This window comes from Nonomuraea roseoviolacea subsp. carminata, assembly GCF_024172185.1.
Classification (GTDB): Bacteria; Actinomycetota; Actinomycetes; order Streptosporangiales; family Streptosporangiaceae; genus Nonomuraea; species Nonomuraea roseoviolacea.
Map to the genome: position 1 here is coordinate 3,118,030 of NZ_JAMZEC010000001.1, position 111,242 is coordinate 3,229,271.

116 protein-coding genes and 1 riboswitch (2 of these 117 only partly in view) are annotated in these 111,242 nt (G+C 71.4%); of the genes, 47 read left to right on the plus strand and 69 right to left on the minus strand.

What is annotated here, in order from left to right; genetic code table 11:
• A protein-coding gene (locus tag HD595_RS14410) for a replication initiator (RefSeq protein ID WP_308211141.1) crosses the window boundary here: on the plus strand, window positions 1-389 show its end. Its footprint begins 808 nt before the window's first position; 389 of the gene's 1,197 nt are visible here — the last part of the coding sequence; its start codon lies off the left edge, out of view; the stop codon is at window positions 387-389.
• A gap of 23 nt (window positions 390-412) precedes the next feature.
• Here HD595_RS14410 and HD595_RS14415 read toward each other — a convergent pair whose 3' ends face one another.
• Window positions 413-973 (minus strand): flavoprotein, encoded by a 561-nt coding sequence (locus tag HD595_RS14415; protein ID WP_253769244.1) that lies wholly within the window; start codon window positions 971-973, stop codon window positions 413-415.
• An 85-nt stretch (window positions 974-1,058) separates the two neighbouring features.
• Between HD595_RS14415 and HD595_RS14420 the strand changes: the two genes are divergently transcribed.
• On the plus strand, window positions 1,059-2,294 hold the full coding sequence (locus HD595_RS14420) for a helix-turn-helix domain-containing protein (protein WP_253769246.1): 1,236 nt from the start codon (window positions 1,059-1,061) through the stop codon (window positions 2,292-2,294).
• 1,220 nt (window positions 2,295-3,514) lie between these two features.
• Here HD595_RS14420 and HD595_RS14425 read toward each other — a convergent pair.
• The 4 genes from HD595_RS14425 to msrA all read right to left on the minus strand — a co-directional run bounded on the left by HD595_RS14425 (window position 3,515) and on the right by msrA (window position 6,948).
• Entirely contained in the window at window positions 3,515-4,267 is a 753-nt protein-coding gene (locus HD595_RS14425) for a hypothetical protein (RefSeq protein ID WP_253769249.1), read from the minus strand.
• An 872-nt stretch (window positions 4,268-5,139) separates the two neighbouring features.
• The gene (locus tag HD595_RS47230) at window positions 5,140-5,733 is read right to left on the minus strand and encodes a GIY-YIG nuclease family protein (RefSeq protein WP_420540706.1); all 594 of its coding nucleotides are present in this window, start codon (window positions 5,731-5,733) and stop codon (window positions 5,140-5,142) included.
• A gap of 120 nt (window positions 5,734-5,853) precedes the next feature.
• Window positions 5,854-6,258 (minus strand): hypothetical protein, encoded by a 405-nt coding sequence (locus HD595_RS14430; RefSeq protein ID WP_253769251.1) that lies wholly within the window; start codon window positions 6,256-6,258, stop codon window positions 5,854-5,856.
• A 30-nt stretch (window positions 6,259-6,288) separates the two neighbouring features.
• Window positions 6,289-6,948 (minus strand): peptide-methionine (S)-S-oxide reductase MsrA, encoded by a 660-nt coding sequence (gene msrA, locus HD595_RS14435; RefSeq protein WP_253769253.1) that lies wholly within the window; start codon window positions 6,946-6,948, stop codon window positions 6,289-6,291.
• A 121-nt stretch (window positions 6,949-7,069) separates the two neighbouring features.
• Here msrA and rarD point away from each other — a divergent pair, with 121 nt between their 5' ends.
• The gene (rarD, locus tag HD595_RS14440; RefSeq protein WP_253769255.1) at window positions 7,070-8,029 is read left to right on the plus strand and encodes an EamA family transporter RarD; all 960 of its coding nucleotides are present in this window, start codon (window positions 7,070-7,072) and stop codon (window positions 8,027-8,029) included.
• A gap of 18 nt (window positions 8,030-8,047) precedes the next feature.
• Here the strand turns inward: rarD and HD595_RS14445 are convergent, their stop codons facing one another.
• The 17 genes from HD595_RS14445 to HD595_RS14525 all read right to left on the minus strand — a co-directional run bounded on the left by HD595_RS14445 (window position 8,048) and on the right by HD595_RS14525 (window position 26,538).
• A complete protein-coding gene (locus HD595_RS14445) occupies window positions 8,048-9,037 on the minus strand; it encodes a polyprenyl synthetase family protein (RefSeq protein ID WP_253769258.1) in 990 nt (329 codons plus the stop codon).
• Between the two features lie 11 nt (window positions 9,038-9,048).
• On the minus strand, window positions 9,049-10,623 hold the full coding sequence (gene nuoN, locus HD595_RS14450) for an NADH-quinone oxidoreductase subunit NuoN (protein WP_253781160.1): 1,575 nt from the start codon (window positions 10,621-10,623) through the stop codon (window positions 9,049-9,051).
• An 8-nt stretch (window positions 10,624-10,631) separates the two neighbouring features.
• Complete coding sequence (locus HD595_RS14455; RefSeq protein WP_253769260.1) at window positions 10,632-12,197, minus strand: NADH-quinone oxidoreductase subunit M; 1,566 nt, start codon at window positions 12,195-12,197, stop codon at window positions 10,632-10,634.
• Window positions 12,197-14,041 carry an NADH-quinone oxidoreductase subunit L gene (gene nuoL, locus HD595_RS14460; RefSeq protein WP_253781162.1) on the minus strand — a complete coding sequence of 615 codons (1,845 nt, stop codon included), beginning with the start codon at window positions 14,039-14,041 and terminating at the stop codon, window positions 12,197-12,199. Before nuoL ends, HD595_RS14455 begins: the two co-directional genes overlap by 1 nt.
• A 73-nt stretch (window positions 14,042-14,114) precedes the next feature.
• A complete protein-coding gene (nuoK, locus tag HD595_RS14465; RefSeq protein WP_175591142.1) occupies window positions 14,115-14,411 on the minus strand; it encodes an NADH-quinone oxidoreductase subunit NuoK in 297 nt (98 codons plus the stop codon).
• The gene (locus HD595_RS14470) at window positions 14,408-15,166 is read right to left on the minus strand and encodes an NADH-quinone oxidoreductase subunit J (RefSeq protein WP_253769262.1); all 759 of its coding nucleotides are present in this window, start codon (window positions 15,164-15,166) and stop codon (window positions 14,408-14,410) included. Before HD595_RS14470 ends, nuoK begins: the two co-directional genes overlap by 4 nt.
• Window positions 15,159-15,674 carry an NADH-quinone oxidoreductase subunit NuoI gene (gene nuoI, locus HD595_RS14475; protein ID WP_175604337.1) on the minus strand — a complete coding sequence of 172 codons (516 nt, stop codon included), beginning with the start codon at window positions 15,672-15,674 and terminating at the stop codon, window positions 15,159-15,161. Before nuoI ends, HD595_RS14470 begins: the two co-directional genes overlap by 8 nt.
• A complete protein-coding gene (nuoH, locus tag HD595_RS14480; RefSeq protein ID WP_253769265.1) occupies window positions 15,661-16,962 on the minus strand; it encodes an NADH-quinone oxidoreductase subunit NuoH in 1,302 nt (433 codons plus the stop codon). Before nuoH ends, nuoI begins: the two co-directional genes overlap by 14 nt.
• Complete coding sequence (locus HD595_RS14485) at window positions 16,959-19,346, minus strand: NADH-quinone oxidoreductase subunit G (RefSeq protein ID WP_253769267.1); 2,388 nt, start codon at window positions 19,344-19,346, stop codon at window positions 16,959-16,961. Before HD595_RS14485 ends, nuoH begins: the two co-directional genes overlap by 4 nt.
• Window positions 19,343-20,632 (minus strand): NADH-quinone oxidoreductase subunit NuoF, encoded by a 1,290-nt coding sequence (nuoF, locus tag HD595_RS14490; RefSeq protein WP_253769270.1) that lies wholly within the window; start codon window positions 20,630-20,632, stop codon window positions 19,343-19,345. The genes HD595_RS14485 and nuoF overlap by 4 nt, the downstream gene beginning before the upstream one ends.
• Window positions 20,629-21,285, minus strand: a complete 657-nt coding sequence (nuoE, locus tag HD595_RS14495) for an NADH-quinone oxidoreductase subunit NuoE (RefSeq protein ID WP_253769274.1) — start codon at window positions 21,283-21,285, stop codon at window positions 20,629-20,631. Before nuoE ends, nuoF begins: the two co-directional genes overlap by 4 nt.
• On the minus strand, window positions 21,282-22,610 hold the full coding sequence (locus HD595_RS14500; protein ID WP_175604332.1) for an NADH-quinone oxidoreductase subunit D: 1,329 nt from the start codon (window positions 22,608-22,610) through the stop codon (window positions 21,282-21,284). Before HD595_RS14500 ends, nuoE begins: the two co-directional genes overlap by 4 nt.
• 46 nt (window positions 22,611-22,656) lie before the next feature.
• Complete coding sequence (locus HD595_RS14505) at window positions 22,657-23,358, minus strand: NADH-quinone oxidoreductase subunit C (protein ID WP_308211142.1); 702 nt, start codon at window positions 23,356-23,358, stop codon at window positions 22,657-22,659.
• Complete coding sequence (locus HD595_RS14510; RefSeq protein WP_175591133.1) at window positions 23,355-23,906, minus strand: NuoB/complex I 20 kDa subunit family protein; 552 nt, start codon at window positions 23,904-23,906, stop codon at window positions 23,355-23,357. The genes HD595_RS14505 and HD595_RS14510 overlap by 4 nt, the downstream gene beginning before the upstream one ends.
• Window positions 23,907-23,908: 2 nt before the next feature.
• Window positions 23,909-24,304: an NADH-quinone oxidoreductase subunit A gene (locus tag HD595_RS14515; RefSeq protein ID WP_253769277.1), complete on the minus strand. Its 396-nt coding sequence runs from the start codon at window positions 24,302-24,304 to the stop codon at window positions 23,909-23,911.
• 76 nt (window positions 24,305-24,380) lie between these two features.
• Window positions 24,381-25,637 carry a geranylgeranyl reductase family protein gene (locus tag HD595_RS14520; RefSeq protein ID WP_253769279.1) on the minus strand — a complete coding sequence of 419 codons (1,257 nt, stop codon included), beginning with the start codon at window positions 25,635-25,637 and terminating at the stop codon, window positions 24,381-24,383.
• A 184-nt stretch (window positions 25,638-25,821) separates the two neighbouring features.
• Window positions 25,822-26,538 (minus strand): demethylmenaquinone methyltransferase, encoded by a 717-nt coding sequence (locus tag HD595_RS14525; RefSeq protein WP_253769282.1) that lies wholly within the window; start codon window positions 26,536-26,538, stop codon window positions 25,822-25,824.
• A 77-nt stretch (window positions 26,539-26,615) separates the two neighbouring features.
• Here HD595_RS14525 and HD595_RS14530 point away from each other — a divergent pair, with 77 nt between their 5' ends.
• Window positions 26,616-27,824 carry a hypothetical protein gene (locus tag HD595_RS14530; protein WP_253769284.1) on the plus strand — a complete coding sequence of 403 codons (1,209 nt, stop codon included), beginning with the start codon at window positions 26,616-26,618 and terminating at the stop codon, window positions 27,822-27,824.
• Here HD595_RS14530 and HD595_RS14535 read toward each other — a convergent pair.
• Entirely contained in the window at window positions 27,821-28,039 is a 219-nt protein-coding gene (locus HD595_RS14535) for a DUF4229 domain-containing protein (protein WP_253769287.1), read from the minus strand. The genes HD595_RS14530 and HD595_RS14535 overlap by 4 nt on opposite strands.
• Before the next feature lie 255 nt (window positions 28,040-28,294).
• On the opposite strand from HD595_RS14535, the gene HD595_RS14540 reads away from it, so the two are divergent.
• The gene (locus HD595_RS14540; RefSeq protein WP_026214226.1) at window positions 28,295-28,516 is read left to right on the plus strand and encodes a BldC family transcriptional regulator; all 222 of its coding nucleotides are present in this window, start codon (window positions 28,295-28,297) and stop codon (window positions 28,514-28,516) included.
• Window positions 28,517-28,668: 152 nt separating this feature from the next.
• On the opposite strand, the gene HD595_RS14545 is transcribed toward HD595_RS14540, so the two are convergent.
• The gene (locus HD595_RS14545; protein WP_253769290.1) at window positions 28,669-29,013 is read right to left on the minus strand and encodes a hypothetical protein; all 345 of its coding nucleotides are present in this window, start codon (window positions 29,011-29,013) and stop codon (window positions 28,669-28,671) included.
• A 10-nt stretch (window positions 29,014-29,023) separates the two neighbouring features.
• Entirely contained in the window at window positions 29,024-30,070 is a 1,047-nt protein-coding gene (locus HD595_RS14550) for a hypothetical protein (protein WP_253769293.1), read from the minus strand.
• Between the two features lie 172 nt (window positions 30,071-30,242).
• Between HD595_RS14550 and HD595_RS14555 the strand changes: the two genes are divergently transcribed.
• Window positions 30,243-30,545, plus strand: coding sequence for a PLD nuclease N-terminal domain-containing protein (locus tag HD595_RS14555; RefSeq protein WP_253769296.1), 303 nt, complete (start codon window positions 30,243-30,245; stop codon window positions 30,543-30,545).
• 58 nt (window positions 30,546-30,603) lie between these two features.
• On the opposite strand, the gene ccsA is transcribed toward HD595_RS14555, so the two are convergent.
• The 6 genes from ccsA to HD595_RS14585 form a co-directional block, all read right to left on the minus strand.
• Entirely contained in the window at window positions 30,604-31,557 is a 954-nt protein-coding gene (ccsA, locus tag HD595_RS14560; RefSeq protein ID WP_253769298.1) for a cytochrome c biogenesis protein CcsA, read from the minus strand.
• Window positions 31,547-33,115: a cytochrome c biogenesis protein ResB gene (gene resB, locus HD595_RS14565; RefSeq protein WP_253769301.1), complete on the minus strand. Its 1,569-nt coding sequence runs from the start codon at window positions 33,113-33,115 to the stop codon at window positions 31,547-31,549. The genes ccsA and resB overlap by 11 nt, the downstream gene beginning before the upstream one ends.
• Entirely contained in the window at window positions 33,115-33,837 is a 723-nt protein-coding gene (locus HD595_RS14570; protein WP_253769304.1) for a cytochrome c biogenesis CcdA family protein, read from the minus strand. Before HD595_RS14570 ends, resB begins: the two co-directional genes overlap by 1 nt.
• Window positions 33,830-34,411: a TlpA family protein disulfide reductase gene (locus HD595_RS14575; protein WP_253769306.1), complete on the minus strand. Its 582-nt coding sequence runs from the start codon at window positions 34,409-34,411 to the stop codon at window positions 33,830-33,832. Before HD595_RS14575 ends, HD595_RS14570 begins: the two co-directional genes overlap by 8 nt.
• Window positions 34,412-34,515: 104 nt before the next feature.
• Window positions 34,516-35,157, minus strand: coding sequence for a histidine phosphatase family protein (locus tag HD595_RS14580; protein ID WP_253769309.1), 642 nt, complete (start codon window positions 35,155-35,157; stop codon window positions 34,516-34,518).
• Between the two features lie 58 nt (window positions 35,158-35,215).
• A complete protein-coding gene (locus tag HD595_RS14585) occupies window positions 35,216-36,136 on the minus strand; it encodes a LysR family transcriptional regulator (protein WP_253769311.1) in 921 nt (306 codons plus the stop codon).
• 183 nt (window positions 36,137-36,319) lie between these two features.
• Here HD595_RS14585 and HD595_RS14590 point away from each other — a divergent pair, with 183 nt between their 5' ends.
• Window positions 36,320-37,234, plus strand: coding sequence for an EamA family transporter (locus HD595_RS14590; RefSeq protein WP_253769313.1), 915 nt, complete (start codon window positions 36,320-36,322; stop codon window positions 37,232-37,234).
• An 18-nt stretch (window positions 37,235-37,252) separates the two neighbouring features.
• Here the strand turns inward: HD595_RS14590 and HD595_RS14595 are convergent, their stop codons facing one another.
• Complete coding sequence (locus tag HD595_RS14595) at window positions 37,253-37,453, minus strand: hypothetical protein (protein ID WP_253769315.1); 201 nt, start codon at window positions 37,451-37,453, stop codon at window positions 37,253-37,255.
• 30 nt (window positions 37,454-37,483) lie between these two features.
• Entirely contained in the window at window positions 37,484-37,855 is a 372-nt protein-coding gene (locus HD595_RS14600) for a DUF4267 domain-containing protein (protein WP_253769317.1), read from the minus strand.
• A 97-nt stretch (window positions 37,856-37,952) separates the two neighbouring features.
• Between HD595_RS14600 and HD595_RS14605 the strand changes: the two genes are divergently transcribed.
• The 3 genes from HD595_RS14605 to HD595_RS14615 all read left to right on the plus strand — a co-directional run bounded on the left by HD595_RS14605 (window position 37,953) and on the right by HD595_RS14615 (window position 39,995).
• Entirely contained in the window at window positions 37,953-38,525 is a 573-nt protein-coding gene (locus tag HD595_RS14605) for a TetR/AcrR family transcriptional regulator (RefSeq protein WP_253769319.1), read from the plus strand.
• Window positions 38,526-38,695: 170 nt separating this feature from the next.
• Entirely contained in the window at window positions 38,696-39,451 is a 756-nt protein-coding gene (locus HD595_RS14610; RefSeq protein WP_253769321.1) for a neutral zinc metallopeptidase, read from the plus strand.
• 4 nt (window positions 39,452-39,455) lie between these two features.
• On the plus strand, window positions 39,456-39,995 hold the full coding sequence (locus HD595_RS14615) for a GNAT family N-acetyltransferase (RefSeq protein WP_253769323.1): 540 nt from the start codon (window positions 39,456-39,458) through the stop codon (window positions 39,993-39,995).
• Here the strand turns inward: HD595_RS14615 and hemL are convergent, their stop codons facing one another.
• A complete protein-coding gene (hemL, locus tag HD595_RS14620) occupies window positions 39,996-41,285 on the minus strand; it encodes a glutamate-1-semialdehyde 2,1-aminomutase (protein WP_253769324.1) in 1,290 nt (429 codons plus the stop codon). It abuts the gene before it with no gap.
• A gap of 129 nt (window positions 41,286-41,414) precedes the next feature.
• Between hemL and HD595_RS14625 the strand changes: the two genes are divergently transcribed.
• The 7 genes from HD595_RS14625 (at window position 41,415) to HD595_RS14655 (ending at window position 48,229) form a co-directional block, all read left to right on the plus strand.
• On the plus strand, window positions 41,415-42,305 hold the full coding sequence (locus tag HD595_RS14625; RefSeq protein WP_253769326.1) for a CPBP family intramembrane glutamic endopeptidase: 891 nt from the start codon (window positions 41,415-41,417) through the stop codon (window positions 42,303-42,305).
• A gap of 48 nt (window positions 42,306-42,353) precedes the next feature.
• Entirely contained in the window at window positions 42,354-42,704 is a 351-nt protein-coding gene (locus HD595_RS14630) for a PadR family transcriptional regulator (protein ID WP_253769328.1), read from the plus strand.
• Window positions 42,701-43,585: a hypothetical protein gene (locus HD595_RS14635; RefSeq protein ID WP_253769331.1), complete on the plus strand. Its 885-nt coding sequence runs from the start codon at window positions 42,701-42,703 to the stop codon at window positions 43,583-43,585. Before HD595_RS14630 ends, HD595_RS14635 begins: the two co-directional genes overlap by 4 nt.
• A 33-nt stretch (window positions 43,586-43,618) precedes the next feature.
• The gene (locus HD595_RS14640) at window positions 43,619-44,533 is read left to right on the plus strand and encodes a hypothetical protein (protein ID WP_253769333.1); all 915 of its coding nucleotides are present in this window, start codon (window positions 43,619-43,621) and stop codon (window positions 44,531-44,533) included.
• A gap of 2 nt (window positions 44,534-44,535) precedes the next feature.
• Complete coding sequence (locus HD595_RS14645) at window positions 44,536-46,281, plus strand: permuted SH3 domain-containing protein (RefSeq protein WP_253769335.1); 1,746 nt, start codon at window positions 44,536-44,538, stop codon at window positions 46,279-46,281.
• 61 nt (window positions 46,282-46,342) lie between these two features.
• Window positions 46,343-47,002 (plus strand): ABC transporter ATP-binding protein, encoded by a 660-nt coding sequence (locus tag HD595_RS14650; protein ID WP_253781165.1) that lies wholly within the window; start codon window positions 46,343-46,345, stop codon window positions 47,000-47,002.
• 48 nt (window positions 47,003-47,050) lie between these two features.
• Window positions 47,051-48,229 carry an ABC transporter permease gene (locus HD595_RS14655; protein WP_253769337.1) on the plus strand — a complete coding sequence of 393 codons (1,179 nt, stop codon included), beginning with the start codon at window positions 47,051-47,053 and terminating at the stop codon, window positions 48,227-48,229.
• Between the two features lie 13 nt (window positions 48,230-48,242).
• Here HD595_RS14655 and HD595_RS14660 read toward each other — a convergent pair whose 3' ends face one another.
• The 6 genes from HD595_RS14660 to HD595_RS14685 all read right to left on the minus strand — a co-directional run bounded on the left by HD595_RS14660 (window position 48,243) and on the right by HD595_RS14685 (window position 54,364).
• Window positions 48,243-48,872 carry a bifunctional DNA primase/polymerase gene (locus HD595_RS14660; RefSeq protein WP_253769339.1) on the minus strand — a complete coding sequence of 210 codons (630 nt, stop codon included), beginning with the start codon at window positions 48,870-48,872 and terminating at the stop codon, window positions 48,243-48,245.
• Window positions 48,873-49,010: 138 nt separating this feature from the next.
• Entirely contained in the window at window positions 49,011-49,994 is a 984-nt protein-coding gene (hemB, locus tag HD595_RS14665) for a porphobilinogen synthase (protein WP_253769341.1), read from the minus strand.
• Window positions 49,991-51,535 carry a bifunctional uroporphyrinogen-III C-methyltransferase/uroporphyrinogen-III synthase gene (locus HD595_RS14670; RefSeq protein ID WP_253769343.1) on the minus strand — a complete coding sequence of 515 codons (1,545 nt, stop codon included), beginning with the start codon at window positions 51,533-51,535 and terminating at the stop codon, window positions 49,991-49,993. The genes hemB and HD595_RS14670 overlap by 4 nt, the downstream gene beginning before the upstream one ends.
• Window positions 51,532-52,437, minus strand: coding sequence for a hydroxymethylbilane synthase (gene hemC / locus HD595_RS14675; RefSeq protein WP_308211144.1), 906 nt, complete (start codon window positions 52,435-52,437; stop codon window positions 51,532-51,534). Before hemC ends, HD595_RS14670 begins: the two co-directional genes overlap by 4 nt.
• Window positions 52,434-53,690 carry a glutamyl-tRNA reductase gene (locus tag HD595_RS14680; RefSeq protein WP_253769345.1) on the minus strand — a complete coding sequence of 419 codons (1,257 nt, stop codon included), beginning with the start codon at window positions 53,688-53,690 and terminating at the stop codon, window positions 52,434-52,436. Before HD595_RS14680 ends, hemC begins: the two co-directional genes overlap by 4 nt.
• Window positions 53,687-54,364, minus strand: coding sequence for a redox-sensing transcriptional repressor Rex (locus tag HD595_RS14685; protein WP_253769347.1), 678 nt, complete (start codon window positions 54,362-54,364; stop codon window positions 53,687-53,689). Before HD595_RS14685 ends, HD595_RS14680 begins: the two co-directional genes overlap by 4 nt.
• A gap of 124 nt (window positions 54,365-54,488) precedes the next feature.
• Here HD595_RS14685 and HD595_RS14690 point away from each other — a divergent pair, with 124 nt between their 5' ends.
• The gene (locus HD595_RS14690; protein ID WP_253769349.1) at window positions 54,489-54,722 is read left to right on the plus strand and encodes a glutaredoxin family protein; all 234 of its coding nucleotides are present in this window, start codon (window positions 54,489-54,491) and stop codon (window positions 54,720-54,722) included.
• A 60-nt stretch (window positions 54,723-54,782) separates the two neighbouring features.
• Here the strand turns inward: HD595_RS14690 and HD595_RS14695 are convergent, their stop codons facing one another.
• Window positions 54,783-56,594: an antibiotic biosynthesis monooxygenase gene (locus tag HD595_RS14695; RefSeq protein ID WP_253769351.1), complete on the minus strand. Its 1,812-nt coding sequence runs from the start codon at window positions 56,592-56,594 to the stop codon at window positions 54,783-54,785.
• Between the two features lie 179 nt (window positions 56,595-56,773).
• Between HD595_RS14695 and HD595_RS14700 the strand changes: the two genes are divergently transcribed.
• The 3 genes from HD595_RS14700 to HD595_RS14710 all read left to right on the plus strand — a co-directional run bounded on the left by HD595_RS14700 (window position 56,774) and on the right by HD595_RS14710 (window position 59,132).
• The gene (locus HD595_RS14700; RefSeq protein ID WP_253769353.1) at window positions 56,774-57,412 is read left to right on the plus strand and encodes a sigma-70 family RNA polymerase sigma factor; all 639 of its coding nucleotides are present in this window, start codon (window positions 56,774-56,776) and stop codon (window positions 57,410-57,412) included.
• A gap of 105 nt (window positions 57,413-57,517) precedes the next feature.
• Window positions 57,518-58,246, plus strand: coding sequence for a DUF5667 domain-containing protein (locus HD595_RS14705; protein ID WP_253769356.1), 729 nt, complete (start codon window positions 57,518-57,520; stop codon window positions 58,244-58,246).
• A gap of 10 nt (window positions 58,247-58,256) precedes the next feature.
• Window positions 58,257-59,132 (plus strand): HAD family hydrolase, encoded by an 876-nt coding sequence (locus tag HD595_RS14710; protein WP_253769358.1) that lies wholly within the window; start codon window positions 58,257-58,259, stop codon window positions 59,130-59,132.
• 67 nt (window positions 59,133-59,199) lie between these two features.
• Here HD595_RS14710 and HD595_RS14715 read toward each other — a convergent pair whose 3' ends face one another.
• The 9 genes from HD595_RS14715 to HD595_RS14755 all read right to left on the minus strand — a co-directional run bounded on the left by HD595_RS14715 (window position 59,200) and on the right by HD595_RS14755 (window position 66,430).
• Window positions 59,200-60,189: an LCP family protein gene (locus HD595_RS14715; RefSeq protein ID WP_253769359.1), complete on the minus strand. Its 990-nt coding sequence runs from the start codon at window positions 60,187-60,189 to the stop codon at window positions 59,200-59,202.
• Between the two features lie 2 nt (window positions 60,190-60,191).
• Window positions 60,192-60,776, minus strand: a complete 585-nt coding sequence (locus tag HD595_RS14720) for an RNA polymerase sigma factor (protein WP_253769361.1) — start codon at window positions 60,774-60,776, stop codon at window positions 60,192-60,194.
• A gap of 90 nt (window positions 60,777-60,866) precedes the next feature.
• On the minus strand, window positions 60,867-61,661 hold the full coding sequence (locus tag HD595_RS14725; protein WP_253769363.1) for an SDR family NAD(P)-dependent oxidoreductase: 795 nt from the start codon (window positions 61,659-61,661) through the stop codon (window positions 60,867-60,869).
• Between the two features lie 81 nt (window positions 61,662-61,742).
• A complete protein-coding gene (locus HD595_RS14730; protein ID WP_420540707.1) occupies window positions 61,743-62,651 on the minus strand; it encodes a lysophospholipid acyltransferase family protein in 909 nt (302 codons plus the stop codon).
• Window positions 62,648-63,643, minus strand: a complete 996-nt coding sequence (locus HD595_RS14735; RefSeq protein ID WP_253769365.1) for an NAD-dependent epimerase/dehydratase family protein — start codon at window positions 63,641-63,643, stop codon at window positions 62,648-62,650. The genes HD595_RS14730 and HD595_RS14735 overlap by 4 nt, the downstream gene beginning before the upstream one ends.
• 25 nt (window positions 63,644-63,668) lie before the next feature.
• Window positions 63,669-63,767 (minus strand): 30S ribosomal protein bS22, encoded by a 99-nt coding sequence (locus HD595_RS14740; RefSeq protein ID WP_018654693.1) that lies wholly within the window; start codon window positions 63,765-63,767, stop codon window positions 63,669-63,671.
• A gap of 173 nt (window positions 63,768-63,940) precedes the next feature.
• Window positions 63,941-64,144, minus strand: coding sequence for a helix-turn-helix domain-containing protein (locus HD595_RS14745; protein WP_043629748.1), 204 nt, complete (start codon window positions 64,142-64,144; stop codon window positions 63,941-63,943).
• Window positions 64,145-64,455: 311 nt separating this feature from the next.
• Window positions 64,456-65,238, minus strand: coding sequence for a phosphatase (locus HD595_RS14750; protein WP_253769367.1), 783 nt, complete (start codon window positions 65,236-65,238; stop codon window positions 64,456-64,458).
• A gap of 28 nt (window positions 65,239-65,266) precedes the next feature.
• Window positions 65,267-66,430, minus strand: coding sequence for an acetoin utilization protein AcuC (locus HD595_RS14755; RefSeq protein ID WP_253769368.1), 1,164 nt, complete (start codon window positions 66,428-66,430; stop codon window positions 65,267-65,269).
• A 136-nt stretch (window positions 66,431-66,566) separates the two neighbouring features.
• On the opposite strand from HD595_RS14755, the gene HD595_RS14760 reads away from it, so the two are divergent.
• From HD595_RS14760 to HD595_RS14775, 4 genes are all read left to right on the plus strand, one after another.
• Complete coding sequence (locus HD595_RS14760) at window positions 66,567-67,724, plus strand: sensor histidine kinase (RefSeq protein WP_253769369.1); 1,158 nt, start codon at window positions 66,567-66,569, stop codon at window positions 67,722-67,724.
• A gap of 5 nt (window positions 67,725-67,729) precedes the next feature.
• Window positions 67,730-68,389, plus strand: coding sequence for a response regulator transcription factor (locus tag HD595_RS14765; protein WP_253781168.1), 660 nt, complete (start codon window positions 67,730-67,732; stop codon window positions 68,387-68,389).
• An 80-nt stretch (window positions 68,390-68,469) separates the two neighbouring features.
• On the plus strand, window positions 68,470-69,360 hold the full coding sequence (locus HD595_RS14770; RefSeq protein WP_253769370.1) for an ABC transporter ATP-binding protein: 891 nt from the start codon (window positions 68,470-68,472) through the stop codon (window positions 69,358-69,360).
• Window positions 69,357-70,097 carry an ABC transporter permease gene (locus HD595_RS14775; protein WP_253769371.1) on the plus strand — a complete coding sequence of 247 codons (741 nt, stop codon included), beginning with the start codon at window positions 69,357-69,359 and terminating at the stop codon, window positions 70,095-70,097. Before HD595_RS14770 ends, HD595_RS14775 begins: the two co-directional genes overlap by 4 nt.
• A gap of 10 nt (window positions 70,098-70,107) precedes the next feature.
• Here the strand turns inward: HD595_RS14775 and HD595_RS14780 are convergent, their stop codons facing one another.
• The 5 genes from HD595_RS14780 to HD595_RS14800 form a co-directional block, all read right to left on the minus strand.
• On the minus strand, window positions 70,108-71,292 hold the full coding sequence (locus HD595_RS14780; protein WP_253769374.1) for an ABC transporter permease: 1,185 nt from the start codon (window positions 71,290-71,292) through the stop codon (window positions 70,108-70,110).
• Entirely contained in the window at window positions 71,289-72,086 is a 798-nt protein-coding gene (locus HD595_RS14785; RefSeq protein WP_253769376.1) for an ABC transporter ATP-binding protein, read from the minus strand. The genes HD595_RS14780 and HD595_RS14785 overlap by 4 nt, the downstream gene beginning before the upstream one ends.
• Window positions 72,083-73,456, minus strand: a complete 1,374-nt coding sequence (locus HD595_RS14790; protein ID WP_253769378.1) for an efflux RND transporter periplasmic adaptor subunit — start codon at window positions 73,454-73,456, stop codon at window positions 72,083-72,085. The genes HD595_RS14785 and HD595_RS14790 overlap by 4 nt, the downstream gene beginning before the upstream one ends.
• Before the next feature lie 146 nt (window positions 73,457-73,602).
• On the minus strand, window positions 73,603-74,397 hold the full coding sequence (gene proC, locus HD595_RS14795) for a pyrroline-5-carboxylate reductase (RefSeq protein ID WP_253769380.1): 795 nt from the start codon (window positions 74,395-74,397) through the stop codon (window positions 73,603-73,605).
• Window positions 74,398-74,441: 44 nt separating this feature from the next.
• Window positions 74,442-75,332: a proline dehydrogenase family protein gene (locus HD595_RS14800; protein ID WP_253769382.1), complete on the minus strand. Its 891-nt coding sequence runs from the start codon at window positions 75,330-75,332 to the stop codon at window positions 74,442-74,444.
• Window positions 75,333-75,618: 286 nt separating this feature from the next.
• Here HD595_RS14800 and HD595_RS14805 point away from each other — a divergent pair, with 286 nt between their 5' ends.
• The 6 genes from HD595_RS14805 (at window position 75,619) to clpB (ending at window position 82,954) form a co-directional block, all read left to right on the plus strand.
• The gene (locus HD595_RS14805; RefSeq protein WP_253769384.1) at window positions 75,619-76,086 is read left to right on the plus strand and encodes a hypothetical protein; all 468 of its coding nucleotides are present in this window, start codon (window positions 75,619-75,621) and stop codon (window positions 76,084-76,086) included.
• 203 nt (window positions 76,087-76,289) lie between these two features.
• Window positions 76,290-78,164, plus strand: coding sequence for a molecular chaperone DnaK (gene dnaK / locus HD595_RS14810; RefSeq protein WP_253769387.1), 1,875 nt, complete (start codon window positions 76,290-76,292; stop codon window positions 78,162-78,164).
• The gene (grpE, locus tag HD595_RS14815; protein ID WP_253769389.1) at window positions 78,164-78,793 is read left to right on the plus strand and encodes a nucleotide exchange factor GrpE; all 630 of its coding nucleotides are present in this window, start codon (window positions 78,164-78,166) and stop codon (window positions 78,791-78,793) included. Before dnaK ends, grpE begins: the two co-directional genes overlap by 1 nt.
• A 44-nt stretch (window positions 78,794-78,837) precedes the next feature.
• Complete coding sequence (gene dnaJ / locus HD595_RS14820; RefSeq protein WP_253769390.1) at window positions 78,838-80,025, plus strand: molecular chaperone DnaJ; 1,188 nt, start codon at window positions 78,838-78,840, stop codon at window positions 80,023-80,025.
• Window positions 80,026-80,028: 3 nt separating this feature from the next.
• Window positions 80,029-80,379 carry a heat shock protein transcriptional repressor HspR gene (locus HD595_RS14825; RefSeq protein WP_175604282.1) on the plus strand — a complete coding sequence of 117 codons (351 nt, stop codon included), beginning with the start codon at window positions 80,029-80,031 and terminating at the stop codon, window positions 80,377-80,379.
• Between the two features lie 4 nt (window positions 80,380-80,383).
• Window positions 80,384-82,954 (plus strand): ATP-dependent chaperone ClpB, encoded by a 2,571-nt coding sequence (gene clpB, locus HD595_RS14830; RefSeq protein ID WP_253769392.1) that lies wholly within the window; start codon window positions 80,384-80,386, stop codon window positions 82,952-82,954.
• A gap of 549 nt (window positions 82,955-83,503) precedes the next feature.
• On the opposite strand, the gene HD595_RS14835 is transcribed toward clpB, so the two are convergent.
• Window positions 83,504-83,788, minus strand: coding sequence for a hypothetical protein (locus HD595_RS14835; RefSeq protein WP_253769394.1), 285 nt, complete (start codon window positions 83,786-83,788; stop codon window positions 83,504-83,506).
• On the opposite strand from HD595_RS14835, the gene HD595_RS14840 reads away from it, so the two are divergent.
• Together HD595_RS14840 and HD595_RS14845 are read left to right on the plus strand one after the other, a co-directional pair.
• On the plus strand, window positions 83,787-84,155 hold the full coding sequence (locus tag HD595_RS14840; protein ID WP_253769396.1) for a hypothetical protein: 369 nt from the start codon (window positions 83,787-83,789) through the stop codon (window positions 84,153-84,155). The genes HD595_RS14835 and HD595_RS14840 overlap by 2 nt on opposite strands.
• Before the next feature lie 15 nt (window positions 84,156-84,170).
• Window positions 84,171-84,266, plus strand: a riboswitch (TPP riboswitch).
• Entirely contained in the window at window positions 84,267-84,986 is a 720-nt protein-coding gene (locus HD595_RS14845; RefSeq protein ID WP_253769398.1) for a TenA family protein, read from the plus strand.
• A 94-nt stretch (window positions 84,987-85,080) separates the two neighbouring features.
• Here the strand turns inward: HD595_RS14845 and HD595_RS14850 are convergent, their stop codons facing one another.
• The gene (locus tag HD595_RS14850) at window positions 85,081-85,611 is read right to left on the minus strand and encodes a tetratricopeptide repeat protein (protein ID WP_253769400.1); all 531 of its coding nucleotides are present in this window, start codon (window positions 85,609-85,611) and stop codon (window positions 85,081-85,083) included.
• Window positions 85,612-86,557: 946 nt separating this feature from the next.
• Between HD595_RS14850 and HD595_RS14855 the strand changes: the two genes are divergently transcribed.
• Window positions 86,558-87,538 carry a zinc-binding dehydrogenase gene (locus HD595_RS14855; protein ID WP_253769402.1) on the plus strand — a complete coding sequence of 327 codons (981 nt, stop codon included), beginning with the start codon at window positions 86,558-86,560 and terminating at the stop codon, window positions 87,536-87,538.
• Between the two features lie 61 nt (window positions 87,539-87,599).
• The gene (locus HD595_RS14860) at window positions 87,600-87,917 is read left to right on the plus strand and encodes a putative quinol monooxygenase (protein WP_253769404.1); all 318 of its coding nucleotides are present in this window, start codon (window positions 87,600-87,602) and stop codon (window positions 87,915-87,917) included.
• Window positions 87,918-87,937: 20 nt separating this feature from the next.
• Here the strand turns inward: HD595_RS14860 and HD595_RS14865 are convergent, their stop codons facing one another.
• The 4 genes from HD595_RS14865 to HD595_RS14880 all read right to left on the minus strand — a co-directional run bounded on the left by HD595_RS14865 (window position 87,938) and on the right by HD595_RS14880 (window position 92,742).
• Window positions 87,938-88,585 (minus strand): TetR/AcrR family transcriptional regulator, encoded by a 648-nt coding sequence (locus HD595_RS14865; RefSeq protein WP_253781169.1) that lies wholly within the window; start codon window positions 88,583-88,585, stop codon window positions 87,938-87,940.
• A 202-nt stretch (window positions 88,586-88,787) separates the two neighbouring features.
• The gene (locus HD595_RS14870; RefSeq protein WP_253769405.1) at window positions 88,788-90,578 is read right to left on the minus strand and encodes an SDR family oxidoreductase; all 1,791 of its coding nucleotides are present in this window, start codon (window positions 90,576-90,578) and stop codon (window positions 88,788-88,790) included.
• Between the two features lie 116 nt (window positions 90,579-90,694).
• Window positions 90,695-91,786, minus strand: coding sequence for a CapA family protein (locus tag HD595_RS14875; RefSeq protein WP_253769407.1), 1,092 nt, complete (start codon window positions 91,784-91,786; stop codon window positions 90,695-90,697).
• Between the two features lie 113 nt (window positions 91,787-91,899).
• Complete coding sequence (locus HD595_RS14880; RefSeq protein WP_253769409.1) at window positions 91,900-92,742, minus strand: helix-turn-helix transcriptional regulator; 843 nt, start codon at window positions 92,740-92,742, stop codon at window positions 91,900-91,902.
• Window positions 92,743-92,843: 101 nt separating this feature from the next.
• Between HD595_RS14880 and HD595_RS14885 the strand changes: the two genes are divergently transcribed.
• Window positions 92,844-94,259 carry an MFS transporter gene (locus HD595_RS14885; RefSeq protein WP_253769411.1) on the plus strand — a complete coding sequence of 472 codons (1,416 nt, stop codon included), beginning with the start codon at window positions 92,844-92,846 and terminating at the stop codon, window positions 94,257-94,259.
• 123 nt (window positions 94,260-94,382) lie between these two features.
• Here the strand turns inward: HD595_RS14885 and HD595_RS14890 are convergent, their stop codons facing one another.
• Window positions 94,383-94,607 (minus strand): DUF397 domain-containing protein, encoded by a 225-nt coding sequence (locus HD595_RS14890; RefSeq protein ID WP_253769413.1) that lies wholly within the window; start codon window positions 94,605-94,607, stop codon window positions 94,383-94,385.
• 53 nt (window positions 94,608-94,660) lie between these two features.
• Entirely contained in the window at window positions 94,661-95,524 is an 864-nt protein-coding gene (locus tag HD595_RS14895) for a helix-turn-helix domain-containing protein (protein ID WP_308211146.1), read from the minus strand.
• 293 nt (window positions 95,525-95,817) lie between these two features.
• Here HD595_RS14895 and HD595_RS14900 point away from each other — a divergent pair, with 293 nt between their 5' ends.
• The 7 genes from HD595_RS14900 to HD595_RS14930 all read left to right on the plus strand — a co-directional run bounded on the left by HD595_RS14900 (window position 95,818) and on the right by HD595_RS14930 (window position 101,791).
• Complete coding sequence (locus HD595_RS14900) at window positions 95,818-95,964, plus strand: hypothetical protein (protein ID WP_253769418.1); 147 nt, start codon at window positions 95,818-95,820, stop codon at window positions 95,962-95,964.
• A gap of 203 nt (window positions 95,965-96,167) precedes the next feature.
• Window positions 96,168-96,383, plus strand: a complete 216-nt coding sequence (locus HD595_RS14905; protein WP_253769420.1) for a hypothetical protein — start codon at window positions 96,168-96,170, stop codon at window positions 96,381-96,383.
• Entirely contained in the window at window positions 96,380-97,033 is a 654-nt protein-coding gene (locus tag HD595_RS14910) for a hypothetical protein (RefSeq protein WP_253769421.1), read from the plus strand. Before HD595_RS14905 ends, HD595_RS14910 begins: the two co-directional genes overlap by 4 nt.
• A 147-nt stretch (window positions 97,034-97,180) precedes the next feature.
• On the plus strand, window positions 97,181-99,367 hold the full coding sequence (locus HD595_RS14915) for a molybdopterin-dependent oxidoreductase (RefSeq protein WP_253769423.1): 2,187 nt from the start codon (window positions 97,181-97,183) through the stop codon (window positions 99,365-99,367).
• A gap of 1 nt (window position 99,368) precedes the next feature.
• Entirely contained in the window at window positions 99,369-99,980 is a 612-nt protein-coding gene (locus HD595_RS14920; protein ID WP_253769425.1) for an HD domain-containing protein, read from the plus strand.
• A 63-nt stretch (window positions 99,981-100,043) separates the two neighbouring features.
• Window positions 100,044-100,922 (plus strand): Rieske (2Fe-2S) protein, encoded by an 879-nt coding sequence (locus HD595_RS14925; RefSeq protein ID WP_253769427.1) that lies wholly within the window; start codon window positions 100,044-100,046, stop codon window positions 100,920-100,922.
• Between the two features lie 29 nt (window positions 100,923-100,951).
• Complete coding sequence (locus tag HD595_RS14930; protein ID WP_253769429.1) at window positions 100,952-101,791, plus strand: NAD(P)H-binding protein; 840 nt, start codon at window positions 100,952-100,954, stop codon at window positions 101,789-101,791.
• 29 nt (window positions 101,792-101,820) lie between these two features.
• Here HD595_RS14930 and HD595_RS14935 read toward each other — a convergent pair whose 3' ends face one another.
• The 3 genes from HD595_RS14935 to HD595_RS14945 form a co-directional block, all read right to left on the minus strand.
• Window positions 101,821-102,078 (minus strand): hypothetical protein, encoded by a 258-nt coding sequence (locus tag HD595_RS14935; RefSeq protein ID WP_175604263.1) that lies wholly within the window; start codon window positions 102,076-102,078, stop codon window positions 101,821-101,823.
• Window positions 102,079-102,108: 30 nt separating this feature from the next.
• Window positions 102,109-102,861, minus strand: a complete 753-nt coding sequence (locus tag HD595_RS14940; protein ID WP_301310308.1) for a sulfite exporter TauE/SafE family protein — start codon at window positions 102,859-102,861, stop codon at window positions 102,109-102,111.
• A 108-nt stretch (window positions 102,862-102,969) separates the two neighbouring features.
• Entirely contained in the window at window positions 102,970-103,758 is a 789-nt protein-coding gene (locus HD595_RS14945) for an ABC transporter ATP-binding protein (RefSeq protein WP_253769433.1), read from the minus strand.
• 99 nt (window positions 103,759-103,857) lie between these two features.
• Between HD595_RS14945 and HD595_RS14950 the strand changes: the two genes are divergently transcribed.
• On the plus strand, window positions 103,858-104,550 hold the full coding sequence (locus HD595_RS14950; RefSeq protein ID WP_253781170.1) for a hypothetical protein: 693 nt from the start codon (window positions 103,858-103,860) through the stop codon (window positions 104,548-104,550).
• 67 nt (window positions 104,551-104,617) lie between these two features.
• Here the strand turns inward: HD595_RS14950 and HD595_RS14955 are convergent, their stop codons facing one another.
• Together HD595_RS14955 and HD595_RS14960 are read right to left on the minus strand one after the other, a co-directional pair.
• The gene (locus HD595_RS14955) at window positions 104,618-105,256 is read right to left on the minus strand and encodes a response regulator (RefSeq protein ID WP_253769435.1); all 639 of its coding nucleotides are present in this window, start codon (window positions 105,254-105,256) and stop codon (window positions 104,618-104,620) included.
• Window positions 105,253-106,368 carry a GAF domain-containing sensor histidine kinase gene (locus tag HD595_RS14960; RefSeq protein ID WP_253769437.1) on the minus strand — a complete coding sequence of 372 codons (1,116 nt, stop codon included), beginning with the start codon at window positions 106,366-106,368 and terminating at the stop codon, window positions 105,253-105,255. Before HD595_RS14960 ends, HD595_RS14955 begins: the two co-directional genes overlap by 4 nt.
• Before the next feature lie 123 nt (window positions 106,369-106,491).
• Here HD595_RS14960 and HD595_RS14965 point away from each other — a divergent pair, with 123 nt between their 5' ends.
• The 3 genes from HD595_RS14965 (at window position 106,492) to serB (ending at window position 109,879) form a co-directional block, all read left to right on the plus strand.
• A complete protein-coding gene (locus HD595_RS14965; protein WP_253769439.1) occupies window positions 106,492-107,148 on the plus strand; it encodes an SDR family NAD(P)-dependent oxidoreductase in 657 nt (218 codons plus the stop codon).
• 427 nt (window positions 107,149-107,575) lie between these two features.
• The gene (locus HD595_RS14970; RefSeq protein ID WP_253769441.1) at window positions 107,576-108,586 is read left to right on the plus strand and encodes an S-adenosylmethionine:tRNA ribosyltransferase-isomerase; all 1,011 of its coding nucleotides are present in this window, start codon (window positions 107,576-107,578) and stop codon (window positions 108,584-108,586) included.
• A 75-nt stretch (window positions 108,587-108,661) separates the two neighbouring features.
• The gene (gene serB / locus HD595_RS14975) at window positions 108,662-109,879 is read left to right on the plus strand and encodes a phosphoserine phosphatase SerB (protein ID WP_253769442.1); all 1,218 of its coding nucleotides are present in this window, start codon (window positions 108,662-108,664) and stop codon (window positions 109,877-109,879) included.
• Here the strand turns inward: serB and HD595_RS45810 are convergent.
• A protein-coding gene (locus tag HD595_RS45810; protein ID WP_301309511.1) for an FUSC family protein crosses the window boundary here: on the minus strand, window positions 109,869-111,242 show its 3' portion. It continues 1,116 nt past the right edge of the window; only the last 1,374 of its 2,490 coding nucleotides appear in the window; the start codon falls outside the window, past its right edge — the gene reads right to left on this strand; it ends in the stop codon at window positions 109,869-109,871. The genes serB and HD595_RS45810 overlap by 11 nt on opposite strands.

Sequence of the window (111,242 nt, forward strand, 5' to 3'; positions counted from 1 at the left end):
TGCCCGTCACCGAGCACGCCCGCCGCATGATCTACACGTGCTTCAGCCTGGCAGAACTTGCTGAATACAAGGGCCTGCGCCTCCGGCAGTGGGCCCACATGCTCGGCTACCGCGGGCACTTCTCCACCAAGTCCCGCCACTACTCGATCAGGCTCGCAGATCTACGCCAGGCACGGGCCGACTACCGCAGTGAGCAAGCACGCCTGCTCACCGGGCTGCCGTCCTCCGCCGAAACTGTCACGGTAGCCGAATGGCGCTATGCCGGGAGCGGTCTCCTCAACGGAGAGCCCTTCTGGGCCGAACTCGCCCGCCAACGGATCGCCATAGCCCGCCACATCACACGCGAGCGAGACAAGCAGATCGCCTGTCCCTCCCCCGAACCGGAGTGATGGGGCCGACGGCATCACGGCTGCTATCCGGCAGACGCGGCACGGAACTCGTCGAGCGCATCAAGCGCGAGCTCCCAGGCGAACGGCGCTCCACCGCTCCGCGGCGCCGCCGGCTCCCAGACGCCAGGGCCGTAGAGGACCTTCACGCCCGCGCCCCTCAGCTGGTCGATATTCCGCTCGAACGCGGGATGGGCCGCCTGGGCGCTGTTGACCGCCGGAGCCGCAACCAACGGAATGCCCATGCCAATGGCCTCAGTGATCAAGCCGAGAGCCAGCGTGTCGCTGATCCCCGCAGCCCACTTGTTGATCGTGTTGAAAGACGCGGGGCAGACGAGGATCGCGTCAGGGCTCGGGAGTACATCGGGCTCGTCGGGATTCTTGTACTTGTGCCGCACTGGGTAGCCGGTGAGCTCCCCAAGCACCTCGCTGTCCACGAACTTCATCGCCTCGGGAGTGGCGACCACGCACGGCGCCCAACCCCGTTCGGCCGCCAGCTCGACAAGCTCGCCGATGACACGGGCGCGCGGGGTGGCGCAGACGACGACATAGAGCACGGGGCGCTCCAGTTGATCTGGCACGTTCATGAAGGCATTCAAGTCCAATCGCCCGGCCAGCGTGGGCGAGCCGGTTACGCTGGCAATGTCCCGTCGCGCGAGCGGAGGAGCCCCTGTGCATGACATCGGGTTGGACGACGAACCGATCGGGGCCAGAATCGCGCACGTGCGGAAGCTGCGCGGCCTCACGCAGAACGAACTGGCCCAGCGAGTCCCCTGCTCCAAAAGCCTGATCGCTCAAGTGGAACGCGGACACAAACCCGCTACTCCGGCCCTCGTGGCAGCCGTGGCCAGGGCGGTGAACGTGGACGTGACCGAGCTGACCGGTCAGCCGTACCGTGGCCGTACGGCACGCACCGACCGCATCCACGCGACAGTCTCAGAGCTCCGGCAAGCCCTGGTGTACGGCGACGTCCCTCCAGACCTGGAGACTCCCCCGCGCGGTCTTGACGATCTGGAGACCGAGGTCATGCGGGTCAACAAGTTCCGGCAGGCCGCCCAGTACGTGGAGCTCGGCACCACGCTGCCTGGTCTGATCCAAGAACTGACCTACACCGTCCACATCCTGAACGGGCCCGAGCGCGCAAGGGCCTTCGGCCTCCTCAGCCACGCGTACTCCGCCGCCGACTCCATGGTCTACAAGCTCGGCTACCTGGACCTGTTCCACGTCGCCGTGCATCGCATGACGTGGGCCGCGGAGCAAGCCGACGATCCGACGCTGAGGCCGGTCTCGGATGTGCGGCGAAGCATGGCGTTCATGGCGACAGGTGCATGGGACGGCGGCCTACGACTCCTTGACCGAACCCGCCAGCAGTTAGAAGAAGGGCAGCGCACAAGCGATTCGACCACGCTCAGCGTGTACGGCACCGTGCAGCTCCGAGCCGCAATCATGGCCGCCCGCGCCAACCGATCGTCGGCCGCCTGGGCGTACATGCAGGAGGCGGATGAGACGGCCAAGCGACTGCGGCGCGACACCAACGACTATGGACTCTTCTTCGGCCCCAGCAACGTCGCCATTCATGACGTCGCTGTTGCCGTGGAGCTCGGCGACGCCGATGAAGCCATCCGCCGTAGCTCCTCATTCACTCTGGCCGCGAGCGTCCCCGCCGAACGAGCCAGCCACCACTACATCGACCTGTCCCGTGCGTGGCTGTGGGCGGGCAAGCGCGACAGGGCGCTGAGCTGCGTTCTGAGGGCCGAGGCGATCGCACCCCAACGAACCCGCTATCACCCGATGGCCCGCGAGACAGTGGGCCGCCTCCTCGACGTCCAACGGCGTATCCCCGAGAACCTGCGCGGTGTAGCCACCCGCATGGGCCTGGGCCGATCCCGAAGTATCACAAGGTCGTGAAACTTGTGACCTTCGCCGGCATGCACGCTTCGATGCATGGACGCCACAAGCCCCCAGGCGAGAGGACCGTTCAGGGCAGAGGACCCTGCACAGCCATCGACATACGCGGCTGACGCGGCCGAACGCCTTCGGCAATTCCTGCAATCGCACGGAATCCCGACCGACGTTCACGACGGTTACGAACTTGCCCTGGTGTCGGTCTGTGTCGGCCTCGTGGTGTGGTGCGATGGCGATCGTTTCTGGTGGCGCAGCGGCTGGGATGCGCGACGCAGCCGGGCCGTCTACGCCTGGCACCCCGCAATGGATGCGGACCGGGCCGCGGTTCGCGTTGCTCGCCGCTACGGGCAGCTGCGAGAGATGCATCCGGTGTCCGAGACAGTAGCCACACCAACGAACGGATCACCGAGGACCGCCGAGGGCTCGCAGTGAACTCGGAGCGGCCAGGAGTAGGCAGCCGAGCCAAGATCGTGGACCTGCTCCACAGCCACGCCCGCACCAGGGCATACGCCAGATGGCTACTCGGACGATGCGGCACGGTGGTAGCCATCTTGCAGTACGGCAAGGTCGCGCTCGTCAAACTCGACGGCAAAGCTTCCGAAATACCTGGCGGTGTTCGCCGCTGGCCCCTTCACTGGGACGACCTTCTTGTAGAACCCGTCATGCCTACACCAGCCGAACCCAGTACGACCTACGGCACGGGCGTCTGTGCGGCAGGCAGCCAAAGGCTCAGACATGCGGTGCCACCGAAACAGGCGAGAGGACTGTGCGGCGAACGGGTACGTCCTCTACTGATCGGCAACTGGCAAGTCCCGTTCGCACCCAACCTGGCCCACACCTGTGAGACGTGCATTCGCCTGGCGGCAATTACTGGCTGACCTTCCGCCTTTCAGGCGGAGCAATCACCCTGCTCGGATGATTGAGACCGTGGTCAGGCGCGTGTGGACGATGGCGCGGATGCGTCCGCGTGTGAGGATGTTGCTGTCAGTGCTGCTGTCACCTCAGCCATCGTCACCCAGTGGCATGGCCCGACGGAGGAGGGCCATGCCGGCGATCGCCCCAGCCTGTACGGGCGGGTACCGAAGTCCGCGATCGTAACGGCCTCAACCACTTCTGCTGCCATCTGATCCGTAGCCTCTTCGACATCGTCCCGTCCAACCGAGCTATCGACGAAGTCCTCCACTCAGACGCCCTCACTCTTAGTCTTCTGTGTCTACGATGCGTTATCGATGTTTGTGCCAGACAGGCTTACAACACTGATCGAATCTCGCCTCTCCCATCCTGCATGAGCATTCCTCTGCATCGCCCACCACCCCATCTGTGTCAGAAAATTCTTCCCATCCAGATGGATTCAAAAATCGATTCGCCATGATGTCTGAAACAAGGACGACCCATTCAGAGCCGTCACGCAGGACATAGTCGGCATATTCGGGACCCAGATTATGCGGAGAGGTGATACTCTCCTCTCTCGCGACCATAGTAGGAGATTGCGGAAAAAAGCATAGCCAAGTCCAGCCTCCAATTATGATCTCGAAAAGATAAAATTCACCATTGCCCGACAGGGCGGGAATTATTATCGCCTTTGGATTAACCTCTGGTCGGAACGTAGAGTGATACCTAATCGCCGTGATTGCGGCTTCCTGCTCGACTGAAGGGCGGGCGCCAACAAGATACTCGCGAAGCGCTTCAATCCAATCTTCGTTTGGGAACTTAAGGTTAGACCAAGGGGGAGTGTCGCAGAATTGTGCTTTGAAAAGAATTCCAAGCAGTGCCACAGTGATCGGCTTTTTCCGAACGCCTACTAGAGTGCCGGGCCTAGCTACGGCAATCCCATTCTTGGTAAATCGTCTCAAGCCTCCTTTGCAGATATCCGCTAGGTATTTTTCAGCGGACCCGAGCATCTGTTCGCAATCCCCACACAGGAGGTAGCGCTTTTCGCCATCATCCTCCCGTGCAGCAAGATCAATCGAGTCCATTCTTCTGAGAACATAACCCTCATTCTTCATCCATTTGTACGCCCATTTGGGAGCGATATGACTAAGAAGGAGCCTTCTTTCCTGCAAGCATAACTTACAGGAGGAGTGGATGTATTGTCCCGGAACGCTACTCCCATAGAGTACTCGGCTGGCATCTCCTTCTATTATCCAAAGCTTCTTTCTATTATCTTCCATTGTCGCCTTCCAGTAATTTGGGAACTAGATCAAGGATAAGCATTCATCTCCTGATCAAGGTTGCTGCATGACAGGAGAAGGTTCCAGCGCAGGTCAGAGGACCGTCAAGTGGCGATCCGACCGCAGGTCATGCACCCACAGGGCCGAGAGGTGACAATCTTTGAGGAGGCTTTGCGCCCAGGATCTCATGAGCCGATCGTTCCACCTTCGGTTGGAATCGAGGTTGACGATCATCGCGGCCATAACTGAGCGCTTCAGTGCGAGCGAGGGGTGAAGACCGTCGTAAGGGCCAGATCGCTGCTTCATTGGGTGACGCTGTACGGGACGATCAAAACTACTAGCTGCGAGGCGGCGAGAATGGGAGATCAGAAGCGGACTCAAAGCTATTCGCCCATTCGTAGGCTTCGGCCTCGAACAAAGAGAAGCAATGCATGAGAGAATTTGTGTCGAGATGCAAAAACTTCTGAGCATTTACCTCTGGGGGGAAGTCTGGGCTAAAATACGAAATGTAGCCAGGATATCCACCCTCATCGATGAAGTCCATATCGGTTCGCTCAATTATGATGCTGGAGCTGGTCAGGCTCGACTGATGCGCTTGCTCAAGAAAGACTAGGTCGGGGTATTGTACGATCGCCAATCCGACCAAGTCACGTCTAAGCCATCTGCGGCACCTCGCCTCAAGCTGCGTCAGAATGTCTATACGAACCGCTTTTGCGCTCTGTGTGGACAGAGAGTTGTGAGCCTCCTCTTGCAATGCAACGATTGCTTCCTTCGGTGTAACCCAAAAAAAATTCTCTCCGGTCGTTAACGCGCTGATTGGCAAACCGCTTGTGTAGACGTCTCTCTACGGCACCACAGTCGGCCACCAATTCGTCATAAATAACGATAAAATCAGTCGGAACTCCAGAATGGCGGCTTAATTGACTTGCTCGGTTGCCGGAAAGATTTCTAGTGAGACCTATCTTGACCATATCGGGAAATGAAGGATTGATCAAAATGTAGACGAACCCTGCTCTTTCGGCACTTGCTTCACGCACAACAAGTCCAATCAGGGGTTGTGTGATTTTCTTTTGGCAAATGTTTGGTTCCACTCGAATGCGTATGCCACTCTGACGCCTGCGGCATTTGGAATCACGTACCTTGAGGCGCGAGTCTATTTCGACCAGTTCGGGGGCTACCTTCTCGGAGGATATGAGGAGACAAGACGTGAGGCAATGGTATGGAGTCAGAGGGGCGCGATGCGGGGTGACGACGCTCTCGGGACCAGTCACGTGGGCGGCGCTGGCCGCGATCGGCCGAAGAGCCGCAGCGCGGCCAGCGACCGCCCCGACGCGCGGCAGGTCGCCGCAGGCGAACTGCCCTTGACCTTGTAGAGAAGATTGTCGCCGCGGCTACTGTCCGTGGTCAGAAGGGCGGTGGCTAGGACGGCTCCAACTCTGCCGACTGAGCCACGTCTCGTAGTCGGCACGGATCATGTCCTTCCCGCCCAGCCGACCGTCGCGATCGTCCAAGAACCGTTCAAGCGCGTCGAAGAGAGTCCTCACGACGACCGCGTTCCGCTCGTCGTCCATCCGAGCGTGAAGAGAGCGCCTGGTCTCGCCGGGAAACGCCAGCATGAACACCAGCGCCTCCCAGACGAGGTTGTTACCGCCGCCCACCCGCACGATCAACCATTCCCTGAAGCCGTCCAGGAAGGTGTGACCGCTGCCCGCGTGGAACCCGGCAAGGTAGGTCGTGAACAGCCGATACGAGCCGTCCAGACCGTACGCCCCAGGCCGCCTATGCACGTCCTCCAAGTGCTCCCGGGGCGTCCGTAAGGGCACTGCTCAGGCCTCGCCAGAGGTCAGGCCCACCGGACAGGCGACACCCGTGCCGCCGATCCCGCAGTAGCCGTTTTTGTTGCGGTGGAGATACTGCTGGTGGTAGTCCTCCGCGAAGAAGAAAGGTCCCGCCTCGGCCAGCTCTGTGGTGATCGGGCCGTAGCCCGCCTCCGACAGCACCTTCTGGTACGCCTCCCGCGACGCCTCCGCCGCCTCCCGCTGCTCAGGCGAGTGGTAGTAGATCGCCGAGCGGTACTGCGTGCCGGTGTCGTTGCCCTGGCGCATGCCCTGCGTCGGGTCGTGGGACTCCCAGAAGACCTTCAGCAGGTCCTCGTACGACACCTTCGCCGGGTCGTAGACCACCCGCACGACCTCCGCGTGGCCGGTGCGGCCGCTGCAGACCTCCTCGTACGTCGGGTTGGGCGTGTAGCCGCCCTGGTAGCCGACGGCCGTGGTGATGACGCCGGGCGTCTGCCAGAACTTGCGCTCGGCGCCCCAGAAGCAGCCGAGGCCGAAGTCGGCGATCCGGGCGCCCGGCGGGTACGGCGGGGCGAGCGGCGCGTCGAGGACGGCGTGCCGGGGCGCGACCGGCATCTCCTCGGGCCGCCCGGTCAGGGCGTCCTCCGGTCGGACCATGGTCGTCTTGTTGCCGAACAGCCAGCCCATCGTGCCACCTCCGCAGACTCTGCCTACGATACAGAAGCCCTAACGCTTAAGAGTCGCTACATAGTCCCGTATAGCGATACACATTTGTGTTTAAGCATGGTAAGCGCCGAAAATGGAGTACATGCCTGACGTTCGCCGTGGTGTGTTGTTCGGAGTGGCCGCGTACACCATGTGGGGGCTCTTCCCCCTGTACTGGCCCCTCCTCAAGCCCTCCGGAGCCGTCGAGATCCTCGCCCACCGCATGGTGTGGTCGCTGGCCGCCGTCGTGGCGGTGCTGGCGGTGCGCCGCCACTGGGCGTGGATCCGGACGATGGCCCGCCAGCCGCGCAAGCTCGGCCTGCTCACACTCGCCGCGGCGATCGTCACGGTCAACTGGGGCGTCTACATCTACGCGGTCAACACCCACCACGTCGTCGAGAGCGCCCTCGGCTACTTCATCAACCCGCTGGTCAGCGTGTTGTTCGGGGTGGTGCTGCTGCGTGAGCGGCTGCGGCCCCTGCAGTGGGCCGCCGTGGGGTTCGGCGCGCTGGCCGTGCTCGTCCTGACCCTCGACTACGGCCGCCTGCCGTGGATCGCGCTCACGCTCGCCGTGTCGTTCGGCCTGTACGGGCTGATCAAGAAGCAGGCGAACGTGGGCGCGGCCGAGAGCCTGACCGTCGAGACGCTGGTGCTGCTGCTGCCCGCCCTGGGCTACCTCGTGTACCTGGAGGCGGCCGGGCAGGCGACGTTCGGCCACACGGGCCCGGGGCACGCGGCGCTGCTGGTGGGCGCGGGCGTCATCACCGCCGTGCCGCTGCTGTGCTTCACGGCCGCCGCCATCCGGGTGCCGCTGAGCACGATCGGGTTGCTGCAGTACATCGCGCCGGTCCTGCAGTTCCTGTGCGGGGTGCTGGTGGCGAAGGAGACGATGCCGGCCAGCCGCTGGATCGGGTTCTCGATCGTCTGGCTGGCCCTGGCCGTCTTCACCTACGACAGCATCCGGGCGGCCCGCGCCACCCGCGCCGCCAGGAACCGAGCTGCCGCTCAGCAGGCCACGCCCGAGCCCGAGCCCGAGCCCGAGCCCGAGCGTTCCGCTACCTGAGCGGCAGCCGGGCGCGGTTCAGCCCGAGCGTTCCATCACGTAGTCGCACAGCGCCATGAAGGCGTCCTTGGCCGGGATGTCCGGCAGGGCGGAGATGTCGGCGCGGGCCCGGTCGATCCAGGCCGCGAGCTCCTCCCGGGCCCTGGCCATCGCGGGGTGCTCCCGCAGCAGCGTCAGGGCCTCCTCCACGTCCTCCTCCGCCACCGGGCCCGACAGCAGCTCCACGAGCCGCGCGGGCGCTCCGGAGGCGAGCGCGTACAGGACGGGCAGCGTGTGGACGCCCTCGCGCAGGTCGGTGCCGGGCGTCTTGCCGGACTCGGTGGAGGTGGACGCCACGTCGAGCAGGTCGTCGCCGAGCTGCCAGGCCACGCCGATCGCCTCGCAGGCCCGGCTGAGGCGCTCCTCGACCTCCGCCGGGGCGCCCGCCAGCAGCGCGCCGAAGCGGCCGGAGGCGGCGATCAGGGAGCCGGTCTTGTCGGCGAGGACGCTGATGTAGTGCGCGACGGGGTCGTCGCCCTCGCGCGGCCCGATCGTCTCGCGGATCTGGCCCTGCACGAGCCGGGAGAACGTCTGCGCCTGGATGCGGATGAGCTCCGGACCCAGGTCGGCCAGGATGTCGGACGCCTGGGCGAACAGGTAGTCGCCGGTGAGGATGGCCACGGTGTTGTCCCACCGGGCGTTGGCGGACGGGGTGCCCCGGCGGACCGGGGCCTCGTCCATGACGTCGTCGTGGTAGAGCGACCCGAGGTGGGTCAGCTCGATGACCACGGCGCCGGGCACGACGCCCGGCGCCGACGGGTCTCCGAACTGGGCCGCCAGCAGCACCATCAGGGTGCGGAAGCGCTTGCCGCCCGCCTCGATGAGGTGCTTGGACGCCTCCGTGACGAAGGCGTCCTCGCTCTCGACCGACGAGCGCAGGAGCTTCTCCACGGCGGCCAGGCCGGTGGCCACGTCCTGCGCCAGCCGCTCGTCCTCAATGGGAAGGTCAACAACGGGAGGCGCGGACATGGCATATCCCCTTATCTGATGAACAAGTTGGCCGCGGCCTGATGGGCCACGTCGAGCATGGGCTGCGGGAAGAGCCCGACTCCTACCGTAACGAGCGCCGCCACGGCGATGACGGCCACGGTGCCCATACTCGGCTCGGCGATGGACGGGCCGTCGGCCGCCGGCTCGCTGAAGAACATGAGCACGATGACGCGGACGTAGAAGAACGCCGCCACCGCCGAGGCCACGACGCCCAGCACGACCAGCCCGGTCATCCAGCCGCCCAGCGAGTCACCCGACTCCGAGCCGCTGGCCAGGGCCGCCGCGAACACCGCGTACTTCCCGAAGAAGCCGCTCGTCAGCGGGATGCCGGCGAAGGCGAGCAGGAAGAACGCGAAGACGCCCGCGAGCAGCGGCGACCGCTTGCCCAGGCCCGCCCAGCGCGACAGGTGACCCGCCTCGCCTCCGGGGTCGCGGACCATCGTGACGATGGCGAACGCGCCCACCGTGGTGAAGCTGTAGACCAGCAGGTAGAACAGGATCGCCGACAGCGAGCCGGCGTTCTGCTGGCTCTTGTCGAACGTGGCCATGACGCCGATCAGCAGGAAGCCGGCGTGCGCGATCGACGAGTAGGCCAGCATCCGCTTGATGTCGGTCTGCGTGATCGCCAGCACCGCGCCCACGATCATGGTGAGGGCCGCGACGGCCCACATGACCGGCCGCCAGTTCCAGTCGAGGTTGCCCAGGCCGACCCAGAACACGCGCAGCACGGCGCCCATGGCCGCGACGAGCGTGCCCGAGGCCATGAGGGCGGTGATGGGGGTCGGGGCGCCCTGGTAGACGTCCGGCTTCCACGCCTGGAACGGCGCCGCGCCGATCTTGAACAGCAGGCCCACGCCGAGCATGGCGAAGCCGATCAGCAGCAGCGGGTCGAGCAGCGCGCCGCCGGCCAGCGCCTTGTTGATGCCCGGCAGCGACACCGTGCCGGCGTAGCCGTAGAGCATGGCCGTGCCGTACAGGAAGAACGCCGACGAGAACGCGCCCAGTAGGAAGTACTTCATCGACGACTCCTGCGACAGCAGGCGACGCCGGCGGGCCAGGCCGCACATGAGGTACAGCGGCAGCGACATGACCTCCAGGCCGACGAACATCGTCAGCAGGTCGTGGGCCGCCGGGAACAGCATCATGCCGCCCACCGCGAACAGCAGCAGCGGGTAGATCTCGGTGTGGCCGCCGCCGGCCGCCTCGGCCTCCTCCTCGTCGGCGCTGCCGGGCACCGCCGCCGCCGAGGCGACGAAGTGGCCCTCGTCGTTGACGAGCAGCACGCACACGAACGACAGGACGAGGATGACACCCCAGATGAACAGCGCGGGACCGTCGACCGCGACCGCGCCCATGGCCACCGCCTCGGTGGGCGCGCCCCGCATGATCACCTGGACGAGCACCAGGGCGAACGCGCCGCCCAGGGAGACCAGCGTGAGCGGGACCTGCATCACCTTGCGCAGGTAGCGGGGCGCGAACGCCTCCACGAGCACGCCGAGGACGGCCGCGCCGAACACCAGCAGCATCGGCGCCAGCGTGCCGTACTCGATCGTCGGCGCCTGCATGATGGGATTCACTGACCGGCTCCCTTCTCAGCGATAGCCGGGTTGTCCACCTTGACGTTGACCAGCGTCTGGTTGACCGCCGGGTTGATCACGTCCAGGAGCGGCTTGGGGAAGAACCCGAAGCCGATGATCAGGGCGACCAGCGGCGCGAGCACGACGATCTCCCGCGCGCTGAGGTCCTTGAACGCCTTGACCGGCTCGGCGGTGGGCCCGTTGAGCACCCGCTGCACCATCCACAGGATGTAGACGGCCGCGAGGATGACCGCCAGCGCCGACACGACGGCCGCCACGGTCAGCGCGCCGGAGCCGTGGGCCTTGCTGGCGTACGTGCCGGTCATGACCATGAACTCGCTGACGAAGGACGACAGCCCCGGCAGCGACAGGCCGGCCAGACCGGCGACCAGGAAGAAGCCGGCCAGCAGCGGGGCGACCTTCTGGGCGCCGCCGTAGTCGGCGATGTGCGGCGAGCCGCGCCGGGCGATGAGGAACCCGGCGGCCAGGAACAGCGCGCCGGTGGCGAAGCCGTGGTTGACCATGTACAGGGTGGCGCCCGACTGGGCGACCTGCGACATGGCGAACACGCCCATCACGATGAAGCCGAAGTGCGAGATCGACGTGTAGGCGATGAGCCGCTTCATGTCGCTCTGCCCGATGGCCACGATGGCGCCGTAGATGATGCTGATGACCGCGAGCACCACGATCGGCATCGTGAACGCCTTGGCGGCGTCGGGGAACAGCTCCAGGCAGAAGCGGAGCATCCCGAACGTGCCCACCTTGTCCAGCACGCCCACGAGCAGCACGGCCGCGCCGGCCGGGGCCTGGGCGGCGGCGTCGGGCAGCCAGGTGTGGACCGGCCACAGCGGCGCCTTGATCGCGAAGGCGATGAAGAAGCCGGCGAACAGCCACTTCTGCGTCGCCGGGTCCTGGATGGCGCCGACGAGCTCGGGGAACATGAACGTGCTCTTGCCCGCGACCACGTACAGGCCGATGACCGCGACCAGCATGAGCAGGCCGCCGAACAGCGAGTACAGCAGGAACTTGACGGCCGCGTACGACCGCTGCGCCCCGCCGTACGACCCGATCATGAAGTACATCGGGATGAGCATGGCCTCGAAGAACACGTAGAACAGGAAGATGTCGGTCGCCGCGAAGACGCCGATCATCATCGCCTCGAGGACGAGCAGCAGCGAGAAGTACGTCTTGACCGACCGCTTCGGCGTGATCAGCGTGCCGTCGGCGGTGCGGACGCCGTCGGCGTCGTGCCAGGAGGCGAGCACCACGATCGGCACGAGCACGGCGGACAGCACGACCAGCACCAGCGCGATGCCGTCGACGCCGACCCCGAAGTGGACGCCGAAGCTCGGGATCCAGTCGTAGACCGCGGCGAACTTGAACCGGTCGCCCTTGGCCGACGGGAACTGGAACGCCATGACCAGCGTCAGCGCCAGCACGACCAGCGAGACCGCCAGCGTGACCTGCTTGGCGACCTGGTCGGCGCCCTTGGGCAGCAGGGCCACCACCACGGCCCCCAGCACGGGCACCGCCAGGAGTATGGGGAGCCAGAGTGACGACATCAGATGTTCCCAACGAGGAGCAGGGCGCCGGTCAGCAGGGCGGCACCGATCAGGATGGACAACGCGTACGTTCTGGCGAAGCCCGTCTGGATCCGCCGCAGGCGGCCCGAGGTCCCGCCGATGCCCGCGGCCAGCCCGTTGACGACTCCGTCGATGCCGCGGTTGTCGAAGAAGACCGCGATCCGGGTGAGCCACTGACCGGGCCGCATGAACAGCGACTCGTTGAGCGCGTCACCGTAGAGGTCGCGCCGGGCGAACGTGGTGAGGAACGAGCCGCGCGGCTGGACGGCGGGCACCTCGGCCCGGCCGTACTTCATCCAGGCGTACGCGGCGCCGACCGCCACCAGCGCCAGCGTGGCGAGGCCGGGCGTGCTGGCGAAGTGGAACTGCGGAAGCTCCTCCGGACGACCGACCGCGGGCGCGAGCCACAGCATCAGCCGGTTGCTGAGGATGAGGTAGCCGCCGAGGAAGATCGAGCCGATCGACAGGATGATCAGCGGCACGGTCATGACGGTCGGCGACTCGTGCGGGTGGGCGTCCTCCGCCCACCGCTTCTCGCCGAAGAACGTCATGAAGATCATCCGGGACATGTAGAAGCCCGTGATGCCCGCGCCGATCACGGCCAGCCAGCCGAGCACCTGGTTGTGCTCCACGGCCGTCTCGATGATGCCGTCCTTGGTGAAGTACCCGGACAGCAGCGGGAAGCCGATGATCGCCAGGTAGCCGACCATGAACGTCACGAAGGTGATCGGCATGTACTTGCGCAGCGCGCCGTACTTCCGCATGTCCACCTCGTCGTTCATGCCGTGCATGACCGAGCCCGCCCCGAGGAACATGTCGGCCTTGAAGAAGCCGTGCGTGATCAGGTGGCCGATGGCGAAGGCGTAGCCCGCCGGGCCGAGGCCCGCGCCGAGCATCATGTAGCCGATCTGCGACATCGTCGAGCCGGCCAGGCCCTTCTTGATGTCGTCCTTCGCGCAACCGATGATCGCACCGGCGAGCAGCGTGGCCGCGCCGACGATCGCGACGGCCAGCGCCTGCGGCGAGCCCTCCGGGAAGAAGAACGCGCCCGAGCGGACCACCAGGTAGACGCCGGCGGTGACCATGGTCGCCGCGTGGATGAGGGCCGAGACCGGGGTCGGGCCCTCCATGGCGTCGAGGAGCCAGGACTGCAGCGGGAGCTGCGCCGACTTGCCGCACGCGCCGAGGAGCAGCAGCAGGCCGATCGCGGTGACCATCGGCTGCGACAGGCCGCCCGCCTTCTCCGACAGCTCGGCGAAGGCGAAGGTGCCGGTCGCGCTCCACATGATGAACATGCCGACGAGCAGCCCGAAGTCACCGACGCGGTTGACGACGAACGCCTTCTTCGCGGCGACCGCGGCCGACGGCTTGAACTGCCAGAAGCCGATGAGCAGGTACGAGGCCAGGCCCACGCCCTCCCAGCCGATGAACAGGCCGAGGTAGTTGTCGGCCAGCACCAGCAGGAGCATCGCGGCGACGAACAGGTTCAGGTACGAGAAGAACCGGCGCCGGTCGGGGTCGTGCGACATGTAGCCGATCGAGTAGATGTGGATCAGCGATCCGACACCCGTGATCAGCAGCGCGAAGCTGATCGACAGCGGGTCGATCAGCAGCCCCATGTCCGCCATGCCGGGGATGAACTCGTACAGGTGCACGGCCTGACGCCGCTGCTCCGCGGACAGGCCGAGGAGTTCGAAGAACGCCAGCACCGCCACGACGAACGAGGCGAGGGACATGGCCACGCCCAGCAGATGGCCCCACCGGTCGGTCTTGCGTCCCAGGATCAGCAGGATCGCCGCGCCCAGGAGCGGGAAGGCGATCATCAGCCATGAGACGCCGATCACGCCGCCGGCGGTGTGCTGGACGATCTCAACAGGAGATTCCACCAGTCACCTCTTAGTACTTCAGCAGGTTGGCGTCGTCGACGGACGCGGACCTGCGGGTTCGGAAGATCGTCACGATGATGGCCAGGCCGACCACGACCTCGGCCGCGGCCACCACCATCACGAAGAACGCGATGATCTGGCCCTCGAGGTTGCCGTTCTGCCGGGCGAAGGTGACGAACGCGAGGTTGCAGGCGTTGAGCATGAGCTCGACGCACATGAACACCACGATCGCGTTGCGCCGGATGAGCACGCCCATCGCGCCGATGGCGAACAGCAGCCCCGACAGGACCAGGTAGTGCGCGGTCACTTGGAGTCCTCCTCGGCCTTGTGCTGGATCGCCTCGGCCAGGCGCGGGTCCTCGGGCAGGTGGCCCTGCTCGACGTCGTAGCGCGCGATGTAGCGGTTGACGGAGTCCTCCGCGACGGAGCCGTCGGGCAGCAGCGCCGGCATGTCGATGGCGTTGTTGCGGGCGTACGTGCCGGGGCCGGGCAGCGGCGACGGGCGGTCGCCGAGGAAGCGGGCCCGCGACAGGTCCTTCTGCGTGGCCTTCTCGGTGAGCCGCTCGCGGTGCGCCAGCACCATCGCGCCGAGCGCGGCGGTGATGAGCAGCGCCGAGGTGATCTCGAACGCGAACACGTACTTGGTGAACAGCAGCAGCGCCAGCGACCGGATGTAGCCGGCCGGGCCGACCGCGGCCTCCAGGCCCGCCTGCGGGGCGAAGACCGCGTTGCCGACGGCCACGATGATCAGCACGGCGAAGCCGATGGCCGCGATCGCCGCCCAGAACCGCTGGCCCTTGAGCGTCTCGACCAGCGAGTCGGACGAGTCGACGCCGACCAGCATGAGCACGAACAGGAACAGCATCATGACGGCGCCGGTGTAGACGATGATCTGCACCGCGGCCAGGAACGGCGCGTCCTGCACGGCGTACATCACCGCCAGGCAGAGCATCACGGTGCCGAGCATCAGCGCCGAGTACACGGCCTTCCGGTTGAAGACCATGCCGAGCGCCGCGCCGGCGGAGACGACGGCGAGCACCCAGAACGTGATGGTCTCACCCATTGGTCCGCCCCAGCCGGTAGTAGTCCTCTTCGGTCTCGCCGAGCCGCATGGGGTGCGGAGGCTGCTCCATGCCCGGGGTGAGCGGCGCGAGGAGCATCTCCTTGGTGTAGATGAGGCTCTCGCGGTCGGTGTCGGCCAGCTCGTACTCGTTGGTCATCGTGAGCGCCCGGGTGGGGCACGCCTCGATGCAGAGTCCGCACAGGATGCACCGCAGATAGTTGATCTGGTACGTGCGCCCGTAACGCTCGCCCGGCGAGAAGCGCTCCTCGTCGGTGTTGTCCGCGCCCTCGACGTAGATGGCGTCGGCCGGACACGCCCAGGCGCACAGCTCGCAGCCGACGCACTTCTCCAGCCCGTCGGGCCACCGGTTGAGCTGGTGACGGCCGTGGAAGCGCGGAGCCGTCGGCCGCTTCTCCTCCGGGTAGTTGACCGTGACGGGCTTCTTGAACATCGTGTGGAAGGTGACCCCGAAGCCCTTGACGGGGTTCAGCCAATCAGTTAGTCCCACTGGGAATCTCCTTGTGCTGCACCCCGTGGTAGTGCGGCAGATCGAGCGGCGGCACCGGGAAGCCACCCGCCGCCGGCTCGCTGGACAGCTCCTCGAACTCGGCCTCCACCTGGGCCTTCTTCGCTTCCCTGCGCCGCTGGTTGACGGTGTCGAACCGGAGCCAGATGGCGATGGCCCCGATCACGATGACCGCGCCGAGCCCCATGGCCAGCATCGAGGTGTCCCTGTTGACCACCACGTTGCGAACCGCGGCGACGACCAGGATCCACGCCAGGTTGACCGGGATGAGCACCTTCCAGCCCAGCGACATGAGCTGGTCGTAGCGCACGCGCGGCAGGGAGGCCCGCACCCACACGATGAAGCAGAACGTGAGCACGAACTTGATGAAGAACCACAGGACCGGCCACCAGCCCTGGTTGGCCCCCTCCCACAGGGAGATGGGCCAGGGCGCGCGCCAGCCGCCGAGGAACAGCGTCACCGCGATGCCGGAGGCGGTGAAGGTGTGAAGGTACTCGCCCATCATGATCAGAGCGAACTTCAGGGAGGAGGAGTACTCGGTCTGGAAGCCGCCGACCAGCTCGCCCTCACCCTCGGGCAGGTCGAACGGGATGCGGGCGGCCTCACCGAACATGCAGACCACGTACACGAGGAACGACGGGATGAGCAGGACCGCGTACCAGGTCTGCTCCTGCGCCTTGACGATCTCCGAGGTGGACAGCGTGCCGGCGAACAGGAAGATCCCGACGAACGACAGGCCCATCGCGATCTCGTACGAGACCACCTGGGCCGCCGAGCGCAGACCGCCGAGCAGCGCGTACGGCGAGCGCGACGACCAGCCGGCCAGCACCACGCCGTAGACCGAGATGGCGCCCATGGCCAGCATGAACAGCACGGCCACCGGCAGGTCCACGAGCTGCAGCGGCGTCTGCACGCCGAACAGGTTGACCATCGGCCCGATCGGCACGATCGAGAAGGCCAGGAAGGCCGGGACGACCATGATGATCGGGGCCAGGAGGTAGAGGATCTTGTCCACGGTCCGCGGGAACAGGTCCTCCTTCAGGCCCATCTTCAGGCCGTCGGCCACGGACTGCAGCAGACCGAACTTGCCGGCCCGGTTGGGGCCGTAGCGGTTCTGCATCCGCGAGATGAGCTTGCGCTCGAACCAGACGCCGAACAGGACGCCCAGCATCAGGAAGACGAAGAGCATCACGGCCTTGATGATGGAGATCCAGAGCGGGTCCTTGCCGAAGTCGGCGAGGGTCGGATCGGCCGCGAGAACGTGGGTCATGAGGCGCTCCCGATGGTGACGATGTCGCCGGACACCGCGCGCAGGTCGCGGGTGACCGAGCAGCCGCCGGAGTTCGCCGGCACCCAGACCACGCGGTCGGGCAGGTCCGCGACGCGGACCGGCAGCGTGACCGGGTTCGGGCCGGGCCCGCCGACGACGAGCTTGTCGCCGTCGACGACGCCGATCTCCGCCGCCGTGCTCTCCGAGACCAGCGCCTCGGCGGCGCGGGCGGTGCCCGCGAGGTACGGCTCGCCGTCCTGCAGGCGGCCTTCGTCCAGCAGCAGGTGCCAGGTCGCCAGCACCGCCTCGCCGGCCGCCGGGGCGGCCTGCGCGCGGGTGGCCACGCTCGGCGCGGCGACGCGGGTGCCGCGCCAGGCGCCGATGGCGCCCAGCTCGCGGCGGACGGCCTTGGCGTCGGGCAGCCCGAGGTGGACGTCCATGCGGTCGGCGAGGTTGCCGAGGACGACCAGCTCGCTCTGCAGGCCGGGCACCTTCAGCGGCGCCTCGAACGAGCGTCCGCGGCCCTCCCAGTTGACGAACGTGCCGGCCTTCTCCTGCACGGCGGCGACCGGCAGGACCACGTCGGCCCGGTCGGTGACCGCGCTGGCGCGGATCTCCAGGCTGACGATGAACGGCGTGCGCTCCAGGGCGTCGAGCGCGGCGGCCGGGTCGGCCAGGTCGTAGGGGTCGACACCGGCGACGACGAGCGCGTCGATGTCGCCCTCCGCGGCGGCGGCCAGGATGCCGGCCGTGTCGCGGCCGGCGACGGCGGGCAGCGAGGAGACGTTCCACGCGCGGGCGATCTCCGCCCTGGCGCTCTCGTCCTCGACCGGCCGGCCGATCGGCAGCAGGTTGGGCAGCGCGCCCGCCTCGACGGCGCCGCGCTCACCGGCCCGGCGCGGCACCCAGGCCAGCCGGGCGCCGGAGGCGGCGCTGAGGCGGACGAGCGCCGAGAGGGCGCCCGGGACGGTGGCCAGGCGCTCGCCGGCGAGCACGATCGTGCCCTCGGCGAGGCCGCCGACCAGCGCGCCGATCGCGTCGGCCTCGCCGCCCGGCGCGGTGCGGATGAGCGTGCCGCCCATCTTGGCCAGGCCCGGGGTGGCGAACGGCGCGATGGCGGTGACCTTGAGGCCGCGCTTCTTCCACGCCTTGCGCAGGCGCAGGAAGACGATCGGCGACTCCTCCTCGGGCTCGAACCCGACGAGCAGCACGCCGGGGGCGCTCTCCAGCTCGTCGTAGGAGATCTCGATGCCCTTGCCGGCGACCGCGTGGGCCAGGAACGCCGCCTCCTCGGCGGAGTGCGGCCGGGCGCGGAAGTCGATGTCGTTGGAGCCGAGGGCGACGCGGGCGAACTTGGAGTAGGCGTAGGCCTCCTCGACCGTGACGCGCCCGCCGACGAGGACGCCGGCCTTGCCGCGGGCGGCGGCCAGGCCCTGGGCGGCGACGCTCAGCGCCTCCGGCCAGGAGGCCGGGACGAGCACGCCCTCCTCGTTGCGGACGAGCGGGGTCTTGAGGCGGTCGGGCTGCGTGGCGTAGGTGAACGCCCAGCGGCCCTTGTCGCAGTTCCACTCCTCGTTGACCTGCGGGTCGTTGCCGGCCAGGCGGCGGGTGACCCGGCCGCGCCGGTGGTCGGTGCGCAGGGAGCAGCCGGACGCGCAGTGCTCGCACGCGCTGGGCGTGGAGACCAGGTCGAACGGCCGCGCCCGGAACCGGTAGGCGGCGCCGGTCAGCGCGCCGACCGGGCAGATCTGCACGGTGTTGCCGGAGAAGTAGGACTGGAACGGCGCGCCGTCGGCGACGCCCACCTGCTCCTTGGCGCCGCGCTCGAAGAATTCGATGAACGGGTCGCCGGCGATCTGGTCGGAGAAGCGGATGCAGCGGGCGCACTGGACGCACCGCTCGCGGTCGAGCAGCACCTGCGTGGACAGCGGGAGCGGCTTGGGGAAGGTCCGCTTGTGCTCGTGGAACCTGGACTCGCCCTGGCCGTTGGACATGGCCTGGTTCTGCAGGGGGCACTCGCCGCCCTTGTCGCAGACCGGGCAGTCCAGCGGGTGGTTGAGCAGCAGGAACTCCATCGCCGCGCGCTGCGCCTTCTCGGCGACCGGCGAGGTGAGCTGGGTCTGCACGACCATGCCCTCGGCGACCTCGATCGCACAGGACGGCTGCGGCTTCGGGAAGCCGCGGCCGTTGCCGGCGTCGGGGATGTCGACGAGGCACTGGCGGCAGTTGGCGGCCGGGTCGAGCAGCGGGTGGTCGCAGAAGCGCGGGATCTGGATGCCCAGCAGCTCGGCCGCCCTGATGATCAGGGTGCCCTTGGGGACGCTGATCTGGAACCCGTCGATCGTCAGGGTCACCAGGGTGGTCTCTACGGCGGTTGTGGTCACTGGTCACCCCAGAGAGTGGACTTCTTCGCGTCGAACGGGCAGCCGCCGATCTCGAAGTGCTTGAGGTACTCGTCGCGGAAGTACTTCACCGAGGAGTGGATCGGGCTGGTCGCGCCGTCGCCGAGGGCGCAGAAGGAGCGGCCCAGGATGTTGTCGGCGATGTCGGTGATCGTGGCCAGGTCGTCCTCGGTGCCCTGTCCGGCTTCGAGCCGCTTGAGCACCTGCTTGAGCCAGTAGGTGCCCTCGCGGCACGGCGTGCACTTGCCGCACGACTCGTGGGCGTAGAACTCGGTCCAGCGCAGCACGGTGCGGACCACGCAGGTGGTCTCGTCGAAGATCTGCAGCGCGCGGGTGCCGAGCATGGAGCCCTTGGCGCCGACCGCCTCGAAGTCGAGGGGCACGTCCAGGTGCTCGTCGGTGAAGATCGGCGTGGACGAGCCGCCGGGGGTCCAGAACTTGATCCGGTGCCCCTCGCGGATGCCGCCCGCCATGTCGAGCAGCTCGCGCAGCGTGATGCCGAGCGGGGCCTCGTACTGGCCGGGGCGGGTGACGTGGCCGCTCAGCGAGAAGATGCCGAAGCCCTTGGACTTCTCGGTGCCCATCCCGGCGAACCAGTCGGCGCCGTTGGCGATGATGGAGGGAACACTCGCCACAGACTCCACGTTGTTCACAACAGTCGGCGAGGCGTACAGGCCCGCCACGGCCGGGAACGGAGGCTTGAGTCGAGGTTGACCCCGGTAGCCCTCCAGCGAGTCGAGCAGCGCCGTCTCCTCGCCGCAGATGTACGCGCCGGCGCCGCTGTGCACGACGAGCTCCAGGTCGTAGCCGGAGCCGAAGATGTCGGTGCCCAGGTAGCCCTTCTCGTACGCCTCGCGCACGGCCGCGTGCAGCCGGCGGATGACGTGCAGCACCTCGCCGCGCACGTAGATGAAGGCGTGGTTGGCGCGGATGGCGTAGGAGGTGATGATGACGCCCTCGACCAGCGAGTGCGGGTTGGCCATCATCAGCGGGATGTCCTTGCAGGTGCCCGGCTCCGACTCGTCGGCGTTGACGACGAGGTAGTGCGGCTTGCCGTCGCCCTGCGGGATGAAGCCCCACTTCATGCCGGTCGGGAAGCCCGCGCCGCCGCGGCCGCGCAGGCCGGAGTCCTTGACGGCCTGGATGACCGCGTCGGGGTCCATGCCGAGCGCCTTCTTGGCCGCCTCGTAGGGGCCGTAGCCGTCGAGGGTGAAGGAGTCGGGACGGTCCCAGTTGGCGGTCAGGACGGGAGTCAGGGTGACGCTCATGCCTCGGGGGCCTTCCATCCGTTGGCCTTGGCGACCTTCAGGCCCTCCAGCGAGGCGCCGGCGGCCGACGGGCCCTCGCCCGCGAGGTCGTCCGGCAGGCCGGACAGCACGCGCGAGGCCTCCTTGAAGGTGCACAGCTTCTTCGGGCCCCGGGTCGGGCGCACGTCCTTGCCGTCACGCAGGTCGTCGACGAGCTGCTTGGCCGACTCGGGCGTCTGGTTGTCGAAGAACTCCCAGTTGACCATCATGACCGGGGCGAAGTCGCAGGCGGCGTTGCACTCCAGGCGCTCCAGCGAGATCTTGCCGTCGGACGTGGTCTGCTCGTGACCGACGCCGACGTGCTCGCTGAGCTCCTCCCAGATCTGGTCGCCGCCCATGACCGCGCACAGCGCGTTGATGCACACGCCGACGTGGTAGTCGCCGGCCGGCTTGCGCTTGTACATGGTGTAGAACGTCGAGACGCCGACGACCTCGGCCTTGCTGAGGCCCAGCATCTGCGCGCAGAACTCGTGGCCGTCGTCGGAGACGTAACCGTCCTCCGACTGCACCAGGTGGAGCAGGGGCAGCAGGGCGGACCGCGCCTTGGGGTAGCGGCCGATGATCTCCTTGGCGTCCCTCTCGAGACGCTCGCGGACTTCCGGTGAGTAAGTCACCGGTCCACACCTCCCATGACGGGGTCGATAGAGGCCACCGCGGCGATGACGTCGGCGACCTGGCCGCCCTCCGCCATCGCGGGGAAGCCCTGCAGGTTGCAGAAGGACGGCTCGCGGAAGTGGACGCGGTAGGGACGGGTGCCGCCGTCGCTGACCACGTGGGCGCCGAGTTCGCCCTTGGGCGACTCGATCGAGGCGTACGCCTGGCCGGCCGGCACCCGGAAGCCCTCGGTCACCAGCTTGAAGTGGTGGATCAGGGCTTCCATGGAGCTGCCCATGATGTGGGCGATGTGGTCGGGCGAGTTGCCGAAGCCGTCGGGGCCGAGCGCGAGCTGCGCGGGCCAGCCGATCTTCTTGTCCTCGATCATCACGGGGTCGCCCTTGAGGGGGCCGGCGATGCGGTCGAGGGCCTGCTCGACGATCTTGAGCGACTCCTCCATCTCCCGCATGCGCACGAGGTAGCGCGAGTACACGTCGCAGCCCCGCTCGGTGGCCACCTCGAACTCGTACGTCTCGTAGCCGCAGTAGGGCTGCGACTTGCGCAGGTCCCACGGCAGGCCCGCGGCCCGCAGGATCGGGCCGGTGATGCCGAGCGCCATGCAGCCGGTCAGGTCGAGGTAGGCGACGTCGCGGGTGCGGCTGAGGTAGACGGGGTTGGCGTCGAGGAGCTTGCGGATGTCCTTGATCCGCTTGGGCATCTCCTTGAGGAACTCGCCGACCTTGTCGACCGCGCCCGCGGGCAGGTCGACGCTCACACCACCGGGACGGATGTACGCGTGGTTCATCCGCAGACCGGTGATGTACTCGAAGAGATCCATGATCATCTCGCGGTCGCGGTAGCCGAAGAGGAACGGCGTGGTCGCGCCCAGCTCCATGCCGAACGTGCCCATCGCGACCAGGTGCGAGGAGATGCGGTTGAGCTCCATCATCATGACCCGGATGGCCTGGGCCCGGTCGGGGATGCGGTCCTCGATGCCGAGGAGCTTCTCGACGCCCAGGCAGTACGCCGTCTCGTTGAAGATCGGCGACAGGTAGTCCATCCGGGTGACGAACGTGGTGCCCTGGGTCCACGTCCGGTATTCCATGTTCTTCTCGATGCCGGTGTGCAGGTAGCCGATGACGCCGCGCGCCTCGGTGACCGTCTCACCGTCGAGGGTCAGCACCAGGCGGAGCACGCCGTGGGTGGACGGGTGCTGCGGGCCCATGTTGACGACCAGGCGCTCGGCCTCGGAGTCGCGCACCCCGGCGGTGACGACCTCGTCCCAGTCGGCGCCGCCGACCGAGTAGACCTTGCCCTCGGTCGCCTCGTCGTAGCCGGTGGTCATGCGTGCTCCTCCCTGCGGGCGTCGACGCGCTGCTCGAAGAACTCGCTCACGCGTAGGACCTCCTGTTGTCGGGCGCGGGCACCGTGGCGCCCCGGTACTCGACCGGGATGCCGCCGAGCGGGTAGTCCTTGCGCTGCGGGTGGCCGTCCCAGTCGTCCGGCATCATGATCCGGGTCAGCGCGGGGTGACCGTCGAAGACGATGCCGAAGAAGTCGTACGTCTCGCGCTCGTGCCAGTCGTGGCCCGGGTAGACGCCGACCGTCGACGGGATGTGCGGGTCGGAGTCGGGGCAGCTCACCTCGACGCGGACGCGCCGGTTGTGCGTGATCGAGCACAGGTGGTAGACGGCGTGCAGCTCCTCGCCCGCCAGGTGCGGGTAGTGGACGCCGGACACGCCGAGCGACAGCTCGAAGCGCAGGGCGGGGTCGTCGCGCAGCTTCTGCGCCACCTCAAGGAGGCGCTCGCGCTTGACGTGCAGGGTCAGCTCGCCCCGGTCGACGACGACGCGCTCGATCGCGCCGTCCACGGCGCTCTCCAGCGTGTCGACGAGCTCGTCGAAGTAGCCGCCGTACGGGCGCGGCGTGGAGAGCTGCGGCGCCCGGCGCACGACGAGGCCGCCGTAGCCGGAGGTGTCGCCGGAGTCGGCGGCGCCGAACATGCCGCGGCGCGCGATCGGCGCCTCGGGCGCCTCCGGGGTCGCCGGGACCTCGGCCCCGGGGACCTCGGGGAGGTTGTCTGGGGAGGTCACTTGGCAGCCCCCTGGTCGATCAGCGGAAGCTGGCGTAGGGCCCGCAGTTCGAGCTCGTCGATCTGCTTGGCGCGGTGCGCGCCGAACTTCATGTTCTGGATCTTGTCGTGTAGTTTGACGATCGCGTCGATCAGCATCTCCGGCCGCGGCGGGCAGCCCGGCAGGTAGATGTCCACCGGCACGACGTGGTCGACGCCCTGCACGATCGCGTAGTTGTTGAACATGCCGCCGCTGGAGGCGCACACGCCCATCGCGATGACCCACTTGGGCTCGGCCATCTGGTCGTAGATCTGCCGCAGCACCGGGGCCATCTTCTGCGACACGCGGCCGGCGACGATCATGAGGTCGGCCTGGCGGGGAGACGCCGAAGCGCGCTCCATGCCGAAGCGCGCCAGGTCGTAGTGGGGGCCGCCGGTGGCCATCAGCTCGATGGCGCAGCAGGCGAGGCCGAAGGTGGCCGGCCACACCGAGTTCTTGCGCGCCCACCCCGCGGCCTGCTCGACCGTGCTGAGGATGAATCCGCTCGGGAGTTTCTCTTCAAGTCCCATTTTCAGTCCCAGTCCAGACCCTTGCGCCGCCACACGTACGCGTAGGCGGCGAGCACGGTGACGATGAACAGCAGCATCTCGACCAGCGCGAAGATGCCCATGCCCGAGGCGATCACCCGGCCGTCGTCGCCGCGCAGCGGGGCGAACGACACGGCCCACGGGTAGAGGAAGATGATCTCGATGTCGAACACGATGAAGAGCATCGCGGTGACCATGTACTTGAGCGGGAACCGTCCGCCACCGACCGGCTGGGGCGTCGGCTCGATGCCGCATTCGTAGGCGTCAAGCTTGGCGCGGTTCCAGCGCTTGGGACCGGTGAAGGGAGCGATGGCGACCGAGAAGATCGCGAAGCCCCCCGCGAGAACGGCGAGCACCAGGATGGGCACGTAAAGGTCCATCGCTACGCCTCCTCTGGAGTCGCCGCGCGCGCGGGCGCGCAGCCTGATCTATGGATGTGCCGGGTGTGTGCGGGATTCATGCTGGCGGCGCGACCTTCGAGAGTGCGTTGATGATCTTGTCTGACGCATTGCCCCGCCGGTCGGTGAGATTACCAAGGAGTTTGAGCGCGAAGCGCATCAGCCTCGGGTGAGGCAGACCGTGGCGGGTGCCGAAGCTCATGACGCCGGGTTTGCCGATCGCCTCGACGAACCAGCGGCCGAGGGTGAAGTAGCCGCCGTAGGCGTCCTTCAGCGTCTGCGGGTACGCGCGGAGGGTGCGCTCGCGCTGGGCGGGCGTGGTGTCCTTGCGCAGGGCCCGTTCGATGACCTCGGCCGCGATCTCGCCGGTCTCCATGGCGTACGCGATGCCCTCGCCGTTGAACGGGTTGATCGCCCCGCCGGAGTCGCCGACCAGGACCAGGCCGCGCGTGTAGTGGGGCTGCCGGTTGAAGGCCATCGGGAGCGCGGCGCCGCGGATGGGGGCCGTCATGTTCTCCTCGGTGAAGCCCCACTCGGCGGGCATCGACCGGCACCAGCGCCTGAGCAGGTCGCGGTAGTCGATGTTCTTGAACTGGGCGCTGGTGTTGAGCAGGCCGAGGCCGACGTTGGCGGTGCCGTCGCCGACGCCGAAGACCCAGCCGTAGCCGGGCAGCAGCGTCTCGTCGTCCCAGAGCTCCAGCCAGGTCTCCAGGTAGTCGTCGTCGTGGCGGGGGCTGGTGAAGTAGGTGCGCACGGCCACGCCCATCGGGCGGTCCTCGCGCTTGTGCAGCCCCATGCCGAGGGCCAGGCGGGTGCTGTTGCCGTCGGCGGCCACGACGATCCGCGAGCGGTACGCCTTGCCGTCCTTGGTGGTGACGCCGACCACGTGTCCGCTGCGGTCGTCGAGCACCGGCCCGGTGACGTTGACGCCCTCCATGAGCCGCGCGCCGGCCTTGACGGCGTTGGCGGCCATGATCTGGTCGAAGTCCTGGCGGGTGCGGACCAGGCCGAAGTCGGGGAAGCTCTCCAACTGGGGCCAGTCGAGCTCGAATCGGAGGCCGCCGCCGACGACCCGCAGGCCCTTGTTCCGCACCCAGCCGGGGGCGTCGATGTCGACGCCCATGTTCATCAGCTGCTTGACCGCGCGGGGCGTCAGCCCGTCGCCGCAGACCTTCTCCCGGGGGAAGGTGGTCTTCTCGAGGAGCAGCACGTCGAGCCCGGCCCGGGCGAGGTAAAAGGCGGTGGCGGAACCGGCGGGACCGGCGCCGACGACGATGACGTCGGCGTCAGCCTTAATGGCTGTGGGCACGGTCACTGGACTGTTCCTGTCCTACACGCTCGAAGGCTTCGGGGTGTCTGGTCGCCTTCGTTCCTTTGTGAACCCCTTCACAAACTTGTCGGCCCGCAGTCTAACGCTTTTCCGGTACATAGTGGCAGTCGGGGCCTGCCGCTTTGACCAAACCGTCGCCGAAGCGGTTTTCGGACACCCTGGATGCGCATCAGGCTGGTTTGAACCCCCTGTGCATGGCCACGATGCCGAGGTCCAGGTTGCGCCACGCCACCCGCTCCCAGCCGGCCCCCTGGATCGTGCGGGCCAGGGCCTCCTGGTCCGGCCAGTCCCTGATCGACTCGGCGAGGTAGTCGTAGGAGTCGCCGTTGGACCCGAAGACGCGGGCCACCACGGGGAGCAGCCGCATCAGGTACTGGCGGTAGACCAGGTCGAAGGCCGGCAACGTCACGCGGGAGAACTCCAGGATCACCAGCCGGCCGCCCGGCTTGGTGACCCGCAGCATCTCGCGCAGCGCCTGGGCGGTGTCGTGGACGTTGCGCAGCGCCACCGAGATGGTCACCGCGTCGAAGGAGTCGTCGGCGAAGGGCAGCCGCATCGCGTCGCCCGCGACGAACGGCACGCCCGGCCCGCTCAGCGCGTTGCCGCCGCGCCTGCCCACGCCGGTGCGCAGCATGCCCAGCGAGAAGTCGCAGGCGATCGCGCGGGCCCCCAGCGTGGTGAAGGTGTCGGTCGAGGTGCCCGTGCCGGCCCCGAGGTCGAGGACCAGCTCACCGGGCCCCGCGTCAACGGCATGGGCGACGGCCTTGCGCCACAGGCGCACCTGGCCGAGCGTGAGCACATCGTTGACGAGGTCGTAGCGCCGGGCGGTGCGATCGAACATCGCGGCGACCTCGACCGGCTGCTTGTCCAACTGAGCGCGCGTCATGGCCCAAGCCTATGACCCTCGCGACAATCAACGGAAAGTAAGCGTATGACCACGAAGAGTCTGCTAAAACTTGGCGAATGTTTTCCCGAGTCACACTCGCGGCGCTTCTCGCGACCGCGCCCGTCGCGCACGGGCGGGTGGTGTCGGCCGACCCGGTCGACACGACACCGCACGTCCTCGACGGCATCGTCAACGCGATCGCGCTGGTGGGCGGCGCCGTCGTGGTGGGGGGCTCGTTCAGCGAGGTGTCCGCCGCCGACGGGACCGGCACGGTGGCGCGCGACAACCTGTTCGCCTTCGACCTGGCCACCGGGCGGATCCTGCCCGGCTTCGCGCCGGAGGTGGACGGCCCCGTGTACGCCCTGGCCGCCGGCGACGGCGGCACCGTCTACGCCGGCGGCGACTTCCCCGAGGTCAACGGACAGGCCGTCGGGCCGCTGACGCGGCTCGGACTGGCCGACGGCGCCGTGGTGCCGGGCTTCGCGCCGCGCGTCGCGGGCGGCATGGTCGCCACGCTGGCCCGGCGCGGCTCCCAGCTGTACGCCGGGGGCGACTTCACCGCGCCCCGCACGGCCCTGGCCCGGCTGGACGCCGTCACCGGCGCCGCCGACCCGCGCTTCGCGATCACGCCCGGGGCTCCGCTGGCGCCCCGGGTGAAGGTCAATGCGCTGGCGGCGACCGCCGACCGGCTGGTGGTGGACGGCAGCTTCACCACCCTCGACGGCCGCTCGCGGCCCCAGCTCGGGCTGATCGACGTCGGCGGGTCCACGGCCAAGGTCGCCCCGTGGCGTTCCACCGCGTACGCGCCCGCGTGCATGCGCGCGTTCCCCTCGTACGTGCGGGGGCTGGACGTCTCGCCCGACGGCCGCTGGTTCGTGGTCGTCACGACAGGCGGACCGCGCAGCGGGCGGCTGTGCGACTCGGCCGCGCGCTTCGAGACGTACGCGACGGCGCCGGACGTGCGGCCCACGTGGGTCAACAGCACGGGCGGCGACTCGCTGTACGCGGTGTCGGTCACCGGGGCGGCGGTCTACGTGGGCGGCCACCAGCGCTGGATGGACAACCCGCGGGGTCACGACACGGCGGGGCCGGGGGCGGTGCCCCGCGAGGGGATCGCCGCCATTCATCCCGTCACCGGTAAGGCCCTCAGTTGGAATCCCGGCCGGGAGCGCGGCATCGGGGTGAAGGCCTTTCTGGCCCACCCCGGCGGACTACTGGTTGGTAGCGACACGACGAGACTGGGACGGGAGTACCATGCCCGGATTGGCATGTTCCCCCTGCCCTAGCCGTCGTTCGGCTTCGGCCGGTCGATCTTGTTGGTGAGGCGCGAGCTCATGGCGTCTCGCCACTTGGACAGCACGACATAGCTCACGACTCCGCTGACCAAGAATGAGACGACGATCAGCCAGAAGAGGTTTTGCAGGCCCAGCAGGAACAGCAGGCCCGCGGTCACGAGGAAGAGAACAATCCTCAACAGGGTGTAAACGAGAACGGGACGCACAGGTCGAGGTTACTCGCCGGCCAGTGCGGTCGCTCTTCGCATCCGGCGCGAGCGCTGCTAGTGTGCCCAGTCAGGGAGTTTCGTAAAGAAACACCCACGAGAGCCCCAAAGAGGCTCTATCATATAACAATCGGGCAGTCAGCTGATAACAACCCGTGATCTTTGTCGAAAACCACGGATAAATCAGGCTTCGCTCGACACACTGGTTACCTGTCCGCCCGCTGGCAGGAAGCGGGATGCGAGGGGGAGAGATTGGTGGAGAGTAGCAGCGAGCGTCTGCTGACCCCAGGAGAGGTTGCCGCCCTCTTCCGGGTAGACCCAAAGACGGTTACGCGCTGGGCTGCGGCAGGCCGCATCAGCAGTATCCGCACCCCCGGAGGGCACCGGCGCTTCCGCGAGTCGGAAGTGCACGCCCTTCTCCGAGGCGAGGACGTCCTTACGGCCGACCGGCCGGCAGGCGAGTCCCCGCGCGTCTGACGTTCCGTCTTCGGTGATCCTGCGCGCCAGGATCACCGCGGCGGGACGATCTTCTTGATCACGCACTTCTGGATCAAGCACGGTACGCCCGGGCGCCATCCGCTCACCGTGGCTGGCGCCTGTCCGGGACGGCCCCTCCCCCGACCGCTCGGCTAGGTCTCCTCCTGCTCCACCCCGACCTGCCGCTCCACCCCGGCCCGGCCCGCGACCGGCTGCTCCTCCTGGGACGTCCCCGCCCCCTCCGCCCCCAGCCGCCCCGCCTTCAGTTGCTCGGCCCGGTAGGCCTGGAACTCCCGCTCCAGCTCGTCGTTGCCCGCCTGCCACTTCACGCGCCGCTCGGCCAACTCCTCCTCGGTCAGCGACTCCGGCAGCCAGCGGTCGTAGTCGGGGTCGCCGGGCACCAGGTCCACGTAGGCGTTCGCGATGAGACGCCCGTCTTCGCTGGTGAGGGTCCGCGGTACGCGCAGGGTCCCGTCAGCGAGCCGGATGACGTACATGGCTGATCACCTAGATTCCGTAGCGCCGGTTGAAGAACAGCATGACGTCGAGCGCCATCCGCGTGTCGCCGTTCAGCATGTCGACGAGCGCCGGCCGCTGCCGCGAGGCGATCGCGGCGAAGGCGTCGGCGAAGAACTCCTTGCGGCCCAGGCCGCCCCCCTGCCGGTGGAAGGCCGAGGCCAGCAGCGGCATGGCCTTCTCGTACAGGGCCACGAACTCCGGGGAGTCGGACACCCAGTCACCGTACGTGGAGTCGATGTCGTCGATGGCGTGACCCACCTCGTGCATCATCACGTCCGGCGTGGGCGACGGCCGGTCGCCCACCACGATCTTGCGGTCGCCGTACGCGCCGGCGCAGATGTCCCAGGTGGCCCGGCCCGAGGGCAGCGGGGCCCCGCGCAGGTAGCCCATGTCGTCGAGGTCGGGCACGCCGCCGGGGCCGACGTAGATGCCCTCCAGGCCGTCGGCGAGCAGGTCCTTCAGCCGCTCGGGGAGCCGGGCCAGGCTCTCCACGGCCCGCACCACGTCCGGGGGCGGCGGGCCCAGCCGGGCGTCCCACTGGCGGTGCAGGACCGCCTCCAGCCGTCCGCAGTGCCGCAGCCCGTCGGACAGGGACGGGGCGTCGGGCCGGTTCGGCTGTGCCCGGGGCGGCAGGTCGTCGAGCTCGAAGTCGTACCAGGTGTACTGGGGGCGCTCGACCACGGCCGCCGGCAGCCGCTCGCCCCCCTCCCACCGCCTGCGGAGCTCCCACGGCCGGGCCTGCTCCGCGCGACCTGGCTGCGCCCTGTGCGGCTCCCTGGCGTCCCTGTCACGCTCCGGCCGCGTCTGCCGGTCCCGCTCCAGCCGGGAGCGTAAGGATCGGCTCTCCGCCTCGCGTGCGGACTCGCGCGGAACCTTCGGTTCGGCGTGCTCGGCGGGGCGGCGCGAAGGGCCGCCGTAGGCCCAGAACGAGCGGTCGGCGTCGGGGGGCGCCTCGCTGCGCCGGGAGAAGAGGTACGAACCACGCCGCCACCAACGACCCCGCCGATGGCGGCCCTTGTCGTTAGAAAAGGCCATCGCACCTCTCCACGCCATGGCGCCCGCGCAGACCACCGGACGGCCGGAAGGGCGCCGCCCGGCGAGGGGCTCCGCTGAATCTGTTCCACGGTACGACGCGGATCATCGCGAGTCACCCGAAATGGTGCATGTGACCGACACGATCACGTCGCGGATGGCTTACAGTTCGGGCATGGCAGGTGTCGTAATCGGCCTGGCGCTGCTGGCCTTCTGGCTCTACTCGCTGTTCGACCTCATCACCACACCCGAGGAGGAGGTCCGAAACGTCCCCAAGACCCTCTGGCTGCTGATCGTCGTGCTGGTGCCCTTCGCGGGCGGGCTGTTCTGGATGCTGCTCGGCCGCCCCCAGGGCGCGCGCACGATCGAGCGGGCCCCCCGCCGGCCCGACATGCACCACGCCCCGATCCCCAAGGGGCCCGACGACGACCCCGAGTTCCTGCGCGAGCTCGACCGCCGCATGCGCGGCGACGACTGACCCGACCCACCCCCGCGGACGGTGCCCCCTCCCCGTCCGCGCCGAGCGCCGGCGCCCGTCAGTTCACGTCGGCGTAGCTGTGCAGGCCGCTGATGAAGATGTTCACCCCGATGAGGTTGAACAGCAGGCAGCCGAACGCGATGAGCTGCACGATCGTCGCCGCGCGGCCCCGCCAGCCCGCCGTCACCCGCGCGTGCAGGTAGGCGGCGTAGGCCACCCAGGTGATGAACGCCCAGACCTCCTTGGGGTCCCAGCCCCAGTAGCGCCCCCACGCCTTGTCCGCCCAGAGCGCGCCCGCGATGACGGCGAACGTCCACACCGGGAACGACAGGACGATCGCCCGGTGCGCCACCCGCTCCAGGTCGGCCCGCGACGGCAGCCGCGACAGGCCGTCGCCGCGCACCAGGTAGAGGATGCCCGCGACACCGGCCAGGATGAACAGGCCGCTGGCCAGGATCGCCGCGGTGACGTGGATGGCCACCCAGTACGAGTTGAGCGCCGGCACCACCGGGCCGGCGGCCGTGTACAGCACCTTGACCGCGAAACCGAGCCCCAGGGTCGCGGCGACCATGACGAACGGGCCGAGGAAGCGCACGTTCTGTCGTACCTGCATGACGAGGAACGCGGTCACCGCGGCGAAGCAGATCGCCACCACGAACTCGTACATGTTGCCCCAGGGCCACCGGTCCACGGCCAGACCCCGGGTGACGATGGCGGCCAGGTTGGCCGCCCAGCCCAGCCAGCCGAGCACGAGCGCGGCGACGCCGGCCTTGGGCGCCCAGCTCGGCGGCTCCACCCCCTCCTCGGCGTCCGGCCGCGCGCCGTCGGCCGCCTCGGCGCCGCCGGCCGCGCCGCCGACGGCGACCGGCACCCTGCCGCGCCTGGCCGCCCCGTCGGAGCGCGCCCGGCCGAAGGCCAGCTCCAGCGCGAAGCCGACCATGGAGAAGAGGTAGAGCAGCACCGCGGCGACGACGAAGAGGTCGCTCACCTCGGCCAGTCGGTCAGCGGGCATCCCTGTCTCCAGCTGTTAGAACCTGCACGATGTCGTCGAACTCCTCGGCGAAGCCCGCGGCCGACCCCTCGGTGCGGGTCAGGCCGCCCACCTCGACCGTGCCCGACCCCCCGCCGCCGATCCGCACCCACACGCGGCGGCGGCGGATCATCAGCGACAGCGCGATCGAGACCGTCGCGATCCCCGCGAAGATCAACGCCGGCATCCGGCCCGGGTCGTAGGCGATCTGGAGCGTGACCCACTCCTTGACGCCGGTGAACTCCAGTCTGCCCGCGCCGTCCGGCAGGTCGAGCGACTTGCCCACGGCCAGCGGCCGCGGCACGGCGGTGCCCATCACCAGCGGCTTGAGCTTCTTCATGAGGTCGGGCGGCGCCAGCTCGTACACCGACTGCGGCCGGCCGGAGCGCACGCCGAAGTCGCCGGTGAACGCGGCCAGGACCTGCACCTCGGGCTGCAGCTCGCCGGGGAAGGCGGAGGCGTAGGTGCCGTCGGTCAGCGGCACGCTCGTCGGCAGGAAGCGCAGCAGGAAGCCGAGCTGCGAGGGGCGGGCGTCGGGCGCCTTGACCACGCAGCCCGAGGTCAGCGTGGGCTTGTGCTCGACGAGGCACGGCACCGGCCCCTCGAAGGCCACCTGCCCCTGGCCGTCGGTGACCCTGAAGACCGGCGCGTAGCCGTGGCCGATGAGGTAGGTCTGCGTGCCGTCGATCTCCAGCGGCTCGTTGACCTTCAGCTCGTAGTCGCGGGCGGGCGCCGTCGGCGTGTCGTTGACGCGCAGATAGGCGGAGTAGTCGAGCTCCTGACCGCGCTTGTCGCCCTGGACCTGGTAGGTGGCCTTGAAGTCCTTCAGCTCGAACGAGAACGGCTCCAGCGACTCGGCCGACACCTCGCGGCCGGGGATGAACCGGTCGTAGTTGGCGACCGTGTTGGCGAAGCCGTCGCCCTCGACGACGAGCACGTTGCCCCGGTAGCCGAACAGCGAGCCGATGCCGACCGCCACCAGCAGGCCGAGCAGCGAGACGTGGAAGAGCAGGTTGCCCGTCTCCCGCAGGTAGCCCTTCTCGGCGGCCACCCACCCGTCGCCGGTGTCGACGCGGAAGCGGCGGGCGCGCAGCCGCCGGGCGGCCTCCTCGACCGTCAGGTCGGCGGTGAGGGCGGCGTGGTGGGGCAGGCGCGACAGGTTGCGCGGGGCCGCGGGCGGGCGGCGGCGCAGCTCCCGCAGGTAGGTGGCGGTGCGCGGGAGGACGCAGCCGATCAGCGAGGTGAACAGCAGCAGGTAGATCGCCGCGAACCAGACCGAGGTGAAGACGTCGAAGAGCTGGAAGCGGTCGTACCACTCGGCCAGCGTGGGGTTGTCCTGGAAGAGCCGCGCCACCTTGTCCGGCTCGACGCCGCGCTGCGGCACCAGCGACCCGGGCACCGAGGCCAGCGCGAACAGGAACAGCAGGATGAGCGCCGTCTTCATCGAGGTGAGCGTGCGCCAGAACCAGCGCACCCAGCCGAGCACGCCGAAACCGGCGGGCTGCGGCGCCCGCTCCTTCTCCATCTCCTTGACGGCCATCAGATCACCGGCCTGAACCCGCCGACGAGGCCCTGCATGCTTGCGATCATCTCTCCCCACAGGCCGGTCACGAGCAGGAGCCCGACGGCCACCATCATGCCGCCGCCGATCCGGGTGATCAGCCGGCTGTGCCGGCGGACGGCGCGGAACGTGCGCAGCGCCTTGCTGTAGGCCAGGGCGGCGGCCACGAACGGCACCCCGAGCCCCAGCGCGTACGCCACGGCCAGCAGGGCGCCCCGCGAGGCGCTGCCCTCGTTGAGCCCCAGCGCCATCACCACGGCCAGCGTCGGCCCGATGCACGGCGTCCAGCCCAGCCCGAAGACCACCCCGAGCAGCGGCGCGCCGGCCAGCCCGGCGGCCGGCAGCCGGTGGATGCGCACGTCGCGCATGAGCCCGGGCAGCACGCCGAGGAAGGCCAGCCCGAGCAGGATCGTCAGCACGCCGATCACCCGGGTGATGACGTCGGCCTGGTACATCAGCACCGAGCCGAGCGAGCCGAACAGCACTCCGCCGGCGACGAACACCAGCGCGAACCCGGCCACGAACAGCGCCGTGCCCAGCACCAGCCGCCCCCGCCTCGGGTCGGCGCTCATGCCGGTCACGTACGACAGGTAGCCCGGCACCAGCGGCAGCACGCACGGCGACAGGAACGACACGAGCCCCGCGAGAACGGCGATCGGCACGGCCAGCAGCAGCGAGCCGGAGGCGACGACGTCATTCATCGCGCACCTTGGTCACGGTGTCCATGAGGTCCTGGTAGCGGACCGCGCCGAGCGCGCGAGCGGCGATGCGGCCCTGCTCGTCGATGACCAGCGTGGACGGGATCGCGGCGGGCGGCACCGTGCCCTGGAAGGCCAGCGCCACCTTGCCGGGCTGGTCGAAGATGCTCGGGTAGCCGGTCTGCTCGGTGCGCTCGAACGCCTGCGCGTCGGCCTTGCGGTCCTTGAAGTCGACGCCGACGAACTCGACGCCGCCCTTGGTCTTGGCGGCGACGTCCTTGAGCACGGGCGCCTCGGCGCGGCACGGCCCGCACCACGAGGCCCAGAAGTTGAGCACCACGACCTTGCCCTTGTGGGCGGCGAGGGAGGCGGTGCCGCCGTCGAGGGTCTCGCCCTCGATCGCGGGGGCCGGCTTGCGGTCGGCCGCGGCGAACACCTGCATCGTGCCGTCGCCCGCGACGAAGCGCGTGTCGCCCGCCTGGGGCTGCCCGCTCTGGTTGCCGGCGCAGCCCGAGACGAGGACGGCCACGAGGGCGAGTGAGCCGACGGAGCCGAGGGAGACGGGCTTCGCGCGCACGGGGAAGATCTCCTTGTACTACAACCGGTAGAGCTTGCAACTCTACCGGCGGGACCGGGCGCCCAGGACTCTGGGGGCGTCGCGGCGAGATCGGGACGGCGGGATCAGGCGCCCGGGAGGGTGGGCCCCTTGACGAGCGAGCCCGCCGGCTCGCTGTAGCCGACGCTGACCAGCCGGTTCCCCTCGAAGGTGAACGTGGTGAGGCTGGCCAGCGCGCACTGTCTGCGCCGCGGGTCGTGCCAGAGCCTGCGCCGTCCCTCGGCCGCCATGCGGATCGCCCAGATGGGGAGCTGATGGCTGACCAGGACCGTCTCGTGCCCGCGCGCCGCGTCGCGGGCCTCCTCCACGATCGAGCGCATGCGCGCGATGATCACGGGGTACGGCTCGCCCCAGGACGGGCGCATGGGGTTCCAGAAGTAGCGGTAGTTGCGCGGGTTGCGGAAGATCGACAGCCCCTGCCCGACCATGCGGCCTTCGAGCAGGTTGGCGGCCTCGATCAGCCGGTCGTCGGTGGTGACGTCGAGGCCCAGCGTCTGCGCCAGGGGGGCCACGGTCTCCTGGGCGCGCTCCAGGGGGGAGGCGTAGAGGGCGACGATGTCACGGGAGGCCACCGCCTTGGCGACGGTCTCGGCCATCAGCCGGCCGGTCTCGGACAGGTGGTATCCGGGCAGGCGGCCGTAGAGGATGCCGTTGGGGTTGTGCACCTCGCCGTGACGCATCAGGTGGACGACGGTGGTTTCAGCCATGATGCGCCACAGCCTATCCGTTCCCTCCCTGACGTCCTCATGAGACCTGGACGGCCTTTCAGACGGTGGCCCAGGCGTTCTCGTGGGCGCGGCTGGCCTGGGTCAGCGCCTCGACGGCGGCCCTGATGGCGGGCCGGCGGGCCGCGTCCGTGCGCCAGACGGCGTAGATCCGCCGTGACTGCCGGGGCCGCAGCGGCACGACGCTGGCCCCCTCGGGCACGCGGTCCCGGCCCAGCCTGGGGATGATGGCGCAGCCGAGCCCGGCGGCGACGAGCGCCATCTGCGTCGGGTACTCGTCGGCCATGCAGGAGATCTCCGGCTCCAGGTCGGCGTTGCGCAGCGTGAAGACGAGCCAGTCGTGGCAGACCGTGCCCGGCGCGGAGCTGATCCACTGCTCGCCGCTCAGCGCGGCCAGCTCGACCTCCTTGCTCGCCGCGAACGGGTGGCCGCTGGGCACCACCACGTCGGCGATGTCGTCGAGCAGCGTCGCCCTGGACAGGCCCTCGGGCATGGCCATGGGGCGGTTCATCCAGTCCTGGATGATGCCGAGGTCCAGCTCGCCGCGGGCCACCTCGCGCACCACGCGCTCGGGCTCGCGCTCGTTCAGCAGGACGTGGAGGTCGGGGTGGCGCTCGCGCAGCCCGCTGAGCGCGGCCGGCATGAGCCCGCGGGCGGCGGTCGGGAAGGCGCCCAGGTGGAGCCGGCCGACCACCGCGCCGCGCAGCGCCTCGAAGTCGGCCTCGGCGGTCTCCACCAGGGCGAGGATGCGCTCGGCGTGCTCGGCCAGCAGGCCGGCGGCGTCGGTGAGCCGCACGCCGCGGCCGTTGCGCTCCATGAGGCGGGCGCCGGTCTCGCGTTCGAGCTTGGCGATCTGCTGGGACACCGCGGACGGGGTGACCATCAGCGCGTCGGCCGCCGCGCCGACCGAGCCGTAGACATGGACGGCGTGAAGGGCCTTGAGCCGGTTCAGGTCCAACATGTAAGCCAGCCTAAAGGGTTTAGCGTAGAAAGTCTCGCTTGTCCTCGAATCTGTAGCGTTGGAAAATATATGCATGCGAATCCTTAAGACGAAGCAGCAGTCCGCCCCCTCGTTCTCCTACCTCAAGGTCCTGGCCGAGCAGGCCCGCGAGTCCCGCGTCCGCTACCGCAAGCCGCGCTCTGCGTGACCTCCCGCCAGCTGACACCCCGCCATCTGGCGCTGGCCGTCGGCCTCGCGGCCGTCTGGGGTGTCAACTTCGTCGTGATGCAGGTCGGCCTGCGTCACTTCCCGCCGCTGCTGTACGCGGGACTCAGGTTCGCTCTCGCCGGATTCCCCGCCCTGCTCCTCGTGGGGCGGCCCCAGGTGGCGTGGCGCTGGGTCGCCGGCGTGGCGGCGGCGATCGGAGTCGGGCAGTTCGGCCTGCTGCTCATGGGCATGCGGGCCGGGATGCCCGCCGGGCTCACCTCTTTGGTCCTGCAGGCCCAGGTGGTGTTCACCGTGGTCTTCGCGGTGCTCCTGCTGGGCGAGCGGCTCACCGCGCGGCGCGTCGGCGGCCTGTCCGTCGCCTTCGCCGGCCTCGCGCTGGTCGCCTTCGACTTCGGCCTGTCGGGGCCCGTCGGCGCGTTCGCCCTGTGCGTGGCCGCCGCCGCGGCCTGGGGCCTCGGCAACGTCCTGCAGCGCCGGGCGGCTCCGCCCGACTCGCTGCGGTTCATGGTCTGGGTGAGCGCCCTGTCGGCGCCGCCGCTCATCCTGCTGTCGCTCCTCGTGGAGGGCGCGCCCCGGCTGGCCGTCCCGGCCGAGGGGTGGCTGTCGCTGGCGTACGTCGCCTTCGTCTCCACGCTGGGCGGGTTCGGCGTGTGGGGCTGGCTGCTGCGCCGCTACGACGCCTCGACCGTCGCGCCGTACACGCTGCTGGTGCCCGTCTTCGGGCTGTCGTCCGCGGCCCTGCTGACCGGCGAGCCGCTGTCGTGGGTCAAGGTCGCGGCCGGGGCGCTGATCGTGGCGGGCGTCCTGTACGCGGGCGGCCGTCCGCGGGCCCGTTCCCGTTCCCGCGTCGCCGAGCCCGCGCGGGCCACCTCCGCCGCGCCGCGCCCCTGACCTCATCCGGGCCCGCTCTCATGCCTTGCGGGCGCGGTCCCACGCCTCGCTGGTCCTGAAGGAGGTGTCGTAGAGCTCCTGGACGTCGAGCAGGCTCTCGGGTGGCACCTTGCCGTACGCGATGCGCTCCAGGTGGCGGAAGTACTCGAACCTGGTGACGTCGGCCTCGGCGGAACGGACGATGACGGACTCGGTGAAGCGCGGGGCGATGAGGGACATCCCGCGGAACCTTTCCGACGTGCCGGGGGCTCACACCAGGAAGAGCAGGGTGGCGCTGACGAGGAGGACCACGGCGGTGGCGAAGTGGACGCCGAAGGCGGTCGCCTTGGCGCCGCCGTTGCGCAGGACGATGACGGTGTCCGCGAACGGCATGATCGCGGCCACGAGCATGTACCACGCCTCGGCCTGGGCCCCGACGAAGAACAGCAGGGCCAGGCCCATGACGCCGTAGGTCGCGTCGCGCCAGCCCTTGATCGTCAGGTAGGCGGCGTCGCCGCCGTCCTTGGCCGGGACGCCGTAGCCGGCCGCGGCGGCACGGGGCTGCGTGAGGAAGCGGTAGCCGATGAAGAGGATGAGCAGGTCGAGCGCGATGGCGAGCCCGTAGGCGATGGGGGAAAGCATGGCGATCTCCGTTTCAAGATTCTGCTAGCACCGCTAGGAACAAGAACGACGCTATCAGAGCGTGGACAGAAACGCTAGCGGTGCTAGAGTCGAGAGCATGTCGATTCAGGCGCGCCGAGAGCGCGAACGTGCGGAACGTGAGCGGCTGATCATCGAGGCGGCCCGCGAGCTGGCCGAGAGCGAGGGCTGGGAGGCGGTGACGACCCGTCGCCTGGCCGAGCGCGTGGAGTACAGCCAGCCGGTCCTCTACAGCCACTTCAAGGGCAAGGACGCCATCATGGCGGCGGTCGCGGTCGAGGGCTGCGCCGACCTGGCCGCCGAACTGCGCGCCGGCCGCCTCAAGGCGGACGGCCCTGAGGAGGCCCTGGCCGCCATCGCCGACGCGTACTCGTCGTTCGCGGAGCGGCGGCCGGCGCTGTACGACGCCATCTTCAGCCAGCGCGTGGACCTGCCGTTCGCGACCCCGGAGGCGCCCGCCCCCCTGCAGGCCGCCTTCGGCGAGCTGCTGGAAGCCGTGCGCCCCTTCGCGGGCGACGACGACCTGGGCCTGCTGACGGAGACGCTGTGGAGCGGCCTGCACGGGCTGGTGACGCTCATGCGGGACGGCAGGCTCCCGCCCGAGGGCCACTGCGGCCGCGTCGCCATCCTGCTGGACCGCTTCGCCCACTGAGTCCAAGGGGGTGCGGCCGGCGGCGGCGCACCCCCTTGGGGGCGGCCTTTAAGTCGCTTTTTATGGGGTTAGATCACTATTCATTAGCTGATGGGCGCAGCGTGGATATTGTCGGCGTCCAAGGTCATTTTGTGGCTAGGATGCCGCTCATGCGGTTAACCCCCCTTGTTGTGGCATGCACGCTTTTCTCCCTGCTGCTCTCCGGCACGGCCCAGGCGTCCGCCTACCCCATCAGAGAGCCCGACCTCACCAAGAACAAGCTGTACGGCACCGGCGCGCTCGAACCGGGCGAGTGCCACGAGCGGGACCTGCGCGCCAACGACGTCCCCTCGGCCAAGCGCTACCTCACCGCGGTCCTGAACTGCCTCAACACCTCGTGGGGAGCCCATTTCAAGCGGGCCGGCATGCCGTTCAGCAAGTCGGGGATCGGCTTCATCACCAAGCCGCGGCGGTACTGCGGCAACAAGTGGGGCAAGTACACCGCCGCGGCATACTGCGACAAGGAGCGGCGCTTCCTCGTCCTTCTCGACAAGGACACCCTCTCCGACCCTGAGGGCGTGTCCCTCATGCAGCTCGCCGCGCACGAATACGGGCACCATATTCAGAACATCACCGGTATGGCGCGGGCGTTCGACTACTACCCGTACAAGGGCAAGAAAGAGCTCAACGAGCAGGTCCGGCGAAACGAGCTCCAGGCGGAGTGCCTGAGCGGCGTCTTCGTCGGGAGCGTCTGGGAGTCCCTCGGCCGCGATGAGGCCGACTGGGACGACCTCGTGGACGCGACCCGGGAGAGCGGCGACGAGTGGACCGAGGCCAACGACCACGGCAAGGGCCGCAACATGGCCTCCTGGCTCGACAAGGGGTTCCGCGCCGTCGCGCCGAAGGCGTGCAACACCTGGGTGGCCCCGAGCTCCAAGGTCTCCTGACCCGATGATCACCTGGCGCCGGGTCGAGGAGCGGGACTTCCCCCTGCTGGGCCGGTGGCTGGCCCGGCCGCACGTGGCCCGCTGGTGGAACCACGAGACGTCGCCCGAGGCGGTGGCGCGCGACTTCGGCCCCGCCGTCAGAGGTGAGGAGCCGTCGGAGGACCTGCTCGTCCTGCTCGACGGCCGGCCGCTGGGGCTGGTGCAGCGGTGCCGGCTGGCCGACTACCCGCAGTACGTGACCGAGCTGTCGGGTGTCGTCGAGCTGCCTGCCGGGGCGATGAGCATCGACTACCTGATCGGCGAGCCCGAGCTGACGGGACGCGGGCTCGGGCCCGAGATGATCCGCGCCGTCGTCGAGGCGACCTGGGCGGACCATCCCGAGGCCACCGCCGTCGTGGTGCCGGTGGTCGCGGCCAACCGGGCGTCCTGGCGGGCGCTGGAGAAGGCCGGGCTGCGCCGGGTGGGCGAGGGCGAGCTGGAGCCGGACAACCCGGTGGACGACCCCGCTCACTACGTGTACCGGATCGACCGCCCGCCCGCGTAGTCAGCGGGTCGCGGCGGCGGCCTTGGCGGCGATGGGCAGCGCCTCGCTCACCCGGCCCAGGGCCTCCTCGTCGTGCGCCGCCGACAGGAACCACGCCTCGTACGCCGACGGCGGCAGGTAGACGCCCTGGTCGAGCATGGCGTGGAAGAACGCCCGGTAGGCGGAGACGTCCTGGGTGCGGGCCCGGTCGAAGTCCGTCACGTCGGCGTCGGTGAAGAAGATCGAGAACAGGTTGCCCGCCCGCTGGAGCCGGTGCGGCACGCCCTCGGCGGCCAGCGCCTCCGAGGCGGCCCGGCCCAGCTCCAGCGCCGCCGCGTCCACCTTGGCGTAGACGGCGTCGTCCAGGAGCCGCAGCGTGGTCAGGCCCGCCGCGACGGCCAGCGGGTTGCCCGACAGCGTGCCCGCCTGGTAGACGGGCCCCTCGGGCGCGAGATGGGCCATGACCTCGGCCCGGCCGCCGAACGCCGCGGCGGGCAGTCCGCCGCCCATGACCTTGCCGAACGTCATCAGGTCGGCCTCGACCGGGTCGAGCCCGTACCAGCCGGCGGCCGAGACGCGGAAGCCGGTGAGGACCTCGTCGAGGATGAGCAGGGCGCCGTTGGCGGTGCACAGCTCGCGCAGCCGCGCGTTGAAGCCGTCGCGCGGCGGCACGACGCCCATGTTGGCCGGGCACGCCTCGGTGATGACGCAGGCGATCTCGGCCGCCGCGAACGCCGCCTCCACCGCCTCGACGTCGTTGTACGGCAGGACGATCGTGTCGGCGGCCGACGCCCCGGTGACGCCCGGCGTGTCCGGCAGCCCGAACGTCACCACCCCCGAGCCGGCCGAGGCGAGCAGCGCGTCGACGTGGCCGTGGTAGCAGCCCGCGAACTTGATGATCTTGGAGCGGCCGGTGAAGCCGCGGGCCAGGCGCACCGCGCTCATCGTCGCCTCGGTGCCGGAGCTGACCAGGCGGACCCGCTCGACCGGGCCGACCCGGCCGACGATCTCCTCGGCCAGCTCGACCTCGCCCTCGGTGGCCGTGCCGTACCCGAAGCCGCGCGCGACCGCCTCGGAGACCGCCTCGACGACGGCCGGGTGGCGGTGGCCGAGGATCATCGGCCCCCAGGAGCACACGAGGTCGACGTAGCGGTTGCCGTCGACGTCCGTGATGTAGGGGCCCTCGCCCGACGCCATGAAACGCGGGGTGCCGCCGACCGCGCCGAACGCGCGGACCGGCGAGTTGACGCCTCCCGGCACGAGGGCGCGGGCGCGGTTGAACAGGTCCTCGGACTTCTGTGTACGGCTCACGCGCTCCAGGTTAGCCGCGGAGGGGCGCGGTCCCTCGGTAGGCCCGCCCCCTCGTACCCCGAAATATGTAGACATGATCGGCCGGTAAGAGGAGGACACCCGTCACGCGCGTCCGCGACGATCGGCACCGTGACCACGTCCGCGTCCCGACCCACGTCCACCCGCCCGTCCATCCGCCCGTCCGCCGGCCTGTTCACCGGCGTGGCCCTGACGGCGTTCGCCGCGGCGTACGCCGGGCTGATCCTGACCGGCCACGCCGGCGTGACCGCCTCCGCCGACCCCGGCGCGTCGCAACTCTCCCTGTGGGGCGCCGCGCTGCCGCCGCTCGCCGCGATGGCGCTGGCCCGCCTGGTGCCGCCGAGGAGGGAGCCGCCGGCGCCGCTGGCCGGGCTGCCCAGGGAACGGCTGCTCAAGGAGGCGTGGGCGCTCGTGGCCGCGGCGGTGCTGTTCGCGTGCGCGGCGCCGATCGCGCGCGGCGGTTATGAGCTGCTGTATCCGCCGGTGAAGGTCCTGCTGCTGCTCGTCCTCCCGCTGGTCGCCTTCCGGGTGTTCCGCGGTGACGGCCCGAAGGCCAGGGCGATCCCCGCGCCGGTCACCTGGCTCGCGCCGCTGCCCGCGGTCGTCGCGTGGTTCCTGCTGGCGCAGGTGAGCCCGCTCGCCCCGCCCCTGAGCCAGGACCTGCCCGACCCGGTCACCCTCGCCGTGGCCTCGCTCGTCACGCTGCTCACCGCGAGCGTGCTGGAGGAGGTCTTCTACCGGGGCTGGCTGCAGACCCGGCTGGAGGAGCTGTACGGCCGGTGGCCGGCCGTCATGGCGTCGTCGCTGCTGTTCGCGTTCCTGCACACCAGCCACATCTCCGCCGCGGCCCCCCTGCTCGGCGTGGCGAGCATCGTGGCCTTCCAGGGCGTGTTCGGGCTCATGCAGGGCTACCTGTGGGCGCGCTACCGCAACATCTGGGCGGTCATCCTGATCCACACGCTGTCCAACCTGGTGTACGTGCCGATGCTGCTGGGCCGCTGACCGCCCGCGGCGTTGCCGACGCTCCGTTGAACGGACTAACGTCCCCTCATGCCCAGAGGAACCTCGGAAGTCAGCGAGCCGATGTACTTCGTGCTCGCCGCCCTGCGCGGCGGCCCGCTGCACGGACACGCGATCAGCAAGTCGGTCAAGGAGCTCTCCGGGGGCCGGGTCCAGCCCTCGGTCGGCACCCTGTACGGCATCCTGGAACGCCTCAACGAGCGGGGCGTGATCACGGTGGACCGCGAGGAGACGGTCAACGGCCGCAACCGGCGCTACTTCAGGATCACCGACGAGGGCCAGGCGCTCGTGCACGCCGAGGCGAGGCGCATGCAGGAGGCCGCCTCGCTCGTGCTGCGGCCGTCCGGTGCGCCGTTCGCACTGCGGCCGTCCGGCGCATGACGGCGCTGGAGCGGCGCTACCGCAGGCTGCTGCTCGCCTATCCCCGGAAGTACCGCGCGGCGCACGGCGACGAGCTGCTCGACGTCCTGCTGGAGTCGGCCGCCCCCGGCCGCTCGGTCCCCGAGCCGCGGGAGGTGTGGGGCCTGCTCCTGGGCGGCGTCCGCAGCCGGATCATCGATCAGGCGCGGGGCAGCGCGTGGGTGGACGGGCTCCACCTCGGCGTCACGGCCGCGGCCGTGGCGAACCTGGCCGCGCTGCTGCCGTACGCGGGGTCGCTGCCCCTGTGGACGGCGCTGTCGGCGCTGGCGCTGCTGGCGATCTCACGCGGGTGGGTGCGTACGGCGATCCCGCTCACCGGCGTCGTCGCGGCCAAGGCGGTCGCGCTCGCGGGCGGCTGGCAGGTGTTCGACCTCACCCTGCTCCCGGTGCCGCCGTCATCGCTGGCCCGGCAGATGTTGTTCCAGTTCGGGAGCCCGTTGACTGTGGCGGCCGGGTACGCGCTCGCGCTGGCGGGCCTGCTGGTGCTCGCCCGGCGCCGCCGGCCCCTACGGGTCCGGTCCTGGTGGTGGTGGGCCGCGGTCGTGGCCGTGGCCTGGTCGGGGCCGCCGTGGATGCCCCAGGACACCGTGTACCCGCTCAGCCTGAGCAGGGTGGCCGTGGAGGTCGTGGTCTTCGGGCTGGCCGTGACGGGCGCCTACCTGGCGCGGGATCTGCGCTGGGCGCTGGCCTCGGGCCTCTACCTGCTCGTCGCCTCGGCGGAGCTGATCCTGCACGCGGGCGAGCTGACCAGGCAGCACCTGGCGTACTGGGGGCTGCTGGTCCTGCTGACCCTGGCCTGCGCCTTCGCACCGTACCGGCAGCGGAGGCACTGCCTGGATTGACCATACTCCGTTGAACGGAGTATGGTCTCCGCCATGCTCAAACGATCACGTCTGGCTTCCGCCGTGCTCGGCCTGGCCGTGGCAGGAGCCCTCGGTGGCTGCGGGGGCGCCGCCGAGGAGGCTTCGGCCCCGTCGGCCGCGGCGAGCACGCCCGCCGCCGCCGACAGGAAGCAGCGGCTCGAATCGGTCAAGGCCGACTGCATGAAGCAGAAGGGCTTCACGTACGTCCCGTTCGTGGCCCCGCCGATGAAGCAGACCGAGGAGACGCGCAAGATCGCCTCCGGCGACTACCAGGCGATGCGGAAGGACCGCGAGAAGAACGGGTTCGGCGTCTACGCCGAGTACGTCTACCCCGACGAATTCGACACCCCGATGGCCAAGCCGGACGCCGCCCACACCGACCCCAACTACAAGATCCAGTCACAGCTCTCCCCTGCCCAGTTGGATGCCTACCAGAAGGCGTCCGACGCCTGCGAGGTCGCGGGGGCCAAGCAGGTCCTCGGCCTGACCCTCAAGTCCGGCATGGACTACTTCGAGCAGCACAACGCGGCCCGGGAGAAGGCCCTCACCGATGAGCTCGACAGCGACCCGCGGCTCGTGGAGCTGGCCGGCGCCATGGCCACCTGCCTGAAGGGCAAGGGCTACGCCGTGGCCGACACCGCGCCGTCGGCCATGGCCGAACAGGGCCGTAACTCGTTCCTGGAGCAGCAGGACAGGCAGGGCCGGAAGCAGCGCACGGACGTGCCGGACTCGGAGCCCAAGGCGAAGAAGGGTGAGATCCCGCACTACGTCATGCCGCAGCTCACCCCCGAGGAGGCCAAGCCCTACCTCGACAAGGAGATCAAGGCCGCGCTCGACGACCTGGAGTGCGGCAAGGACTTCTACGCCGCCTACACGCCCCGAGAGACCGCGATCAACCAGCAGGTCAACGACCGCTTCCCCATGTGACCATGCGATCCCCTCGCAAGCTCCTCACCGGCGTCGTCGCCGGTGTCGTGCTCATCGCCGCCCTGGGCTGGGCGGTGAGCACCCGGCTGCGCTCCCCCGCCGACGAGGCGGCCCGGCGCGCCGCCCCCAGGCCCTCCCTCGTCACCGCCGCCGTCGAGCGCCGCAAGCTCGTCAGCACCGTCGTGGTCAGCGGCACGCTGGAGTACGGCTCGCCGCTGCCGATCAGCCTGGCCGGCGTGGTCGGCGGCACGTCCGAGCAGCAGCGGGTCACCCGGGCGCCCCGTAAGGGGCGGTTGACCGAGGGCGCGGTGCTGATGGAGGTCAACGGCCGCCCGGTGTTCGCGCTGCGCGGGTCCGTGCCCATGCACCGCACGATGGCGCCCGGCACGAAGGGGGACGACATCGAGCAGTTGCAGCGGGCGCTGCGCCGGCTCGGGCACCGGGTCCCGGTCTCGGGCGTCTTCGACCGGGCCACGATCGCCGCCGTCACCAGGCTGTACGAGAAGAAGGGCTACGAGGCCCAGCAGCCGACGCTGACCGACCGGCAGACGTACGACACGCTGCGCAAGGCCGTGCAGACGGCCCAGGAGACCCTGGCCACCGAGAAGAAGACCCTCGACCAGGGACGGGACGTGCTCCCCCTGAAGGTCAGGCTCACCAACGCGAGGGCCGAGCTCAGGACGGCGCAAACCGCCCTGGAGGAGGCCGAGACACGGGAGCTGACACCGGAGGACGACGCCAGGCTCGCCGCCGCCGACGCGGCCGAGCGGGCGGCCGAGGAGAAGCTGCTCGAAGCGGAGCAGGCGCTCGACGCCGCCACGACCCGGCCCACCGCCGCCCCCGAGGCCACCCCGTCGGCCTCCACGACGCCCGCGCCCGTCCCCACGCCCCAGCAGAGCACCGACACGAGCCTGCTGGAGATGAGGGTCGCCAACGCCCGCGCCGACCTGGCGGCGGCCCGCGAGACCCGCGAGCGCGCCCTCGACGAGGCCCGGGACGGGCGAACGACGCGGCTCAGGGAGCTGCGCAAGGCCGTGCGCGTCGCACGGGAGGCGGTCGTCACGGCCGAGCAGGCGCTGCGCCAGGCCAGGCAGCTCTCGCCGACCCGGCTCAAGGTGGCGAACGCCGGCAAGGACCTCGCCGCGGCCCGGGCCATGCTGGCCGAGTACGCGCGCTCCTACGGCGTCACCGTGCCGCCCGGCGAGGTGGTGTTCCTGCCGAAGCTGCCCGCCCGGGTCCGCAAGACCGCGGTCAAGGCCGGGCAGACGGTCCAGGACGAGGTCGCCACGGTGACCGGCTCGACCTTCATGGTGACGGGATCCGTCGAGACCGCCGAGGCGGAGCTGCTGCGCGAGGGCATGCGGGCGACCATCGAGCTCGACACGGGCAGGACGTACCCGGCGACGCTCACCGCGTTCGGCGAGAAGGCCAGGCTGCCGGGCAAGGTGGCGCCGCCGGCGGGATCGCAGCCGATCGTCGTCACGCCGGGCACCTCGAAGGGCCTCAGGTCCCTCGCCGGCGCCGCGGTGACGGCCAGGGTGACGGTGGGGGCGACCGACGACCCGGTGCTCGTCGTGCCGGTGGCCGCCGTGGTCACCTCCGCCGACGGCAAGGCCCGGGTGCGCGTCGAGTACGCCGCCGACCGGACGAAGGACGTGGAGGTGCGCACGGGCCTGACCGCCGACGGCAACGTCGAGGTCACCGGCGGGCTCAAGGAGGGCGACCGGGTGGTGGTCGGCGTTGCCTGACGAGCTCCTCACGCGGTCCGGCGCCGCCGGTGACACCGGCCAGGAGGCCGGGCGCCCCGTCATCGAGCTCGCGGACGTGTGCCGGGACTTCCCCTCCCAGCCTCCCGTCCGCGCCCTGGCGCACGTCTCCCTCCAGGTGGGCCGGGGCGACTACCTGGCGATCGTCGGCCCCTCCGGGTCGGGCAAGTCCACGCTGCTCAACGTGCTGGGCCTGCTCGACCGGCCCACCTCGGGCCACTACCGGCTGGACGGCACGGAGACCACGACGCTGCGCGAGAAGCACCGGACCCGGCTGCGCGGCGAGCGCATCGGCTTCGTCTTCCAGTCGTTCCACCTGCTGCCGCACCGCAGCGTCGTGGAGAACGTCATGCTCGCCGAGATCTACACCGCGCAGCCGCGGGCGGGGCGGCGCGGGCGGGCCCTGGCGGCGCTGGAACGCGTCGGCCTCACGCACCGGGTGGACTTCCCGCCCGGCCGGCTGTCCGGCGGCGAGCGCCAGCGCGCGGCCATCGCCAGGGCCCTGCTGGGCGGTCCGTCGCTGCTGCTGTGCGACGAGCCGACGGGCAACCTCGACAGCCGCAACACCGAGGCCGTGCTGGGCCTGTTCGACGAGCTGCGGGCGCAGGGCATGACGATCGTGGTCATCACGCACGAGCAGGAGGTCAGCGAACGCGCCGGGCGGCGGGTCCGGATCACCGACGGCACGCTGCTGGAGGAGTGATGGACGCTCATCGTCAGCTCGGCATCGTCAGCTCGGCGAGGAGGAGTGATGGACGTACGCGACCTGATCGGTGAGGCCGTCGCGGGCATGCTCGCCAGGCCCGTACGCTCGGCGCTCACCACGCTCGGCACCGTGCTCGGCATCACCACGCTCGTCGTCACGCTCGGCGTGGCCGCCACCGCCGGCAACCAGATCGTCGGCCGCTTCGACGAACTGGTGGCCACGGCCATCACGGTCGAGGTGCCGGAGACCGAGCACGTCCCGCTGGTGGAGTGGGACGCGGTCGACCGGGTGACCCGCCTGCGCGGCGTGGTCTCCGCCGCCGCGCTGGCCGAGGACAAGGACCAAGCCAACCTGTCCGTACGCTCCAACGACCTCGTGGACCCAGCCCGGGTCACCACGCAGCGCCTGACCGTGCTGGCCGCCTCTACCGGGCTGCCCGAGGCGGTCCGCGGCCGGATGGTGCTGGGCAGGTTCTACGACGCCGGGCACGTCAGGCGCGGCGACCGGGTCGCGGTCATCGGCGACGAGGCGGCCAGGATGCTCGGCGTCACCCGGCTCGACGCCGCGCCCGCGATCTTCATCGCCGGGCGCGCGTACACGGTCATCGGCGTCCTCGGCGACGTGCGCCGCGAGCGGAACCTCCGCTCGGCCGTGTTCGTGCCGCCCACCGCGGGCCGCCGGTTCGGGTTGCGCGACGTGTCGAGGGTGCTGGTGAACACCGACCTGGGCGCCGCCGAACTCATCGCCCGGCAGGCGCCGGCGGCGCTCAGCCCGGGCAACGGCGACATGCTCCAGGTGGTCGCGCCGCCCAGCCCGACCAGGGCCAGGGACCAGGCGCAGGAGGACGTGAACGCGCTGTTCCTCATCCTCGGCCTGGTGTCGCTGCTCGTCGGCGCGGTCGGCATCGCCAACGTCACGCTCGTCACGGTCATGGAGCGGGTCGCGGAGATCGGCCTGCGCCGCTCGCTCGGCGCGGCCCGGCGGCACGTCGCGGCCCAGTTCCTGCTGGAGTCGACGCTGATCGGGCTGACCGGCGGGGTCGTCGGGGCGAGCGTGGGCGTGGTCGCGGTCGTCGCTGTCTCGGCGGCCAAGGAGTGGACGCCGCTCCTGGACGTGCGGCTGGCCGTCGCGGCACCGGTGGCGGGCGCCCTGGTGGGCCTGCTGGCGGGGCTCTACCCCGCGATGCGGGCGGCCCGGATGGAGCCGGTGGACGCGCTCAGATAGTCACCGGGGGGCCTCAGTCGGCCAGGAACTCCAGCACGCGCAGCGGGTCGGGCAGCGGCCGGCCGTCCGGCGGGCGCAGCCACGACACGGACTGCCCGCTGGGCAGCAGCGACGGCGGCGCGAGGACGTAACTGTCGCGGCAGTGCCAGCGCAGCCCCGGCGTGTCGTCGATCGTCGCCGGGTCGCAGTCGAGATGGCAGGACCACCACTCGTCCTCGTCGTCGGGGTTGCCGCGGGTGGCCACATAGAACAGGACCCGGTCGCCGTTCGCGGCGACCGGGCCCGAGTGCGCCTGCGCGCCGTCGATCCGGGACAGGGCCGTGAGCCCCGTCGTGACCGGTACGTCGAAGACGTCGAACACCCGGCCGGTGGGCAGGATCACGTTGGCCTCGGGCTCCAGGCTCCACCAGCGGGTGAGCTGGGCGGTGTCGGTCGTGGCCTGGAGCTGCCAGGCGGGCGAGAGCGGATGCGCGCCGGGGTCGGGACAGCCGAGCCGGTCGCAGGAGCACGCCCGGGCGCCCTCTCGCAGCGGATAGGCACCCGGCACGCTCGGCCATCCCAGGGCCGCGTAGCCGAGCGCGGAGTCGATCCGGGACGGCCGCGACCGTTTTCTGGTACGCCGAGTCAGAGGTGCCCCCACCATGGTGTCTCCCGTCGCATCGTGCCTGAAGGGATCCCGGCTCCTGGCCTGGCTTCACGACAAGGGCTCACGCGGGACACACCAGCACTAGTCGTCACAGTTTATCGCACTGGCCACACGACACGGCGGAAAACCCCCACGTTAGAGACGGCGCGCCACCTCGGTCGCCCAGTAGGTGAGGATGAGGTCGGCGCCCGCCCGCTTGATCGACACGAGCGATTCCATGATCATCTTGTCGCGGTCGATCCAGCCGTTGGCCGCGGCCGCCTCGACCATCGCGTACTCACCGCTCACCTGGTAGGCCGCCACCGGCACGTCCACCTCGTCGCGGAAGCGCCTGATGACGTCCAGATAGGCCAGGGCGGGCTTGACCATGACGGCGTCGGCCCCCTCGGCCAGGTCGAGCCGCGCCTCGCGCAGCGCCTCCTCCAGCGGCCCCGCGGGGTCCTGCTGGTGGGTGCTGCGGTCGCCGAACTGCGGCGCGCACTCCGCGGCGTCACGGAACGGGCCGAAGAACGACGAGGCGTACTTCGCGGTGTAGGCGAGGATCGGCAGCTCGGCGAACCCGTCGGCGTCGAGCGCCGCGCGGATCGCGCCGACCTGGCCGTCCATCATGCCGCTCGGCGCGACCATCTGCGCCCCGGCGCGCGCCTGGGCCACCGCGACGGAGGCGTAGCGCTCCAGAGTGGCGTCGTTGTCGACGTCGCCGGACTCGGTCAGGATGCCGCAGTGGCCGTGGTCGGTGAACTCGTCGAGGCACGTGTCGGCCATCACCACGAGGGCGTCGCCCACGTCGGAGGCGACGTCGCGCAGCGCCACCTGCAGGATGCCGTCGGGGTCGTCCGCGGCCGAGCCGCGCGCGTCCTTGACGGCCGGGATGCCGAACAGGATCACGCCGCCCACGCCGGCCTCGGCCGCCTCGTGGACGGCCTTGCGCAGCGAGTCGCGGCTGTGCTGGAACACCCCGGGCATCGACGCGACCGGCGCCGGCTCGTCGATGCCCTCCTTGACGAACAGCGGCAGGATGAGGTCGGCGGGGTGCAGCCTCGTGGCGGCCACCAGCCGCCGGAGGGCGGGAGTGCGCCGCAGCCTGCGGGGGCGGGCTGTCGGGAACTCGGCACTCACTTGGCTCTCCTCCTGGCTCCTCGGCGGTTCTGGGACGGCCGCCGCGGCGTCTCGCCGGCGGCCAGCGCGGCCGAACGCTGTTTGGCGCCGTACTCGGCCAGGGCGGCCGCGAGGGCCGAGGCCGAGGGCTTGTCGGCCATCACGTCGACGCGCAGGCCGAACTCCTCGGCCGTGCTCGCCGTCTGCGGCCCGATGACCGCGATGACCGTGACGTTGTGCGGCTTGCCGGCGATGCCGACGAGGTTGCGCACCGTGGACGACGACGTGAACAGCACGGCGTCGAAGCCGCCGCCCTTGATGGCCTCGCGGATCGGCGCGGGAGGCGGCGCCGCCCGCACGGTCCGGTACGCGGTGACGTCGTCGCACTCCCAGCCCAGCTCGGTCAGGCCGGCCACCAGCGTGTCGGTGGAGATGTCGGCGCGCGGCAGCAGCACGCGGTTGATCGGGTCGAGCATGGAGTCGTACGGCGGCCACTCGGCCACCAGGCCCTCCGACGACTGCTCGCCCGAGGGCAGCAGGTCGGGCTTGACGCCGAACTCCACCAGCGCCCGAGCGGTGGCGTCGCCCACGGCGGCCACCTTGAGCCCGGCGAAGGCCCGCGCGTCGAGCCCGTACTCCTCGAACTTCTCGCGCACCGCCTTGACGGCGTTGGCGCTGGTGAAGGCCACCCACTCGTAGCGGCCGGTGACCAGGCCCTTGATGGCGCGGTCCATCTGCTGCGGCGTGCGGGGCGGCTCGACCGAGATGGTCGGCACCTCCTCGGGCACCGCGCCGTAGGAGACGAGCTGCTCCGACAGGCTCCTCGACTGCTCCTTGGTACGGGGCACGAGCACCCGCCAGCCGAACAGCGGCTTGGTCTCGAACCACGACAGCTTGTCGCGCAGCCCCACGGCGTCGCCCACGACGATGAGCGCGGGCTCGGTGAAGCCGGCGTGCTTGGTGTCGGCGTGGAGCCGGCCGAGCGTGGAGACCACGGTGTACTGCTCGGTGGTGGTGCCGCCGCTGCTGACCGCCACGGGCGTGGTGTCGGGCTTGCCGCCGGCGATGAGCGCCTTGGCGATGGGCACGGCCTCGCCGATGCCGTTGTAGATCACCAGGGTGCCCGGGCAGGCGGCGTGGGAGGACCAGTCCTGGTCCTCCGCGGCGTCCACGACGCGGAACTCGGGCACCGAGGCCGCCGGCGGGATGCCGGCGTAGGTGAGCACGGCGGTCGCGGGCGGCACGCCGGGGACGATCTCGAAGTCCACCTCCGCCGCGGAGCACGCGGCGACCTCCTCGGCGACCGAGGAGAACAGCATCGGATCGCCCTCGCACAAGCGCACGACGAACCGGCCCGCCTTGGCGTGCGTGACGAGGTCGCCCGAGGCCACCTCGACGCCTTCGCGGCAGTGTTGCAACAGCGGGCCGAACTGGTCTTCGTCGAGCACGACCAGGTCGGCCTTGCCGAGCAGCTCTGCGCCGCGGAGCGTGAGCAGGTTGGGATCGCCGGGGCCCGCGCCGACGAAGGCGACGAAGCCGGAGGCTGGACTACTGGGGCTCAATGGGAATGCTCCCCCATCAATCTGTCGGCCCCCTCGGAGATCATCTCGTCCGCGAGTGTGCGGGCGAGAGACACGGCCTCCGAGGGAGAGCCGGCGGTGGACTTGCGGACCGCCCGGCGGCCGTCGAGCGCGACGACCAGTGCGGTCAGGTTGAGAGTCTGCCCGTCATCGTGGGCGAACGCACCCACGGGAGCCGAGCAGCCCGCCTCCAGGGCGGCCAGCACCTCCCGCTCGGCCGTCACGGCGGAGCGGGTGCGCGGGTCGTCGAGGACGGCGAGGAAGTCGATCAGGTCGTCCCGGTCGGACAGGCACTCCACGGCGAGGGCGCCCTGTCCCGGGGCCGGCATCAGCTCCTCGACCTCGAAGATCTGCGCGATCTCGGAGGTCCTGCTGATCCGGGTCAGACCGGCCGAGGCGAGCACGACGGCGTCGAGCTCGCCCGAGGTGACCTTGCCGATCCGAGTGTCGGCGTTGCCGCGGATCGGGACGTACTCGAGGTCCGGCCGCATGGCGCGCAGCATGGCGACGCGGCGCGGCGAGCCGGTGCCGACCCTGGCGCCGGGCGCCAGGTCGGCGAAGCGGAGCCGGCCGACCAGCGCGTCGCGATGGTCGTGCCGGGCGGGGATCGCGGCCAGCGTCACCCGCGGGTCCTGCTTGGTGGGCAGGTCCTTGAGCGAGTGGACGGCGAAGTCGATCTCGCCCTCCATGAGCTTGTCGCGCAGCGCGCTGACGAACACGCCCGTGCCGCCGAGCTGCGCGAGGTGGGCCTTGCTGACGTCGCCGAACGTGGTGACGCCGACGAGCTCGACGGCCCGGCCGGTGCGCGCTGTGTACGCGTCGGCGACCATCTGGGACTGCGTGGTGGCCATCAGGCTGCGCCGGGTCCCCAGTCGCAACGTCACAGCTCCACCTCCCTCACGGCCTCGGGCATCGACGGATCGAGATCGAACAGCTCCCGCAGAGCTTCGGCATAATGATCGCCTCCTGGTGAGGTGGCGAGCTGCTTGACACGCACGGTCGGCTCGTGGAGGAGCTTGTCCACGACGCGCTGCACGGTCAGGGCGACCTCGTCGCGCGTCTTGGCGTCGAGCCCGGGGATGCGCATCATGAGGCGGCCCAGCTCGGCCTCGACCACGCTCGCCGCCTTGCCGCGCAGCGCGACCACGGTCGGGGTGACCTTGGCGGCCCGCTCGGCGTCGAGGTAGGCCGTGAGCTCTTGGGAGACGAGCTCACGGACCGACCGCACGGCGTCGCCCTCACGGGAGCCGATGCCGGACTCCTGGATCGTCTCCAGGTCGACCAGCGTGACGCCGGGCACGGAGCGCACGGCGGGGTCGATGTCGTGCGGCAGCGCCAGGTCGAGCAGGAACGCGCCGCGGGTCAGCATCTCGGGCGTGACCAGGTGGTGGCCGGCGCCGGTGCAGGTGATGACGATGTCGGCCGCCGCCAGCTCTCGGGGAACCGCGGAGAACTCCACCGCCCTGCCGCCGACCGACTCGGCCAGCCGCCTGCCGCGCTCGAAGGTGCGGTTGGCGACGACGATGTCGGTGACGCCGGCGCGGGCCAGCGTGGTGGCGGCCAGCGAGCTCATCGAGCCCGCGCCGATCACCAGGGCCCGCCGGCCGGGCAGCTCGCCGGCCAGCGTCAGACCCGCGCTGACCAGGGAAGCGCCGGCCTTGTCGATGCCGGTGTCGGTGTGGGCGCGCTTGCCGACCCGCAGCGCCTGCTGCGTCAGCTCGTTGAGCACGGCGCCGACCGTGCCCTGCTTCTGGGCCAGCTTGAGCGCCTGGCGCACCTGGCCGAGGATCTGGCCCTCGCCCACCACCATCGACTCGAGGCCGCACACCACGGAGAAGAGGTGCTCGACGGCACGCTCCTCGTAGTGGACGTACAGGTGCGGCTTGAGCTCCTCCGGGGCGACGCCCGTGTGGACGCTCAGCAGGTCGCACACCGAGGTGACGGCGGCGTGGAAACGGTCGACCGCGGTGTAGACCTCGACCCGGTTGCAGGTCGAGACCACCATGGCCTCCGCCACGCACGCGTCCTGCTGCACGTCGTGCAGGAGTTTGACGAGCGCTTCGCCCGCGAGCGAGACGCGCTCCAGCATGGCCACCGGCGCTGTCCGGTGGCTGAGTCCGATCGCCAGAATGCTCACTGGCTGTCCACGGCCATCAGCGGCCCCCCAGCTTTGCGTTGCTCATGGAACGCAAGGATCTGCAATTCAATTGATAGGTCGACTTTACGGACATCGACGCCGTCCGGCACTGACAGCACGACGGGAGCGAAGTTGAGGATGCTGGTCACTCCCACCGCCACGACACGGTCGCACACTTCCTGGGCCGCCGCAGCCGGTGTCGCCAGAACCACGATGGAGACTCCGCGCCTCTTGATGACGGCCTCTAGCTCGTCGATGTGCTCCACATTCAACCCCGCGATGTCGTCGCCCACCACTTCGGGGTCGGCGTCGATCAGAGCCGCGACGCGAAAGCCCCTGGAGACGAAACCGCCGTAGTTGGCGAGCGCACGGCCGAGGTTACCGACTCCGACGATGGCCACGGCCCAGTCCTGGGTCAGGCCCAGCTCGCGGGAGATCTGGTAGACGAGGTACTCGACGTCGTAGCCGACCCCGCGGGTGCCGTACGAGCCGAGGTGGGAGAGGTCCTTGCGGAGCTTGGCCGAGTTGACCCCGGCGGCCACGGCGAGGTCCTCGGAGCTGACCGTGGCGATCGCCTTCTCCGCCATCCCGTTCAGCGCCCGCAGGTACAACGGAAGCCGGGCCACCGTGGCGTCGGGGATGCCGCGGTCACGGGGTTGGGACGGGCTCTTCACGTGCCGGAGCTCCAGGGAACGGGCGGCCGTGGGCCGCGTGGGTGGAATCGAACCGCCTTTCAGGTTAATCCTTTTGTGAACCGACGCACAAAGTCAGCCGGTTCGGGACGCTACGGTGGGGGCCATGCACAGCATCACGTTGCTCGGCCGGCCCGGCTGTCACCTCTGCGACGACGCGCGCGAGGTCATCGCGAGAGTCGCGGGAGAGCTGGGCGTGCCGTGGGAGGAGGTCGACATCGACTCCTCGGCCGAGCTGCGGGAGAAATACGGCGAGATGATTCCCGTCACACTCGTCGACGGGACCCAGCACGACTTCTGGCGCGTCTCGGAGGACCGCCTGCGCGCCGCCCTCGCCTGACCCCTGCCCGGACGCGCCTGACCCGGCCCGGGACGCCCTCGGGGGCCCCGGGCGGCGGCCTCAGAACATCGCCGTGGGCAGGGGCACCACCTTGGCGGCGTTGACGTTGAGCTCGATGACGTTGGTGGCCAGCACCATGCTCTGGCGGTCGTTGACGAACCGCTCCACGTGCGGCTGGCGCTGGTGATCGCGGTAGGCGACCTCGTCGCGGTAGAGCTCGTAGACGATGCGCTGGAGCGGGGCGGACTTCACGGCGTGGCAGGCGTAGACGAGCGTGTCGGGCTCGCCGCGGCGCACGGCCTCGACGGTCTGCTCGGCGAGCCGGTCGAACGCCTCGCCCGAGCCGTCCATGAGCGTGAAGACGGTCAGCATGCCGTAGATGCTCGGTGAGAGCTTGCCGGAGCTGGGCTGGGGCTGCGCCTGGGCCTGAGGCGGCTGCTGGGCGTGGCGCTGGGCGCCCGGTCCGCCGTGCTGGGGGCCCGGTCCGGTGTGCTGGCCGCCCGGTCCGGTGTGCTGGCCGCCGCCGAACAGCTCGGCGCCGGAGAACAGCGCGCCGGTCGCGGGGCCGCCCGGCGGCATGCCGAGGTCGCCGCGCTGGTCGCGGAGGTCGTCGCGGGACCGGCCGAAGCCCTCGGGACCACCCAGGTCGTCGCGGGAGCGGCCGAAGCCCTCGGGACCACCCAGGTCGTCGCGGGAGCGGCCGAAGCCCTCGGGGCCGCCGGGCTCGTCGGGACGGCCGAAGCCCCCGAAGTCGTCGCGGCCCCCGAAGTCGTCACGGCGGCCGAAGAAGTCGTCGTGGCGGCCGGAGTCGTCGCGCAGGTCGCCGAAGCCGGGATCGGTGCCGCCGTGCCGGCCGTTCATGATGTAGCCGGTCGAGGGGCCCTCCTCGGGCGGCGTCCCGCGCGGGCCGAAGCCCGGCTCGCGGTCGCCCGCCCGGTATTCGGCCACCAGGTCGCCCAGGCCCGTCGCGCGCCGGGACGGCCGCGTGGGCGGCGCGTCGGCCATGGAGGCCATGGCGCCCGTGGCCGGGGCGGAGCCCAGGGGCTCGGGCCGTGCGCCGGGCGGGGCGTCGAGGCCCCGCTCGCCGCCGTGCCGGGCGGCCCGGCGGCCCCCTGCGCGCCCGCCCTCGGCCCGGCCGGGGTCGGTGCCGCGGTCGCGGACGTCCGCGCCGTCGAGGCCGTCCTCGTCCTCGTCGTCCTCGTACGGGGCCAGCGGGCGCAGCACGCAGTACCAGATGCCGGCGGCGGCCACCACGAGCAGCGCGACCGTGAAGAACCCGGGCACGGCGAAGCGCATGGCGCCCAGGACGGCCAGCGAGGAGGGCACGACGACCAGCACCGCGTGCAGGTTGTCGGTGTCGTACTCGTCGCCGTTGCGCCACCGCAGCGCCGCCACGACCAGCGCTCCGAGCAGGAACGCCGTCACGACGACGTGGGCGCCGATGAGCAGGTAGTCGGGGATGAGCCCCCAGTGCCCGTTGCCGGGGGGCAGGACCTTGGACATGTCGTCGCCGCCGATGACCGGGTCGGCGAGGAGGATGACGCCCGCCACGATCGTGAACGCGACGCCGAACAGCCAGGCGGCGAACTTCGGCGGCACCTTCTCGGCCAGCAGCTGGACCAGGCCGATGGCGAGCCAGAGCGGCGCCAGCAGCGATCCGGTGAGCTGGTAGAGCTTGAACGTGACGGGGCCGAAGCCCGTCAGGTAGCCGACGCCGATCACGGCGAGTGAGAGGCAGAGCGCGACCGCCGCGACGGTCCAGGCGATCAGCCACCCCTCGACCTCCTCCCGCAACTGGCGCACGAGGGCGCCCGTGGCGATCGCGGCGAGGAGAGCACCGGCGAAGGCAATGACAGCAACGAGGATCTCCATGGTGACTCCAATGCTGCCGGACGATGCCTCCCAGCCGGTAGCCGAAGAGGGAACGGGTCGGTCCAACACGGTATCCGCCGATTACGGCAAGTCATGCCTGCTGGAGCTGGATTGTGGAATTTCGAGTTGATTTCTAGAGTGTTCGAGCACGCCGCACCCCTTACCCGTAGGGATACCGGATGCCTGACTCGTGGCCGTTCGCCGGGCTGCTTTCCCCAGCGGTCCCCGGCGCCGCCCGGACGTCCGAGCTCGCCGTACGCGAGGAGCTCCCCGACGACCTGCGCCTGCTGGTGCTGCGCGCCAAGACTGGTGACACGGAGGCTTTTGGCACGCTCTACGACCGTTACGTTGGGCTGGTCTATCGCTACATCTACTTCCGGGTGGGCTCCCATCCGCTCGCCGAGGACCTGACCAGCGAGACCTTCCTGCGCGCGTTACGCCGCATCGCCGGGTTCACCTGGCAGGGGCGCGACTTCGGGGCCTGGCTCGTGACGATCGCGCGCAACCTGGTGACCGATCACTTCAAGTCGAGCCGTTACCGGCTGGAGATCCCCACGGGAGAGGTGATCGACGTCCCGCTCGACGGGGCGCACATCCCGGAGAACGCCGTGGTCACGGCCATCATCAACGACCGGGTGCTGCGCGCGGTGCGCGAGCTCGGCCCGGAGCAGCAGGAGTGCGTGGTGCTGCGCTTCCTGCACGGTCTGTCGCTGGCCGAAACGGCGTTGATCATGGGAAAGAAGAGTGGAGCGATCAAAGCCCTGCAGTTCCGGGCGGTCAAGGCGCTGGCCCGCGCCCTCCGCCACGACCTTGCGTGATTCACGGTCTCGCCTGACCCATGACCTTGCGTAACCTCCCATCGCGTCACTTCGTTAGTCATTTGTCACCACTGGATCATTTTCGGGGGATTTCAGGGAGCTGTCATGGGTAGGTCGCGCAGATCGCGCGAACGCGTGCTGGGTCACCTCACCGAGCTGCGGGAGCTCCCGCTCGGCGGCGGGCCGAGCGACGCGTTCCGCGACCGGCTGCGCGACGAGCTCCTCGCCACCCGCGCCGACACCTCCGAGCGCCCTACGCGCGGCCCCCACGCCGGCTCCTCCCGGCGCGGCCACGGCTCACGCGCCCGCTCCTCCCGGCGCGGCGACGGCTCACGGGCGCGCTCCTCCCGGCGCCGCGTGCGCGCGCGGTCGTTGCTGTCGCAGCTCGCCACGCTGAGCCTGGCGGCCGCCATGATGCTGTCGGCCTTCGCCACGTACCGCGCGGTGCCCGGCGACCCGCTCTACCCGCTCAAGCGCGCGGCCGAGAGCACCCTCGTCCGGCTCAGCGACGACGACGTCGAGCGCGCCGAGCGCGAGCTCGACTCCGCCAAGGCCAGGGCCGAGGAGATGGCCGAGCTGCTCGGCTCCTCCCGCCAGAACGCCCCTGACAACGACACGCTCGTCGGGGAGACCCTCAAGGACATGGAGGAGTCCACCCGCTCCGGCATCACCAGGCTCGAACGCGTGCGCCCCCGCTCCCCGAAGATCAGGAGCTTCGCCCGGGACCAGCGCGACATGGTCGAGCCCATGCTGGAGCGGATGGACGGCGACGATCAGGACCAGGCGACCGGATACCTCGACTACATCGAAGGACTCGTGGCTCCGCCTGGGTAAGCTGAACGGCATGTGGCGGCTAATCCGACGACGGCACGAGGTGGAGGCGGAGATCGCCGGCGAGGCCGCGGCGGCGGCCGCCGTCACGGCGCCCCCGGCCGACCCCGACCTGGAGGCGGCGGCCTTCTTCGACGTCGACAACACGATGATGCGCGGCGCCTCGATCTACCACTTCGCCCGGGGCCTGGCGACGCGCGGCATGTTCACGACGTCCGACCTGTTCAAGTTCGCCGTCGGCCAGGCGGTGTTCCGCCTGCGTGGCAACGAGAACCCCGAGCACATCGCCGTGGCCCGCGAGACCGCCCTCGCCTTCGTCGCCGGCGCCAAGGTCGACGACGTCGTACGGCTCGGCGAGGAGATCTACGACGAGGTCATGGCCGACCGCATCTGGGGCGGCACCCGCGCGCTCGCGCAGAGCCACCTCGACGCGGGCCAGCGCGTCTGGCTGGTGACGGCCACTCCGATCGAGCTGGCCCGGGTCATCGCGCAGCGGCTCGGCCTGACCGGCGCGCTCGGCACGGTCGCCGAGACCCGCGACGGCATCTACACCGGGCGGCTGGTCGGCGACCTGCTGCACGGCCCGGCCAAGGCCGAGGCGGTGCGGGCGCTGGCCCGCCGCGAGGGCCTCGACCTGACCCGCTGCACCGCCTACAGCGACTCGGCCAACGACCTGCCCATGCTGTCGCTGGTCGGCAACGCGATGGCCATCAACCCCGACACCGAGCTGCGCGAGCACGCCAAGCAGGTCGGCTGGCCGATCAAGGACTTCCGCACCGGCCGCAAGGCCACGCTGACCGCGCTGCCCATCGCCGCGGGCGTCGGGGCGGTGGCGGGCGGCGTCGCGGCCGGCATCGCGCTGCGCCGCCACTACCGCCCCCACCTGTAGGAGCCACCGGAGCCCCGCGACGAGCCGGTCAGGAGTTACCGGAGCCCCGCGAAGAGCCGGTCAGGGGTTACCGCAGCCTCGCGAAGAGCCGGTCGGCCGCCGGCTGCTTCCAGACGATCCGGTTGGGGTCGTCCGGGCTCGGCACCCACGGCACGGTGAGGAACCTCGGCCGGCTGTCGCTCAGGGAGGTGGCGAGGTCGACCATCGTCTCCATGTCGAAGTCCTTGTCCGCTTTGATCGACTTGCCGGCGACGCCGAGGAAGGCGCTCACCTTGCCCGGGTCGGTGAGCGTCTTCTTCGCCTTGGCCATCATCGCGCGCAGAAGCACCTGCTGGCGCTTGATCCGCTGCATGTCGGAGCCGTCGCCGTAGTTGCGCAGCCGCATGTACCCGAGCGCCTGCTCACCGTTCAGGATGCTCGTGCCCGCCGGCAGCCTCAACTTGGACTTCGGGTCGTTCACAGGCTGCTTCATCGTCACCTGAACGCCGCCCAGGGCGTTCACGACCTCCTTGAAGGCGAGGAAGTCCACCTCCACCATGTGGTCGATCCGCACGTCCGTCAGGGTCTCGATCGTCTTGACCGTGCAGGTCAGCCCACCCTGGTTGAACGCCGAGTTGATCATGTCCTTCCTGGGCGGCAGTGCTCCGCACCGCGGGATCTGCACGATGGAGTCGCGCGGGATGCTCACCGCGGTGATCTCCTTGCGGTCGGCGGGCAGGTGCACCAGCAGGATCGTGTCGGTGCGCGCCCCGTTCCGGAAACGCTCCGAGCCCGCCCGGCTGTCGGTGCCCACGAGCAGCACGTTGAGCGCGCCGGTCGTCACCTTCGCCGGCCTCGCCCCGGCCGGCGGGGCGACGGTCTGGTGGCCGCGCAGCACCAGCGTGGGCACCGCCACCGCGGCCGCGGTGGCGACAGCGGCGAGGCCGGTCACCAGCAGGCCGACCCTCCTCCGGCGCGGCCTGGCCCCGGTCAGGCGGTTGCGCTGCCGCGCGAGCGAGGCGGGCGGTTCGTGCTCCAGCGCGGCGCCGAAGTCGCGCAGCAGCTTCATGTCGTCCATCGTCACGCCTCCTCGTCGAGCAGCGGGTTCGTCTCGCCGAGCGCCGCGCGCACCTTCCGCCTGCCCCGGTTGAGGCGGGAGCGCACGGTGCCGACAGGGATGCCGAGGGCCTGCGCGGTCTCCTCGTACGTGAGGTCGCCCCAGGCGATGAGCAGCAGCACGTCGCGGTCCTTGGTGGGCAGGGCGGCCAGCGCGCCGGCCAGTTCGGGCCGCGCGGCCTGGGCGGAGACGCCGGCGGCGACGCGGTCGGCGGGCGAGTCCACGCGGTCCTCGACGGGCGCCCGCAGCAGGGCGCGGTAGCGGGCCGCCTCGGTGCGGCGGTGGCGCGAGATGAGCTTGGTGAGGATGCCGAACAGCCAGGGCCGCGCGTCGGCGTAGGCCAGGTCGTAGCTTCTGCGGCGGGCGAAGGCGACGAGGAACGTCTCGCCGACGAGGTCCTCGGCGGGCTCGGGGCCGAGGCGCTTGGAGACGTACCTGTAGAGCATGGCGGAGTAGCGGTCGAACAGTTCGGCGAACGCCTCCGGCTGGGTCCAGGAGGCGCTGACGAGGTCGGCGTCAGCGCCCCTGGTAGCGGGTTGCGTGATCATCTCCGCCCTTCGGTGGGGAAGTCGGTCGGAGATGTCTCTCCACAACCCGCCATCCGGGTTCACGCGGCGGGATCCGCGGCGGGGACGACCCTACAGCTCCTTGAGGAAGCCGCCGTCGACGACGATCTCGGCGCCCGTCGTGCTGCCGGAACGCGGGGAGGCGAGCAGCGCCACCGCGTCGGCGATCTCCTGCGGGTGGACGAGGCGGCCGGTGACCATCCTCATCATCTGGGGGGCCACCGTGGAGATGACGCTGTCCTTGTCGGCGCCGGCCATCCCGGCGATGACGTCGGCCGCGCCGCCGTCCTTGGTCCACCAGTCGGTGAGCACGGCGCCGGGCAGGACGCTGTTGACCCGGATGCCCTGCGGGCCGTACTCCTCGGACAGGGCCTTGCTGACGTGGTCGAGGGCCGCCTTGGCGGCGCCGTAGTCGACGTTCATGGCCGACGGCTGCTTGCTCATGGTGGAGGAGACGTTGACGACGGCGCCGCCGCCGCGCTCCAGCATGACCGGCACCGCCGCCCGGATCATCCGGATCGCCGCGAACAGGTTGAACTCGAACATCTCCTGCCAGGCGGCGTCGTCCGGCGCCAGGAAGCCGACACGCGGCAGGGTGACGCCGGGCGGCGGGCCGCCGGCGTTGTTGACCAGGATGTCCACCCCGCCGAACTCCTCCACGGCGGCGGCCACGACCCGGGCGGGCGCCTGCGGGTCCATCAGGTCGGCGGCCACGTGGACCACCTTGTCCGGCAGGTCGTCGGTGCGGGTGCGGGAGACCGCCACGACGTGCGCGCCCTCCTCGTGCAGGGTGCGCGCGACGGCAAGGCCGATGCCCTTGGAGGCGCCGGTCACGACGGCCACACGGCCGGAAAGCTGCAGATCCACGATGTTTCCTCTGCGTCGGTGTTCTTGACGCTGAGAGGAACACCGGCCCCGCGCGGCCGGTTGCGGGAAATCGCGAAAAATCTAGAGAAAAGGCGGGAACGCGTGGCCGCGGCGCAGCCGCAGCTCGTTGAGCAGCTGCTGGATGACCTCGCGGACGTGGTCGGTCAGCTCGAAGACCACCATCGGGTCGTCGGCGGCCGACGGGTCGTACTCGTCGGTGCGGATCGGCTCGCCGAACTCGATCATCCACTTCGACGGCAGCGGCACCAGCCCGAGCGGGCCGAGCAGCGGGAAGAACGGCGTGATCGGCAGGTAGGGCAGCCCGAGCAGCCGCGCCAGGCTGGGCAGGTCGCCGATCTTCGGGTAGATCTCCTCGGCCCCGACGACGGCGGTCGGCACGATCGGCACGCCCGCCCTGATGGCGGAGGCCACGAAGCCGCCCCTGCCGAAGCGCTGCAGCTTGTAGCGGTCGGAGTAGGGCTTGCCCACGCCCTTGAAGCCCTCGGGGAACACCCCGACCAGCTCGCCCTTGCGCAGCAGCCGGTCGGCGTCCTCGGGGCAGGCCAGCGTGTGGCCGGTCTTTCGGGACAGGTGACCGAGCACGGGGAGCTGGTAGACCAGGTCGGCGCCGAGCAGGCGCAGCGGCCGGCCCGCCTCGTCGTGCAGCGCCACCTGCATCATGAGCGCGTCGAGCGGGAGCGTGCCGGAGTGGTTGGCGACGACGAGCGCGCCGCCGTCGGCGGGCACGTTCTTCAGCTCGACGGTCTCGACCCGGAACCAGTGGCGGTAGAGGGGCCGGATCAGCTCCAGCATCACCTTGTCGGTGAGCTCGGCGTCGTAGCCGAACTCGTCGACCTCGTAGTCGCCGGTGATGCGCCGCCGCAGGAAGGCGAGCGCCTCCGCGAGCGGGTCGGGCCGGTCGGACTGGTCGTAGGAGGGGGCGGCGGTGATCGGGATCACCCGCGCCTCCTCGTGGTCCGGGACGCTCACCTGCGGGCACCTCCGAGCGGGCGAAGCCTTCGCGACCGCAGGAAGTCGTCGAACGCCGCGCCGGTCGTGAACTTGGGCTTCCAGCCGAGCTCGGCCTCCAGCCGGGAGCAGTCGACCACGCGGCCGTGGCTCATCAGCCGCACCTGCTCGGGCGAGTAGTCGACCAGCCCCGCCCGGCGCGCGGCGTCGCCCAGCATGCGGAAGGCCGGCGCGAGCAGCGGCATCGACGCCCTGCCCGCGCGGCGCGCGCACTGCGACAGCAGCAGCACGCCGGCCCCGGCCACGTTGTACGTGCCGGGGTGGTCCTCCGTCGCCATCCGGCGCAGCACCTCGACCGCGTCGTCCTCGTGGACGAACTGCAGCCGAGGGTCGAAGCCGAACACCGTCGGCAGCACCGGCTGGGTGAAGTAACGGGTCAGCGGCGAGTCGACGCCCGGACCCATGAAGTTGGCGAAGCGCAGCAGCGAGACCGTGATGTCGGGGCGGCGGCGCGCGAAACCGCGCACGTAGCCCTCCACCTCGGCCGCGTCCTTGGCGTAGCCGTGGACGGGGCCGTCGTGGGGCTCCAGGTCCTCGGTGAACACCGCGGGATCCCGGGGCGACGACCCGTAGACGGCCGTGGTGGAGCGCACCACGACTCGCCGCACGGTGGCCGACCGCTGACACGCGCCGAGCAGTTGCATGGCGCCGATGACGTTGTGCTCCTTCATCAGCGCCCGCCCGGTGGTGCGCGAGGGAGCGCTCACCAGGCTCATGTGCACGACGGTGTCGATGTCGGCGGCCGCGATCACCTGGGCGATGTCGGGGCTGCGCAGATCCACCCGGACGAACTCCGTTCGGCCGAGGGAGATGCCGCCGTCCCGCGTGAGGGAGGGGGGCGGCACGGTGTCGACTCCGATGACGCGGCTGATGTCCGGGTCTGCCGCCAGGACGCTCGCCACCCGGGCGCCGATATGGCGCGAGACCCCGGTGACGAGCACGGTGTGGGTCATCAGCGCCTCGCAGCTGCGTGTTGTCTTACTTCTTGTTACGCCGCTGGATGCGCGTCTTCTTGAGCAGCTTGCGGTGCTTCTTCTTGGCCATCCGCTTGCGGCGCTTCTTGATCACAGAGCCCACGGGACCCCCAGTGCTGGTAGCAAGTACGACAGTGTGCGAGCGCACACCGGCTCACAGACTACCGGCGATCCACGGTAGATCGCCCCAGGGGGGGCGAGAGCCCGGCCGCGTGGCGCCGGCCAGGCCTCTCCCGCGTCGGCACTCGCGGTGTGTCGCACACCGCTACTCCAGCATCAGCCTGCCTCGATGTAGGCCTCCCGAAGATAGTCGTGGACCGCCTGCTCGGGCACTCTGAAGGACCGGCCGACTCGGATGGCCGGCAGCTCACCGGAGTGCACCAGCCGGTACACGGTCATCTTGGACACCCGCATGACCGTGGCGACTTCTGCCACGGTCAGGAACTTCACCTCGCTGAGAGGTCTTTCGCCTGCAGCCATCGGACGCCTCTTCCGCACGTGTTTCCGGGTTATCCCCACTGGTGCCATTGCTCACGCACGTGTACTGCTGTCAGCGTAAGACGGGACTCCGAGTCGGCAAACCCCCTAGTTTCTCAGTTGGCGGAGCCCTCTGTCAGCCGAACCAGCGAAATGGCTGGCCAGCGCCGCTGCCGTGCACCTCGCCTGGACCTTGGAACCGTCCAACTCGTCACACATAGAGTCGCCCAGGACGCGTCAAAAGTTGGCAAAGGGACAGCGAGCCTCTTGGAATGCAGGCGCGAAAAGACGGTATCGGGAGGGCCGAATTGAACTCAAAGGGCTCGTGTGACCAGAGTGACGAGGCGGTCGGTCAGCGGAGCGTAATAGCGAGGTAGCACGTTGTCGTCGAGCGGCACGACCACGTCGATCTTGCCCTCGGCCTCGCCGACGAACAGGCCGGGGTCGTTGCTGTCGGCGAAGGCCACCGTGGGCACGCCCGCCTCACCGGCGGCCCCCGCCCAGCCGTGGTCGGCGATGACGAGGTCCGGCGGCGCGTCGCCCAGCTCGGCGAGCATCCACTCCATCGGGGCCGCGTCGTGGGTGTGGACGAAGCCGCCCTTGTCGTCGAGCATCGCCACGTCGTCGAGGTAGCGCAGCCGGCGCGGCCGGCCGAAGCCCGACCCGGAGTACGTCCAGCCCTCGGCGGGCGTCAGCAGCGTCGCGCCGCGCTCGGCGGCCAGGCGCGCGAGCGGCAGGTGGACGGCCAGCAGACCGGTCGGATGGCCGGTGGCGAACAGCAGCCGCGGGCGCTCGCGCGACAGCGCGGCGGCGATGCGCTCGGCCATGGCGTCGAGGGCGTCGATCGTGAGGTCGGGGTCGATGGTGTCCTGCCCCCGGCGGTGGCCGGGATCGGCGACCACGCCCGCGGACTTGGCCATCAGCGCCAGGACGTCCCGGAACGACCAGGGCTGCTCGCAGGTCAGGCCGAGCAGGTAGTACGGGTCGCCGTTGGCCAGGGAGCTGTAGTGGTCGAGGTTGTTCTCGCGGGGGGTCGCGACATCGCCGGCGATGCGGGTGCGCACCAGATGCTCGCGGAGTTCGTCGCGGCTCAGCACTGCTCTTCCTCGTCAGGACATGGGCTCGTCAGGGCATGGGATCGAGGCCGTGCAGGGGGAAGACCGCGTTGCGGGTCGCCATGATCGCACGGTCTATGGGATCTCCTGGGTCATAACCACCAGAAAGTGAGCGAAATTCCGGATTGCGGCCGTCTGTCATGGTGAGCGGCGGGGTCTCACCCGTCCGCTCCCGCGCGAGGCGCCGCCACTCCTCGCCGGTCGGCGTGGCCGGGGCGATCGGATGACCCGCGACCTCGGCGATCAGGTGCGTCCACGCCCGCGGCACCACCTGCACCAGCTCGTAACCGCCGCCGCCGGTGACGATCCACCGGCCGCCCGCCGTCTCGTGGGCCAGCCGGTGCAGCGCGGCGTACGCGGTGCGCTGGCCGTCCACGCTGAGCATGAGGTTGGCCAGCGGGTCGAGGGCGTGGCTGTCGCAGCCGTGCTGGGTGACCAGGACCTCCGGCCGGAACTCACGCAGCAGCGGCGGCACGACCGCGTCGAAGGCCCGCAGCCATCCGGCGTCGCCGCACCCCGCCGGGAGCGGCACGTTGACGGCGGTGCCCTCGGCGCCGGTCTCCTCCGCGAAGCCGGTGCCGGGGAAGAGCGTGCGGGGGCTCTCGTGCAGGCTGATCGTCAGCACGCGGGGGTCACCGTAGAAGGCCGCCTGCACGCCGTCGCCATGGTGGACGTCGACGTCCACGTACGCCACCCGGGTGGCGCCCCGCGCCAGCAGCCAGGCGATGGCCAGCGCCGGGTCGTTGTAGACGCAGAACCCGCTGGCCGTGGCGGCCATGGCGTGGTGCAGGCCGCCCGCCACGTTGACCGCGTGCTCGGCCGTGCCCTCCCAGACCGCCCGGGCGGCGGCCAGGGACGCGCCGGCGATCAGCGCGGACGCCTCGTGGACGCCGCGGAAGGCGGGGTTGTCCGGCGTGCCGAGGCCCGCCGACAGGTCGGGCGCGCCGGTGGCCGAGACCCGCTTGACCGCCTCGATGTAGCCGCGCTCGTGGACCATGGCCAGCTCGTCGTCGCCCGCGGGCACGCAACCGGCCAGCTCCACCTTGTCGAGCACGCCGAGCTCGCGGGCCAGCGCCATCGTCAGCTCGACCCGGACGGGCGCGAGCGGATGACCTGGGCCGAAGTCGTATGAGGTGAGAGCGTCGTCCCAGATGACCCGTGCTGTCCGACTCATAGCTCCCCTGTTCCCTCGCCTTGGGGCGACGTTACCGCAGCGTCCCCGGACGTGGCCCGCCCGGTGGCACCCGTTGATCAAGGCGAGATGCGGCCGCCCCCGCCTTGTGCGGACACAGCCCGCATAAGGTCAGATCATGGCTCACCTACGGCCGGCGGCCCGGCGCGTCGCGGCCGTGTGGCGCTTCTTCAGGCGTCCCCGGGTCTTCGACATCACGCTCGTCGCCGTCCTGGCCCTGATCGGGTGCGCCGGCCTGGCGTCGGTCGTCCTGGAGGGCTATCCCAAGCTGGCGGCCGGCGCCGCCCACTACGTGATCAGCACGATCCCGCTGCTCGTCCGGCGCCGCCACCCGGTCCACGCCCTCGCCCTCGTCGCGGCGCTCGACCTGATGGGCCTGGCCACCGGCGTCATCGTGGGGCCGAACGTCCCCGTGGCGGTCGCCCTGTACAGCGTGGGCCGCTACACCAGGGGCAGGACGGCCGTCTGGATCACCACCGCGGCGATGGCCGGCTACAACCTGGCGATCATGCTCGCCGTGGACGACCGCAGCGTCTGGGCACCCAACGCGTTCGTGTTCTTCGCCTCCATGGGCGGCGGGCAGTTCGCCCGCGTCCGCGCCGAGCTCAACGAGCGCGACCGCGCCGAGGCGGCCCGGGCCGCGGTCACCGCCGAGCGGCGGCGCATCGCCCGCGAGCTGCACGACGTCGTCGCCCACCACCTCAGCGTGATCAACGCCCTGGTCGGCGGCGCCCGCGCCACGCTCCCGCCCGGCCACGACGTCACCCGCGAGGCGCTGTCCGGCGCCGAGCAGACCGCCCGGCAGGCGCTGGCCGAGATGCGCCAGCTCCTGTACGTGCTGCGGGCCGGCGACGGCGACGGGGCCGACGCCGCCACGGGCGTCGGCGCGGACCGCCTGCCCACGCTGGTCGAGGAGGCCCGCACCGCCGGCCTCCCGGCCGAGCTGACCGTGACCGGGGCGGCCGTGCCCCTGCCCGCGGCCGTGGACCACGCCGTGTACCGCATCGTCCAGGAGGCGCTGACCAACACCCGCAAGCACGCGCCGGGCGCGCGGGCCCGGGTGCTGCTCGCGTACGAGCCGGAGCGGGTCGAGGTGGAGGTCGTGGACGACGGCGCGGACGGCGCCCGGCCCGACGGGCCGCCCGGGTTCGGGCTCGGCGGCATGGCCGAGCGCGTGGCCCTGTGCGGCGGCGAGTTACGCGCGGGCCACCGCCCCGAAGGCGGCTTCCGGGTGCGCGCCCGCATCCCCCTGGAGATCCCCTTGGAGCAGGCATGACCCCCGTGATCGCGGTGCTGCTGGCCGACGACCACGCGCTGGTGCGCATGGGCTTCCGGCTCATGCTGGACGCCCAGCCGGACATGACCGTGGTCGGCGAGGCCGCCGACGGCGAGGAGGCGGTCGAGCAGAGCCGGCGGCTGCGGCCCGACGTGGTGCTGATGGACCTGCACATGCCCGGCCTCGACGGGGTGCGCGCCACTGAGCTGATCACCGCCGAGCTGCCCGGGGTCCGGGTGCTCGCGCTCAGCACGTTCGACCTGGACGAGAACGTCGTGGCCGCGCTGCGGGCCGGGGCCAACGGCTTCCTGCCCAAGGACGTCTCCCCGGAGGAGCTGGTCGAGGGGGTGCGCGTGGTCCACCGGGGCGAGTCGGCCGTGGCGCCGCGGCTGCTGACCCGCCTGATCGGCACGTTCGTGCGCGCCGCCCGCCCGCGCCGCCCCGGCCGCCGCTCCCCCCTGTCCGGGCTCACCGACCGGGAGCGCGAGATCCTCGCGCTGATCGGGCGGGGCCGCTCCAACGGCGAGATCGCCACCGAGCTGGGCGTCTCCCCCTCGACCGTGAAGAACCACGTCACCAGCCTGTTCGGCAAGCTCGGCGTCAGGGACCGCGCCCAGGCGGTCATCGCCGCCTACGAGTCAGGGATGATCACACCAGGAGAGTAGGACCGCGCTCCCAGGGCCCGCGCCCGCGAACGGTCCTCCGGCAGGAGGATCACCCGCCGCCGCGCCGCCAGGCTGGAGACATGACCGCGATACGCGCGACGAACCTGACCAAACGCTACGGCCGGACCGTCGCCGTGGCAGACCTCTCCTTCGACGTCGAGCCCGGACGGGTGACCGGCTTCCTCGGCCCGAACGGCGCCGGCAAGTCGACGACCATGCGCATGATCCTCGGCCTCGACCGCCCCACCGGCGGATCGGTGCTCGTGGACGGCGTGCCGTACCGGGACCTGCGTCACCCGCTGCGCAAGGTGGGCGCGCTCCTCGACGCCAAGGCCGTCCACGGCGGGCGCAGCGCCCGCGACCACCTGCTGGCCATCGCCCAGAGCAACGCGATCCCGGCGGGCCGGGTCATGGAGGTGCTGGAGACCGTGGGGCTGCGCGAGGTGGCCCGCAAGCGGATCGGCGGGTTCTCCCTCGGCATGTCCCAGCGGCTCGGCATCGCCGCCGCGCTCCTCGGCGACCCCGAGATCGTCATCTTCGACGAGCCGGTCAACGGCCTCGACCCCGACGGGATCCTGTGGATCCGCACCTTCATGCGCGACCTCGCCGCCGAGGGCCGGGCGGTGTTCGTCTCCAGCCACCTCATGAGCGAGATGGCGCAGACCGCCGACCACCTCGTCGTCATCGGCAAGGGCCGGCTGATCGCCGACACGAGCGTGGCGGAGTTCATCGGGCGCAGCTCGCAGGCGTACGTCCGCGTGCGCTCGCCCCGGCTGGCCGAGGTGGCCGAGCTGGTCAAGGTCGGCCGGCTGCACCCGGACCACCTGCGCGTGACCGCGATGACGCCGCTGGAGATCGGCGCCCTCACCGCCCGCGCCGGCCTGCCGCTGGAGGAGCTGACGCTCGTGCAGCCCTCGCTGGAGGCGGCCTATATGGAGCTCACCAAGGACAGCCTGGAGTACTCGTCGTGATCGACATCATCCGTTCGGAATGGACCAAGCTGCGCTCCGTCCGCTCCACCATGTGGACGCTCGGCACCGCCGCGCTGCTCATGCTGGCCATCGGCGCCCTGATGTCCATCGCGGTGAAGAACTCCCACGAGGGACCGGTGCCGCCGTCCGGCGTCGCCGAGGTCAGCCTGATGGGCGTCAACTTCGCCGCGCTGGCCGTCGCCGCGCTGGGCGCGCTGGTCGTCACCAGCGAGTACCGCACCGGCGCCATCCGGGTGTCGTACATGGCGGTGCCCAGGCGGCTGCTGCTGCTCGCGGGCAAGCTCGTGGTGTTCGCGGCGGTGGCGCTGGCGGTGTGCATGGCCGCCGCGTTCGCCGCGTTCCTCGTCGGCCGGACCATCCTCGGCGGGGCCTCGCTCGGCGACCCCGGCGTGCTGCGCGCCGTCACCGGCACCGGGCTCTACCTGACCGCGTGCGGCCTGTTCGGGCTGGCGCTCGGCGCCCTCGTCCGGCACACGCCCGGCGCCGTCGTCGCGGCCATCGGGCTGATCCTCGTGCTGCCCCAGCTCACCGTCATGCTGCCCGGCCAGTGGGGCAGGACGGTGAACGACTGGTTCACCTCCAACGCCGGGCGGCAGGTGGCGTTCCCGTCGGAGGCCAGCTCGCTCGGGCCGTGGAGCGGGTTCGCCGTCTACCTGGGCTGGATCGCGGTCACGCTGGCCGCCGCCTGCGTCCTGACCGCCCGCCGGGACGCCTGATCCGGGCCGGCTACTCGGCGCGGAGGGCGACCACGGGGTCCAGGCGGCCCGCCCTCCGCGCCGGCGCCACGCCGAAGAACACCCCCACCACGGCCGACACGCCGAACGCCAGCGCGATCGACCACCACGTGATCGTGGCCGGGACCTCCGTGAACGACCGGATCGCCACCGCCCCGCCCACGCCCAGCACGATGCCGATCGCGCCGCCGATCGTGGTCAGCAGCACCGCCTCGATGAGGAACTGGGCCAGCACGTCGCGCTGGCGGGCGCCCAGCGCCTTGCGCAGCCCGATCTCCTTGGTCCGCTCCCGCACGCTGACCAGCATGATGTTGGACACGCCGACCCCGCCGACCAGCAGGGAGATCCCGGCGATGGCCGCGAGCACGCCGGTCAGCATGCCGAGCACGCTGCCGATCGTGCCGAGGAGCTGGGTCTGGGTGACGGCGGAGAACTTCTCGCCCGGGTACCGCTCGGTGAGCGCGGCCACCACCCGGCCCTGCAGCGCCTCCACCTCATCCGGCCCCGAGGCGCCCACGGCCAGCCCGTTGACCCGGTCGACGCCGAGCATGCGCTGCGCCGTCGTCACCGGCACGTGGACCTCCTGGTCGCGGGAGAGGCCGAACGTCTGCCCGACCGTGGAGTACACGCCCACCACCCGGAACCGCGCCCCGGCGATCGAGACCTGCCGCCCCACCGGGTCCACGTCGCCGAACATCCGCGCCGCCACCTCCGAGCCGAGCACGGCCACGCGGCGCCGCGTGTCGACGTCGGTCTCGCTCAGGGGACGTCCCTTGGCGAGCGGCCGCTGGAAGACGTTCGTGAGGTTCTGGTCGGTGCCGATGATCGTCACGAACGCCTCCGTCCGGCCCACCCGCACGGTCTCCCCCGACTGGAGCGACACGGTCACCTTGGCCGGATCGCCCACCACGCGCCGCACGTAGGCCACGTCGGCCAGGCTCAGCCGGCTCTGCGTCGGCGCGGCGCCCACGGTGAGCTGACCGGGCACGACCAGGATGATGTTGGTGCCGAGGCCGGAGATCTGCTTCTCCACGGCGTCCTTGGCGCCCGTGCCGACCGAGACGAGGACGACCACGGCCAGCACGCCGATGATGACGCCGAGCATGGTCAGCGCGCTGCGCAGCCGGTTGACCCGCAGCGCCTCCAGCGCCATGGCGAACGACTCGCGCCCCCTCACGGCCGTCCCTCCGCCGCCCCTGTGCCCAGCGCGGTGTCCAGCCCTGTGCCAAGCGCTGTGTCCAGCTCGATGCGCCCGTCCCGTACGTGGATCTGACGGCGGGCGTGCGCGGCCACCTCCGGCTCGTGGGTGACCAGGACGACGGCGACCCCGCGCTCGGCGTTGAGCCGGTCGAGGATCGCCATGACCTCCGTGCCGTTGCGGGTGTCGAGATTGCCCGTGGGCTCGTCGGCGAGCAGCACCTTCGGCTCGCCGACCAGCGCCCGCGCGATGGCGACCCGCTGCTGCTCGCCGCCGGACATCTGCGACGGGCGGTGCCCCATCCGGTGGCCGAGCCCGACCGACTCCAGCGCCGTCCTGGCCCGCTCGCGCCGCTCGGCGCGGCCGACGCCGCGGTAGACGAGCGGCAGGGCGACGTTGTCGATGGCGGTGGTCCTGGCCAGCAGGTGGAAGGACTGGAAGACGAAGCCGATCGTCCGGTTGCGCAGCTCCGCCAGCCGCGTGTCGGACAGGCCGGACATCTCCACCCCGTTGATCCGCAGCACGCCGGAGGTGGGGCGGTCGAGGCAGCCGAGCAGGTGCATGAGCGTCGACTTGCCGGAGCCCGACGGCCCGACGATGGCCGCGAACTCGCCCTGGCCGATCCGGAGCGACACGCCCCGCAGCGCCTCGACGGACACGCCGTCGAGGTCGTAGCGGCGGGTGAGGTCCACGGCCTCGATGGCGGGCGTCGCCGCCGACGGGCCGGGAGACGTCGTGGCGGGCGTCGCCGCCGACGGATCGGGAGACGTCATGGCAGGCGCTGGCCCGGCCGTACGGAGTCGGCGCCCTTGACCACGACCCGCTCGCCGACCGACAGCCCGCCCAGCACCTCGACCGCCGCCTCACCCTGGGCGCCGAGCTTGACCACGCGGCGCTCGGCGAGCCCGTCGCGCACCGCCCAGACGACGCTCTCGCGCCCGCTGGAGACGATCGCGGACGCCGGGACCGACACGGCCGACGGCGACTCGCGCACGGTCAGCCGCGCCACCGCGCTCATGCCCGGCTTGGGCGTGGGCGCCGCGCCGCCGTCGTCGAACGTCCCCGCGCCGAGCGAGAGCTGCACCGGGTAGCTGACGCCACCCGTCGTGCCCTCCTTGGGGGTGACGCCGACGCCGGTGACGCGGCCCGTGTACCCGGCGCCCGGGACGGCATCGAGCTCCACCGTGGCCCTGGTGCCCTTCTTGACCAGCAGGACGTCGGTCTCGTCGATGTCGGCGGACAGGGTCAGCCTCGACACGTCGGTGACGGTCACGATCGAGTCGCCGGCCGACACGGGGACGCCGGTCGCCACGGGGGTCCCCGACCCGCCCGAGGACGGCAGCGACGGGAGCTGCTGACCGCCGCCGGGGATCTGGCTCAGCAGCCCGTCCAGGCCGCCCGAGCCGCCGCCGCCCGAGGCGCGGCCGAGGGTGACCACGCCGGAGAAGGGCGCCCTGATCGTCAGCGACGCGACCGTGCCCTCGGCCGCCTTGACCGCGGCCTTCGCCTGGGTGCGCGAGGCCGCCTGGAGCGAGGCCATCGAGCCGGCCAGGCCGCTGAACCCGCTCGTCACCCCCGACAGCACGCTGTTGATCGACCGGTTGAGCTGCGCGGTGATGGACGCCAGCGCCCTGGTCTGCGCCCGGTGCTGCGCCTCGGCCAGGTCGATGGCGCCGAGGAGCTGCTTGCGGGCCTGGGCGTCGCGGATCCTGCGCGCCTCCTGGCGGGCCCGGGCGAAGTGCCTGCCGACCTTGGCGTCGAAGGCGCGGGTGTCGAAGGAGGCGAGCCGCACCTGGGGGCTCGCCAGGCGCGGGGCGGCCGGCGAGGCCAGCCGGGCCGCCTGGCGGGCCTGCTTGAGCTGGCCCTCCGCCTGCGGGGAGCGGATCCTGGCCAGCAGCTCGCCCTTGCGCACCTGCTCGCCCTCGCGGACGTACAGCTTGGCCAGGGTGCCCGGGGCGGGGGCGCGCAGAGTCGCCGTGGCGCGGGCGCCGACCGTGGCCGGAGCCTCGACGACCTCCGTGACCGGGGCGCGCCGGACGTCGGCCAGCTCGACGCCGGCCGGCTCGTCCGAGGTGCAGCCGCCGACGGCGGCCAGCAGGAGCAACGGGACGAGCAGCGGGGGGATGCCGCGACGGATCGTCACCCGATTCATCGTAGGGACAGGGGTCCCCGCGTCCCCGGCCAGGGCCCGCCCAGCGGCGGGTCCCCGTCAAAGGTCGCCCGACGGCGGCGGTCAGGGGCCCGTCCAAAGGTGGTCCGGTCAGGGGCCGCCCAGCGGCGGGTGGCGCGTCAGCCCGAGGCCAGCTCGCGGCCGCGGTCGCGGGCGGCCTCGATGGCGGCCAGGAACGCGGCGCGCACGCTGTGCCGTTCGAGCTCGGCGATCGCGGCGATGGTGGTGCCGCCCGGCGAGGTCACGGCCTCGCGCAGGATCACCGGGTGCTCGCCCGAGTCGCGCAGCATCACGGCCGCGCCCACGATCGACTGGGTCACCATGTCGAGGGCCGCGGCCCGCGGCATGCCGAGCAGGATGCCCGCGTCGACCATGGCCTCGACCAGGTAGAAGAAGTAGGCGGGCCCGGAGCCCGACAGCGCGGTCGCCGCGTCCTGCTGGGCCTCGGGGATGCGCAGCACCTTGCCGACGGGCCTGAGCAGCTCCTCGGTGCGCCGCAGGTGCTCCTCGCCCGCGTGGGCGCCCGCCGAGATCACGCTCATCGCCTCGTCGAAGCGGATCGGCGTGTTGGACATGACGCGGACCACCGGCACCTCGACGCCGAGGCGCTGCTCGACGAACCCGGTGGTGATGCCGGCCGCCGCCGTGATCACCAGCCGGTCGGCCGGGACGTAGGGGGCGATCTCGGCCAGCAGCGTCGCCATGTCCTGCGGTTTGACGGCCAGGATGAGCGTGTCGGCCGCCTTGGCGGCCTCGGAGTTGGACAGCGTGCGCACGCCGTACGACTCGCGCAGCCCGCGCGCCCGCTCGGGCCTGCGCGTGGTCGCCACGATGTCGTCGGGCTGGACGCCCGCCCGCAGCAGCCCGGACAGCAGGGCCTCGCCCATCTTGCCGGTGCCCAGAATCGCGATCACGTCACACCTCCGTCCAGCAGCCTACCGGCCGCCGGACCGGCGGCTCAGCGGCGCCCGGCCAGGGAGCGCAGGAAGAAGGTCAGGTTGCGCGGGCGCTCGGCCAGGCGGCGCATGAGGTACGGGTACCAGTCGGAGCCGTAGGGCACGTAGACGCGCATCTGGGCGCCGAGCCGGGCCAGGCGCTGCTGCTCGGCGGGGCGCACGCCGTACAGCATCTGGAACTCGAACCCGGAGTGGTCGCGGCCGTGGAGCACGGCGAGCGCCGAGGCGATCTCGACCAGCCGCGGGTCGTGCGTGGCGACCATGGGGTAGCCGGCGCCGGCCATGAGGACCTTGAGGCAGCGCACGTACGCGCGGTCGATGTCGGCCGGCGCGGTGAGCGCGCCCGGCGCGGTGTAGGCGCCCTTGCACAGCCGCACCCGGGCGCCCTCGACCTCGGCCAGGCGGGCGCAGCGCTCCAGCGCGCCGGGAAGGTACGACTGGACGACCACGCCGACCGAGGGGTGCTCCTTGAGCAGGGTGGCGTGCACCGAGTGCAGCCCGCCGATCGTGTCGTGCTCCTCGGCGTCGAGTGTGACCGTGATGCCGCGCTCGGCGGCGTGCTCGCAGATCGTGGCGGCGTTGTCGAGGGCGAGCTGCTCCGACAGGCGCAGGCCGAGCGCGGTGAGCTTGACCGACACGTCGGAGCCCTCGGGCAGCAGGCCGAGCAGCGCGAGGTACTCCCGCACGGCGCCCTCCGCCTGGGCCCGGTCGCCGACCTCCTCGCCGAGGTGGTCGACGGTGACGAGCAGGTTCTCACGGGTGAGGTCGGCCACGACGGCCGCGATGTCACCGGCGACGTAGCGGCCGACCACGTCGCGGGTCAGCGGGGAGGTGGAGACGACCCGCTCGACGCGGTCGCTCCTGGAGGCCGCGAGCAGCACCTGACGAAGCACATCTCCAACCCTAGCCCGCCGGTCCGCGCCCCGCCCGACCGCCGTCACCCACCCCGCCGCTCCCCACACCCCGACCGCCTTTTCCCATCCCACCGCTCCCCACACCCCGACCGCCTTTTCCCATCCCACCGCTCGCCACGCTCCCCGACCGCCGTCACACGCCCCGCCGCCCCGCGTCCCTCCCCGCCCCGCGTCCCTCCCCGCCCCCGTCGTCCCCGCACCGTCCGGGCGTCGCGGGGCTTCTCCTGAACCGGGCGGTCCCGCCGTCCGTCGTAGGGGTATGCGGATGTTGCAAGCGACTCTTCTCGCCGGATGCGTCGTGCTCGCGATGGGCTGCGGCACGGCGATGCCCACCGGGCAGGCCGGCTCGCCCACCGGAGGGCAGGCCGCCTCTCCCGCTCCCCACACCCCCGCCTCCGCCTCCGCGGTGACCAGCCCGCCCAAGGGCCCCAAGCCGGTCAAGCCCACGGGCGACGCGGTGAACGTGCGCAAGGTCCCCTGGCAGAAGGCCAAGCCGGTCGCCAAGGGCCGGGCCGTCCAGCTCGTGTGGTCGTCGGGCGTCGAGCCCTGCACGGTCCTGGACCGCGTGAAGGTCAAGGAGACCGGGAAGACCGTGACGATCACCCTGTACGAGGGCGCGTCCCCCAAGGCCAGGAACGTGGCCTGCATCATGATCGCCATCGAGAAGACCACGACGGTCAAGCTCAAGACCCCGCTCGGCCACCGGAAGATCGTGGACGGCGCCAAGCGCTGACCAGCGGCTCCCGAAGACCGAACCCCGCCCCGCCCCGGCACGGCTCTCCGTGCCGGGGCACTTTTGTGGGCGAGAGCGCGTTTGGTGGGAATGCGGGGCGAGTCATCTAGGTTGAGTCGAGTAGGCTCAAGGCGTTTGACAAAGCCTCACGGCATTCGTAGCTTGAGTCTGACCGACTCAACTTTGACTACAAGGACGTACTCATGGCACGTGCGGTAGGTATCGACCTTGGGACGACCAACTCCGTCGTCTCGATCCTCGAGGGCGGTGAGCCCACCGTCATCGCCAACGCGCAGGGCTCGCGGACCACGCCGTCCGTGGTCGCCTTCGCGAAGAACGGCGAAGTCCTGGTCGGTGAGGTCGCCAAGCGGCAGGCCGTCACCAACGTGGACCGCACCATCCGCTCCGTCAAGCGCGAGATGGGCACCAACTGGTCCCAGGAGATCGACGGCAAGAAGTTCTCCCCGCAGCAGATCAGCGCGTTCGTCCTGCAGAAGCTCAAGCAGGACGCCGAGGCCTACCTGGGCGAGAAGATCACCGACGCCGTGATCACCGTCCCGGCCTACTTCAACGACGCCCAGCGCCAGGCCACCAAGGAGGCCGGCACCATCGCGGGCCTCAACGTGCTGCGCATCATCAACGAGCCCACCGCCGCGGCCCTCGCGTACGGGCTCGACAAGGAGCAGGACCAGACGATCCTGGTCTTCGACCTCGGCGGCGGCACCTTCGACGTGTCCCTGCTCGACGTCGGCCAGGAGGACGGCCACGGCTTCGTCGAGGTCAAGGCCACCTCCGGCGACAACCACCTGGGCGGCGACGACTGGGACCAGCGCGTCGTCGACGAGCTGGTCAAGCGCTTCCAGAACGCCCACGGCGTCGACCTGTCCAAGGACAAGATGGCTCTGCAGCGCCTGCGCGAGGCCGCGGAGAAGGCGAAGATCGAGCTGTCCAGCCAGTCCGAGACCACCATCAACCTGCCCTACATCACGGCTTCCTCCGAGGGCCCGCTGCACCTCGACGAGAAGCTGACCCGCGCCGAGTTCCAGCGCCTGACCGCCGACCTGCTCGAGCGGACCAAGGGCCCGTTCCACCAGGTCATCAAGGACGCCGGCATCAAGGTCTCCGACATCGCCCACGTGGTGCTCGTCGGCGGCTCGACCCGGATGCCCGCCGTCACCGACCTGGTCAGGGAGCTGACCGGCGGCAAGGAGCCCAACAAGGGCGTCAACCCGGACGAGGTCGTCGCCATCGGCGCCGCCCTGCAGGCCGGCGTGCTCAAGGGCGAGGTCAAGGACGTCCTGCTGCTCGACGTGACGCCGCTGTCCCTCGGCATCGAGACCAAGGGCGGCATCTTCACCAAGATCATCGAGCGCAACACGACGATCCCGACCAAGCGCTCCGAGGTCTTCACCACGGCCGAGGACAACCAGCCGTCGGTGCAGATCCAGGTCTTCCAGGGTGAGCGCGAGATCGCCTCGTACAACAAGAAGCTCGCCACGTTCGAGCTGACCGGCATCGCCCCGGCGCCGCGCGGCATCCCGCAGATCGAGGTCACCTTCGACATCGACGCCAACGGCATCGTCAACGTCTCCGCCAAGGACCTGGGCACGGGCAAGGAGCAGTCGATGACGATCACCGGCGGCTCCGCGCTGCCGAAGGACGACATCGAGCGGATGATGCGCGAGGCCGAGTCGTACGCCGAGGAGGACAAGAAGCGCCGCGAGGAGGCCGAGGTCCGCAACAACGCCGACGGGCTCGCCTACCAGACGGAGAAGTTCCTCCGCGAGAACGACGACAAGGTCCCGGCCGACATCAAGACCGAGGTCAACGACGCGCTCGGCGACCTGAAGAAGGCGCTGGAGGGCACCGACACCGACACGATCCGCACCTCCGCCGAGAAGCTCGCGACCGTCAGCCAGAAGATGGGCTCGGCGATCTACGCCCAGAGCCAGCAGCAGGCCGGCGGCGAGGGCGCTCCGCAGGGCGCCGCGTCCGGTGACGGCCAGCAGGCCAAGGCCGACGACGACGTCGTCGAGGCCGAGATCGTCGACGAAGACCAGCCGAAGAAGGACCAGTGATGCCGCCGCGTGACAACGGGCACGAGCACAGTGAGCCGGTGATCCGCGACAACCGCAAGATCGACCCGGAGACGGGGCTGCCGCGCGTCAGGTCGGAGGCCGAGGCCAATGCCCAGGCCCAGCCCGACCAGGCGCCGGCCCCCGAGCGCGCCGGGTCCGTGGCCGACGGCGAGCTGGAGTCCCAGCTCGCCGAGCGGACCGCCGACCTCCAGCGCCTCCAGGCCGAGTACACCAACTACCGCAGGCGCGTCGAGCGTGACCGCGTCGCGGTACGCGAGCAGGCGGTCGCGGGCGCGCTCACGGAGCTGCTGCCCGTGCTCGACGACATCGGCCGAGCACGCGACCACGGCGAGCTGACCGGCGGCTTCGCGAAGGTGGCCGAGTCCCTGGAGGCCGCGGTCACCAAGCTCGGGCTCACGCCGTTCGGCCAGAAGGGCGACCCCTTCGACCCGACCGTCCACGAGGCGCTGATGCACAGCTACTCGCCGGACGTGACCGAGCCGACCGCGATCGAGGTCCTTCAGTCCGGTTACCGCATGGGTGACCGGGTCCTGCGGCCGGCCCGCGTGGCCGTGGCCGAGCCCGAGGACGCCCCTCCGGCGTCCGACAGCGCCGCTTCCGGCGACTGACTCCGGCACGACAACTCAACCGAACAAGGGACGAAGGGCAGTAGATGAGCACCAAGGACTACCTGGAGAAGGACTACTACGCCGTCCTTGGTGTGCCCAAGTCCGCCACCGCCGACGAGATCAAGAAGGCGTACCGGAAGCTGGCCAGGCAGTACCACCCGGACACCAACCACGGCGACACCGCCAAGGAGACCAAGTTCAAGGAGGTCTCGGAGGCGTACGACGTGCTGTCCGACAGCAAGCGCCGCAAGGAGTACGACGAGGCGCGGGCGCTGTTCGGCTCGGGTGTCGGCGGCCAGCGGCCCGGCGGCGGTGGCGGGTTCTCGTTCGACTTCGGCGACCTCTTCGGCGGCACGGCCGGTCAGCAGACCGGCCACGGCGCCGGAGAGCGGCTCGGCGACCTGTTCGGCGGGCTGTTCAACCGCGGCGGCGGCGGTGGTGCGACCCGCACCACCAGCGCCACCCGCCCGCGCCGCGGCCAGGACATCGAGTCCGAGGTCACGCTCACGTTCACCGAGGCGATCGAGGGCACCACGGTGTCCCTGCGGCTGACCAGCTCGGCCGCCTGCGGTGCGTGCAGCGGCACGGGAGCCAAGGCGGGCACGACCCCGCGGGTCTGTCCCACCTGTGAGGGCACCGGCGCGGCCAGCCGCAACCTCGGCAGCTTCGCCTTCTCCGAGCCGTGCCGCGACTGCAAGGGCCGCGGCCTGATCGTGGACGACCCGTGCCCCGTGTGCGAGGGCAGCGGCCGGGCCAAGAGCACGCGCACCATCCAGGCGCGCATTCCCGCGGGGGTGGCCGACGGCCAGCGGGTCAGGCTCAAGGGCAAGGGCGCGCCGGGCGAGAACGGCGGACCCGCCGGCGACCTGTACATCCTCACCCACGTCAAGCCGCACGCGGTCTTCGGCCGCCAGGGCGACAACCTGACGATCACCGTGCCGGTGACGTTCACGGAGGCCGCGCTGGGCGCCGAGATCAAGGTGCCGATCCTCAAGGGGATGCCGGTGACGCTGCGCATCCCGCCGGGCACGCCCAACGGGCGCACGTTCCGGGTCCGGGGCAGAGGCGCCGCGCACAAGGACGGCACCAAGGGCGACCTGCTCGCCACCGTCGAAGTGATCGTCCCGCAGAGCCTGGACGACAAGTCGCGGGAGCTCCTGACCGAGTTCGGCACCGCGACGGCGGGTGACGACCCGCGAGCTGATCTCATTCAGAGAGCCAGAAGCGAGTAGCCGATGGACGCCAACTATTTCGACCTGTCAGACGACACGCCCGTCTACGTGATCTCGGTGGCCGCACAGCTCTCGGGGCTGCACCCGCAGACGCTGCGGCAGTACGACCGGCTCGGACTGGTCTGCCCGGGGCGTACGGCGGGGCGCGGCCGCCTCTACTCGACCCGTGACATCCTCCAGCTGCGCGAGGTGCAGCGGCTCTCCCAGGAGGAGGGCATCAACCTCGCCGGCATCAAGCGGATCCTGGAGCTCGAGAACGAGGCACTGCGGCTGCGCGAAGAGGTTCACCGCCTGCGCGCCGAGATGCAGATGGTCAAGGCGCTGATCCGCTACGAGCTGCCACCGGGGGCCTAGAAAGATGGACTACAAGCTCACCCAGAAGAGCCAGGAGGCGCTGGCGGGCGCCATGCGGCGCGCCGCCGCCGAGGGTCATCCCGAGATCGCCCCGGCTCATCTGCTGACCACGCTGCTCGGCCAGACGGGCGGCACCGCGGTCCCGCTGCTGGACGCCGTGGGCGCCGACTGGAAGGCCGTGCGCGCCAAGGCCGAGGAGACGCTGGCGGCGCTGCCCAAGGCGCAGGGCTCCACCGTGAGCGCGCCGACGAGCTCGCGCCAGCTCCTCACCGTCATCAACACCGCGGCGCAGCGCGCCAAGCGGCTGGAGGACGAGTACGTCTCCACCGAGCACCTGCTGGTGGGCCTGGCCACCGACGGCGGCCAGGTCGCCGAGCTGCTGAAGTCGCAGGGCGCCACGCCGCAGGCGCTGCTCGACGCGTTCGAGAAGGTGCGCGGCCACGCCCGCGTCACCAGCGAGACGCCCGAGGACACCTACCAGGCGCTGGAGAAGTACGGCGTCGACCTGACCGAGCGGGCCCGCAGCGGCCGGCTCGACCCGGTCATCGGCCGCGACTCCGAGATCCGCCGCGTCGTGCAGGTGCTGTCGCGGCGCACCAAGAACAACCCGGTGCTGATCGGCGAGCCCGGTGTCGGCAAGACCGCCGTCGTCGAGGGCCTCGCCCAGCGGATCGTCGCGGGCGACGTGCCCGAGTCGCTGCGCAACAAGCGGCTCATCTCGCTCGACCTGGGCGCGATGGTGGCCGGCGCGAAGTACCGCGGCGAGTTCGAGGAGCGGCTGAAGGCCGTGCTGTCCGAGATCAAGGAGAGCGACGGCCAGATCGTCACCTTCATCGACGAGCTGCACACCGTCGTCGGCGCGGGGGCCGCCGAGGGCGCGATGGACGCGGGCAACATGCTCAAGCCCATGCTCGCCCGCGGCGAGCTGCGCATGATCGGCGCGACGACGCTCGACGAGTACCGCGAGCGCATCGAGAAGGACCCGGCGCTGGAGCGCCGCTTCCAGCAGGTGTACGTCGGCGAGCCCACGGTCGAGGACACCATCGCGATCCTGCGCGGGCTGAAGGGCCGCTACGAGGCCCACCACCAGGTGCAGATCGCCGACAGCGCGCTGGTGGCCGCCGCCGCCCTGTCCGACCGCTACATCACCAGCCGGTTCCTGCCGGACAAGGCCATCGACCTGGTCGACGAGGCCGCCTCGCGGCTGCGCATGGAGATCGACTCCCGTCCCGTGGAGATCGACCAGCTCCAGCGCAACGTCGACCGGATGAAGATGGAGGAGCTGGCCCTCTCCAAGGAGACCGACGACGCCTCGCTCCAGCGGCTGGAGCGGCTGCGCAAGGAGCTGGCCGACCGGCAGGAGGAGCTCAACTCCCTCGTCGGCCGCTGGGAGCGCGAGAAGGCCGGCCTGAACAAGGTCGGCGAGCTGAAGAAGCAGCTCGACGAGGCGCGCGGCGCGGCCGAGCGGGCCCAGCGCGACGGCGACTTCGAGGCGGCGTCCCGGCTCATGTACGCCGAGGTGCCGCGGCTGGAGCAGGCGCTGCGCGAGGCGTCCGAGGCCGCCCAGCCGGACGACGCCATGGTCAAGGAGGAGGTCGGCCCCGACGACATCGCCGAGGTCATCTCGTCCTGGACGGGCATCCCAGCCGGCCGCCTGATGGAGGCCGAGACGGCCAAGCTGCTGCGCATGGAGGAGGAGCTGGCCACGCGGCTCGTCGGGCAGCGGCAGGCCGTGCAGGCCGTGTCCGACGCGGTGCGGCGCAGCCGGGCCGGCATCGCCGACCCCGACCGGCCGACCGGGTCGTTCCTGTTCCTCGGTCCCACGGGCGTCGGCAAGACCGAGCTGGCCAAGGCGCTGGCGGAGTTCCTGTTCGACGACGAGCGGGCGATGACCCGCATCGACATGAGCGAGTACTCCGAGAAGCACAGCGTCGCCCGGCTCGTCGGGGCGCCTCCGGGCTACGTCGGCTACGAGGAGGGCGGCCAGCTCACCGAGGCGGTGCGGCGCCGGCCGTACACCGTGGTGCTGCTGGACGAGGTCGAGAAGGCCCATCCCGAGGTCTTCGACATCCTGCTCCAGGTGCTCGACGACGGTCGGCTCACCGACGGCCAGGGCCGCACGGTCGACTTCCGCAACACGATCCTGATCCTCACCTCCAACCTGGGCTCCCAGTTCCTGGTGGACCCGACGCTGGAGGGCGACGCCAAGCGCGAGGCCGTGATGGGCACGGTCCGCGGCGCCTTCAAGCCGGAGTTCCTGAACCGGCTCGACGACGTGATCCTGTTCGACGCACTCGGCACGGAGGAGCTGGCCCAGATCGTCGACCTCCAGGTCGAGCGACTGGCGCGGCGCCTGTCGGACCGCAGGCTGACCCTGGAGGTCACGCCGGCGGCCCGCGAGTGGCTCGCGCTCACGGGCTACGACCCGATGTACGGCGCCCGGCCGCTGCGCCGGCTCGTCCAGTCGGCGATCGGCGACAAGCTCGCCAAGGCGGTGCTGTCGGGCGAGATCGTGGACGGCGACAAGGTGCTGGTGGACCTCGGCGACGACGAGCTGACCATCAAGCGCGCCTGACGCGACCTGGGCGGCAGGCCGCCGAGCGCGCCTGACGCGACCTGGGCGGCAGGCCGCCGAGCGCGCCTGACGCGAGATCGGCGAGGGCCCCGGGGCCCGGCCTTCACGGCTGGGGCTCCGGGGCTTTCGCGTGCGTGCGCGCGGCACGGCGGGGGCGCCTGAGACACGGCGTCGGGCGCGCCTCAGGCACGCAGCGGCCGGGGCGCTTCGGACACGGCCGGGGTAAGGACTGCCCACCGTTAGGCCAAGCGGGCCACGCGGCGGCGCTCGGCTGGCTAGCTTCGGCCTTCGTCCGGGACTCCGCCGGCTACGGCCCGAGCGTCTTCTCGGGCCTCGGCCCGAGAAGGTGTCGTGTGAACGCGCGCGAGGGTGTCCGGCACCGTGCGAGCGCCCACGAGGGCGCCCGGCGTCGTCCGAGCCCGTATCGACGAGAGGACGTGCAGTGTCGAACCCAGCGCCATCACGGCGATCCCCGTCATCCCCCGCATTCCCGTCAGCCCCGCCATCCCGGGGATCACGGCCGGCCGCGCCGTCCCGGCGGTCCCCGCACTACGCGCCATCCAGGTGGTCTCCGTGGTCCCGGTCGTCCGGGTCGTCCCGGTCATCGCTGTCGTGTTCCGGTTTCCGGGCCGCCGTCGCGGCGGTCACCCTGAGCGCCGGCGTCATCTGGATCGCCGCCGCCCCCTCCCCGGCGCTCGCCCACACCCGGGCCGGGGGCGAGGAGGACGCCTCCGCGGTCGTGGCGCGGACGGCCGAGCGCCTCGGGCTCACCGGGCCGCGAGGAGCCGGCTCCCCCATGGTCACGCCGGACGTGACGGCCGCTACCGCGGGCATGCCCGTCGTCCCCCCTGGCGCGCGCAACCCGTCGGGGCTGCCCGACGTCTCCTCGATGGCCACGGCCCCGGACCTGCCCGGCCTGCCCGCGGTCCCGGCCCGTCCCGCCCGCAGGTTCGACGGGGTCGCCGTCTCGGGCGAGGACTCCGCGCCGTCCGCCCGGCGCCAGGACGCGCACGAGAGCCCCGACCGGGCGCGCAGCCGCCCTGACGCCGCCACCCCGGCGGAGCGGCCGCGGAACGGCGCCGCCCGCCTGGCCGAGCCCCGCTCCTCCTCCGTGCGCGAGCCTCGCGAGGGCCGCGCGGGCCGGCCGGCCGGCGACGCGGACGGGGTCGGCACGCTCCTCCCCGGCCTGGGCCTGAACTGACGCTCTGTTACGGTTGATCGCGACGCGGGGTGCCCGGACCGCCGGGCTGAGATCACACCCGTCGAACCTGATCTAGTTCGCACTAGCGAAGGGACGTCAACGTTGACCGCCATGCCCGAAGCCGAGCCCCGCACCACCGAGTCGTTCTGCGACGCGGCCTGGGCGCGCACCGCCGCGCTGCTGGACGCCATCCACCGCCACCCGTTCAACACCGCCCTCGGCGACGGCACCCTGAGCCGCGACCGGTTCACGTTCTACCTGGTGCAGGACGGCCGCTACCTCGCCGCGTACGCGAAGACCCTGGCGACGGCCTCGGCGCGGGCCGGCGACCCCGCCGACGCGATGTTCTTCGCGCAGAGCGCGCACACGGCGCTGGCCGTCGAGCGCGCCCTGCACACCGGCTACCTCGACGGGTTCGGGATGGGCGCGGCGGACGTGGCGGCCGTCGCCACCTCGCCGACCTGCCTGGCGTACGCGTCGTACCTCCAGGCGACGGCACTCACCGCGCCCTTCCCGGTGCTGGTCGCCGCGGTGCTGCCGTGCTTCTGGGTCTACCAGGACGTGGGTACGGCCCTGCTGGAACGCACGGCCGGCCTGGACGGGCACCCGTACCGGGCGTGGATCTCCACCTACTCCGACCCGGCGTTCGCCGCCTCGGCGACGCAGGTGCGGGGGATCGCCGACCGGCTGGCCGCCACCGCCGACCCGGAGACGCGCCGGGCCATGACCGAGGCGTTCTGCCGGGCGACGGAGTACGAGTGGATGTTCTGGGACAGCGCCTGGCGGCTGGAGACCTGGCCCACCGGCCAGTGGCTCACGCCCGCGAGCTGACCGTCCCAGGGCATGACGGCGGCGGGGCGCGCCCGTCGGGGCGTCCCCCTCTCCGGCTCCCGGGGCGGGACGGCCCGCCTCAGGAGACGCCGCCTCAGGAGACCAAGGCGTCCAGCTCGTCCTCGGGCAGGCCCAGGTCGACCCGGATGCGGTAACGCGTGCGCAGCAACGCGTCGTGCTCCGGGTCGTCCTCGTCGCTGGCGAGCACGGCCTGGGTCACCCATTCGAGCCCGCTCCGCAGGTCGCCGTACGCGACGAGCGTCTCGGCGATCGTGTGGGACGTCGCCGTGGTGATGCCGCCCTCGGCGCGGATCGTCTCGATGACCTCCCTCGCCTCGTCGGGACGGTCGAGCTCGAAGAGCGTGTCGGCGATGCCGGCGCGCGGGTCGACGAGCGACTCACCGCCGTCCTCCACCGCGCGCTGGAAGCACTCCAGAGCCCGGGCGGGCTGCCCGGCCGCGCGCCATTCCTCGGCCGCCAGGACCAGGATCGACGCCCTGGAGACGTCGCCCGAGGAATAGCCGAGCGCGACGTCGTACAGCCGCCTGGCCAGGGAGCTGTGGTCGTCGGCCAGCAGGGCCTGCTCAAGCAGGCGATCAAGGTGCTCACGGGTCACATGCGCCACACCGCGAGACTACCGAGCCACTTGCCGGTTTGCCCCGGCAATGCACATCGCCGATCCGGCACGACTTTGGCAAGGTCATGTCAAAGGATGCCCGCTTCCGGCGTGTCTTCGCAGGCCGTAGGGCATATAGCCGTCGCGCGCACCGGCGAGCGGGAGGGGCTGCGATGGGCACGTCCAAGCAGATGACCTTCACACTCGCCTGTGCCGTCGCCTTTTCGGTCCTGGTTCCTGGTGCGGCCGGATACCTTTCCGGACGGCTGGAAGCGGTGGAATCGGCCGAGCGCCAACTCCACGCAATCGAGACGCGGCTGCGTTCCCGGGAGGCTCGCGAGGCCCGCCAGGCGTGGCCGGTGGCGTACCCGGCGCCCTGCAGCGTCCAGCCCCCCGAGATCCGGCAGCCCGGCCCCCGACAACCCGGCCCCCGACAACCCGGCGTCCGACAACCCGGTGTCCGGCAACCTGACGTCCGGCAGCCCGGCGAGGCGCCCGCCCCCGTCGGGCGGTCCCATGATCGGGAGGCGCGGCCGCCGGCGGTCCGCGAACGCGACGCCCGCCCGCCCGGCCCGCACGAGGCCCAGGCAGGCCCACCGGCACCCCAGGAGCAGGAACGCGGCGCCCGTCGCCTCAGCACCCCCGGCGAGCAGCGCGAGGCCCGCCCACCGGCCTCTCAGACCCGCCCACAGGCACCCCTGACCCGGGAGGGCGCCGCCCTGGGACGGGCGACCGGGGACGGCGGCACTGGCGCTCAGGCGCACCGGCCCGCCACCACCGACCCGTTCGGCTGGCTCCCCCAGCTCCTCGACCGCCTGCGCTGGGACCGCTGACCGCCCGCCACGCCCCAGGAGACACACAGCCGGCCCCCGGCGCCGAACCGGTCGCCTTGACCTCAACCGACCTTCAGGTTGAAGACTGGCCGCGACACTGTCTCACCACGAAGGTGCTTCCCATGCGCGCGATTCAGGTGGCCCAGTTCGGCGGCCCGGAGGTCCTGTCCCCCGTCGAGCTGCCCGACCCCGCTCCCGGCCCCGGTCAGGTCGTCGTCGGCATGGCCGCGGCGGACGTCATCTTCCTCGACACCCTGCTGCGCAAGGGCTGGGGCCAGGAGATCTTCCCGCGGACGCTGCCGTACGTGCCGGGCGGCGGCGGTGCGGGCGAGGTGCTGGAGACCGGGGAGGGCGTGGACCCGGCGTGGGTCGGCCGGCGGGTGGTCGCGCGGACCGGCACCGGCTACGCCGAACGCGTCGTCGCGGGCGTCGAGGAGATCACGCCGGTGCCGGACGGGCTGTCCATGGAGACGGCCGCGGCGCTCATCCACGACGGCGTGACCGCGCTCATGATGGACCGGCTGGGCGTACCGGAGAAGGGCGAATGGGTGCTGGTGTCGGCGGCGGCCGGTGGCGCCGGATCGCTGCTGGTGCAACTGGCCGTCGACGCGGGCGCCCGGGTGGTGGCCGCCGCGTCCAGCGACGTCAAGCTGGCCCTCACCCGCGAGCTGGGCGCGGAGGCCGTGGTCGACTACGCGCGTCCGGACTGGGTCGAGCGGGTGCGCGAGGCGACCGGCGGCGGCGCCGCGCTGGTCTACGACGGGGCGGGTGGCCCGCTCGGCACGGCCGCGCTGGGCGCCGTGTCCGACGGCGGCAGATTCGTCACGTACGGCACCGCGGAGGGCTTCGCCGCCCCCGACCCCGAGGAGGCCGCGCGCCGCGGCATCCGGGTGTTCACCCCGCTCCTCGACGGCCCGCCGAGCCAGGAGACCGCCAACGAGCTGATGGACCTGGCCCTGGAGCGGGCCGTGGAGGGCCGGCTCCGGCCGTCGATCGGCGCGACGTACCCGCTGGAGCGGGCGGCCGACGCCCACCGGGCGCTGGCCGCCCGCACCACGGTGGGCAAGTCGCTACTGCTGATCGGCGACCGGACCGCCATGTGACCCACCCCACAGGGAGGCGGGCTTGCAGCTCACATCGGTGTCACGTCCTACCGTTCACGGCATGACGACACACACACCCGTCTCCCTCTACGGCTTCCTGACCCCCAGGCCCGGGCACGCCGACGAGCTCCGTGAGCTCCTGCTCGGCCTCGTCGGGCCGTCCCGCGAGCACGCGGGCAGCCTGCAGTACCACCTGCACGAGCAGGAGGACGGCCGGTTCTTCCTCTACGAGGTCTGGCGTTCGCGGGAGGACCTCGACCGGCACAACGCGACCCCGCTGCTGCAAGCGTTCATGGCCGAGCTCCCGCGCCACATGGAGGGGGCTCCCGAGGCGTACTCCGGCGCCATGAGGAGCCCCTATCCGGCCGACGTGGCCTGACACGAGGCTGGACGCCCGCGTCAGGCCCTCTGCTTGGCCCAGGAGCGGAGCTGGCGGGACAGGAAGCCCCGGATGAGCTGCTTGGCCGCCGCGATGATCTCCTGCTCGCCGTGCGGGTCGTGCCGGAAGGCGAGCTTGAGCACCGCGTCGCCCGCCTCGACCGCCACCAGGACGGCGACGTCCAGCTCGTGGCTGTCGGCCAGGCCGAACTCCTGCAGCAGCAGGCCGCGCAGCCGCCCGGCGATCACCGTGTTGTTGTCGGAGTCGGAGTCGAGGAGGTTGAGGTCGACCACGTCGCCGAAGTGCAGGCTCTTGAAGCCCGGTACGGTCCGGTGCATGTCGACGTACTCGTCGATGATCGCATCGACGGCCTCCCACCAGCCGACGTAGTCCTCCTCCATGAACCTGCGGCCCACCCGGGAGACGAACAGCTCGACGTTGCGCCGGGTCAGTTCCTGGGTGATGGCCCGCTTGTCGGGGAAGAACTGGTAGACCGACCCGATCGCGACGCCGGCCCGGTCGGCGATGCGGGTGGTGGAGAGCGACTCGTAGCCGATCTCGTCGAGCAGCTCGGCGCAGGCGTCGAGCATCCGCTCGACCCGGCGTGCGCTGCGGCGCTGCGCGGGCCGCCGCCTCAACGGCTGCGGCTGAACGCACTGATCGTCCATCTGGGGTGACAGCACGCGTTCCATCATCCCCCGAAGAGCACGATCGTTATCTGCAATCAGCGGATTTCTCGTGACTCCTCCGCTCCTTGAAAGGAGCGGCTGCCACCTCTCACGTTCGGTAACGAGGCGACCACGATATCGGCCGGCACCCGCCAGGCACCGGCAAACCGAGAGGACGTCCAGCCGACCCCCTCGGAGATTCTCATGGCTCTGCGCCGGTCCGTCGGGGCCGGGGGCGGCCCAGGCGCAGGGCGGCCTTCGACAGCCGGGCCATCCCGCGCGTGGCGCCCGGCGACAGGCGCGACATCGCGTACCCCAGCTTGCCCTCCGCGTTGACCGGGACGACGGCCTGGTCGCGGTGGACGGCCCGGAGGATGTGCGCGGCGACGCGCTCCGGCGGGTAGCCGCGCCGCTCCAGCGCCGCCACCGACACCTCCCGCAGGTCGGCGCCCACGTACGTGGCGTGGCGGGCGATGCCGGTGGACACGAAACCGGGGCAGATCGCGCTGACGCCGATGCCCTGCCCGGCCACCTCGGCGCGCAGGCAGTCGCTGAGCATCTTCACGCCCGCCTTGGTCGTGGAGTACGCGGGCAGCAGCGCCGAGGGGGTGAAGGCGGCCAGCGAGGCGATGTTGACGATGTGGCCGCCTTCGCCGCGTTCGACCATCTGCGCCGCGAACAGCCGGCACCCGTGGATCACGCCCCACAGGTTCACGTCGATCATCCACCGCCAGTCCTCCACGGAGTGGTCCAGGAAGGCGCCGGCGACCAGCGTTCCGGCGTTGTTGACCACGATGTCCGGCACGCCGTACTCGGCCCGTACCCGATGGGCGAAGTCCTCCATGCGGGCGGCGTCGGCGACGTCCACCTGCTCGGCGTGGGCGGCGCAGCCGCCGAGATCCTTGACGATCCCCTCCACCGTGCGGACGGCCGCGGCCTCGTCGATGTCGGCGCAGACGACCTCGGCGCCGTGGGCGGCGAAGGCCCGCGCGGTGGCGCGGCCGATGCCGCTGCCCGCGCCGGTGACCACCACCAGCTTCCCCTCGAACGCCGTGCCGGGCTCCGGTGCCCGCCCCACGGACGAGCCGGGGGCCCGGCGCGCGCGGCGGAGCCCGGGTGACGCCTCGGCGCCGTCCACGTGGTCCGCGAACTCGGCGATCATCCTGGCGACCACGTCCGGCCGGCTGCGCTGCGCCCAGTGGCCCGCCACGACCCTGCGGTGCCAGAACCTCGGCGCCCACCGCCCGAGCGAGGCCAGCAGCGCCGGGGAGACGAACGGGTCACGGGTCGCCTCGATGAGCTGCACCGGCACGTCCACCACCGGGTCGCCCCGCTCGTCCGTGTGGCGGGGCCGCAGGCCGGCGCTCATGTTGAGGCGGTACATCCACAGCCCGTTGATCCCGTCGCGGGCCAGCGTGTCGGCGGGGTGGCCGGGGCGCGGCTCGATGCCCTCGCGCACCCGCATGCTGCGCTCCAGCATCGCCGGCATGAACGTCCGCCACGCCGTCTCAGGAAGGAGCGGGGCGTGGAAGACGCCGATGTACCAGGACCGCGCGCGCTGCCCCGCGACCTCACCGCGGCTGCCCTCGCGCATGAACCGGTGCGCCTGGGCCAGGCCGGGGCCGCCGAAGCTGGTGAGGGACGCCACCCGTTCGCGTATGCCGGGCCTGGTCACCGCGTCCCAGCACTGGAGCGAGCCCCAGTCGTGGCCGACGAGGTGGACGGCGGGCTTGCCGATCGCGTCGAGCACCGCCGACAGGTCGCCCGCCAGGTGGTCGAAGGTGTAGCCGGCGTGGTGGGCCGGCTCGGTGGAGCGGCCCGCGCCGCGCACGTCGTAGCGGACCACGTGGAAGCGGTCGCGCAGCAGCCCGGCCACCTCGTCCCAGACGCGGTGGGTGTCGGGATAGCCGTGGACGAGCAGGATCGTCGGGCGGGCCGGGTCGCCCTCCTCCGCGAGCCACAGCCGCACGTCACCGGACTCCACCCACCGCATCGCGGCCTCCTCCACGTCGCCGGTCCCGACGTAAGGGACTTCACCGGTGGCACGGCGGGCAAACGCCGGGACAGGGGAGCTCCGGGCGCGACAAGCCGGACAGGCGGCGGCGGGCGTCAGGGCTTGGTGGACAGGCCCGTGCAGGAGCGCAGCGCCCGCCAGTCGGCCACCGCCTGGGTCCGCGCGGAGCCGGTCATCGGCACGGGGACGCCGCCCTGGATGGTCGCCGGGGTCCACTGGTCCTTGAGCACCTTGCGGCCGTCGATGGTGAGGGTCAGCACTCCGGTGCGGCCGGTCGTGGCCGGGTTGGAGTTGTAGAAGACGAAGTTGCCCAGGCCGTAGCTGATGTACGAGTTGTCCAGGTAGCCCGCGCCGAGCAGGATGTGCGCGTGGCCGCCGACCACCACGTCCGCGCCCGCCTTGACCAGCTTGGGGGCCAGCGAGAGCTGCGCCGGGTTGGGGCACTTCTGCATCTCGGTGCCCCAGTGCAGGTGGACGATCACGGTGTCGGAGTTCTTGCGCGCCTGCCGCACGGCCCGCAGCAGGCGGTCCTCGTTCTTGGCCGAGGCGAGCCCGCCCTTGCTCGGCGTGGCCGTCCAGGAGGTGACGAACTCGGCGTCGAGCACCTGCGTGGCCCCGATGATCGACACGCGGTTGCCGTTGACCACCCTGCGGAACGGCCGGTACGCCTCGGTGTCGTTCGCCCCGATCCCCACCACGGGGAACTTCGACTTCTTGATGGCGGCCAGCGAGTCGGCCAGGCCGCTCTCCATGTAGTCCATGCCGTGGTTGTTGGCCATGGAGACCACGTCCACCCCGGCGGCCTTGAGCGCGGTGAAGGCGCTGGCGGGCGCGCGGAAGGTGAACTGCTTGCCCGGCGCCGGGGTGCCGCCCGTGGTGATGGCCGTCTCCAGGTTGACCATGGTCAGGTCGGCCTTGCGCAGCACGGACGCGATCGGCCCGAGCGCGGTGCCCGGGTTGTTGAGCCGGGGACGCAGCCCTCCCTCGAAGTGGACGTCACCGCCGAAGGAGATGGTGAACGGGCTGCGCTCGCGAGTCGGGGTGGGGTCGGCCGCCGCGGGCTTGTCCAGGGCCTTCTTGCGCTGGGCGGTCGGCTGGGGGTCGGGCTCCGACGCGGCGCACGCGGCGGAGGCGGTGAGGGCTGCGGCGACGGCCACGGCCGCGGCGGCACGACGGGGGAGTCTCATTTGTCGCCACTTCTGCTTGATCCTGACATTCAGCCAATGAGCATGCCATGGGCGACGGACCGGCGCGCGCCGGTCAGACGGAGAAGACGGGGGTCAGCGGGACACGAGCCGGGTCAGCGGGACATGAGCCGGACGACGGCCTCGCGGCTGACGTCGTCCACGGGGGTGTAGACGATCATCCGGGTCTCCGGGGCCGCCGAGGAGCTGAAGCTGGCCGTGCTGAAGCGGAGCCTGCCCATCTCGGCGTGCTTGAAGGTCTTCTCGCGCGGGCCCGGCTCGGCCACGTCCTGGCGTGCCCACAGGCGGGCGAACTCGGGGCTCTCGCGGCTGAGCCGGCGCACGAAGTCCTGCCAGCACGGGTCGTCGGCGTGGCGGGTGTAGGCGCCGCGGAAGACGGCCACCGCGCGGGCCAGCTCCTTGTCGCGGTTGACCAGCACGCAGGCCAGGGGGGTCACGCAGCTCTGCCAGAGGGTGTTGCGCTCGCCGTCGGGCGCGCTCACCACCTCGGGGAACAGCGCCGCGTAGGCGGAGTTCCAGGCGAGCACGTCGGAGCGGCTGTTGACCAGGCAGGCGGGCATCGGGCAGAGCTGGTCGAGGATGGCCTGGAGCTGCGGGGTGACGCGCGTGGTGTCGCCGTTCGGCACGTCCGTGGAGTGCCCGGCCAGCCGGTAGAGGTGCTGCCACTCGGCGTTGTCGAGCCGGAGCGTGCGGGCGATGGAGTCGAGCACCTGGGCGCTGGCGTTGATGGGACGGCCCTGCTCCAGCCACGTGTACCAGGTGACGCCGACGCCGGCGAGCTGCGCGACCTCCTCGCGCCGCAGGCCGGGCGTGCGCCTGCGCGGGCCGGGGGCGAGCCGCACCATCTCGGGCGTGATCCGCTCGCGCCGCGTGCGCAGGAACGCCGCGAGGTCGCTCCGCTTGGCTTCCTTGGTGTCCTTGGTGCCCGCCATCGTCATGTCTCCACTATGGGCCGTCGGTCAACGATGATCCAGGTGGTGCCAGTACCAGTATAAAGAGGCTCTCGTTACTGGTATCGGAATGCCCCCATCCTGGAATCATGACCCGAACAGCCGTTTCCCCCTCCACTCCGGCCGTACAGCAGCCGGAGCGGACCAGGGCCGGCGGCCTGCTCCTCACAGTCATCCTGGTGGGGCAGTTCCTGGCCATCCTCAACGTCAACATCGTCAACGTGGCCACCCCCACCATCCGGGCGGACCTGCACTCCTCCGGCGCGGGGCTGCAGATGATCGTGGCCGGTTACACCATTGTCTACGCCGTCCTGTTGATCACCGGCGCCAGGGTCGGCGACCTGTTCGGCTACCGCAACGCCTTCCTGAGCGGTCTTGCCCTGTTCGCCCTCACCACGCTCGGCTCGGGCCTGGCGCCCTCCACCGGGTGGCTGGTCGCCTTCCGGCTGGCCCAGGGCGCCGGCGCGGCGCTGATGATGCCGCAGGTGATGACGCTCATCCAGCGCAACTACCAGGGCGCGGCCCGGGGCCGGGCGCTCGGCCTGTGGTCGGCCGTGATCAGCGGCGGCATCGTGGTCGGCCAGGCGCTCGGCGGCGTCCTGCTCGGGCTGGGCGCGGGCTGGCGGATCGTGTTCCTCGTGATGGTGCCGATCGCCCTGCTGCTGCTGGTCGTGGGCATGAAGGTGCTGCCGCCCGACGCCGGCGGCGCCCGGCGCGCCGGTCTCGACCCGGCCGGCCTGGTGACCTTGTCGGCGGCCGTGCTGCTGTTCGTGGTGCCGCTCGTGCTGGGCCGGGACCTGGGCTGGCCGCTCTGGGGCTGGATCTCCATGGGCCTCAGCGTGGTGATGTTCGTGGTGTTCGTCCGGGTCGAGCGCTGGGTGACCGCGCGGGGCGGCCGGCCGCTGGTCGACGCCTCGGTGCTGCGGGCCCCGGGCATGCGGCCCGGGCTGGGCGTCCTGCTGTTCGGGCCGGCGACCTGGGGCGCGTTCCTGTTCACCTCGGCCCTGCACCTCCAGGGCGAGCTGCACCTGACGCCGCTGGCCTCCGGCATGATGCTCGTGCCGTGCGCCCTCGCGTTCGCGCTGGTCGGCCTGGGCTGGCCGCGCCTGCCCGCGCGGCTGCAGTGCCGGTTGGTGCCGTTCGGGTACGTGGTGGCCGCGCCGGCGTACGTCGGCCTCGGCCTCGCGGCGGCGGGCGGCCTGCCGTACGCGGCCATGAGCGCCCTCATCGGCGCCGGGCTCGGCGTGCAGGTGGCCGTCACGAACCTGGCGACCGAGCAGGTCGCCGACGAGTACGCGGCGGACGCCAGCGGCGCGCTGCTGACCGTCATGCAGCTCGGCCAGGTCATCGGGGTCTCGACGGTCGGGACGCTGTTCGTCTCGCTCCAGGGCCACGCCTCGGCCTCGATGTCCACGGCGGCCGCGCTCGCGGGCCTGGCCGTCCTGGCCGGGATCAGCTCCCTCTTCCTCGTACGACGCCGCGCCACGGCCCCCGTCGTGTCGTAACCGCCGGGACCCCTGGTCGCGTACGCGAAACGGCCCATGCCCCGCTCGACGGGGCACGGGCCGTTCGCGTGTCCGGGAACCTCAGCGGCGGGAGGCCCCGGCCCTACTCACCGGAGCCGTCGTTCACCTGCCAGCGCCGAGCGCCGTCAGGTCGAACTCGCCGCCGCGGACGCCCGCGGTGAAGGCGTCCCACTCCTCCGGCGTGAAGACCAGCACCGGACCGTCGTCGGTCTTGCTGTCCCGCAGCGCGACGTTGCCGTCGGCCAGCGGGGCGACCTCGACGCAGCCCGAGGAGCCCTGGCAGGAGCGGCTCTTGCGCCAGGGCAGTGTGGTGGTGTCGATGAACATCTTCTCCCCAGATGGGCGGAGAGGGCGCCTTTGCCCCCTCTTAGATCGTTGTGTCAAGGGCGCCACTGCATCGCCCTGCGCTGGATGAGCACGCGGGATTCGTCCTCGTCCAAGGCATGTGAGGCGATGTCGTCGTACGCCGTCTCGTATCCGGCCACTCGCCAGCGGTCCTCGACGAACTGCGCCGTGTACAGGTGTTCCAGGTACACGACGTCGTCGAGCCCCACCGGGCGGAGATGGATGAACGCCCCCGTGCCGATCGGGTGGAAGCCCTCCAGAGCGAGCACGCGGACGCTGACCTGCGGGAGCATGGACATCTCCAGGAGATGCTCCATCTGAGCCCGCATCACCGAGGGCTCGCCGTACCTGCGCATCAGGGCGGACTCGTCCAGGATGAAGCTCAGCATGGGCGGATCCGGCCGGTGCAGCACGGCCCGCTGCCGTTCCACACGCGCCTCGACCCGGCTGCGGACACCACCGTGTGTGATGCGGATGATGCCACGAGCCGCCTGGATGACCTCCCGGGCGTAGTCCTCAGTCTGAAGGAGGCCCGGCACCAACTGGGGTTCCCAGTTGCGCTCGCGTTCGGCCTCCGCCTCCAACCCGAGGAATCTTGTGTACTCCTCAGGCAGGACGTTTTGGTAATCCTCCCACCACCCTGGTTGGTCAGCGTCTCGCAACAGGCCGAAGAGTTCGTCAAGCTTCGCCTCGCCCGCGCGGTAGAGCTTGGCCATGGACTCGACGTCCTCGGCGCTGGGCATGGTCTTGGACGCTTCGATGCGGCTCACCTTGCTGGCCGACCAGCCGAGCTCCGCGGCCACCGCGGACCCGGTGAGCTTCTGGCGCTCGCGAAGGAAGCGAAGCTCCTGGCCGAGCCGGAGCCTGCGGACAGTCGGGCTGCCCTGGTGCGATGGCACCGTCCACTCTCCTCGTCGGGAAGGAAGGTGTAACCGGGTGTGTCGTTTGGAAACCGGAGATGGGTGGACCGTTCGCCCAATCTTACCTTGCAAGTTGCATTCGTCACCGCACAACATCCCGCCGTATCTGCGTGACATCCCCAGTACAGCGCGCTTCCGTGCAACTTGCACCGCAATTGATTCGGCAAGGTGCGAAGAAATCTAAATCTTCTCTTGCGCAAGCTCTTGCAAGCAAGGAATGCCGGGAGGACCATCAAGGCCAGGAGGGAGATCGAGCGTACGAGGAGGCCGGGATGACCACGACAAGCCCCGGCGCCGACTGCTCCCCCCGCACGATCACGCGCGGCCACGCGGGCCGCACCACCGGCAACGGCGCCGTCCCGGATCCGCAGATCTACGCCAGGGAGGCCGCTTGCCGAAAGGGTCCCGCAACCGTCTGAGAGAACGCCGCGCACGCAGCTCCGCCCGGCCGTCCGCCACGAGCGCCGCTCATCCGAGCACAGGTCAGGGGAGCACCGAAGAGCCGGACCCAGGCCGGGCACCGGTCGCCGCACATGGGCTGCCACCCTGCGACGACGCGGTCACCAGCCTGCGGTCCGGCTTGAGAAGCCACCTCGAGTAATGCCGCGAAAGGGGGTCTTCTATGTACCCACAAGGTACCAAGGGACTCAGCCGAATCAAGTCCCGGATCCGGGAACTCATCGCCTGGGCCGACCGCGAGATCTGCATGGAGCCGGACGAGTTCGCCTACCGGCGGGGCTGGACCGTGAACCGCGCCGGGTTCGGCTGCCGCGTCTACCGTGACCCGCGCTTCGACCAGCTCACGCGTCCCGCCAAGGTGGCCGAGGAGGTGTCGTGAGCATGCCGCGCAACCCCCGCAACCAGATCTACCCCGCCAACGAGGACCTGCCCGCCGCGGGCCGCGGCCGGCTCCCGGCCCGGCTCTGGCGCTGGCGCACCGAGCTGCTGCTGCTCGCGCTGCTCGGCCTGGTCGCGCTCACGCTGCCGGCCGCGGTGCGCGGCGGCCACTGGACCCCGTACGCCGTGCTGGCCGGGGCGGTCTCCGCGCCGGCCGTCACCCGGACGGGCCGCAACTGGGCGGTGGCGCACTTCTGGTGCGTCGTCTCCCGCCACCGCCTCCAGCGGACCTGTCTGGAGACGACCATGCACACCCGCTCCGGCCGGATTCCGCTGGTGCTGTGGATCACGCCGACGCGTACCGGCGAGAAGGCGCTGATCCTCACGAGGGCCGGCATCAGCGCCGCGGAGTTCGAGGCGTACGCGGAGGAGATCGCCGCGGCCTGCTGGGCGCGCGGCGCGAACGTCTACCGGCACCGCCGGTGGGCCCAGTTCGTGGTGGTCGAGGTCGTGCGGCGCGAGGAGCTGCCGGGCGCGCTGCCGCCCGGCCTGGAGCGCCTGTACGGCAGACGGGCCTGGGTCGCGCTCCGCGCCGACCTCGAGGAGCCGCCTGATCTCCTCCCTCGTCAACGGGCCCTGGCCGCCGCCTGACGCGGCGGAAGGTCCCATGAGCCCAGGGAGCGCCCACCGCGCCGGGCGTTCCCTGGCCGAAGCCCCGGAGATCGCGGGGGCTCCGGGGCTTCCCCGTCCGGTCGGCACGAGCCAAGATGAGTTCAGTCCACGAACCCAGGAGCGGCGATGACGACCGTCCACCGGACCTGTCCCCTGTGCGAGGCCGTGTGCGGCCTGACCCTGACGCTGGACGAGGGCGGGCACGTCACCCGCGTCCGCGGCGACCAGGACGACCCGTTCAGCCGGGGCTTCATCTGCCCCAAGGGCGCCAGCCTGGGCCGCCTGGACGAGGATCCCGACCGGCTGCGCCGGCCGCTGATCCGCGAGGGCGACCTGTGGCGCGAGGCCGGCTGGGACGAGGCGTTCGACCTGGTCAAGGCCAACCTCGACCGGGTCGTCGCGACGTACGGCCGGCAGGCGCTCGGCATCTATCTGGGCAATCCGAGCGTCCACAGCATGGCCGGGTCCCTCTACGGCGGGCCGCTCATCAAGGCCCTGGGCACCCGCAACGTCTTCACCGCGAGCACCGCCGACCAGATGCCGAAGCACGTGGCCAGCGGCCTGATGTTCGGCCACCCGCTGGCCATCCCCGTGCCCGACCTGGACCGCACCGACTTCCTGCTCATGCTGGGCGCCAACCCGCTGGAGTCCAACGGCTCGCTGTGCACCGCGCCCGACTTCCCCGGCCGGCTGAAGGCGCTGCGCGCGCGGGGCGGCCGGCTCGTGGTGGTCGACCCGCGCCGCACGCGTACGGCCGCGCTGGCCGACGAGCACGTGTTCGTCCGGCCCGGCACCGACGCCTACCTGCTGTTCGGCCTGGTCCACACGCTGTTCGCCGAGGACCTGACGCGGGTCGCCCAGCCGGTCGGCGGCCTGGACGAGGTGCGCGAGGCGGCCAAGCACTTCCCGCCCGAGGCGGTGGCCCGGCGCACGGGCGTGCCGGCCGACGTCGTCGTACGGCTGGCCAGGGAGCTGGCCGCGGCGCCCACCGCCGCGGTGTACGCCCGGATCGGCACCTGCACGACCGAGTTCGGCACGCTGGCCCAGTGGCTGGTGGACGTGCTCAACACGCTGACCGGCAACCTCGACCGGCCGGGCGGCGCCATGTTCGCCAAGGCGGCCACCGAGTCGCCCGGGCGGCGCCGGCCGTACACGGTGGGCCGGTGGCGCAGCCGGGTCCGCGGCCTGCCCGAGGCGAACGGCGAGCTGCCCGTGGCCACCCTTGCCGACGAGATCGAGACACCGGGCGAGGGTCAGATCCGGCTGATGGTGACCGTGGCCGGCAACCCGGTGCTGTCGGCCCCGCACGGCGACCGGCTCGACGCGGCCTTCGCCGGGCTCGACTTCATGGTGAGCGTCGACCCGTACCTCAACGAGACCACCCGGCACGCGCACGTCATCCTGCCGCCGCCGCGCGTGCTCCAGTCGGGCCACTACGACTTCGCGCTGCTCGGCCTGGCGGTGCGCAACTACGCCCGGTACTCGCCGCCGTCGCTGCCGCTGGACGGCCGGCCGTCGGAGGCGCTGATCCTGTCGCGGCTCGCCGGGATCGCCTCCGGCCTGGAGGGCGACCTGGACGAGTTCGTCATCGGCGGGATGCTGGCCAGGGCGGTGGAGACGCCGGGGTCCGGGGTGGAGGGCCGCGACGTGGCCGAGCTGCGGGCCGAGCTGGACGGCGAGACGGGCGCGGAGCGCCGGCTGGACCTGATGCTGCGGCTCGGCCCGTACGGGGTGTGGGCCGGCAAGGGCGACCTGTCGCTGCGCAAGCTGCTCGACCACCCCCACGGGCTGGACCTCGGGCCGCTGGAGCCCCGCCTGCCCGAGGTGCTCAGGACCGCGTCCGGCATGGTGGAGCTGGCCCCGCCGCAGCTCCTGGAGGACGTCGAGCGGCTGCGCGGCCGGCTGGAGGAGGAGCCGCCGGAGATCGTGCTGATCGGCCGCCGCCACCTGCGCTCGAACAACAGCTGGATGCACAACGTGGCGCCGCTGGTGGGCGGGAGCAACACCTGCACGCTGCAGATCAACCCGGCGGACGTGTCCCGGCTCGGGCTGGACGGCACGGCCGTGGTGCGCTCGGCCCGGGGCGAGCTCACGGTGCCGCTGGAGCCGACCGACACGATCATGCCGGGCGTGGTCTCGCTGCCGCACGGCTGGGGGCACGCGGGCAGCGCGCAGGCGGTGGCTGCCGAGCACGCCGGGGTGAGCGCGAACGTCCTCACGGACGAAACGGCGATTGATCTTCCTTCCGGAAATGCCGTGTTCAACGGGGTGCCGGTCACGATTTTGCCATCTGGGGTGATCACCGCACATTAAGGTGTCGCGCGTGACTATCGCACCAGAAGAGGACCGCCTGACCGCCCAGATCGCCTTCGCCGTCGAGATCGACAAGTTGAAGCGGGTCATCCGCCGCAACCTGCTGATGGACGGTTCGCGGCGGGAGAACGACGCCGAGCACTCCTGGTACGTAGGCATGCTGGCCCTCGTGTTCGCCGAGCACGCCCCACCGGGCGCCGACATCCAACGGGTGATCGCCATGCTCCTGGTGCACGACCTCGTGGAGATCGACGCGGGCGACACCTTCATCTACGACCCGGTGGCGGTGGCCGCGCAGGCCCAGGCCGAGCGGACCGCCGCCGAGCGGATCTTCGCGCTGCTGCCGGCCGACCAGGCGGCGTCGATGCGGGAGCTGTGGGAGGAGTTCGAGGCGCGGGAGACGCCCGAGGCGAGGTTCGCCAAGGCGCTGGACCGCTTCGCGCCGATCCTGGCCAACCACAACACCGAGGGCGGCACGTGGCCGCTGTTCCGGGTGACGGCGTCGCAGGTCAAGGAGAAGGTACGGCTCATCGAGGAGGGCTCGCCGTCGCTGGGCGCGTACGCCATGGAGCTGGTCGAGCTGTCCGTCGCGAGAGGTCACCTGTCCGAGTGATGCCCTCACCCCTGGGGTAGGGGACTTGTCGTGAAAGAGATAGTACGACCGAGACGTAGGCAGATGCGTGTTTTGGGGGGACCGCTGGACCTGGCCGACCGGCTCGAGAAGTCCAAGGCCATGGACAAGTCCATCCAGGGGCTGGCCAAGGCCGTGCGCGACAGGATCCGGCCGGGCCTGCTGCGGGACGTGCTCCACGGCGTCCCGCTGGGCAAACCCCTGCACCCGCCGATGACGATGGTGAGCCTGGGCTGCTGGACCTCGGCCGGCATACTCGACCTCACGACCATCGACCGCCGGGCCGCCCGGCTGCTGCTCGCCGTCGGCATCGGCAACGCGATCCCCACGGCCGCCGCCGGCCTGACCGACTGGTCCTCGCTGCACCGCGAGCAGCAGCGCGTCGGGTTCGTCCACATGCTGGCGAACGTGGCGGCCCTCGGCTTGTTCACCGCCTCCCTGGCGACCCGCATGGCCGGCCGCGAACGCGTCGGGCGCGTCCTGACGTGGACCGGGCTCGGCGTGGGCAGCCTCGGCGCCTACCTGGGCGGCCACATGGCCTACCGGCAGGCGGCCGGCGCCAACCACGCGCCGCAGGTGGCCCACCTGGTGCCGCTCGGCTGGCACGACCTGTGCCGGCTCAGCGACCTGCCCGACGGCCGGCCGGTCGCGCGCCGGCTCGGCTACATCCAGCTCTTCGTGCTGCGGCGGGGCGAGGCCGTCACCGTGCTCGCCGACCGCTGCCCCCACCTGGCGGGCCCGCTCCACCAGGGCCGGCTGGTCTCGGAGAACGGCGAGGTCTGCGTGGTCTGCCCCTGGCACGGCAGCACGTTCCGGCTGGAGGACGGCTCCGTCAGGCACGGCCCGGCCACGGCCCCCGCTCCGGCCTTCGAGGCGCGGGTGCGCAAGGACGGCACGATCCAGGTGAGACCGGGCTTGATCTGAACCTTGCTTGAGGTTCTACGGTCGTAGCCATGAGCGACATCCTTGTGACCGGTGCGACCGGCAACGTCGGCAAACACGTCGTCTCCCAGCTCGCGCAGGCCGGCATCCCGGTCCGCGCGCTGGTGCGCGACCCGTCCCGGGCCAGGCTCCCGGAGAACGTCCAGGTGGTGGCGGGCGACCTGACCGCCCCCGAGACGCTGGAGCCGGCGCTGCGCGACGTGGACGCCGTCTTCCTGGTCTGGCCCGGTTTCGCCGCCGAGACGGCCGAGCCCGTGGTGGAGGCGATCGCCAAGCACGCCCGCCGCGTGGTCTACCTGTCGGCGGACGTGCCCGGCGCCGGTGACGACGACGAGCCGTCGATCTTCCACCAGCGGATCGAACGGCTCATCAGGCGCACCGGCGTGAACTGGACGTTCCTGCGGCCCGGCGGCTTCGCCGTCAACACGCTCGGCTGGGCCGACCAGATCCGGCAGGGCGTGGTGCGCTGGCCGTTCGGGACGGCCTCCCGCTCGCTCATCCACGAGAAGGACATCGCGGCGGTCGCGACGCACGTGCTCACCTCCGGCGGCCACACCGGGGCGGCGTACGTGATCACCGGGCCGGAGCGGCTGACGCAGGCCGAGCAGGTGCGCGTCATCGGCGAGGTGGTCGGGCGGGAGGTGCGCTGGGAGGACATGCCGCCGGAGGAGGCGCGCGAGGTGCTGACCCGCGCGTGGGGCGACCCCGGCTTCGTGGAGTCGGCGCTGCGCGGGTGGGAGTCGTTCGTGACGGCGCCGGAGAAGGTCACCGACACGGTGGAGCGGCTGCTGGGCCGGCCGGCGCTGACGTTCCGCCAGTGGGCGGAGGACCACGCCGCCGACTTCCGCTGACCCTTCGTCGGCTTCCGCCGACCAAGCCGTCAGTCCTCGCCCTCGCCGTCCCCGGCGTAGCGCCGCGCGGAGTTCTCGTCGGCGGGGTGCTCCACCAGGGCGAGGATGCGGCTGGACATGAACCGCGCGGTCCGTACGGCCGTGCCGCCGCGGGTGACCTCGCTGACCTCGACCAGGCCCCGGCGCGTGGCCACCTCGACGCGGCGGCCCGCGCGGGTGGCGACCACTTCGTAGGTGCGCGGGGTTCCCCCCGCATCGATGACGATCTCCACCCGATCACCCTTCATGTACGGATTTATGCCCAAAAAGCGGGGAAATTACCCGTACACCAGTTTGACAATCGCGGCGATCCCCACCACCACGATGATCCCGCGCAGCACCGGAGCGGGGATCCGCCGCCCGACCCTGGCCCCCAGGAAACCGCCGGCCGTGGCGCCCAGCGCGACCGCCAGCACCGCCCACCAGTCGACGTGGGCGACGAAGAAGAACAGCACGGCCGCGGTGGCGTTGACGATCAGCGACAGCACGTTCTTGGCGGCGTTCACCCGCTGGATGCCGTCGTCGAGGAAGCTGCCGAGCAGGCCGATCAGCAGCACGCCCTGCGCCGCGCCGAAGTAGCCCCCGTACACGCCCGCGGCGAACACGCCCAGCCAGAGCGCGATCCCGCCGTGGGGGTGGGGATGCTCGCGGCGCGCCGCCAGCCAGCCGTTGAGCTTGGGCTGGACCACGACCAGCACGCACGCCAGCCCGATGAGCACCGGCACCACGACCTGGAACACGTCCGGGTCGAGGAACAGCAGCAGGATCCCGCCGATGAGCGAGCCGAGGCAGGAGGCCGGGGCCAGCCGCAGCAGCCGCTCGCGCTGGCCCTTGAGCTCCTCGCGGTAGCCGTAGGCGCCGGTGAAGGAGCCCGGCACCAGGCCGATGTTGTTGGACACGTTGGCGACGACCGGATCGACGCCCACGGCGACCAGGGTCGGGAAGGTGATCAGCGACCCGGATCCGACGACCGCGTTGATGGCTCCCGCCGCGACACCGGCCGCGCAGACCGCGACCCCTTCCCAGAACATCACCCGCCCGAGCCTAAAGGGCCCGCCCCCGCGCGAAGGCGCGGGGGGTGGCAGGTCCCGCGCTCAGAGCGCGCGGGGGGTGCCAGGCCCCGTGCTCAGCGGGCGCGGTCAGAAGGCGCGCGCGTACCAGCGGCCCCCCGCGCTGCGGTCGAGCGTCAGCGGCACACCGAACGTCTGCGACAGGTTGTCGGCCGTCATCACGTCGTCGAGCGCCCCCTGCGCCACCACCGAGCCGTTGCGCAGCAGCAGCCCGTGCGTGAACCCGGCCGGCACCTCCTCGACGTGGTGCGTGACCAGCGCCAGCGTGGGCGAGCGGTGGTCGTGGGCCAGCACCGACAGCCGGCGCACCAGGTCTTCGCGGCCGCCCAGGTCGAGGCCCGCGGCGGGCTCGTCGAGCAGCAGCATCTCCGGGTCGGGCATCAGCGCGCGGGCGATCTGCACCCGCTTGCGCTCGCCCTCCGACAGCGTGCCGAACCGGCGGCGGATCAGGTGCGCCGCCCCCAGCATGTCGATCAGCTCGACGGCCCGGGTCACGTCGTTGGAGTCGTACTCCTCCGTCCAGCGGCCCATGATCCCGTACGAGGCCGTGAGCACCAGGTCGATGACCTTCTCCTCCGGCGGGATGCGCTCGGCCAGCGCGGAGCTGGCCAGCCCGATCCGCGGCCGCAGATCGAAGACGTCGGTCTGGCCGAGCCGCTCGCCCAGCACCTCGACCACGCCCTCGGTCGGGAACAGGAGCGTGGCCGCCACCTGCAGCAACGTGGTCTTGCCCGCGCCGTTCGGCCCGATGACGACCCATCGTTCGTCCTCGTTGACCGTCCAGTCGATGCCGCGCAGCAGGGCCGCTCCGTCGCGCCTGACGACGACGTCCTGGAGCCGCAGCACCTGACCACCCATCCCCGGATCCCTCCTTTAGGAGAACGCTCGGGACAAACCTATTGCAGGGCGAGCGCATATCGTGGACCGGTGCACCCTGAATCGCCTGTCTGCCGGGTCATGGTCGCCTGGGGCAACGCCTGGCTCGCCGGTCACGTCGGCCTCGACGAGGTCGCCGACCGGGTCGAGAGCGCCGGCGGCCCCACCGTCGTGGGCGACGTCCCGCTGCGCCGGCACCTGGCCGACCTGCGCGGCGACGGGCTGAGCGAGTTCCGGCTGGCGCTGCCCGCGCCCGGCGACCCGCTCGGGCTGTCCGGTCCGCCCGAGTTCAACGCCGCGGCCGTCGAGGCCCGCCAGGCGGTCATCGCGGTGCTGTCCGAGCGGCGCCTCGGGCTGGTGCCCTTCGTCGACCGGCGCGGCTCGTCGTACGTGGGCGTGCGCATGTCGGCGCACGAGGCGGGGCCCGTACGGCACGACCTGCCGTCGGTGGCCGAGGCCGACCGGGAGCTGACCGACGCGATGCGCGACGCCACCGAGGCGCTCGCCGGGGTCGACGGCCCCGCGCCCGTCCGGCCCGACCGGCTGGGCGCCAGGGGAGGGGAGCTGGCGCCGGGCTACCCGGCGCGGGCGCACCGCGTCGCCGCGCTCGCGGCCAGGCTGGCCACGGTGGTGCAGCTCGCCGGGGAGCGCGGGCTCACCTCGGGGCAGGTCACCGCCCGCGACGCCGCCCTCCGCGACCTGGACCGCGCGATCCGGCGGGCGCTCGTGGCCTGCTGCCACGCCATCCTGGAGCCGTCCCCCGACCGGCCCTGACGCCGCTCGCTCCTGGCGGGGGTCCCTGCGCAGGAGCAGACCGGGCCGTGCTTGCCCCGGGCAGGGGTCAGGCCAGGCCGTGGCGCACCGCGTACAGGGCGGCCTGGGTGCGGTCCTGGACGCCGAGCTTCATCAGCACGTTCGACACGTGGGTCTTGACCGTCTTCTCGGCCACGGCGAGGCTCCGCGCGATCTCCCTGTTGGAGCGGCCCGCCGCGATCAGTGCGAGCACCTCGCGCTCCCGCTCGGTCAGCGGCGCCGGCCCCGGCACGCCTCCCCCGCCGCCCGCGTGGGCGTCCGCGCCCGCGCTCAGCATCGCCTCGGCCGCCTCCGGCGCGAGCAGCACCTGGCCGCCGTGGACCGCCCGCACGGCCTGCGCCAGCGCCGACGGGTCCACGTCCTTGTAGAGGAACCCGGCCGCGCCCGCCCGCATCGCCGGCGCGACGTCCGACCGGTCGCTCACCGACGTGAGCACCAGCACCCGGGCCGGCGAGCCGGACAGCCGCTCCAGCGCGCCCAGCCCGTCGAGCACCGGCATCCGCAGGTCGAGCAGCACCACGTCGGGGACCAGCTCCGCGGCCAGCTCGACGGCCCGCTCACCGTCGCCGGCCTCGCCCACGACCGTGATGTCGTCCTGGAGGTCGAGGAACGTGCGCAACCCCTGCCGCACCACCGGATGATCGTCGGCGATCAGCACCCGGATCACACGCCCACCTCCACGCGGACCGTCGTCCCCCGGTCCGGCGCCGAGTCCACGGTCATCACCCCGCCCACCGACTCCGCACGCTCCCGCATCGACACCAGGCCGAGGCCGCGCGAGCCGCCCTGCTCGAAGCCGCCGCCGTCGTCGGACACCGACAGGGACAGCTTGCCGCCCGCGTGACGCAGCCGTACCGCCACCTCGGAGGCGCCCGAGTGGCGCAGCGCGTTGTGCAGCGCCTCCTGCGCCACTCTGAGCAGCGCCACCTCCACGGCGGAGTCGAGCGGCGGCGGCTCGTCGCAGTCGAACACCACGCGCGCCGGGTGCAGCCGGTCCAGCATGCGTACGTGCTTGCGCAGCGTCTCGGCCAGGCCGTGGCGGTCCAGCTCGGCCGGGCGCAGCTCGACGATCACCGCGCGCAGCTCGGCCAGCGCCTCGCCGGCCAGCCGCTGCACGCGCTCCAGCTCGGCCGCCGCCCGGTCCGGCGCCTTGTCCAGCATGGTCGCGGCGGCCTGGGCCGTCAGCCGCAGCGAGAACAGCTTCTGCGTCACCGCGTCGTGCAGCTCCCGCGCCATCCGGTTGCGCTCCTCCAGCATGGCCAGCTCGCGGCCGCGCTCGTACAGCCGGGCGTTGGTCAGCGCGATCGCCGCGTGCGCCGCGAACAGCGTCAGCAGCTCCTCGTCGGCCGCCGTGAAACCGCCCTGCGTGCGCTTGTTGGCCAGGAAGATGATGCCGAGCACCTCGTCGCCGTCGCGGATCGGCACGCCGAGGAAGTCCTTCATCACCGGGTGCGCCTTCGGCCACCACTCGAAGCGCGGGTCCTCACGCAGGTCGGGCAGCCGCACCGGGGCCCCGTCGCGCAGCATCGCGCCGAGCATGCCGTGCTGGCGCGGCAGCGGCCCGATCGCGTCCCACTGCCGGTCGGTCAGCCCCTCGGCGACGAACTCCCCGAACGAGCCGTCCTCGTCGGGCACCCCGAGCGCGGCGTAGCGGGCGTCGAGCAGCCGCTGCGCCGAACGGACGATCACCTGGAGCACCTCGCGCACCGACAGGTGCCGGGTGACCGCGAGCACGGCGCCGCTCACGGCCTGCAGGATCTCCTCACGGTCCGACGTCACGGGACCCACTCTAGGGTTCCGCCCGCCCCGTTCCCTCCCGCCGAGGTCCTAGGACGAAGTGCCCAGACCCGGACAGGTCCCCGGCCCGATGCCGTACGGGCACCGCGTTCCTACCGTCGAGACATGACGAACACCGCACTGATCACCGGCGCCTCCCGCGGCCTCGGCCTGGCCCTGGCCCGGTCGCTGGCGGAGGCCGGCTGGGACCTCGTGCTCACCGCGCGCGGCCGGGACGACCTCGACCGGGTCGCCGCCGAGCTGGGCGCCACCGCCGTCGCCGGCGACGTGACCGACCCGGCGCACGTCGAGCGGCTGTCGCTGGCCGTGCCGGAGCTGGACCTGCTGGTCAACAACGCCGGCGGGCTCGGGGCGACGCCGTTGCCGCCGCTCGCCTCGTACCCGCTGGAGGCGTTCAAGCTGCTGCTGGAGACCAACGTCACCGCGCCGCTCGCGCTCGTCCAGGCCACGCTGCCCGCCCTGCGTCGCCGCGGCGGGGCGGTCGTCAACGTCACCTCCGACGCCGCCACGGGCGCCTACCCCGGCTGGGGCGGCTACGGAGCCACCAAGGCCGCGCTGGAGCAGCTGTCCAACGTGCTGGCCGCCGAGGAGCCCGGCCTGGCCGTCTGGTGGGTGGACCCCGGCGAGATGAACACCCGCATGCTCGCCGACGCCGTGGGCGAGCAGGAGGCCGGCGGCGCCACCGACCCGGCCAAGGTCGCCGCCGCGCTGCGCGACCTGGTCCGGTCCCGCCCCGCCAGCGGAAGGGTGAGCCTCCAATGACCACGACCCGTGACCCGAGAGGCGAGCCACCACCGACCACGACCCCCGACCGGAGAGACGAGCCCCCAGCGACCACGACCCCCGACCGGAGAGACGAGCCCCCAGCGACCACGACCCCCGACCGGAGAGACGAGCCCCCAGCGACCACGACCCCCGACCGGAGAGACGAGCCCCCAGCGACCACGACCCCCGACCGGAGAGACGAGCCCCCAGCGACCACGACCCCCGACCGGAGAGACGAGCCCCCAGCGACCACGACCCCCGACCGGAGAGACGAGCCCCCAGCGACCACGACCCCCGACCGGAGAGACGAGCCCCCAGCGACCACGACCCCCGACCGGAGAGACGAGCCCCCAGCGACCACGACCCCCGACCGGAGAGACGAGCCCCCAGCGACCACGACCCCCGACCGGAGAGGCGAGCCCCGATGACCGCGACCCTGGACTTCGCCCTCCCCGACGCGCTGTCCGCGCACGAGCCGCCCGAGGCCAGGGGCCTGGCCCGCGACGGGGTGCGCCTGCTCGTCTCGCGCGGCGACGACGAGCCCGCCCACCACCGGTTCACCGACCTGCCCTCGCTCCTCGCGCCCGGCGACCTCGTCGTGGTCAACAACTCGGCCACGCTGCCCGCCGCCGTCCGCCTCGACCGGCTCGCCGTCCACTTCTCCACCGCGCGCGAGGACGGCACCTGGCTGGTCGAGCTGCGCCGCCGTACGAGCACCGCCTCCGAGCCGTACGCGGGAGGGGAGCCCGGCGAGTGGCTGCCGCTGCCCGGAGGGGCCACGCTGCGGCTGCTCGGCCGGGAGACGCCCCGGCTGTGGCGAGCTCGGCTCGACCGGGAGGTGGAGGCGTACCTGCGCCGGCACGGCACGCCGATCCGCTACTCGTACGTGGCCGCGGACTGGCCGATCGACGCCTACCAGACCGTGTTCGCCACCGTGCCGGGCAGCGCCGAGATGCCCAGCGCCAGCCGGCCGTTCAGCGCCGAGCTCGTGACGGCGCTGGTGGCGCGCGGCGTGCGGATCGCGCCCATCACCCTGCACACCGGCGTCGCCTCACCCGAGAAGGACGAGCCGCCCTACGCCGAACGGTACGAGGTCCCGGCCCCGACCGCGCGGCTGGTGAACCTCACCCGGCGCGATGGTGGGCGGGTCGTCGCGGCCGGCACCACCGTCGTCCGCGCCCTGGAGACCGCGGTGGACGCCGGCGGCCGGGTCACGGAGTCGGCGGGCTGGACCAGCCGCGTCGTCACCCCCGACGACGGCGTGCGCGTCGTCACCGGCCTGCTCACGGGACTGCACGAGCCGCGCTCCAGCCACCTCATGATGCTGACCGCCGTCGCCGGGCGGACGGCCCTGGCCCGGGCGTACGAGGCGGCGCTGGACGAGGGATACCTGTGGCACGAGTTCGGCGACTCCCACCTGCTGCTGGCCGGGTGAACACCGGTGATCCAGGCCGTGAACACCCACCCCTGGTCCGCGCCCACCCCGCGCGGCACAGTAGCGTGACTGGATGTGGACCAGCGGACCCTCCTGATCACTCTCAACGGCCCTGACCGGCCCGGCGTCACCTCCCGGCTCTTCTCCGTCCTGTCGGGCTTCCCGGTGACCGTCTCCGACATCGAGCAGGTCGTCATCCGGGGGCGGCTCACCCTCGGCGTGCTCGTCGCCTATGCCGGCGGCCCGTCCACCGGCACGGGCACCACCCTCGGGGCCCTGTGGACCTCCGTGGAGCGCGTGGCCGAGGACCTCGGCATGGAGGTGGAGCTCTCCACCGGCTCCCTGGCCAAGGAGAAGCGCCGCCGCGGCCGGCTGTCGGTCAGCGTCCTCGGCGCCACCCTCCAGCCCGCCGCCATCGCCGGCATCGCCGGCCGCATCGCCGCCGCGGGCGCCAACATCGACCGCATCGAGCGCCTCGCCCAGTGGCCCGTCACCTGCATCGAGCTGTCCGTCTCCGGGGCCGACCCCGACGCGCTGCGCGTCCAGCTCGCCGCCGAGGCGGCGGCCCAGCACGTGGACGTGGCCGTGCAGCGCACCGGCCTGTCCCGGCGGGCCAAGCGGCTCGTCGTCATGGACGTCGACTCGACGCTCATCCAGGGCGAGGTCATCGAGCTGCTCGCGGCGCACGCCGGCTGCCTGGACGAGGTCGCCCGGGTCACCGAGGAGGCCATGCGGGGCGAGCTGGACTTCGCCGAGTCGCTGCGCCGCCGGGTCGCCCTGCTCGAAGGGCTGCCGGCCGACGTGCTGGAGCGGGTGCGCCAGGAGGTCGTGCTCACGCCCGGCGCGCGCACCCTCGTCCGCACGCTCAAGCGGCTCGACTACCGCTTCGCCATCGTCAGCGGCGGCTTCACCCAGATCACCGACGCGCTCGTCGAGGACCTCGGCATCGACTACTCCGCGGCCAACGTCCTGGAGATCATCGACGGGCGGCTCACCGGCCGGGTCGCGGGCGAGATCGTCGACCGGCCGGGCAAGGCGCGGGCGCTCGAACGGTTCGCCAGGGAGGCGGGCCTGCCGATCAGCCAGACCGTGGCCATCGGCGACGGCGCCAACGACCTCGACATGATCGCCGCCGCCGGGCTCGGCATCGCCTTCAACGCCAAGCCGGTGCTGCGGCAGGCGGCCGACACGACCGTCAACACGCCGTACCTCGACTCGATCCTCTACCTGCTCGGCATCTCCCGGGACGAGGTCGAGGCGGCCGACGCCGAGGACACCGCGCTCACCCGCTGACCCGGCGGCCCAGGGGGGCGGCGGCCTCGCGGGCCAGTTCGAGGGCGTCGGAGCACAGGGAACGCAGCGCGGGGTGCGCCGTCACGGTCAGCCGAAGCTGACGGCGCACCGCCGAGGTGTCGACGGCGTGGGAAGGCGTCACGGCGGCCTCCCTGGCCACCGCCTCCTTGATGATCGACTTGATCTCGCCCGCCAGCTCGGCGAGCCGTTCCTCCAGCTCGTCGGCCTCCGGAGGGGGCTCGCCGCTGCGCACGGTCTCGGCCACGGCCGCCAGCCGGTCCGCCACCGCGTCCAGCACGGCGACCGTGGCGTCGGAGCCCACCTCCGAGCCGCGCAGCACGGACGCCACCGCCAGCGCGTCGTCCCGCAGCCTCCGGGCCGCCGTGACGGCCTCCCGCAGCTCCTTCGGCACCTGTCCGCCCGGCTCCTTGCCCAGCTTGTCCAGGGACGCGGTGAGCGCGTCGGCGGCCTGCCCCGCCGCGTCCGCGTGCGCGAGCACGGCGTCGAGATCCCGCTCGGCCACGGCGCCGACCAGCGTCCCGTGCTGCTCCAGCAGTTCGGCGGTACGGGTACGCACCCGTCCCCCCTCGCTGCGCGGCCACAACAGCCGCGCCGCCGCCAGCGCCAGCAGGCCGCCTTCGACCGTCAGCAGCACCCGGGCCCCGGCCGCCCGCCAGTCGAGCGGGGTGGAGAAGTCGGCGAGCATCATGGCCAGCGGCGTCGCGAACACCATCCAGTAGCCGTAGCTCACCTCGCGCACCGCGTACCCCACCGTGGCGAACCCGAGCACGGTCGCGGCGATCGTGTACGGCCCGGGGACGGCCGCCAGGATCACCGCGGCCACCGCCGCGCCGAGCACCGTGCCCGCCACCCGCAGCACCACGCGCTCCACGGTGTCGCCGTACGTCGACCGCGGCGCCAGCATCACCGTGATCACGAACCACTTGCCGTACACCTCGTGCGTGCCGATCATGAGCATCATCGCCACGGTCACGGTGATGCCCAGCCGTCCCACATGCTCCGCCGCGCCACCGGCCTGCAACACCGCCCGCCACGCCCGCCGGGGCGCATGGACCGCCCGCCGCCACGCCCTCCGCAGGCGCGCCGACCGCCACCAGCCGTGTCCGCCCCGCCAGAACGGCCGCCACACCACCGGCCGCCAGGCCCGCGGCACTACGACCGGCACCCGGATCCCCCGCGCCGCGAACACCCCGACCCCGCGCACCCCCACCACGATCCGGTCGAGGCAGCGCCGCACCTGCCCCAGCACGGCCATCCGCCGCAGCGACGCCGGATCGGCGCCGACCCTGGCCCGCTGCTCCCCCACGTACTCCCCGAAGGCCGCCGCCGCGGCCAGCGCCGC

Bases quoted from the DNA above. Each gene is read 5' to 3' on its own strand.
- HD595_RS14415 (WP_253769244.1), bottom strand. From the start codon at position 973: ATGAACGTGCCAGATCAACTGGAGCGCCCCGTGCTCTATGTCGTCGTC.
- HD595_RS14425 (WP_253769249.1), bottom strand. From the start codon at position 4,267: ATGGACTCGATTGATCTTGCTGCACGGGAGGATGATGGCGAAAAGCGC.
- msrA (WP_253769253.1), bottom strand. From the start codon at position 6,948: ATGGGCTGGCTGTTCGGCAACAAGACGACCATGGTCCGACCGGAGGAC.
- rarD (WP_253769255.1), top strand. From the start codon at position 7,070: ATGCCTGACGTTCGCCGTGGTGTGTTGTTCGGAGTGGCCGCGTACACC.
- HD595_RS14445 (WP_253769258.1), bottom strand. From the start codon at position 9,037: ATGTCCGCGCCTCCCGTTGTTGACCTTCCCATTGAGGACGAGCGGCTG.
- nuoN (WP_253781160.1), bottom strand. From the start codon at position 10,623: ATGCAGGCGCCGACGATCGAGTACGGCACGCTGGCGCCGATGCTGCTG.
- HD595_RS14455 (WP_253769260.1), bottom strand. From the start codon at position 12,197: ATGTCGTCACTCTGGCTCCCCATACTCCTGGCGGTGCCCGTGCTGGGG.
- nuoL (WP_253781162.1), bottom strand. From the start codon at position 14,041: ATGATCGCCTTCCCGCTCCTGGGCGCGGCGATCCTGCTGATCCTGGGA.
- HD595_RS14470 (WP_253769262.1), bottom strand. From the start codon at position 15,166: ATGGGTGAGACCATCACGTTCTGGGTGCTCGCCGTCGTCTCCGCCGGC.
- nuoH (WP_253769265.1), bottom strand. From the start codon at position 16,962: ATGACCCACGTTCTCGCGGCCGATCCGACCCTCGCCGACTTCGGCAAG.
- nuoF (WP_253769270.1), bottom strand. From the start codon at position 20,632: ATGAGCGTCACCCTGACTCCCGTCCTGACCGCCAACTGGGACCGTCCC.
- HD595_RS14500 (WP_175604332.1), bottom strand. From the start codon at position 22,610: ATGACCACCGGCTACGACGAGGCGACCGAGGGCAAGGTCTACTCGGTC.
- HD595_RS14510 (WP_175591133.1), bottom strand. From the start codon at position 23,906: ATGGGACTTGAAGAGAAACTCCCGAGCGGATTCATCCTCAGCACGGTC.
- HD595_RS14515 (WP_253769277.1), bottom strand. From the start codon at position 24,304: ATGGACCTTTACGTGCCCATCCTGGTGCTCGCCGTTCTCGCGGGGGGC.
- HD595_RS14525 (WP_253769282.1), bottom strand. From the start codon at position 26,538: ATGACGCGCGCTCAGTTGGACAAGCAGCCGGTCGAGGTCGCCGCGATG.
- HD595_RS14530 (WP_253769284.1), top strand. From the start codon at position 26,616: ATGTTTTCCCGAGTCACACTCGCGGCGCTTCTCGCGACCGCGCCCGTC.
- HD595_RS14545 (WP_253769290.1), bottom strand. From the start codon at position 29,013: ATGTACGTCATCCGGCTCGCTGACGGGACCCTGCGCGTACCGCGGACC.
- HD595_RS14550 (WP_253769293.1), bottom strand. From the start codon at position 30,070: ATGGCCTTTTCTAACGACAAGGGCCGCCATCGGCGGGGTCGTTGGTGG.
- HD595_RS14555 (WP_253769296.1), top strand. From the start codon at position 30,243: ATGGCAGGTGTCGTAATCGGCCTGGCGCTGCTGGCCTTCTGGCTCTAC.
- ccsA (WP_253769298.1), bottom strand. From the start codon at position 31,557: ATGCCCGCTGACCGACTGGCCGAGGTGAGCGACCTCTTCGTCGTCGCC.
- resB (WP_253769301.1), bottom strand. From the start codon at position 33,115: ATGGCCGTCAAGGAGATGGAGAAGGAGCGGGCGCCGCAGCCCGCCGGT.
- HD595_RS14570 (WP_253769304.1), bottom strand. From the start codon at position 33,837: ATGAATGACGTCGTCGCCTCCGGCTCGCTGCTGCTGGCCGTGCCGATC.
- HD595_RS14580 (WP_253769309.1), bottom strand. From the start codon at position 35,157: ATGGCTGAAACCACCGTCGTCCACCTGATGCGTCACGGCGAGGTGCAC.
- HD595_RS14585 (WP_253769311.1), bottom strand. From the start codon at position 36,136: ATGTTGGACCTGAACCGGCTCAAGGCCCTTCACGCCGTCCATGTCTAC.
- HD595_RS14595 (WP_253769315.1), bottom strand. From the start codon at position 37,453: ATGTCCCTCATCGCCCCGCGCTTCACCGAGTCCGTCATCGTCCGTTCC.
- HD595_RS14600 (WP_253769317.1), bottom strand. From the start codon at position 37,855: ATGCTTTCCCCCATCGCCTACGGGCTCGCCATCGCGCTCGACCTGCTC.
- HD595_RS14605 (WP_253769319.1), top strand. From the start codon at position 37,953: ATGTCGATTCAGGCGCGCCGAGAGCGCGAACGTGCGGAACGTGAGCGG.
- HD595_RS14615 (WP_253769323.1), top strand. From the start codon at position 39,456: ATGATCACCTGGCGCCGGGTCGAGGAGCGGGACTTCCCCCTGCTGGGC.
- HD595_RS14630 (WP_253769328.1), top strand. From the start codon at position 42,354: ATGCCCAGAGGAACCTCGGAAGTCAGCGAGCCGATGTACTTCGTGCTC.
- HD595_RS14635 (WP_253769331.1), top strand. From the start codon at position 42,701: ATGACGGCGCTGGAGCGGCGCTACCGCAGGCTGCTGCTCGCCTATCCC.
- HD595_RS14640 (WP_253769333.1), top strand. From the start codon at position 43,619: ATGCTCAAACGATCACGTCTGGCTTCCGCCGTGCTCGGCCTGGCCGTG.
- HD595_RS14645 (WP_253769335.1), top strand. From the start codon at position 44,536: ATGCGATCCCCTCGCAAGCTCCTCACCGGCGTCGTCGCCGGTGTCGTG.
- HD595_RS14655 (WP_253769337.1), top strand. From the start codon at position 47,051: ATGGACGTACGCGACCTGATCGGTGAGGCCGTCGCGGGCATGCTCGCC.
- HD595_RS14660 (WP_253769339.1), bottom strand. From the start codon at position 48,872: ATGGTGGGGGCACCTCTGACTCGGCGTACCAGAAAACGGTCGCGGCCG.
- HD595_RS14690 (WP_253769349.1), top strand. From the start codon at position 54,489: ATGCACAGCATCACGTTGCTCGGCCGGCCCGGCTGTCACCTCTGCGAC.
- HD595_RS14695 (WP_253769351.1), bottom strand. From the start codon at position 56,594: ATGGAGATCCTCGTTGCTGTCATTGCCTTCGCCGGTGCTCTCCTCGCC.
- HD595_RS14700 (WP_253769353.1), top strand. From the start codon at position 56,774: ATGCCTGACTCGTGGCCGTTCGCCGGGCTGCTTTCCCCAGCGGTCCCC.
- HD595_RS14705 (WP_253769356.1), top strand. From the start codon at position 57,518: ATGGGTAGGTCGCGCAGATCGCGCGAACGCGTGCTGGGTCACCTCACC.
- HD595_RS14710 (WP_253769358.1), top strand. From the start codon at position 58,257: ATGTGGCGGCTAATCCGACGACGGCACGAGGTGGAGGCGGAGATCGCC.
- HD595_RS14715 (WP_253769359.1), bottom strand. From the start codon at position 60,189: ATGGACGACATGAAGCTGCTGCGCGACTTCGGCGCCGCGCTGGAGCAC.
- HD595_RS14720 (WP_253769361.1), bottom strand. From the start codon at position 60,776: ATGATCACGCAACCCGCTACCAGGGGCGCTGACGCCGACCTCGTCAGC.
- HD595_RS14735 (WP_253769365.1), bottom strand. From the start codon at position 63,643: ATGACCCACACCGTGCTCGTCACCGGGGTCTCGCGCCATATCGGCGCC.
- HD595_RS14745 (WP_043629748.1), bottom strand. From the start codon at position 64,144: ATGGCTGCAGGCGAAAGACCTCTCAGCGAGGTGAAGTTCCTGACCGTG.
- HD595_RS14755 (WP_253769368.1), bottom strand. From the start codon at position 66,430: ATGAGTCGGACAGCACGGGTCATCTGGGACGACGCTCTCACCTCATAC.
- HD595_RS14760 (WP_253769369.1), top strand. From the start codon at position 66,567: ATGGCTCACCTACGGCCGGCGGCCCGGCGCGTCGCGGCCGTGTGGCGC.
- HD595_RS14770 (WP_253769370.1), top strand. From the start codon at position 68,470: ATGACCGCGATACGCGCGACGAACCTGACCAAACGCTACGGCCGGACC.
- HD595_RS14785 (WP_253769376.1), bottom strand. From the start codon at position 72,086: ATGACGTCTCCCGATCCGTCGGCGGCGACGCCCGCCACGACGTCTCCC.
- HD595_RS14805 (WP_253769384.1), top strand. From the start codon at position 75,619: ATGTTGCAAGCGACTCTTCTCGCCGGATGCGTCGTGCTCGCGATGGGC.
- dnaK (WP_253769387.1), top strand. From the start codon at position 76,290: ATGGCACGTGCGGTAGGTATCGACCTTGGGACGACCAACTCCGTCGTC.
- grpE (WP_253769389.1), top strand. From the start codon at position 78,164: ATGCCGCCGCGTGACAACGGGCACGAGCACAGTGAGCCGGTGATCCGC.
- dnaJ (WP_253769390.1), top strand. From the start codon at position 78,838: ATGAGCACCAAGGACTACCTGGAGAAGGACTACTACGCCGTCCTTGGT.
- HD595_RS14825 (WP_175604282.1), top strand. From the start codon at position 80,029: ATGGACGCCAACTATTTCGACCTGTCAGACGACACGCCCGTCTACGTG.
- clpB (WP_253769392.1), top strand. From the start codon at position 80,384: ATGGACTACAAGCTCACCCAGAAGAGCCAGGAGGCGCTGGCGGGCGCC.
- HD595_RS14840 (WP_253769396.1), top strand. From the start codon at position 83,787: ATGCCCGTCGTCCCCCCTGGCGCGCGCAACCCGTCGGGGCTGCCCGAC.
- HD595_RS14835 (WP_253769394.1), bottom strand. From the start codon at position 83,788: ATGCCCGCGGTAGCGGCCGTCACGTCCGGCGTGACCATGGGGGAGCCG.
- HD595_RS14845 (WP_253769398.1), top strand. From the start codon at position 84,267: ATGCCCGAAGCCGAGCCCCGCACCACCGAGTCGTTCTGCGACGCGGCC.
- HD595_RS14855 (WP_253769402.1), top strand. From the start codon at position 86,558: ATGCGCGCGATTCAGGTGGCCCAGTTCGGCGGCCCGGAGGTCCTGTCC.
- HD595_RS14860 (WP_253769404.1), top strand. From the start codon at position 87,600: ATGACGACACACACACCCGTCTCCCTCTACGGCTTCCTGACCCCCAGG.
- HD595_RS14865 (WP_253781169.1), bottom strand. From the start codon at position 88,585: ATGGACGATCAGTGCGTTCAGCCGCAGCCGTTGAGGCGGCGGCCCGCG.
- HD595_RS14870 (WP_253769405.1), bottom strand. From the start codon at position 90,578: ATGCGGTGGGTGGAGTCCGGTGACGTGCGGCTGTGGCTCGCGGAGGAG.
- HD595_RS14875 (WP_253769407.1), bottom strand. From the start codon at position 91,786: ATGAGACTCCCCCGTCGTGCCGCCGCGGCCGTGGCCGTCGCCGCAGCC.
- HD595_RS14880 (WP_253769409.1), bottom strand. From the start codon at position 92,742: ATGACGATGGCGGGCACCAAGGACACCAAGGAAGCCAAGCGGAGCGAC.
- HD595_RS14885 (WP_253769411.1), top strand. From the start codon at position 92,844: ATGACCCGAACAGCCGTTTCCCCCTCCACTCCGGCCGTACAGCAGCCG.
- HD595_RS14890 (WP_253769413.1), bottom strand. From the start codon at position 94,607: ATGTTCATCGACACCACCACACTGCCCTGGCGCAAGAGCCGCTCCTGC.
- HD595_RS14900 (WP_253769418.1), top strand. From the start codon at position 95,818: ATGACCACGACAAGCCCCGGCGCCGACTGCTCCCCCCGCACGATCACG.
- HD595_RS14905 (WP_253769420.1), top strand. From the start codon at position 96,168: ATGTACCCACAAGGTACCAAGGGACTCAGCCGAATCAAGTCCCGGATC.
- HD595_RS14915 (WP_253769423.1), top strand. From the start codon at position 97,181: ATGACGACCGTCCACCGGACCTGTCCCCTGTGCGAGGCCGTGTGCGGC.
- HD595_RS14925 (WP_253769427.1), top strand. From the start codon at position 100,044: ATGCGTGTTTTGGGGGGACCGCTGGACCTGGCCGACCGGCTCGAGAAG.
- HD595_RS14930 (WP_253769429.1), top strand. From the start codon at position 100,952: ATGAGCGACATCCTTGTGACCGGTGCGACCGGCAACGTCGGCAAACAC.
- HD595_RS14935 (WP_175604263.1), bottom strand. From the start codon at position 102,078: ATGAAGGGTGATCGGGTGGAGATCGTCATCGATGCGGGGGGAACCCCG.
- HD595_RS14940 (WP_301310308.1), bottom strand. From the start codon at position 102,861: ATGTTCTGGGAAGGGGTCGCGGTCTGCGCGGCCGGTGTCGCGGCGGGA.
- HD595_RS14945 (WP_253769433.1), bottom strand. From the start codon at position 103,758: ATGGGTGGTCAGGTGCTGCGGCTCCAGGACGTCGTCGTCAGGCGCGAC.
- HD595_RS14950 (WP_253781170.1), top strand. From the start codon at position 103,858: ATGGTCGCCTGGGGCAACGCCTGGCTCGCCGGTCACGTCGGCCTCGAC.
- HD595_RS14965 (WP_253769439.1), top strand. From the start codon at position 106,492: ATGACGAACACCGCACTGATCACCGGCGCCTCCCGCGGCCTCGGCCTG.
- HD595_RS14970 (WP_253769441.1), top strand. From the start codon at position 107,576: ATGACCGCGACCCTGGACTTCGCCCTCCCCGACGCGCTGTCCGCGCAC.